The sequence below is a fragment of the Caulobacter sp. GW821-FHT09B08 genome, from assembly GCF_059418225.1.
Map to the genome: position 1 here is coordinate 220329 of NZ_JBWKPL010000007.1, position 93359 is coordinate 313687.

Genomic DNA, 93359 nt, shown 5'->3' on the forward strand with positions numbered 1-93359 from the left:
ACCAGCGCCTGACCGCCCCGCGCCGCCGGGTGCTGGAGCTGCTGCTGGAGGCCGGCCAGCCGGTCAAGGCCTACGACCTGATCGCCAACTTCGCCGTCGACGGTCCGCCCGCTAAGCCGCCCACGGTCTACCGGGCTCTGGACTTCCTGGAGAAGCAGGGCTTCGCCCACCGCATCGAGAGCCTCAACGCCTATGTCGCGTGCCGCAAGGAGGCCGACGGCCACGCCGCCGCCTTCCTGATCTGCGACTGCTGCGGCGCCACCCGCGAGATCGAGCCCAAGGCCAGCGCCGAGATCATCGCCGCCGGCGCCGCGGCCGGCTACGCCCTGACCGGCGTGACCATCGAGGCGCACGGGCTGTGCGCGGACTGCAAGGGCTGAGAACTCAGGCCGCTCCACGTTCGGCCATCGAGCGTACACGCCCTTACTCTTAATCCGTCATTCCCGCCCTTGTGGCGGGAACCCCTCTCTACGCCGCAGGTGAGGAAGGGTGGCGCGCCAGCGCGCCAAGGCAACGCACTTGCGGGCTGAACCAGGGGTTCCCGCCACAAGGGCGGGAATGACGGCGGTAAAGAGAAGGCGCCTCCGAGCCTACCGACCGCCTCCGAAATCCAGCGCCCGCAGACGGGCGATCCGCCGCTCCAGGGCGCGGATCTGGCGCGCGCGTTCGACCTCGGCGGCCACGACCGCCTGGGCGCGGTCGATGTGCGCGGTCTTGCCCAGCACATAGGGCTGGCCGACCTCGCCCATCCCGACCACGAACGGGCGGCCGAACGGCGAGACGCGCACGCGGGCCGGCGCGACGCCTTCGGTCAGGACGCGCCGCGTGATCCAGACGTCGAGGAGCTCCTCGTCCATCGCGCTTAAGCGGCCGCGAGCCAGGCCTGCAGGCTGTTCAGGGCACGGATGTCGCGTCCGTCGGACCGCGCGCCGGCTTCCAGATTGTCGATCAGGGCGCCGATCATGATCGAGGCCTCGCGGGAATCGCACGGCTGGTGATCCAGGATCACGCACTCGGCTTCCATCATCAGCGGCGCGCCGACGCCGCCGTCCCGGTCCTCCTCGGCATAGCGACGCAGATAGTCGGAGGCTTGCGAGAAGGTCATCTGGGTCAAGGTCTGCTTCGCTCCTGGCGACCCTGCCGGCCGCTCCGCATCACGCCGGACCGGCGCGCGAAACATCCCTACACTTCAACATATTATGTCGAAATGCGACTTATGATCGCTCATCGAGACACTTAAGGTCGAGTTCGACAGGCCGGCGAGCCTTAAGCCTCGTCATCCTCGGCCAGCCGGTCGAATTGCCGGCGCACCACCGTCGCGCATTCGCAGGCGGCCTTGGCCAAGCCCGCCTCGTCGAGGATTCGCACGGCGCCGCGACTGTAGTGGATCAGCCCCCGTTCCTTGAGGCCGTTGGCCAGGGCGCTGACGGTGGTGCGCTGCACGCCCGTCATGACCGCCATATACTCCTGGGTCAGCGGGAAACTGGCGCTGCCGGTGCGGTCGGACGTCATCAGCAGCCACCGGGCCAGGCGCTGCTCGGCGGTGTGCAACAGGTTGCAGGCCGTGAACTGCTGGGCCTGCAGCAGGTTGGCGTGGATGTGCTTCATCAGGTGGTGGGCCAGGGTGTGGCTGACCTCCAGTCGCCGGCGAAGCGCCGTGGCCGACAGGCGCAGCGCCGACCCGCCGATCTGGGCGAACATGCGGCTCTGCACGGGCACCTCGGCGACCGCGTTGACCAGCCCCACCCCGCTCTCGCGCCCGACCGTACAGCTCTCGACCGACCGGCCGTCGGACATCACCGTGACGACCGAGATCACCGCCGTGCTGGGGAAATAGACGCTCTGGGCCTCGTCGCCGATCTCGTACAAGACCTGGGCGGGCGCCAGGGAGACTTCGGTCAGGTCTGGCAGGATCGCGTCGCGGTCGGCGTCGTCGAGTCCCGACAACAGGAAATTTCTGAACTTCACGGCGCGCGACGTCCTGCTGAATCACACGCCTCTCATCTTGCCCGAGCCCTTTTGTTCAAAACAAGAACCTTTCTCGGAAGCTTCCGGTTTTACACGCCTGCGTTTCAATTATTGTGTTGCATATGGATATTGAATCGACGAACTCGACATATAGAGTTTCATATCGTCACAACACCTGAGGCTGAGTGTCGACATTCGAGTTGTCCCCCGAGCCGGCCCACGCCGTCGCGCCGACGATCCTGGTCGTCGAGGGCGAAGTCGTGATCGTGGGACCGGGGGCGATCGCCTATTCGATGACCCTCGCCGCGGCGGCGGAGATGGCCGAACGCCTGACCCGCGCCCTGGCCGAGGCGGACGAAGGACGATTGCCGTCGTCCCGCGAACCCCGCTAGGCTCGAACGACCGTTCCACCGCCGCCGAGACACCGCCATGACGCCTTCCGAGACCTACCCCGGCGTCGAGATCTGGCGGGGCGGCGTGAACACCTGGGACTGCGACGAGATGGGGCACATGAACGTGCGCCACTATGTCGTGCGGGCCGTCGAGGGCCTGGCGGGACTGGCGGCCGAGCTGGGCCTGCCGCACGCGTTCTCGCCCTACGCCAACGCCACCCTGGTGGTGCGCGAGCAGCACATCCGCTTCCTGCGCGAGGCCCACGCCGGGGCGGCCCTGCACATGCTGGGCGGGGTGATCGAGATCTCCGACACCGAGGCCAGGCTGCTGCAGCTCTTGGTCCACACCGCCACCGGCCAGCTGGCGGCCACCTTCCAGACCACCGTGGCCCACGTCACCCCGCGCGAGGGCGAGCCCTTCCCCTGGCCGCGCATCGTCCACGAGCGGGCGGCGGCCCTGAAGGTCGAGGTTCCCGAGCAGGCCCGGGCCCGCAGCCTGGACCTTTCGCCGTTCGAGACCACGGCTAGTCTCGCCCGCGCCGAGGAGCTCGACCTGCGCCGCATCGGCCTGGGCGCCCTGTCGCCGACCGATTGCGACGTGTTCGGACGAATGCGCGCCGAGCAGTTCATCGGCCGGGTCTCGGACGGCATCGGCGCCTTCATCGGCCCGTTCCGCGACACGGTGGTCGAGCACGCCGAGCACAAGCCGGCGCGGATCGGCGGAGCGGTGCTGGAATACCGCCTGGTCCAGCTGGCCTGGCCCCGCACGGGCGACCGGGTGGAGCTGCGCTCGGGCCTGGTCGGGACCGAGGGCCGGGCCATGAAGGTGGTCCACTGGATGCTGGACCCCACCACCGGCCAGCCCTGGGGCACCTCGGAAGCCGTGGCCATCACCTTCGACCTGGACGCGCGCAAGGTGGTGGCGATCAGCGACGCCGCGCGGACGGCGCTGGAGGAAAAGGCGGTGAAGGGGCTGGGGCTGTGACCCCGTCCGAACAGCGCCCACGCCTCCACCTCAGGCTGGCCAGCGGCTGGCAAGCCGGTCTTCTGGCCTTCCTCATCACCGTCGTGCTCCTTCTGATCGCCTTTGCGATCGTTCAGCGCTGGGGGCCGTTCACAATCCTGCTGGCCATTGCTGCCGCCATGTTTCTGCGCGGCCAACTCCTGCTGCGGCTATGGCGACGGGATTGCGATCACTCGTACTGGGCTTCAAGCGGGCGGTGGGTCTATTTCCGCTCGAACTGCCCTGATCGGCGATGCGAGACTTGCGACGGATCGCGATAGTCAGAGCCGCTCCATCAGGTCCCCGTGCCCGGCCAGCATGGCCACTTCCAGCGCGGTCTGGTCCCAGTCGTTCTTGGCGTCGAGGTCGGCGCCGAGGTCCAGCAGGGCGTCGATCACCGCCGCGTGGCCGGCCGCCGCCGCGTAGTGCAGGGCCGTGAAGCCCCGGTCGCCGGGCAGGTCCAGGGTGGCGCCCAGGCGGACGAGATCGCGGACGTCGGCCGCCTGGCCGGTGCGGGCGGCCAGGTGCAGCAGGGCGTCCTTGGCCGTGCCGAACGTATCGGGACCGTCGATGGCCACGCCCGCCATCTCCGGATGGGTGGCGTAGCGCGCCGCCAAGTCCGCGAAGGTCCGCGCCACAGGCCTAGCCCGCCGCCATTTCGAAGATCGCCTCGCGGGCCAGGTCCGGGCGCTCCATCGGCAGGAAGTGGCTGGTTCCGGGAACCGTCTCAACCCGGATCAGCCGGTTGCGGCGCATGATCCCCGCCCCGTCGCCGACATGGGCGGTCGAGCCCTTCTCGGCCTTGAGCAGGCGCGCCGGGCAGCGCAGGCGCGACATGGCCCGCCACGGGTCGTGGGCCTGGGCGCAGTAGTTGGAGGCCTCCCAGGCGGGGGCGCATGCCAGCTCGACCTGGCCGTCCTCGCGGTCGACGAAGCCGCCGCCCACATAGTCGGCCAGCATGGCCTCGGGCCAGGTCTTGAAGGCCCCGCGCCCGCGATAGGCGGCGAAGGCGGCCTCGCGGCTGTCGAACACGGCGCGGCGGCGCAGCGCCCCCTGGGCGATGGGCAGTCGCCGCCACAGGGCGCCGGAGGTCCAGGGCATGTGGGCGTAGAAGGCCATGGCGCGGGGCATGACCACCGGGTCCAGCATCACCAGGCCCCGCACCGCCTCGGGGCGGGCGGCGGCCGTCAGCAGGCTGACGGTTCCGCCCATCGAGTGGCCCGCCAGCACCACCGGACCCTGGTCCAAGGTGGTCAGCAGGGCCAGGAGGTCGTCGCGCAGGTCCAGCCAGTTCTTGCGATGGTCGGGATCGGCCGCCAGGCGGCTGGAGCCGTGGCCGCGCTGGTCGACCGCCAGGATGCGCAGCCCCGCCGACAGCGGCGCCAGGAGGGCGCGGTAGGTCTGGCCGTTGAAGCCGTTGGCGTGGACGAAGACCACATCCACCGGCCGGTCGTCCGGCCCGAACTCCAGCGCCGCCATCTCGCCGGCCCCGGCGCGGCTGGCGATGGGGATGAAGCGTCGGCGAGGGTCACGGAAGACGGCCGCGTCCATGGCGATAGGCTCCTGCTGCGGTCGCTGGAGCCTAGGTTAGGCGCGACGGAAGCCGTTGGGGAGTCCGCACTTGCCCCCACCTGACCGCTACGCGGTCTGTCCGCCCCCATAGGGGGCGGAGCCTAGGTCAGCGCCGCGCGGCTCTTCCCCCTATGGGGGAAGACGACCGCGCAGCGGTCCGTAGGGGGCAAGTGCTCGGTCGCCCCTTACGCCGGCGTCAGTTGCCACTCGCCGCGGGTGTCCTTGCAGGCGCTGTAGCGCTCGCTGGTCGGGCGGTCGCCCTTGGTGCTGATCGAGGCGTTGATGATCCGGCAGCTGGGCGCGGGGCCGTAACCGCTCTGGCGCAGCAGCGAGGCCGAGACATAGCCCGCGCCGTAGCCGCCGCGACCCACCAGCAGCCAGTTGCTGGAGGGCACGCCGCCCAGCACCTCGACCCGCTCGCCGGCCGCCAGCTTGCCGACCACCTTGCCGCTGGTCGAGGGACCCGAGCGCAGGTTGGCGGTGGAGCGGGCCGAATAGTCGCCGCCGACCGCGTCGTAGCTGCGCAGCGTCTGGACGCCGCGCTCGAAGCGCAGGGTGTCGCCGCTGATCGGCGGGCCGTAGCTGGACGAGACCACGTCGATGCGGCCCGAGGCGCCGGTGCGCGAATTGCTCCAGGTCTCGCTCGTGCCGTTGTCCAGCGCGCGCTTGGTGGCCTGCTGGGCCAGGGCCTGGTCGGTCGACTGCATGCGGCAGCCGATATAGGCCCCCGCCGCCGCGCCGGCCGCGCCGCCGATCACCGTGCCCAGGGTCTTGTTGTCCTTGCTGACCGCGCGGCCCACCAGGGCGCCGACGCCGGCGCCGATCAGGGCCCCGCCCTCCTGCTTCTTGCCCGAGCCCTCGCAGCCGAACAGGCCGCCGATGCCTTTGGACTGGGCCAGGGCCGGCGCGGGCGCGGCGGCCAGGGAGGCGAGGGCGACGCTGGCGCTGAGAACGGCGGCCAAGGAAGTAGATTGTCTGACCATGGGGAAGGTCTCCTAGGACTTGGGCCTTCGTGGGAAGGCCGGTTGGCGTCCGCCGCCCTCGTGATACAAGTGATCAACGATAAGGGAGAGACGAGCGTGTCGGACAAGCCAGACTATAGCTGCTTCGATGTCGAGATCGAGACAGGCGTGGCGCATCTTCGCCTGAAACGTCCCGAAGCGCTCAACACCATGACCCGGGCGTTCTGGAACGAGCTGCCGGCGATCGTGCGCGACATCGACGACAACGCCCTGGCGCGCTGCATCGTCATCTCCTCGACCGGCAAGCATTTCTGCGCCGGCATGGACCTGTCGGTGTTCACCGACGGCGAGGGCGTGACCGGCGGCGAGCCGGCCGACCGCTTCGTGGCCGCCGAGAGCTTCCGCCGCCACGTCCATCACCTGCAGGACACCTTCACCTGTCTCGACCAGGCGCGTATGCCGGTGATCATGGCCATCCAGGGCGGCTGCATCGGCGGGGCGGTCGACTTCGCCAGCGCCTGCGACATCCGCTACGCCAGCGCCGACGCCTTCTTCACCATCCACGAGATCAATATCGGCATGACCGCCGACGTCGGCACCTTCCCGCGCCTGTGCAAGCTGATCCCCGAGGGCTGGGTGCGCGAGCTGGCTTATACGGGTCGCCGCCTGCCGGCGGCTCGGGCCCGCGAGCTGGGCCTGGTCAACGAGGTGTTCGCCACCCACGAGGAGGTGGTCGCCCACGCCCTGGGGACCGCCCGCGAGATCGCCTCCAAGTCGCCCCTGGCCGTGGCCGGCAGCAAGGTGATGATCAACTACGCCCGCGACCACTCGATCAAGGACGGGCTGGACTACATCGCCACCTGGCAGACGGGCATGTTCTCGCCGCCCCACATGCTGGAGGCCTTCCAGGCCAAGGCCCAGGGCCGCGAGCCGGTCTATCCTGACCTCGTGCCCTTGAAGAAGCGGATGTAGGGGAACGACCGTCTTTCAAAATCCGTCATCCCGGGCCTTGTGCCCGGGACCCCTGGTTCAGCTTTCACGTGAAATGCAATGGCGCGCCAGCGCGCCACCCTACTGCACTTGCGGCGGACAGAGGGGTCCCGGGCACAAGGCCCGGGATGACGAGCGTTTGGGGGCGCTGAATGCATTGAACCGCCCCGCCCGGACCTCAGGCAGGCACGATGTTGACAATGGAGGCCTGGCCGAGGTTTCCGGTACCGACCCAGTTGTCGCCGCGGCGCTGCCAGTTCAGATACAACGGGGTTCCGACGAACCCGAGCACCGGCAGGAAGGGATCGGTCCTCCATCCCCGCGCCACCTTGTTCGGCGTCATCACGATCCGCAGCGGCATGCCCTGGGGTCCTGTTCTCACGGGACGGCCGTTGGTGACGAACATGGGCGCCCCCAGGCCTAGAATGAAGGCGTCGTTGGGGCCGCTCCTGTCAAAGGTCCAGCCTTCAAGGCCGTTCCGCACACGGTTGATGTCGCGGAACCCCATCTTGTTGTCCAGATGGGTTCTGAAGGGCGGGTTGGTGTACATGACGTGCGTGGTGTCCCACCCGCCGCGGTGCATATGCGGGCCTTGGACGAGATACTTGCGGCCGTCCACGACCTGGGCCGGCAGGGTCCGGGTCCATGACGGGATCGCCTCGTTCAGCATGGCCTTCTGCTCGGCCATGGCCTTGACGGTGGCGGCGATCTCCAGCTCCAGCATCTGGAAATCACCATTGGCGATGCGGGCGCTGGCCAGTTGGGACAGGCCCATGTACTGCACCATGAACAGCCCATGCAGCCACTCGTCCAGGCGCCGCCAATAGGTGCTCAGCGGCGTGTCGGGCTGCAGTTGCCGGTCGAGGAACACCGGCGCCCAACGCTCGCAGAACAGGCGGATCAGCGGCTCGCCGCCCTCCATGGGATTCTTGACCAGCAAGACGTCGCTGATGGTCTTCAGGCTGGCCATGGTCCCGCCGCTGACCTTCAGGATCTCGGCGCGCAGCTTGGGGGCCTCGCGGTTGCGCTCGTCCTGGTCCTCCACCTTCGACAGGCGCTCCAGCCACTCGTGGAGGAGCGAGATCTGCTGCATCGAAGGGTAGCCGCGCGTGATCAGGTGCTGGAACTTCACCTCGCTCAGCAGCACTTCCAGCTGCTTTATGATCTGCGCCTGCTGCTGGGTGATGGTCTCCAGCAGCGTCCGGATGCGTTCCAGCTCGGACGGCCTGCCGCCCAGGCCGATGGCCCGCAGGAGCTGGGCCGAGGCCCAGTTGATCGCCCTGTTGCCGCTGCGCCGGGCCAGCTCCTCCAGCCTGGCCTTCAGGAAGTCCACGATGCCGTCGGGCGACAGGATCGCCTTGGCCTCGTCGTTCGCCTGGGCCTCGAAATTGGCCTCGTCGCCGTAGAGGGTGGTCAGCACCGTCGACTGCGCGAACGCCACCATCTCCGTCCCGGCTTTCGCCCCGACCTCGGTCGTGTCGCTTGCCATGAGCCCCTCCCTGGGTGACGCGCGTCGGTTCTCGAAATACGAGCCGACTCTTGGAAAGCAACTGGGGCGAGCATGGCCGTCTATGTCGGCAAGTCAACACAGAACCCCGGCTATCGCCTACCCCGGCCGAGGCCCGGCCGCAGCCAGACGCCCAGATGGAACAGGCTCATCAGGGCGTACATCGCGGCCATGCCGGAGAGGCCGCGCCCCTCGGCCGAGCAGAGCCCGGCCAAGGGGGTCTCCGGCGCCAGGGCGGAGGCGGCCGCCATCAGCGCGAAGGTCGGGGCGGCCGCCAGGGCCAACACATGCGCCAGGAGGCGGGCCGCGCCCTCAGGCCACGTCGTATTCGTCATGGCGGCGCACCCACAGGCCCGTCTCGTTGCGGCCCTTGGGCGCGCGGTCCAGCCACGGATACATGCCCCACAGCCCGTCCAGCCCGCGCGCGTAGCTGGAATAGGTGTGATAGGCGACGCCGTCGACCAGGGCGAAGGCGCTCAGCCCCGGCCGGTCGCGGGAATAGGCCGCCGCGTCGACGCCGGACCGGGCGGCCAGCTGCGCCACCGGCTCGGGCGCCGGCTCCAGGTCCATCACCCCACCGCCGCGCCGGTAGTTGTAGTCGATCAGGCCGGCGCGCTGCTCGACCTCGGTGAAGGCGACGTTGAAGTCGAAGCTGAAGTCGCCGCCCGCCGACGAGGCCCAGGGGAAGGTCCAGCCCATGCGCCGGCGATAGGCCAGCAGCTTGTCCAGCGGCGCGCGGGAGACGGCCGTGAAGGCCACGTCGTGGTGGCGCAGGTGGGTGACGATGCCGTTGAAGCCGTCGGCCACCGACGAGCACGAGGTGCAGCCGGCCGTGAAGTCCGGCCCGAACATGAAGTGGTAGACGATCAGCTGCGAGCGGCCGTCGAAGAGCTCGGCCAGCGAGGCCTCGCCCTCTTCGGTCTGGAACCGATAGTCCTTGTCGATGCGCACCCACGGCAGGGCCTGGCGCTGGGCGGCCAGGGCGTCGCCGCGCCGGGTCAGGTCCTTTTCGGCTTCCAGGAGCGCGACCCGGGCCTTCAGCCACTGATCGCGCGAGACGACTTGATTGAGCATGACGGATCTCCTTTTCGGGGGCGTTTCAGACACACGCCGTTGTCATCCCGGAAGCCTCGCAGAGGCTGTCCGGGATGACAGCGGAGAGATGCGTGGGGCGGCTTAGACGCCCGCCAGGCGCTCGGTGTACTCGGCCTTCAGGCGGGTCCAGACGTCCCAGAAGGGCGTGGGCGGGGTCTTGCCGGCCATCCGCGCCACCAGCACGTCCAGGTGGGCGTGCCAGCCGGCGCTGACATTGAGCAGGCCGGTCTTGTCGGCGACGCGGCGGTGAGTGACGGTCAGCAGCACCTTGTCGCCGGCCGGCTCCAGCTCGAACGACACCTGCCCCTGGTTCCAGGTGAAGACCAGCTTGCGGCCCGGATCCAGTTCCAGGACCCGGCTCTCCATGCTGTGGCTTTCGCTGAAGCCCTCGGGTCGCACGCCCGGCGGGTCGGACAGGTCGTTGTTGCGCCAGGTCAGTTCGAACGGCGCCCCGACCTTCAGGTCCATGTCGCCCGAGGCCATCCACTGGCGGCGCAGGTCGCTCTCCGTCAGATAGGCCCACACCCGGTCGACCGGGCCGGGCAGCAGGCGCTGGATCTGCAGCGTCATCGGCTCGATCAGGGCGCCGTAGGGGTCCAGGGTCGCGATGTCGGTCATCGGTCGTCTCCTTCGGTCGGTTCGGATTTGGGAGGAAGGACGGCAGCGTTGCGGGCGTCGTCCTCGCGCAGCAGGCGGTCCAGAACGTCCAGACGGCTGGTCCAGAAGCGCTCGTAGAAGTTCAGCCAGTCGTGGGCGCCGGCCAGGGGGCCGGGGTCCAGGCTGCACAGGTGGGTGCGGCCCCGCACCTGCCGGCGGATCATGCCCGCCCCCTCCAGCACCTTGATGTGTTTGGAGGCGGCGGCCAGCGAGATCGCGAACGGTTCGGCCAGCTGGCCCACCGTGCGCTCGCCGTCCGCCAGCTCGCGCAGCATGCGCCGGCGGGTGGCGTCGCCCAGGGCGTGGAAGACGGTGTCCAGTTCGGGTGCGAGTAATTCAACCATGTGGTTGAACATGAAGATGCGCGCGAAAAGAGTCAACCGCTTGGTTAAATATAAAGCCCCAAGCGTCGCCTACCCGACCGAAAACCCAGCAAAACAAGGGAAATCGCCGCGAAAAACCCACCCAAAATGGTGGCGCGTCAATCTGTCCTTAGTCTCGTTGTGCAACCTTTCGTCGCAGGGGCTCCGATTTTCAGGGGCGGGGGACGACGAGTGGAACAGGCACAGGCCATCCGCGCCGAAGGGGCGCAGGGTCTCGCCGGCGCGGCGATGCGCCGGCTGCTGCACCCCGTGGCCCTGGGCCTGGTCGCCGCTCATCTGGCGCTGCTGGCCCTGGCCTGGTGGGCGCTGCACCACCTGGTGCCCGACACCCTGACCCTGGACCTCTTCGGCCATGTTCGCACGGTCAGCGAGGTGCATCGGCGGGTGATCGACCGCACCGTCGAGATCAGCCTGCTGCTGCCGGCCGTGTTCTTCATCGAATATCTCTGCACCGGCTGGGAGCAGAGCTCGGCGCGCCAGCTGCTGGCCGACCGCACCGGATCGGTGTGGACCGACATCGTCTGCTACCTGATGCAGTCGGCGCCGTTCTGGACCCTGATCACCACGGTGATGAGCCTGGGCGTGGTGGTCGCCACGGGCGAGGGGCTTAGGCGGCTGCTGGGCCTGGCGGGCCTGGCCCCCAGCATCGCCGGCGCGCCGCTGGCCCTGCAGGCGACGGCGCTGTTCGGGGTCTACACCTTCTTCGACTACTGGAGCCATCGGCTGGACCATTCGCGGCTGTTCTGGCCGCTGCACCGGTTTCACCACAGCGCCGAGTCGTTCTGCGTGGTCACCGCCGCCCGCGTACATCCGGCCGCCTTCACGGCCGTGGTCGGGGCGGTGCTGCCCGGCGTGCTGCTGGGCGCCGACCCCGCGGCCCTGGCCTATATGGGCCTGGTCATCATCGTCATCCGCCTGGTCGTCCACTCGCGCATCGAGTCCGACTTCGGCTGGGCGGGCCGCTGGCTGGTGCAGTCGCCCCTGCACCACCGCCTGCACCACAGCCTCAACCGCATGCCGATCAACCTGGCCCTGCTGCCGATCTGGGACCGCCTCTTCGGCACCTACCGCGCCCCGCCCGCCCAGGCCATGCGCATCGGCACCCCCACCGATTACCGCCACGGCGCGGGGATCCTCGCCGACGTCTGGCGCGACTATCGCGACTTCTGGACGGGGCTGAGCGCGATGGTGGGCAAGCGGCTGGGGCGGCTGAAGCCGGCCCGCCAGACCCCTCTCTCTTAGAGAGAGGGAGGGGCCCGCCGCCGCAGGCGGTGGGAGGGTGAGAGGTTTCACCCTGTCCGGAAAATCCCGAGATCCACGTTCAAGGGCGGACGATCTCTCGTCCGAGCTTCATTCGGAGAGAGTGTAACCTCTCACCCTCCCATGGCTTCGCCATGGGCCCCTCCCTCTCTCTATGAGAGAGGGGTTGTTTCCGGCAGCTCCGCGCTGGTGAAATCACACCCGTCCAACCGACACCGCGTCAGGTCGGCGTCGATCAGGCGGGCGCGGCGGGCGCTGGCGCCGGAGAGGTCGGCGCCGCGCAGGACGGCGCGGGAGAGGTCGGTGCGCAGGATGCGGCCCTGGGCGATGGTCAGGGGGCCAAGCTTGGCGCCCGACAGGTCGGCCCGCGACAGCTGGGCGCCGATCAGCCGCGCGCCGCGCAGGTCGGCCCCGCGCAGATTGACCCCGCGCAGGTCGGCGTCGGCGAGGTTCGCGCCCTGCAGCTGCACGCCCTCCAGGTCCATGCCGAAGAAGATCGCCCCCGGCGCCGAGAGACCCGCCAGGCGGCGCTTCTTCAGGCGCTTGAGCGGCCGGAAATCGACCATCGGGATCTTGGCCACCACGCCGTCGCGGCCGTCGGTGGTCACGTAGAGCTCATGCGCCTCCAGCACCTCGTGCAGGGGCTCGTCGTCGATATAGATGATCGCCGGCGGGGCGCGCAGCACCTCGGTCAGGTCGGCCCCGTCGAAGGTGGCGCCGGCCAGGTCGGCCCCGGTCAGCACCGCCTTGCGCAGGCAGGCCCCGGCGAAGTCGGCGTTGTAGAGATTGGCCTTGGAAAGGTTGGCGCCGCTCAGCTGGGCGCGGTTCAGCCGCGCGCCCTGCAGGCCCGCGCCCGTCAGGTCGGCGTCGGAAAGGTCGACCGCCCGGGTCAGGCTGCCGCCCAGCTGGGCGCCGGCCAGATTGGCCCCGCCCAGCAGGGTGTAGTCCAGCTCGCCGCGCCGGGTGCGGTGCTCCAGGATCCTGAAACCCTCGACGCTGTCCTGGGTGGCGATGATCCCCTCGCGCAGGTCGCTGCCCGACAGGTCGGCGCCGCCCAGATTGGCCCCGCGCAGGCAGGCGCCGCGCAGGTCGGTCCGCGAGAGGTCGGCCTTGCGCAGGTCGGCGTCGCGCAGGTCGGCGCCGTAGAGGGTGGCCCGGCCCAGCTTCACCCGCGACATCAGGGCGCCCGACAGCCGCGCGCCGGTGAGATCGGCCTCGGAGAGGTCGACGCCCTCCAGATCGACATTGTCGAGATCGACATAGGAGAGGTTGGCGCGGGTCCCGGCCGGCTGGCCGCGCAGATAGCGGGCGTGCCCCTCGATCGCGGCCTTCAGCGCGGCGGGCGCGAGGCTGCGGATCAGGTTCTGCTGGAGGATGGAGACGGACGGGGCGGCGGACATGTCGGACGGGCTCTTTTCACAAAACCCTGTCACGCCAGATTTAAGGAAACGTTCAGTCTAGTTTCAAAAACGCGATAAAAATCAACGTCTCGAATTTTACAGCCAGCCGCGCCGCTTGAACCACAGCAGAGGTCCGGCGGCGGCCACCACCATCAGCACGAGGGCGAACGGATAGCCGTGCAGCCAGGCGAGCTCGGGCATATGGACGAAGTTCATGCCGTAGATGCCGGCCACCAAGGTGGGCGGCAGGAACATCACCGAGAACACCGAGAAGATCTTGAAGATGGCGTTCTGCTCGATGTTGATCAGGCCCAGGGCCGCGTCGAGCAGGAAGGTGATGTTGCCCGACAGGTAGTTGGAATGGTCGGTGATCGACTGGACGTCGCGCTGCAGCGATTTGAGGTGATCGCGCAGTTCCTTGTCGCCGTCGAACTGGTCGGCCAGGGCCGCGAAGCTGAGCAGGCGGGCCAGCGACACCAGGCTGTCGCGGGCCTTGGAATTGATGATCTGGGCGCGGCCCAGGCGGTTGAGGATGGCCTCGAAGGCCGCGCCGCGCGGGCGGCTGAAGATGGTGCGCGACTGCACCTCCACCTCGGCGGCGGTGCGCTCCAGGATGTCGGCGGTGCGGTCGATCACCGCGTCCAGCAGGCCCAGGAAGGTCTGGACCCCGCCGGGGCACAGGCTGGGCTGGCGCTGGGCCTGGGCGGCGAACACCGCGAACGACTTGGGCTCGACATAGCGAATGGTGACCAGCCGCTGGCCGACCAGCACGAAGGTCACGGGGGCGGCGGTGGGCAGGTCGCTGTCGGCGTTGACCAGCACCGTGGCGGTCATGAACGTGCCGCCGTCCTCCTGGTAGAGGCGCGAGGAGGCCTCGATCTCGGCCATCTCCTCGCGGGTGGGCAGCAGCAGGCCGATCGATTTCTCGACCGCCACTTCCTCGGCGCGGGTGGGATTGACCAGTTCGACCCACACCGCGTCGCTGGGCAGCGACCAGTCGGGCGTGAGACCGCCCGGCTCGAAGCCCGGCGCGCCGTGGCGCAGCACCCTCAGCATGGGAAAGGAACTTTGTTCACGCCCCGGGCATGGCCCAAGGCGCGCACGGCGTCAACGCGTGGGTTGCGACTTGTCGTCGGACGACGGCGACGAGGACTGCGATTGCGCGATCAGGGCGGCGATGCGGTCGGTCGAGTCGGCGGCCTGGTTGATCATGTCCAGCGGCGAGCTGGCGCGGACCGAGGCGGCCACCTGGTTGGCGGCCGACTTGGCCAGCGAGACGGCGGCGTTCTGGGCCAGGGCCATCTTGCTGGTGGCGGCCGCGATCGTGACCGCCTGGTTGTTCTGGTAGATGAAGCCGTGGGTCGGATAGACGGTGGTGCCGAGATCCCGGATCGGGTCGTACCAGACCTTGACCTGGCTCCAGTCGCCGGCCGGCGAGACGTCGACCACGGTGACGTCCTTCTCGACCTGGCCGCGGCCGCCGTCGATGATCGACCAGTTGGCGTGGGTCACCTGGATCACGCGGTCGGTCAGCACCTGGCTGACGAAGGCCACGTGGCCGAGGTTCATGCGGGCGGTGGGCTTGAAGCAGAGCACGGCGCCGGCGCGGGGCACGAAGCCCGTGTCGTACTTGCCGACCGCCTGGCTCCACCAGGTGCGGGCGTCGCCGAAGATCTGGATGCCCGACATCAGACGCGCGAACGGAACGCACTGCCAGTACCCGTCGGCCACCGCGCCGGACATCGGCACAAGGCTGATCATGGCGGCAGCGGCCAGGGAACCCCAGAGGGCTCTCGTCCGTTTCGTCATGCTGTGGGTACTCCCCCGCGTCACTGGGCTAAGGGATAACCCTGCCTGGGAAAGATGAAAAGTCTGTTTATCAGGCTTCCGCCGTGGCAGGTCGACGCGCCTTCCACGCCTTCGCCCAAGCTTTCATCCCCTCCCGCGCAGGCTTCTCGACCAGATGGTACGAGAGGGCCGAAAGCGGAACCAGTGCAAAAACGATCACCGCCCAAGCATAGGCCGGCAGCTGATCGCCCTCGATCTTCAGAAGCTTGAGCGCTGCATTCACCGCCAGGATCTTCCAGGGGATGCAGATCATGTAGGTGGAGTAGCTGATCTCGCCCAAATACACGAGCGGGGCCGAAGTCGCGAAGCTGGAGCCGCTCGCGGCCAGGGCCGCTAGCATGACGATCAGCCCCCCCAGGGTCATGACAATTACATTATCCGGGGCGTCGAAGTGCACGGCCAGCAGCACGGCGGCGCCCGCCAGGCAGGCGCCCAGCCCCGAGAACCGGCCGGTCAGGGCGCCCGAGCGCCACAGGGCGTGCAGGGCGCAGCCATAGGCGAAGCAGGGCACGATTCTGAGGAAGCCCCAGCGGATCGTCGCCTCGGTCAAGGGAAAGCCCGCCAGCGCCTGGAAGATCGGATAGAGGGCCGCGATCACCGCCAGGGCCAGGCCGACGGCCAGGCGCGGACGATCGCGAAGGCGCCAGGCGGACCAGGCGAAGGCCGGGAACGACAGATAGGCGAACCACTCGGCCGAGATCGACCACGACGGATGGTTCCAGCCCGAGACCGGCGCAAAGCCCCAGGCCTGGACCAGCAGCAGATTGGCCGGCAGGGCGCTCCAGGCCAGCATGTTCTGGTCGACGGCGATCCCGGCCAGGCCGGCGGCGGCGGCCATCAGCCCCACGCCCGCCAGGGTGACCAGGTGCAGCGGATAGACCCGCGCCAGCCGGTTCCACAGGAAGTCGCCGTACTTGAACCGCCCCTCGCCGAAGCCGCTGAGATAGACGTGGCAGAGGATGAAGCCCGACAGGGTGAAGAACGCCTCGACCCCCAGATAGCCCTTGCCGATCATGGCCGGCGGAACCGCCGCCGACAGGTTGGGCCAGTAGTGGTACATCACCACCCAGAACGCGGCGAAGAACCGAAGGGCCGTCAGGGGCTTGATATTGGCGGCGTCTGGCATCATCTCGACTCTCGGTTCGGCGAAGCCTGGGGGCTTCCGTCGCGTTCCTTGCATGGACGACGCCTTCTGAGGGGGAGGCGTTTGGCGCGTTTTCCGGACCAGAATTTAGAACGGTACGATGAACGAACTCCTTCACCTCGCCGCGGACCCGGCCGTCTGGGCCGCGCTGGTCACGCTGATCGTCATGGAAGTCGTGCTCGGCATCGACAACCTGGTGTTCATCTCCATCCTCTCCAACAAGCTGCCGCCCGAACATCGACAGAGGGTGCGTCGGATCGGCATCTCGTTGGCCCTGATCATGCGACTGGTCCTGCTCTCGACCATCGCCTTCATCGTGGGCCTGACCGCCCCGGTGTTCGACCTGGGCCTGGCCGGCCCCGTCTCGCACGGCGTTCCCAGCTTCGAGACCGCCTTCTCGTGGCGCGACCTGATCCTGATCGCCGGCGGCCTGTTCCTGATCTGGAAGGCCACCAAGGAGATCCACCACAGCGTCGATCCCAACGCCGGCGAGGCCGCGCCGGACGTGAAGACGGCGGCGATCTCCAATGTCGGCGGGGCGATCTTCCAGATCATCCTGTTGGACATCGTGTTCTCTATCGACTCGATCCTGACCGCCGTGGGCATGACCGACCACCTGCCGGTGATGATCGTCGCCGTCATCGTGGCGGTGACCGTGATGCTGCTGGCCGCCGATCCCCTGGGCAACTTCATCAACGACAACCCCACCGTCGTGATGCTGGCCCTGGGCTTCCTGCTGATGATCGGCGCGGTGCTGATCGCCGAGGGCTTCGGGGTGCACGTGCCCAAGGGCTACATCTACGCGGCCATGGCCTTCTCGGCCGGCGTCGAGGGGCTGAACATGCTCTCGCGCCGCAAGGGCGGTCCGACGAAGCACTAGGACGCGACCGGGGACAGGCGCATGCGCCTGTCCCCAATTCGTGGCGCCGCGCGAATAACGCCGACGCGGGAGCGACGCGGCCGGGTCACGTGTTATGTGATCCGCCCCGCTTCCGCCGACGCAAGGTCCCATGACCACCCAGACCTTCACCGAGACCGAGCGCCGGCTGACCCTGGCGGCGCTGATGATCGTCTTCCTGCTCAGCGCCCTGGACCAGACCGTGGTCTCCACGGCCATGCCGCGCATCATCGCCGAGCTGAACGGCCTGACCCTCTATGCCTGGGTGACCACCGCCTATCTGCTGACCTCGACGGTGATGGTGCCGATCTGGGGCAAGCTGGGCGACATCTACGGCCGAAAGCCCATCCTGCTGGCCGGCATCGGCGTTTTCCTGGCCGGCTCGTGGCTGGCGGGGCTGTCGGGCGAGTTCGGCGACGTGCTGGGCATGAACGGCATGGTCCAGCTGATCGTGTTCCGCGCCCTGCAGGGCGTCGGCGGCGGGGCGCTGTTCACCACCGCCTTCGCCATCATCGCCGACCTCTATCCGCCGCGCGAGCGGGCCAAGTTCGCCGGGCTGTTCGGCTCGGTCTTCGGCCTGGCGAGCATTTTGGGTCCGCTGATCGGCGGCTATTTCACCGACCACGGCACGGTGCGGCTGGGCGACCACGTGATCGCCGGCTGGCGCTGGGTGTTCTACGTCAACCTGCCGCTTTCCCTGCTGTCACTGTTCATGGTGCTGGTGAAGATGCCGCCGCTGGAGCACCGGCGCTCGGGCGCGGTCGACTATCCGGGCGCGATCCTGCTGGTGGCCGCCTTCGTGCCGCTGCTCTTGGCGCTGAGCCTGGGCGGTCACGACTTCGCCTGGAGCTCGCCCCAGAGCATCGGCCTGTTCGCCTTCGCCGCCGTGGCCCTGGCCGCCTTCCTGTTCGTCGAGAGCCGGGTCAGCAACCCGATCCTGCCGCTGCGCCTGTTCGCCAACAAGGTGTTCGCCGGGGCCAACGGCGCGGGCTTCCTGCTGTCGATGGCGTTCCTAGGGGTAGTTACCTTCCTGCCGCTCTACATGCAGCTGGGCATCGGGGTGGACGCCACGACCAGTGGCCTCGCCATCCTGCCGATGATGGGCGGGCTGATCGTCAGCTCCACCCTGGCCGGCCGGGCCGTGACCAAGACCGGCCGCTACAAGCCCCTGCTGATCGCCGGCGCCCTGCTGCTGATGCTCGGCTTCTGGCTGCTGAGCCGGGTCAGCGCCCACACGGGCCTCGCCGACCTCTGCTGGCGCATGGCGGTCGTGGGCCTGGGCCTTGGCCCCAGCCAGAGCCTCTTCAACATCGCCATCCAGAGCGCGGTCGAGCCGCACGACATCGGCGTTGCCACCAGTTCCAACCAGTTCTTCCGCCAGATCGGCTCGACCATCGGCGTGGCCGTCTTCGGCGCCCTCCTGACCCACCGCCTGGCCCACGAGGGCCTGGGGCTCGACCTGGGCGCCCTGCAGGGCATGGCCCTGAAGGCCACCGCCCAGGGGGCCGCGCGCTCCATCGACCCGGCCTTGGCGCAAGCCCTGACCCACGCCCTGACCGGCGTGTTCCTGGGCGGGGTGCTGGTGGTGGCCCTGGGCCTGGCGGTGACCCTGTGGCTGCCGGAGATCCCCCTGCGGGGGCGGATGCCGGTGGAGCAGACGCTGGAGAAGGAGCCGGCTTAAGCCACGGCCGGGGACATGCACTTGTGCGTGTCCCCAAACACAGGCGCGGAATTGACCGGCTATCGGCGCTCGCGGTTGGGGACACGCACAAGTGCATGTCCCCGGCAGCGTCCGTCAAAGAAAGCTGTACGGGTCCACGTCGAACACCACGCGCACCGAGTTGGGGACCTTAGCCCGGGCGCGCCAAGCGGCCAGGAAGCCTTGCAGGTCCACCGAGCGCTCGGCCCGCACCAGGAACCGCTTCCGCCGCCGCCCCCGCACCAGCGCCAACGGTGCGTCGGCGGGGCCGAAGACCTCGACGCCGTCGGCGTTGGGCGTGGCGGCCGCCAGGGCGTTGCAGTAGTCCTCCAGGGCCACCGGGTCTGGCCCCGTGGCGATCACCGCGGCTAGGCGTCCGAACGGCGGCAGGCCGGCTTCCTGGCGCATGGCCATCTCGGCCTCGACGAAGGCGTCGCGGTCCTGGGCCTTCAGGGCCTGGAGCACGCCGTGCTCGGGAGAGTACGTCTGGAGCAGCGCCCGCCCCGGCTTCTCGTGACGCCCTGCCCGGCCCGCCGCCTGGGCCAGCAGCTGGAACGTCCGCTCGCCGGCCCGCAGGTCGCCGCCGCGCAGGGAAAGGTCGGCGTCGACCACGCCCACCAGGGTGAGGTTGGGGAAGTTGTGGCCCTTGGCGGCGGCCTGGGTGGCCACCAGGATGTCGATCTCGCCGGCCGCCATGGTGTCGACCAGGGCCCGGGCGGCCTCGGCGTCGAACACCGTGTCGGACGAGAACACCGCGATCCGCGCGTCGGGGAAGAGGTGGCGGGCCTCCTCCTCCACCCGCTCCACGCCCGGGCCGATCGACACCAGGCTGTCCTTGGCCCCGCAGTGCGGGCAGGCCTCGGGCTTCTTCATCGAAAAGCCGGTCAGGTGGCAGACCAGGCGCCCGGTATAGCGGTGCTCGACCAGCCAGCTGTCGGTATCGGGCGACTTCATCTTCTCGCCGCAGGCCCGGCAGAGGACGAGCGGCGCATAGCCCCGGCGATTGAGGAACAACAGGCTCTGCTCGCCGCGCGACAGGGCCACCGACACCGCCTTGACCAGCGGCGGCGACAGCCAGCGGCCGGGCTCCGGCGGGGTCTCGCGCATGTCGATCAGGCCGATGTCGGGCAGTTGCGCGGCGCCGTGGCGGGCCGAGAGCCGCAGCCAGCGATAGCGGCCCTGCTGGGCGTTCCACAGGCTCTCCAGCGACGGGGTGGCCGAAGCCAGCACCACCAGCGCCCCCTCGATCTTGGCGCGCGCCACGGCCAGGTCGCGGGCCTGGTAGATGAAGCCCTCCTCCTGCTTGAAGCTGCCGTCGTGCTCCTCGTCGACCACGATCAGCCGCAGCTTGCGGAACGGCAGGAACAGGGCCGAACGGGCGCCGACCACGATCCGCGCCGCGCCGGTGGCCACGCCCTCCCAGGCCCGCCGGCGCTTGGGCGGCGAGACGCCCGAATGCCACTCGACGGGCGCGGCGCCGAAACGCCGCTCGAAGCGGTGCATCACCGCCTGGGTCAGGGCGATCTCGGGCAGCAGGATCAGCACCTGGCTGTCGGGATCGGCGGCCAGGGCGGCGGCCACGGCCTCCAGATAGACCTCGGTCTTGCCCGAGCCGGTCACCCCGTCCAGCAGGGCCGCCTGGAAGCCGCCGGCGTCCAGCATCTCGCCCAGCACATCGGCCGAGGCCTGCTGGCTGGGATTGAGGGTCTGGGGCGGCAGGGAGAGGTCGGGCTGGGGGAAGCTGTTGTCGGGCTCGATCCAGGTGATGGCCAGAGCGCCCTCGTCCACGAGCCCCTTCACCACGCCGGCCGAGACGCCGGCCGCCGTGGCCAGGGCCCCAGACGCCATGGGACCTTGCTCGGCGGCGGCCAGCACCTTCAGACGCGCGGGGGTCATACGGGCCGGCTGGGTTCCGGTCAGGACCAGGGCCTTGTCGGGCTTGGCGGGCGGATGGCGCAGGCCGCGCAGGGCCATGGCCAGGGGCCAGCCGGGAATGTCGACCGAATAGCGCGCCGCCCACTCGATGAAGCTCAGCACGCCCGGCGGCAGGGGCGGATCGTCCACCCGCTCCAGCACGGGCTTGAGCGGCCGATTGCCGCCGGTCCCGTCGCGCAGGGCCGTGACCACCCCGCGAATCACGCGCGGCCCCAGGGGCACGGCCACATGGTCGCCGACGCTAAGGCCCATGTCCTCCGGCTCGGCGTAGTCGAACGCCTCGGGCAAGGGCATGGGCAGCAGGACGGAGGCGATGCGGGGCATGGGACCTGAAACGGGGGAGCAGTCGGTTCTGCCTGGGAATTGACGTCAGGTCGAGATGGGGTTTGGCGGGCCCAATTCCCAGCTTCCCCTTCACCCGTCATCCCGGGCCTTGTGCCCGGGACCCCTCTGTCCACCGCAGGCGCGAAGGTGTGGCGCGCCGGCGCGCCAATGCTCGTCACGTGAAAGCTGAACCAGGGGTCCCGGGCACAAGGCCCGGGATGACGGCGGTGGGAGGAAACATCCCCAGGCCAAGACCATCCGCCCTCGCCCCATCAAGCGGCTGTTAACCGACTTGGGGCTTCATCGGGGTTGTCCCCGGCTGTGACTCAATACGGGGACGAAGTGTGGATGGAGTAGTCAGACCATGACCGACGCGACCCAGGCGATGCTGCCCTATCCGGTCGACGCCGACGCCGTCCGCGACTTCCTGCGGTCCGAGCCCGACTTCCTGCACAGCGATCCCGACCTGCTCAGCGACCTGGGCCTGCGGCCGGACGCCAGCAACGTGGTCGACTTCGGCCCGGCGGCCCTGGCCCGCATCTCGGCCGCCCACGAGCGCGAGGCCCTGGTGCGCCGCCAGATCGAGGCCACCGCCCGCGCCAATTTCTCGGCCCAGGCCCAGAGCCACGCCGCCGTCATCGACCTGCTGGACGCCCGCAACCATTCCGACCTGGCCCGCCGCGTCGACGAGATGGCGTCCTTGCGCTTCGGCCTCGCCGCCGGGGTGGTGGTGCTGGAAGGCCCCGGCCGCGTGCCCGCCGGCTGGCACGCCCTGATCGCCGGCCAGATCGAGATGATCATGGGCGACCACGGCGTGGCCCGCATGGGCTTCCACGCGCCGGCGCTCGGCCTGTTCGGCGACCGCCTGGACGAGATCAAGAGCATGGCCATCGTCCGCATGAGCCTGTGGGAGCCGGCGCGCGAGGGCCTGCTGGTGTTCGGCTCGTCCGACCCGGAGGGCTTCACCGCCGACATGGGCAGCGAACTGGTCGCCTTCCTGGCCCGCGTCGTCGAACGCACGGCCGAGCGCTGGCCGGTGCTGTGAGCCATGGCTGTCATCCCGGGCGAAGCGTAGCGAAGACCCGGGACCGACGCCTGAGCGCCGCGTTCCAAATCGGTCCCGGATCTGCGGCCCTGCGGGCCTTGTCCGGGATGACAGGCTTTTGGCGAGGGTGAGGAGATGAGCACCGCCGCCCGCGCCGCCCTCTCCGCCTGGCTGGACCATCTGGCCCACGAGCGCCGGGCCTCGCCGCGCACGGTGCGGGCCTATGGCGACAACGTCCTGGCCTATCTGAACTTCCTGGAGCGCCATCGCGGCGAGGCCCTGTCGGTGGCCGACATGGGCGGCGTCTCCGCCGCCGAGCTGCGCGCCTATCTGGCCTTTCGCCGGGACGGCGATGAGGGCCTCTCCCCCCGCTCGCTGTCGCAGAGCCTGTCGTCGATCCGCGCCTTTCATCGCTTCCTCGACCATCGCCTGGACACCCCCAACGCCGCCGTCGGCCTGGTGCGCGGGCCGCGCATCAAGGTGGGGGCGCCGCGTCCGGTCTCCGAGGACCAGGCCCACGGCCTGATCGCCGAGCTGTCGCTGGACCCGGACCGCGAGGACTGGGAAGTCGCCCGCGACGAAGCGGTGCTGACCCTTTTGTGGGGCTGCGGCCTGCGGATCTCCGAGGGCCTGTCCCTGACCTTGCGCGACGCGCCGCTGGGCGAGAGCCTGCGGATCACCGGCAAGGGCGGCAAGACCCGGATCGTGCCGGTGCTGGACATCGTCCGCCAGCGGATCGACGCCTATCTGGCCGCCCTGCCTTTCGCGCTGGGGCCGGGCGAAGCGCTGTTCCGGGCCAGGCGCGGCGGGCCGCTGTCGCCGCGCCACGTCCAGGCGACGATGCAGAACCTGCGCAGCCGCCTGGGCCTGTCGGACCGCGCCACGCCCCACGCCCTGCGTCACTCCTTCGCCACCCACCTGCTGGGCGCCGGCGCCGACCTGCGCTCGATCCAGGACCTTCTGGGCCACGCCTCGCTGTCGACGACCCAGCGCTACACCCAGGTGGATGCGGCGGGCCTGCTGGCCGCCTACGGCAAGGCGCATCCGAGGGCGTGACCCGACCGGGGACATGCACTCGTGCGTGTCCCCAGCCTCAGGCGCCGGCTCTCCGACAAAGGCCCAGCCAGGTCTTGGGGACACGCACAAGTGCATGTCCCCGGCCGCTAGAGGTCCCGCGCTTCCAGCTCGGCCAGCAGTTGCGCCAGCCGATCCGCCTCTTCCTGCACCTTGGCCTTCACGAACGGCGCCGGCAGTCCTTCCCGCGCCCGCAGCGGCGAGGCCACCTCGACCAGGTTCACCGCCTCGTTGGGATCGAGCTCCAGGTCGTACATCTCCCACTCGTCGGCCACGCCGCCCGAGGGGTCGAAATAGCGGCTCAGCTTGTGGCGGCCGGTGCGCACGCAGCGCACGTGGTTGGGCTGGCGCACCGAGCCGGGCGCCAGGTTCACCTGGGGATGGTCGGCGTTCACCTGGTCGACCACGCGCCGGTAGACCTCGAACTCCCTGTCGCACTTGAGGTTGGCCGGGTCGTCGTTCGAGGCCGAGGGGGCGGTGATCTCGTCGTCGGTGATGAACAGCACGCCCTGGCGCTCGCGGCCGTCGGGCTCGACCACCGTGTTCGTCTCGCCCTTCAGCAGGCCCGACAGGTCCACGCCCGGCAGGGGCGGCACGGGGCGATGGGCGCCCAGGCTCCTGGCGATGGCCTCGCGCTGGTCCGCCGTCACCCCCGCCAGGCCCAGTATGGTGGGCAGGATGTCGATGTGGCTGGTCACGGCGTCGATCTGGCGCGGCGTGTAGCCCAGCGGCCCCTCGCCCGTGCCCGGCTCGTCTTCCACGACACCCGTCGAAGGCGGGAAGCGCACGATCACCGGCACGTGCAGGGCCTCCTGATAGGCCGTGTGCCACTTCTCGATCATCATGCCGTGAGCGGCGGCGTATTCGCCGTGGTCGGCCAGGAAGACCACGATGGTGTTGTCGGCCAGGCCCGTCTCTTCCAGCGTCGCCAGCACCCGCGCCACGTGGGTGTCGACCACCGAGTGCAGCCAGCCGTAAAGCTGCAGGAACTCCAGGGCGTAGCGCTCGGGCTCGGCGCTCAGCTGGAACGGCAGGACGCCCTTCAGGGCCTGCTGGACGGCGATCTCGATCGACCGCTCGTCCCGTTCGGCGGGTCGGGGATCGGGCAGGTGCGGGAACTTCTCCTCGACCTTGCCCTGGGCGGTGTTGACGATGTTGAAGCCGGTCTTGGCGTTCAGGGCCAGCCCCACCTTGTAGGCGTAGTCGTGCTGGCAACTGGGCTTGTCGGCCAGGGACTCGTTCTGGGTGGGCGAGGGAAAGGCGCAGTCCTGGGGGAAGCCCAGGGGGTTGAGCGCGATGTTGATCGTGCCGGGCTTGGGCGGCGGGGTCTTCTGGCCGACGGTCGGCGTGGTCAGCGGGCCGAAGATCGACTGGGCGCCCGAATTGTCCGGCGTCGGCAGGGCCTGGGCGATCACCGCCGGATAGGTGGCGATGTCGTGGGGGTTGGTGAACGAGGCCACCGCGAACCACGGCGGGATGTCGTCGACGTCCGGCCCCGAGGCGTAGGGGTCCTGGGCCTGCTCGATGGCCTGGGCGCGGTCGTAGTCCACGGCCAGGGCCTTGCGGCGCAGGAAGGTGCAGGCCTGGTCGGTGAAGCCGGCGTCGCGATAGACGCCCAGATTGTTGATCGCCGCCCCGTGCGGCTCGGGATACGACTCCTCCCAGTCGTCGAAGCCGTAGCGCTCCAGCGAATGCTCGGGCGGATTGCTGACGTGCCACTTGCCGAAATAGTGGGTGGTGTAGCCGGCCTCGCGCATCCAGGTCCCCAGGGTGGGGATCCCGTCGGCCGCCAGCCACGGGAAGTTCCAGGAATCGCCGCTCTTGAACAGGCCGTCGGTCTGGGTGACGCCGGTCCTGGTCCCGTACTGGCCCGTATAGATCACCGCCCGGCTGGGGGTGCAGGCGCTGGCGGCGATGGTGTGGTTGCGCAGCAGGGCCGCGTTCTGGCGCAGGGCCAGCAGGCCCGGGAAGTATTGGGCGTAGGGATTGCAGTCCTCGATCTCGCGCTGGAAACCCAGGATCCGCTTCAGCGGCTCATGGAAACCGGCCTCCGGTCCGTAGGAAAACCGTGGGAACCGGTACTGGTCGCAGGTGATCAGCAGGATGTTGGGCCGGCTTGGCTGGCTCATGGCGCTCTCCCCCTCGCGGACGGCCCTTCCGGCCGCTTTTCACGCATGCTGGAGACTACACCACCAGGTTGAAGAGTCGATGACGTCACCAACCCTCGATAGCGAAGCCTGTCAACGCCCCAGCGATGGGATGTGACATTCGGTCGCTCATAACGATCTAAAGCCTTGCCATTAACCGCGTTTTTACGGCGTTCGCGGCTTCTGGGTTCAAGACCGGAGCCCGATCTCATTTCTTGGGCGCGACCGGACATGGGGTTTGCGATGAAATTCGACGATCTGAAGATCTCCACCAAGGTGGCCCTCCCGGCCATCATCCTGACCGTCGTCGCCCTGGCGATCACGGGCGTCGGGGCTTGGCAGTCCCGGGTTTCGGAAGCCGCGACCAAGGTGCTCGTCGAGCAGCGCGCCCCCGCCGAACTGGAAGCCTCGCGCTTCAACCGCCGGGTCGCCTCGATCGGCTACGCGGCCTACCGCACGATCGCCAACGACTCGGCCTCGGCGGAAGCCAAGACCGCCAGCGACGAGATCGACAGCGCCTACAAGGAAGCCAAGATCGCCCTGGCCAAGGTCAAGGCCGCCGACCCCGCCGCCGCCAAGAAGGTCGCCGACTTCCAGACCCGTCTGGACCGCGTCTATTCCAGCGCCCGCCAAGGCGCCGACCTGGGCCTGCAGAACGCCAACGACGCGGCCAAGATGGTCATGGGCGTGATCGATCCGGACATCGCCGCCCTGACCAAGGACGTCTCGACCTACACCAACACCCATAGCGACGAGACCGGCGCCATGGTGCAGAAGGCCGCCAAGCAGGCCGCCACCGGCACCATGATGTCGATCGCCTTCGGCCTGATCGCCTCGGCCGCCGCCCTGGTCTTCGCCCTGTGGATCGGCCGCTCGAAGATCTCGGCCCCGCTCAACAACCTGTCCAAGACCATGGAAGTCCTGGCCCAGGGCTCGGTGGACGTCGACGTCGTCGGCGCCCAGCGCAAGGACGAGGTCGGCTTCATGGCCCGCTCGGTCCAGGTGTTCAAGGACAACGCCCTGGCCCTGCGCACCGCCGAAGCCGCCCAGCAGCGCGCCAGCGCCGAGACCGAGGCCGAGCGCCGCCGCAACCAGGAAGCCGCCGACGCGGCCGCCCGCGAGCAGGCCTTCGTCATGGAACACGTCGCCACGGGCCTGAACCGCCTGGCCGACGGCGACCTGACCTATCGCGTCGACATCCAGTTCCCCGACGCCTACGAGCGTCTGCGCAGCGACTTCAACGGCGCCATCACCCAGATGGAAGAGGCGATGCGCACCATCGTCCACGCCGCCAACAGCATCGGTTCGGGTTCGGACGAAATCGCCTCGGCCGCCGACGACCTGTCGCGCCGCAGCGAGCAGCAGGCCGCCAGCCTGGAAGAGACCGCCGCCGCCCTGGACGAGATCACCGCCACGGTGAAGCGTTCTTCGGCCGGCGCGGTGGAAGCCTCGCGCGTCGTCACCTCCACCCGCGCCGACGCCGAGCGCTCGGCCGTGGTCGTCCGCGGCGCCGTCGACGCCATGAACCAGATCGAGAAGTCGTCGCAGGAGATCAGCCAGATCATCGGCGTCATCGACGAGATCGCCTTCCAGACCAACCTCCTGGCCCTGAACGCCGGCGTCGAAGCCGCCCGTGCGGGTGACGCGGGTCGCGGCTTCGCCGTCGTCGCCCAGGAAGTCCGGGCTCTGGCCCAGCGTTCCGCCGACGCGGCCAAGGAGATCAAGACCCTGATCTCGTCCTCGACCCAACAGGTCAGCCAGGGCGTGTCGATGGTCGGCCAGACGGGCGAGGCCCTGCAGGCCATCGTCGGCAAGGTCAGCGAGATCGACGGCCTGGTCAGCGAGATCGCCGCCTCGGGCGCCGAGCAGGCTACCGGCCTCAACGAGGTCAACGCCGCCGTCAACCAGATGGACCAGACCGTCCAGCAGAACGCCGCCATGGTCGAGCAGTCGACCGCCGCCAGCCATGCCCTGAAGGGCGAGGCCAACGGCCTGATGCAGATGATCGGAAGGTTCCAGGTCTCGGGCGCCCAGGCCGCCGTCGGTGGCGGCTCCACCCGCCGCCACATCGCTCCGCCCACCCAGGTGACCCGCCCGGCCCCGCGCGCGGCCGTGGCCCCGGCCACCGCCGCCCACCGCCCCGGCGCCAATCCGGTCAAGGCCGCCCAGGCCAAGCTGGCCGCCTTCGCCGGCTCGGCCCAGCCCGCCTCGGACGACTGGGAAGAGTTCTAGGTTTAAGTAAGCGTACCGCCCTCGCTTGAGTAGGAGGGCGTTTCCTCCCCTCGTAAGCCTAGCGTAGAGCCCCGCCGGTTGCCCCCGGCGGGGCTTTTCGTTTGGGGGTTAGGTTTGCTCCTGGCGCCTCACCGCCTTTGACGAGGCCTCGGCATCGGCCCTGCAAATATGACCAAGCTACTATCCAAGGTGGCGCTGAGAGCGGGTCAGCGATGAGCCCTTGCAGGCGGTGCGGATCGGACGGGACGTCGAGCAAGCGTGACCCCAAGCGCCGCGCCAACGCCGAGACAGGCTGCAATGCAGAGCAGCGCGACGACGAAGGCCTGGGTTATGGCTGCGGGATCATGACGCGGTCCGAGCACCGTGTAGAAAACCCCGCCAATGATCGCGACGCTGAGCGCGGTGCCGACCTGCAGCGTGGAGGTGACCGTGCCGGCGATCATCCCTGAAAGCGCCGGGGTGACGCGCTCGATCACCACCCGCATTAGCGACGGCAAGCCTAGTCCCTGGCCGAACCCGACGGCGAACAGGATGAGAGCAAGCAGGACAGGCGTGGGCGGGCCGCCGATCGGCGCGGCCGCGATAAGCCAGGCCAGACCCAGAAAGCCGACCGTCTCCAGCCCCAGGCCGATCGGATTGAGATAGCCGCCGACGATGCGCCGGAGGGCAGGCGTCGTCAGCGGTCCTAGTAGGAAACCTGCCCCGAACGGCAGGAAGGTCAGGCCCGCGCTCAGCGCGGTCGCATGCAGCGCGCCCTGCAGATACACCGAGAACAGCAGGAAGAAGGTGCCGATCGCGTAGAACAGCAGCGCGATCAGTAGCGCGCGGCCCAGCCCGGGCGCCCGAAGAGCATCCGGATCGAGCAGGGGCGAGCCGCCGCCGCGGGCAAGCCGGGTTTCATGGCGCCAGAAGATCAGCGCCAGCACTGGCGATGCCGCCAACGATAGCCAGGACCACAGCGGCCAGCCAGCTTCGCGGCCTTCGACAAGCGGCAGGATCAAGGCGCCGAGCGCGGCGATAGAGAGAGCCACCCCGCCCAGGTCCAGTTTGGCCGCTTGACGCGCCCCAGTGTCCTTCAGCAAGGGAACGCCAAGAGCCACGACCAGCACTGCCGCCGGCAGGTTGACCAGGAAGATCGTCCGCCAGCCCATGTCCAGCAGATCGAGCGAGATGAGGACGCCGCCCAAGGCCTGGCCGATCACCGAGGCAAGGCCGAAGACAGCGCCGTAGACGCCGAGCGCCAGCGGCTTTTCCCGCTCGGGGAAGATCGCGTGAACAGAGGCCAGAGCCTGGGGCGCCATCACCGCCGCTGTCACGCCCTGCAGCGCGCGTCCCGCGACCAGGGTCCACGGCGAACCCGCGAACCCACAGATCACCGAGGCGACAGCAAATCCGATCAGTCCGATGAAGAACATGCGGCCGCGGCCGTATAGGTCACCCAGCCGTCCGCCCGTGGTCAGGGTCACGGCATAGAGCGCGGCATAGGCGGAAATGACGAGCTGCTCGGCCGAGGACGACGCGCCCAGGTCCCCTTGGATCGACGGCAACGCGACGTTGACGATGAAGAAGTCTAGCGGCGGCAGGAAAGCCCCCACGAGCAGGATGACGAACATCGCCCAGCGGCGGGGATCCGGGGGGACGGTGTCGTGGGACATTGCCGGGGCATGGGGGATTGGTCGGGTTCCGGTCATGCTGACGGACGCCTTTACTTTCAGGACTCAACTTCGCTGAGGTCGATGAGTCCCGATCTCGGCGATGGATGGCGGGGACGTCGCGCCTAGAGGGGCAGGGCCAGGCTGCGCTGCGGCTTGACCGCGGTGACGAGATCGACGTCGGCCATCACCTCGGCTGTGCGAGGCGAAGCCAGCGCCGCGTCCATGGCGTCCTTGTCGCGGAAGACGCAGGCCGCCACGGCGATCAGCCCCGCGCCATCATTGCCCGGGAAGAAGCCGCCGACCCGCTCGAGGCCGTAAGGACCCCAGCATTCCCGCACGAGCGGCATGTGGACATTGATCCAGTGCTCGCGATGGAAGGGGGTGTCGGCGTCGCCGGCGTAGGTGACGAACATGGTGATCATGGAGGAACCCTTCAGACCTGAGGATCGAAATCGGTGGCGATCGAGAGATCGCGCCAGGCGGCGACATCGGCGCGGAACGCCGCGAACTTGCGCTCGACGACGCCGTGTGCGGCGGGACCGATCGGGAGGTGAAGCGGCGGGTCTTCCGCATCGACCGCGCGCAACATGACGGCGACGGCCTTGGCCGGGTCGCCGGCCTGCCGCCCATCACTGGTTTCGCGGTAGCGCAGCCGCCCATGCGCCGTGGCGGCATAGGCGTCGATCCTGTGCGCGGCGGCGGCCATCGATCGGCCGAGGAACTCGGTCCGGAACGGACCCGGCTCGGCGATGATGACCCTGACGTCCAGGGGGCGCAGTTCGTCCGCGAGGGCTTCGGACAGACCCTCCACGGCGAACTTCGTGGCGTTGTAGTAGCCAAAGCCGGCGGAGCCGGAGAGGCCTGCTCCCGACGAGAGGTTGACGATGCGAGCGCCCGGGCGGCTGCGCAGTGCGGGCAGCGCCGCGCGGGTCGTTTCGATCAGGCCGAACAGGTTGGCTTCGAACAGCGGCCTGTATTCGTGAGGCTCGGCTTCCTCGATCGCGCCGATGAAGCCAAAGCCTGCGTTGTTGACCAAAACGTCCAGGCCGCCGAACGCGCTTTCGGCCAGGGCGACGGCCTGGGCGACGTCGCCCGGGCGGGTGACGTCGAGCCGGGCGCCTCGGACCGTATCGGGATACTGGTCGCAGAGCGCCTGCAGAGAGTGGGTGGACCGCGCGGTTGCAATGAGACGATCGCCTCGCCGAGCGACTGCGTTGGCGAGCTCCCTGCCCAGTCCCGCCGAACAGCCTGTGATCAGCCAGGTTTTCACCATTTGCGCCTCCTGATGCATTCGCAGATGAAATTTAGGCGATTGGAATTGTTCGGTAAGAGACAGTATTGTTCGCTCGATGTTCATTATTGTACGGCGGCGACATGGAGTGGAGCGACGTCAGGATTTTCCTCGCGGTCACCCGGGCGGGCACGCTCGGGGGCGCGGCGCGGGCGCTCGGCCTGAGCCATCCGACCGTGGGTCGCCGGCTGCGCGCGCTGGAGCAGGCCACGGGGCATACGCTGTTCCAGCGAACCGCCGACGGCCTAGTGCCGACCGAAGAGGGCCTGGCCATCACCGCGCTGGCGGAACAGATGGAAGACGGCGCCTTGGCCATGGAGCGGCGCCTGGCCGGCGGCGAGCAGAACCTTCAGGGCAGTCTGCGGATTTCTTCGGCCGACTGGTTCGGCGCCTATGTCCTGCCACCGATCATCGCTGACTTTGTTAAGGCCTACCCCCGCGTCGATGTAGAACTCCTCACGGGGACGCGGCTGTTCAGTCTCGCGCAGCGGGAGGCTGACATCGCCTTCCGGATCGTTCCTTTCGACGCGCCGGACATCGTTCAGCGGCGGTTGATCCGCCTGACCTACGGCGCCTACGTGGCTGCGGATCTGCCCGAGCCCGCCTTCGGCGACGGAACCGGCTTTCGCCTCATCACCATGGACACTTCGACCGGACAGTTTCCCGATATCGCTTGGTTGCGAGAAAGCTTTCCGAACGCTCGCCCCGTGCTGGCGTCCAACAATCGCAATGTGCAGGCATGGCTTTGCCGTCAGGGCGTCGGGATCGCGGTCCTTCCGCAGATCGTGGGTGACCAGGCCCCGGGCCTTCGGCGCCTAGGTCTGCCCTCGGAACCGCCCAGCCGCGAAATCTGGATGGGCTATCATCGAGACCTGAGGCGATTGCAGCGCCTTCGCGCCTTCATCGCAACGGTGGGGGATCACTTGGCGACCGTGTCGCCCTGATCCACGGTGCCCGCCGCGCCGAACGTCCTCTTCCTGCAGGCGAGCCAAGGTCGGCTTATGGCGCACAACGGCTTTCCGGCCAGCGGAAATAGAAGCTTGGCTCACCAGCCTTTCCGGACCTCGGATCGCCCGCTCCCCACCACACAAAGCAATGGCGGGGTTCCGTCTCCGAAACCCCGCCACCACAAACTCTATAATTCGAGCCTGCCCCTAGGCCTGCATCATCCAGCCCTCGACCGCCATCGAGGCCTGGCGGAAGGCCTCCGAGCGGGTGGGGTGCGGGTGGCAGGTGCGGGCCACGTCTTCCGACGAGCCGCCGAACTCCATGGCCACGCAGATCTCGGCGATCATGTCGCCGACATTGGGCCCCACGGCGTGGGCGCCCAGGATGCGGTCGGTCTTGGCGTCGGCCAGCACCTTCACGAAGCCGTCGGTCTCGTGGTTGATCTTGGCGCGGCTGTTGGCCAGGAACGGGAACTTGCCGACCTTGTAGGCGATGCCCGCGGCCTTCAGGTCGTCTTCCGTCTTACCCACGGTGGCGACTTCCGGCTTGGTGTAGATCACGCCCGGGATGATGTCGTAGTTCACGTGGCCGGCCTTGCCCGCGATCAGCTCGATGCAGGCCACGGCCTCGTCCTCGGCCTTGTGGGCCAGCATCGGACCCGAGGTGACGTCGCCGATCACCCAGATCCCGTCGACGCCGGTCTTGTAGTGGTCGTTGGCGATCATGCCGCGCTTGTCCGGAACGATGCCGACCGTCTCCAGGCCCAGGCCTTGGGTGTAGGGACGACGGCCGATGGCCACCAGCACGTAGTCGGCCTGCAGGGTCTCGGCGTCGCCGCCGGCCACGGGCTCGACCGTCAGCTGGGCCTGCTTGTCGGTGGCCGTGGCGCCGGTCACCTTGGAGGCCAGCTTGAACTTGAAGCCCTGCTTGGTGAGGATCTTCTGGAAGGCGGTGGCCACCTCGGTGTCGGTGCCCGGCAGGATGCGGTCCAGGAACTCGACCACGGTGACTTCCGCGCCCAGGCGCTTCCAGACCGAGCCCAGCTCCAGGCCGATGACGCCGGCGCCGACCACGATCAGGCTCTTGGGCACGTCGGGCAGGCTGAGCGCGCCCGTGGAGTCGACGATACGCTTGTTGTCGATGGTCACGCCCGGCAGCGGGGTGGGCTCGGAGCCCGTGGCGATGACGATGTTCTTGGTCTCGAGCACGGTTTCCGAACCGTCCTCGGCCTTCACGACCACCTTGCCGGGTTCGTCGATGCGGCCCCAGCCCTTGATGTAGTCGACCTTGTTCTTCTTCATCAGGAACTCGACACCCTTGGTCAGGGCTTCGACGCTCTCGGCCTTCTGGGCCATCATCTGGACCAGGTTCAGCTTGGGCTTCACCTCGATGCCCAGCTTGGCGAACTCGCCGCCCGACGCGGCCTCGTACATTTCCGAGGCGTGCAGCAGGGCCTTGGACGGCATGCAGCCGACGTTCAGGCAGGTGCCGCCCAGCTTGCCGCGCCCTTCGACGATGGCGGTCTTCAGACCCAATTGGCCAGCGCGGGTCGCCGCGTTGTAGCCGCCGGGGCCGCCCCCGATGATGACGACGTCGTATTGAGCCATGGATGCCGAGCCTTTGCTGAACAGTGCCCTGGATATAAGGGCGCGCGCCTGTTTTCGCGAGGCGGTTTAAGGCGCCGTCCCGTCAGGTCAACCTTCAACGGTTATAGTGCGCATCCGTCTCGCCCAGCTTTCGGGCTCCGCGCGGCGCGATCAGGCAGAACAGGCCCAGCAGCAGCCAGCCCTCGGCCTTGAGCATGAAGATCAGGGCGTGGGCGCCGTCGAGGTCGTGGGGACGCTTCAGGCCGACCGTGATCCACCCGATCAGGTCCAGCCCCCAGGCCAGGGCGGCGATCCAGATGGCCGGGATCGGGTCGCGCGACGCGGTCCGCAGGGCCCATAGCCGCAGCAGGAGGCCCGCCCCCGCCATCAGCGGCGACTGCCAGGCCCAGGCCTCGACCGCCCGGGCCAGGGTTCCGTTGAACGGCGCGAGGACCTCGCCCGCGCTGGCCAGGGCTAGCAGGTGATAGACCAGGGCCGCCAGGATCCCGGCGCTGGCCACGGCGGCGTGCCAGGCCGTGGGCCGTGGGCCGCCGGCGCGCTTTAGGGACGGCAGGCGCGGCAGGGCCGGCCGCTTGGGACGCGGCGACTCCGGCGGCGGGTCGGACGGCCGGACGCCGATCTCCGGGGCGCGCTCGCGCGGCCATCGGCGCGGCCGGCCGCTGGAAACGAGATCGTCAGGCTCTGGCTTGGGCATCGGCGCCTCCCAAGGCGAGACTGCCTCAAGTCGCGCGAAGTTCAAGGCCGCCACCTACGGATGCGGCGGCGAGACTCCATACCGGGCGGCGAGATAGCGGGTGATCGGACCCTCGTTGGTGGCGAACCACAGGCCGCCGGCCTGCTGGAGGTCGCCCTCGCCCAGGTCCGCGTGCTCGAACGGCGCGGCCAGGATCAGGGTCGGCAGGTTCTGGTGGGCCTCGCCCAGCAGATCGACCACCGGATGGCGCGGTCGCGCGTAGGGCAGATAGGCGATGTCGAGCTGGTCCCGGACGGCCGGATAATAGCCCAGGAACCCCTCCACCGCCGCGCAGGCCATGCAGAACCAGGACCGCTCCTGGTCGATCCAGTCGGGACGCAGCAGGAAGAGGCGGTCGCGGGCTAGGGTCATCTTGTCCAATCGACCACGCGCAAATTCTCGACGCGCGTATATTCGTGCAGGTTGGCGCTGACCATGGTCCAACCTCGGTTGAGCGCCTGGCCCGCGATCAACAGGTCATAGGCCTCGATCGAGCGTCCCTGCCTGCGCAGATCCTGGCGGATCCGTGCGGCGGCCAGCGCATCTTCGTGCGTCATCTCCACCACCTGCAGATCGGCCAGCAAGGCTTGCGCTCGCTCGAGGTGATACTGCGGTCGCTTGCTGATCAGGCATCCGAAAAGCAGCTCGTGGCTGGCCACCGGACTGGCGACAATCACACCGCCGTCGTCGACCGCCGCATCGAAACGCTCGCGCACGCCGTCGCGGCCATTGCAGATGTCGATCATGACATTGCTGTCGAGGCTCAGGATCATGAGCCGAAATCGAACTCCCGGATCACCGGCTTTTCCGGATACTCCAGCGGCTCCAGGACTTCGATGGCGTCCAGCCTGGCCCAGAGCTCGGGGCCGCCTTGACGCTTTACGGGCGCGTCGGCGTCGACCGCGTCAGCTCCTTTGAAGCCCAGCCTCTCTTCCTCGAACCCCGGCAAGATCGCCTCCATAACTCCACAAGAGACAGGATGCGCTCGCCGGGGCCTTGGTTCAATGCTTAGAGCTCCAGCAGCAGGCGCTGCGGGTCTTCCAGGGCTTCCTTGACCTTCACCAGGAAGGTCACCGCGCCCTGGCCGTCGACCACGCGGTGGTCGTAGCTGAGGGCCAGGTACATCATCGGGCGGATCTCGATCTTGCCGCCGACCACCATGGCCCGCTCCTTGATCGCGTGCATGCCCAGGATGCCCGACTGCGGCGCGTTGAGGATCGGGGTCGACATCAGCGAGCCGTAGATGCCGCCGTTGGTGATGGTGAAGGTGCCGCCCTGCATGTCCTCGATGGCCAGCTGGCCATCGCGGGCGCGCTTGCCCAGGCCGCCGATGGCCTTTTCGATCTCGGCCAGGCTGAGGGCGTCGGCGTCACGCACGACCGGAACGACCAGGCCCTTGTCGGTGCCGACGGCCACGCCGATGTCGTAGTGGTTCTTGTAGACGATGTCGGTCCCGTCGATCTCGGCGTTGACGTCCGGCACGGCCTTCAGGGCGGCCACGACCGCCTTGGTGAAGAACGACATGAAGCCCAGCTTTACGCCGTGCTTCTTCTCGAACACGTCCTTGTACGAATTGCGCAGGGCCATGACCGCCGTCATGTCGACCTCGTTGAAGGTCGTCAGCATGGCGGCGTTGTTCTGGGCTTCCTTCAGGCGGCGGGCGATGGTCTGACGCAGACGCGTCATCTTCACCCGCTCCTCGCGTTCGTGCAGGGCGCGCGGCGCGGCGGGAGCGGCGGCCGGAGCCGGAGCATTGGCGCGGGCTTCCAGGGCGGCCAGGGCGTCGCCCTTGGTCACGCGGCCGTCCTTGCCGGTGCCGGCGACCTTGGAGAGGTCCAGGCCGGTCTCGGCGGCGATGCGGGCCGGAGCCGGGCTGACCGGGGCGGCGGCGGCCGGAGCCGGAGCCGCGGCGGGAGCGGGAGCCGGAGCAGCGGCAGGAGCCGGAGCGGGCGCGGCGGCGGCCTTGGGTGCCGGAGCGGCCGGAGCGGCGGTCGCCGCGCCGCCTTCGGTCACCACGCCGAGCACGGTGCCCGGCACCACGGTCGCGCCTTCCTCGGCGCCGATCGAGGCCAGCACGCCGTCGGCGGGCGAAGCCACTTCCAGGCTGACCTTGTCGGTTTCCAGTTCGACGAGGATCTCGTCCTTCTTCACCGCCTCACCGGCCTTCTTGGTCCAGCGCGCCACCGTCGCTTCGGTGACGGATTCGCCGAGGGCGGGGGTCATGATGTCGGCCATGGGGGTTCCGATGTCTCTCGTTTGGGTCCGGGACGGGTGTTCAGTTAAGCGAACGAAGCGATCAGGCGAAGGCTTCGTTCAGGAAGGTCTCGAGTTCTTTCAGGTGGCGGCTCATCATGCCGGCGGCCGTAGAGGCCGAGGCGGGACGGCCCACATAGCGCGCGCGCTTGGCCTTGACGTCCAGCTTGGCCAGGCTCAGCTCGATCCACGGATCGACGAAGGTCCAGCCGCCCATGTTCTTGGGTTCTTCCTGACACCAGACCAGCTCGGCGTTCTTGAACCTTCCGAGCACGGAAAGCACCGACTTCAGCGGCCACGGATAGAACTGCTCCAGGCGCACGATGTAGACGTCGTCGCGGCCGGCCTTGGCCCGGGCGTCGACCAGGTCGAAATAGACCTTGCCCGAGCAGGCGATGACGCGGGTGATCTGATCGTCCGGCTTCAGGGTGACGCCGCCGACGTCGCAGCCGGCCTCGGCGCCGTCCACCATCACGCGGTGGAAGCTGGAGCCCTCGGCCAGGTCGGCCAGGTTGGACACCGCCTTCTTGTGGCGCAGCAGGCTCTTGGGCGTCATGACGATCAAGGGCTTGCGGAACTCGCGGTGCATCTGGCGACGCAGGGCGTGGAAGTAGTTGGCCGGGGTGGTGCAGTTGACCACCTGCATGTTGTCTTCCGCGCACGACTGCAGGAAGCGCTCCAGGCGCGCCGAGCTGTGCTCGGGGCCCTGGCCCTCGTAGCCGTGCGGCAGCAGCATGGTCAGGCCGCTCATCCGCAGCCACTTGCGCTCGCCCGAGCTGATGAACTGGTCGATCACCACCTGGGCGCCGTTCACGAAGTCGCCGAACTGGCCTTCCCACAGGGTCAGGGTGTTCGGGTCGGCCAGCGAGAAGCCGTATTCGAAGCCCAGCACCGCCTCTTCCGACAGGGCCGAGTCGATCACCTCGTAGTGGGCCTGGCCGGCGCGCAGGTTGTTCAGCGGGGTGTAGTGCTCTTCCGTCTTCTGGTCGATGACGTCGGAGTGGCGCTGGGTGAAGGTGCCGCGCACCGAGTCCTGACCCGACAGGCGCACCGGGAAGCCCTCGTCCAGCAGGGTGGCGAAGGCCAGGTGCTCGGCGGTGCCCCAGTCCAGGCCCTCGCCCTTCTCGATGGCGTCGCGGCGGTTCTCGATCGTGCGGCGGACGGTCTTGTGGGCGTCGATGCGGTCCGGGATCGTGGTGATCTGGCGGCCCAGCTCCAGCAGGCGGGTCTTGGCCACGCCCGTCTGGCCCTTGCGCTCTTCGTCGCCGGGCAGGGCCAGGCCCTTCCACTTGCCGTCCAGCCAGTCGGCCTTGTTGGCCTTGTAGCTCTTGCCGGCGTCGAATTCCTGATCGAGGAAGGTCTCGAACTCGCCGAGCCAGCCGTCGACCTCGGCCTGGGTGGCCACGCCCTCGGCGATCAGCCGGCGGCTGTAGATCTCGCGGGTCGAGATGTGGTCCTTGATCTTGGCGTACATCAAGGGCGAGGTCATCGTCGGGTCGTCACCTTCGTTGTGACCGAACCGGCGATAGCAGAACATGTCGACCACGACGTCCTTGCCGAACATCTGGCGATACTCGGTGGCGACCTTGGCCGCGTAGACCACGGCCTCGGGGTCGTCGCCGTTGACGTGGAAGATCGGGGCCTCGACCATCAGCGCCACATCCGACGGATAGGGCGAGCTGCGCGAATAGCGCGGGCTGGTGGTGAAGCCGATCTGGTTGTTGACGATGAAGTGGATGGTGCCGCCCGTGCGGTAGCCCTTCAGGCCCGACAGGGTGAAGCACTCGGCCACCACGCCCTGGCCGGCGAAGGCCGCGTCGCCGTGCAGCAGCAGCGGCAGCACATGGCCGCGACCGGCGTCGGGCTGTTCGCGCAGGGTGAAGGCCTGCTTGGCGCGGGCCTTGCCGATCACCACCGGATTGACGATTTCCAGGTGCGAGGGGTTGGCGGTCAGCGACAGGTGGACCTTGTTGTCGTCGAACTCGCGGTCCGACGAGGCGCCCATGTGGTACTTCACGTCGCCCGAACCCTCGACGTCCGAGGGCAGGCTCGAGCCGCCTTGGAATTCGTGGAAGATCACGTGGTAGGGCTTGCCCATCACGGCGGCCAGCACGTTCAGGCGGCCGCGGTGCGGCATGCCCAGGACGATGTCCTTCACGCCCAGCGAACCGCCGCGCTTGATGATCTGCTCCAGCGCCGGGACCATGGCCTCGCCGCCGTCGATGCCGAACCGCTTGGTGCCGGGGAAGCGCTTGTGCAGGAAGCGTTCGAAACCCTCGGTCTCGATCAGCTTCTTCAGGATGGCGACCTTGCCCTCCTTGGAGAACACGATCTCCTTGTCGCGGCCCTCGATGCGCTCCTGCAGCCAGGCCTTCTCGTTGGGATCGGAGATGTGCATGTACTGCACGCCGACGTTGTCGCAGTAGGTGCGGCGCAGGATCGACAGGATCTCGCGGATCGTCGAGGTCTCCAGGCCCAGCACGAAGTCCAGGAAGATCGGGCGGTCGTAGTCGGCCTCGGCGAAGCCGTAGGTGGCCGGGTCCAGCTCGGGGGCGGCGGGCTTGGGCTCCAGGCCCAGCGGGTCGAGGTTGGCGGCCAGGTGGCCGCGCATCCGGTAGGCCCGGATCATCATGATGGCGCGCAGGCTGTCCAGCGTGGCGGCGCGGACGGCTTCGGCGGAGGAACCGGGGGCCTTGGCCTCGATGGCCTTGCTGACCTTGGCCTCGACGGCGGGAGCCACCGACGGCCACTGGCCGTCCAGGGCCGAAAGCCAGTCGGGGCGCAGGGCCGGAGTCGGGCGCGGCGTCCACGCCGGGTCCTTGGCGGCGGCCTTGACCTGGTCGGCCTGGTCGGAAAGCGTGGCGAAGAAGGCGGCCCACGAGGGCTCGACCGAGGCGGGGTTCTCCGCCCAGCGGGCGTAGAGGTCCTCGACGAAGGCCGCATTGGCTCCGTAGAGGAACGAGGTCTCGGTCAAGACCTGATTGATGATGCCTGCGTCGTCCGCCATCGTCTTCGCCTTACGATCCTTTTACGCCACCGCTTACCGGGCCAGCGTAAATATAGTCTCTCAATCCCCGGGCGCCCGCATAACAACGGGGCCCAGGTGATTTTTTCGGATCGTCGACAGGCGGTCGGAAAAACCTGGGCCCCGCCGGGGCGGGGTTTCGGTGTCGTCTTAGCCCTTGAGCACGTCCAGCAGGGTCTCGCCCAGCTTGGCCGGCGACGGCGAGACGCGGATGCCCGCGGCTTCCATCGCCGCGATTTTGTCCTCGGCGCCGCCCTTGCCGCCCGAGATGATCGCGCCGGCGTGGCCCATGTGGCGGCCGGGAGGCGCCGTGCGGCCGGCGATGAAGCCGACCATGGGCTTCTTGCGGCCGCGCTTGGCTTCGTCGGCCAGGAACTGGGCGGCGTCCTCTTCGGCCGAGCCGCCGATCTCGCCGATCATGACGATCGACTTGGTGGCTTCGTCGGCCAGGAACAGCTCCAGGATGTCGATGAACTCGGTGCCCTTGACCGGGTCGCCGCCGATGCCGACGGCCGTGGTCTGGCCGAGACCGGCGTTGGTGGTCTGGAACACGGCTTCGTAGGTCAGGGTGCCCGAGCGCGAGACGACGCCGACCGAGCCGTTCGAGAAGATCGAACCAGGCATGATGCCGATCTTGCACTGGTTCGGGGTCAGGACGCCGGGGCAGTTCGGGCCGATCAGGCGCGACTTCGACCCTTGCAGGGCCTTCTTCACGCGCACCATGTCCAGCACCGGAATGCCTTCGGTGATGCAGATGATCAGCGGGATTTCCGCGTCGATGGCTTCCAGGATCGAGTCGGCCGCGAAGGGCGGCGGAACGTAGATCGCGGTGGCGTCGGCGCCGGTGGCTTCCTTGGCTTCGCCGACCGTGTCGAACACCGGCAGGCCGATGTGGGTCTGGCCGCCCTTGCCCGGGGTCACGCCGCCGACCAGCTTGGTGCCGTAGGCGATGGCTTGCTCGGAGTGGAACGTGCCCTGGGCGCCGGTGAAGCCCTGGGTGATGACCTTGGTTTCAGATCCGATGAGGATGGACATGAGAGTTACGCAGCCCCTTTGACAGCGGCGACGATCTTCTCGGCCCCGTCCGACAGGTCGTTGGCGGCGATGACGTTCAGGCCGCTTTCCGAAATGATTTTCTTGCCGAGCTCGACGTTGGTGCCTTCCAGGCGCACGACCAGCGGAACCTTCAGGCCCACTTCCTTCACGGCGGCGATGACGCCTTCCGCGATGATGTCGCAGCGCATGATGCCGCCGAAGATGTTGACCAGGATGCCTTTGACGGCCGGGTCGGCGGTGATGATCTTGAAGGCCGCGGTGACCTTCTCCTTCGAAGCGCCGCCGCCGACGTCCAGGAAGTTGGCCGGCTCGGCGCCGTACAGCTTGATGATGTCCATGGTGGCCATGGCCAGGCCGGCGCCGTTGACCATGCAGCCGATTTCGCCGTCCAGGGCGATGTAGGCCAGGTCGTACTTCGACGCTTCGATTTCCTTGGGGTCTTCCTCGGTCTCGTCGCGCAGTTCGCGGATGTCCGGGTGACGGAACAGCGAGTTGCCGTCGAACGACAGCTTGGCGTCCAGGACCCGCAGGTGGTCGTCGGCGGTGACGATCAGCGGGTTGATCTCCAGCATGGCCATGTCCTTGGCCAGGAACGCCGTATAGAGCTGACCGAGCAGCGTCGCGGCTTCCTTGGCGAGACCGCCGGTCAGGCCGAGAGCCTTAGCCAGGGCGCGGGTGTGGGTGGGCCACACGCCGGTCGCCGGGTCGATCGAGAAGCTATGGATCTTTTCGGGAGTGGCGTGGGCCACGTCCTCGATGTCCATGCCGCCTTCGGTCGAGGCGACCACCGAAACCATCGAGGTCTCGCGGTCGACCAGCAGCGACAGGTAGAATTCCTTGGCGATGGCCGCGCCTTCCTCGATGTAGAGGCGGTTGACCTGCTTGCCCTTGGGACCGGTCTGGTGGGTCACCAGCACGCGGCCGAGCATCTCGGCGGCGTTGGTTTTGACCTCTTCCACCGACTTGACGACGCGGACGCCGCCCTTGGCGTCGGGGCCCAGGCCCTCGAACTTGCCCTTGCCGCGCCCGCCGGCGTGGATCTGGGACTTCACGACGAACACCGGGCCGCCCAGCTTTTCAGCGGCGGCGACGGCCTCCTCGACGGTGAAGGCGGGATAGCCGCGTGGCACAGGAGCGCCGAACTCCGCGAGGACGGCTTTGGCTTGGTGTTCGTGGATGTTCATGAGGGACCGGTCTCGACGACGGCTTCTGAAATTGTGGCCGGTTTATAGGAGCGTGATTTCGCAGGCGCAACCGCGCTTGGGCCGATTCATCGGCTGGCGTGAAAAAGTGGGCCGGGTTCGCGCAAGCCCGCACCGGGTTGGACTTTTCGCATACCGGCGGCTTGCCGGAACGTAAGCCTGGCCAGGACGGCGACCGGGGTCGGTTCGTCCATTCGCCCGTCGGCGGCGCGGGGATCGCCCTCGCGATCAGAGCGCCGCCTTCGCGGGTGCGAAGGCGCGGAGGCCCTAGCCGCTGTTCTTGACCGTGGCCGTGGCCCGCCGCTCCAGCTTGCCCCAGCCCACCCGGCCGCCCCGCGCGGCGGTCAGCACCGACTTGACCACCACATAGTACATCAGCTGGCGGTAGCCGAAGCGCTGGACCGGCAGATAGGGCAGGTCGGCCCACGGCGCGCGCTTCTCCAGGGCCATGCCCAGGGCGCCGGCCGACAGGTCCACCAGGATGAACACCGCCCAGTAGAGCAGGCCCCGGATGGTGTCGTCGGGCGACCACTCCACCGGGTGGGCGATGGCGCCGTAGAGGCCCGAGACCAGGCTCCAGACCACCGCCAGGTCGACCAGGGGCGCGGCCACGGCCAGCAGGATCTGGAACAGCCAGATCTGCGGCAGGGCCACGAAGCCGAGCGCGGGCGTGCGGGCGTTGAACATCGCCTTCCGGTGCTTCCACACGCACTGCAGCGTGCCGAACGACCAGCGGAAGCGCTGCTTGAGCAGGCCGCCGACGGTGTCGGGCGCCTCGGTGAAGGCCTGGGCGGCGGGGTCGAAGGCCACCTTCCAGCCCGCCCGCTGGCAGGCGATGGTCAGGTCCTGGTCCTCGGCCAGGGTGTCGGAAGGATAGCCGCCCAGGTCGTCCAGCACGCTCTTGCGCCAGGCGCCGACGGCGCCGGGCACAACGGTCACCGCGCCGAGGGTCGCCAGGGCGCGGCGCTCCAGGTTCTGGGCGGTGACATATTCCAGCGCCTGCCAGCGGGTGACCATGTTGACCCGGTTGCCGACGATGGCGTTGCCGGCCACCGCCCCGATCTTCGGGTCCTGGAACCAGCGCACGAGGCGCCCGATGGTCTTGGGCGGAAACAGGGTGTCGGCGTCCAGCGCCACGACGTATTCGCCCTTGGCCACGGCGAGACCCCGATTGACCGCCCGCGCCTTGCCGCCGTTCTCGAAGCTCAGCAGGGTGACGCGCGGATCGTCGCCGTGGGCGTCGCGCACCGCCTGGGCCGTGCCGTCCTTGGAGCCGTCGTCCAGGACCAGCACCTCCAGGTTCTTCCACTCCGATTCCAGGATGCGGGTCACCGAGGCGGCGATCACCTTCTCCTCGTTGAAGCAGGGGATCAGCACACTGACCAAAGGGCCGGTCTCGGGATCGAGGTTCTGCGGGCTCTGGTGGGTCCAGCGGTGGACCAGGGCCAGGCCCGCCAGGAACACCAGCCGCGCCAGGCCGAGCGCGATGGCGGCGACGAACAGCCCCGTCAGCAGGGCCTTCAGCCCCCGGAAGAGGCCGAAGCCCACCCGGTCCAGCGCCAGGGCCAGGGGATCGCGGTCGCTGACCGGCATGGCCTGGGCCGGGGTCATGCCCGCCAGCTCGCCCACGGTCACCAGCCGATAGCCGCGCGCCCGGATGGCGTCGATCAGGCCCGGCAGGGCCTCGACCGTGCGCGAGCGGTCGCCGCCGGCGTCGTGCAGCAACACCACCTGGCCCGGCCGGTCGCCCGGATGGTCCAGGCGATCCAGGGTGCGGTCGATGATCGTCTGGGGCGGCGGCTTCTGCCAGTCGTCGGTGTCGATCCGCAGGCCCACGATCAGGTAGCCCAGCTCCTGGGCGATCACGAGGGGAGCGACTTCGTGCGGGGTCGAGGGCTCGGCGTCGCCGAAGAACGGCGGACGGAACAGCCGCATCGAGCGGCCGGTGATCACCTCGAACAGGCGCTGGGTGGCGTTCAGCTCGACGTCGGTCTGGGCGATGGGCGTCTCGCCGATATTGGGATGGGTCCAGGTGTGGCCGCCCACCTCGTGGCCCTCGGCGACCTCGCGCTTCACCAGGTCCGGCCGGGTCTGCATGTTCTCGCCGATCACGAAGAAGGTGGCCGGGGCGTTCTTCTTCTTGAGGATGTCGAGGATCTTGGGCGTCCAGCGCGCGTCGGGGCCGTCGTCGAAGGTCAGGGCCACCAGGCCCGGCTTCTGGCCGTAGCGCTGGATCACGTAGGAGCTGGGCAGGACATCGTAGGTCTGGTCCGAGATCAGGCCGGTGTCGGGATCGAACTCCAGCGAGCGCTTGCCGGGCGTGGGCATGTTGGTCACCCGCAGCACCTCGCCGCCGCCGTCGAAGTCGACGCTCTGGCCGGCGGGGATGCGGGTCAGGCCCGCGGCCGAGACCTGGCCGTAGGGCTTGCCCAGCACGCTCCAGACGCCCGGGTCCTCCATGCCCATCCGCCACAGGCCATAGCCGCGCGGCTTCCAGGCGTCGGTGACCTTGACCTCGTTGAACAGGGTCGTGGCGTCCAGGAACCAGACCACGTGGTCGTCGCCGTTGTCGTCCTGATAGCCGTAGGTCGGGTTCAGGGCGTCGTCGTCCATGTCGATGGTCGCCCCGGCGTCCTGGGCGTTGCGCACGGCCTCGTGGAAGGTGGCGGGCGCGCCCGACGCGGGCGCGCCGTCCTTCTTCAGCGTCCAGTCGTAGCCGTAGGCGCCCAAAGCCATGATCGTGCGGGCCGGGTCCAGCTTGGCGAACCGCTTGTCCAGCTCGGCCTCGTACCAGTCCTGGCCCGCGTTGGGCCCGGGATCGCCCCCGGCGTAGTGCTGGTCGTAGGCCATCAGCACCAGGCTGTCGGACGCGTCCTGCAGCGCCTTCAGCGGCCAACCCTGCCCGTCGAAGGGGGCGGTGACCCAGACCTCGCGCCCCTGGGGCTTCAGCGCCGCCCGGGCCTCGGTCAGGAGCTTGGGATAGTTCGCCAGCCCCTTGGGCGACAGGTTCTCCAGGTCGAACACATAGCCGCCGTAGCCGCGCCGCGAGGCCAGGTCGACCAGGCCCGCCACCAGCCTGGCGCGCGCCTTGGGATCGGCCAGCAGGGCGTCGGCCATCGGGCCGTTGAAGGCGGCGTTGGCCGAGTTGTGGACCAGGGGCAGGACGGCCGGATGGTTGGGCGCGGCGGCGATGCGCGCCACGCCCTGCGGGTCGTCGTCGACCACGATGTCGCCGCCCGGCCCCTTCAGCGCCACCCACTGCGGGGAGACCACGTCCAGCTTGTCGATGTTGCGGCGCAGGGACTCACGGGAGTCCTCATCCCAGCTGACATAGAAGCCGACGCTGATCGGCCGCGACTGGGCCGAGCCCTCGCCCGCCCCGCGCGTGGCGGTAGGCCGTGGCACCTTGCGCCAGGCGAGGTCCGGCTTCAGGCGATGGGCCGTCTCCTTGTGCAGGGACGACAGCACGTGCGGGTCCTGCAGGGTCAGGGACGGCAGGCGCGGGGCGAAGGCCAGAGTGGCCAGGAAGGCCGCGACGATGGCCGCCAGGGCCGACAGGGTGATCCCCAGGATCAGCCGCATCCTCCGGTCCCGCCGCCCGGTGGGGTCGTGGAAGACATGCCGCTCGTCGCCCATGGTCATAGTCCCGCGTAAGTCAGCGGGCTCTTGTAACCTGAACGTGTCGGAACGGTGGCGGTTTTGGCGGTGCGGTCAATCGTCCCAGGCCTACTCCACCCAGTCCTTGGCCAGGCGGCGCGAGGCCAGGAAGAACAGCAGGGCCGCGACCAGGTAGAAGCCCATGCCGGTATAGATCGACCAGCGCAGCGACTCCGCCCCGAAGGCCGGCTTCAGCAGGTCGGAGACCAGGCCGAAATAATAGGTGCCGACGGCGATCCCTAGGAGGTTGTTGATCAGCAGGAACAGGGCCGAGGCCGTGGTCCGCATCGGCGCCGGCGCCAGGTGCTGGACGGCCGCAGTGATCGGCCCCAGCCACGCCAGGTTCAGGCCCGTGGGGATCAGGAAGATGAAGAAGGCCAGGGCCAGGGCCGCACCCCCGCCGAGATTGCCGACCAGGGCCCCGCTGTTCATGGCCAGCAGGAAGCACGGCACCGAGATCAGGAAGGCCACGGCCGGGGTCAGCGGATAGCCGGCCTTGGACTTGGCGCCCAGCCGGTCGGCCACCGCCCCGCCCAGCCAGATGCCGACCAGGCCGCCGAAGAAGGCGATGCCCGAATAGTACCAGGCCGTCTGCGCCAGGGTGAGGCCCAGGCTGCGCATGAAGAACGACGGCAGCCACAGGGCCACGCCGTAGCCGCAGACCGAGGACGAGGCCGCCCCGAACGCCAGCAGCCAGAAACTGGGCTTGGCCGCCAGCACCTTGACCACTTCGCCCAGTGGCGCGGCGGGGGCCTGGACGGTGGTGACGTCGCCAGCCGCCATGTCGGCCCCGCCCCGGCGCGGGTCGCGGACGATCAGGCGGAAGATCGGGGCCAGCAGCACGCCGATCACGCCCACGGCGATGAACGCCGTGCGCCAGCCGAAGTGCACGGCCAGCAGGCCGCCCACCAGGGTGCCGGCCGCCGTGCCCAGCGGGATGCCGAAGGCGTAGGCCGCCAGGGCCCGGGCGCGCTGCGACTTGGGGAAGTAGTCGGCGATCATCGAATAGGCCGGGGCCACCCCGCCCGCCTCGCCCACGCCCACGCCCATGCGGGCCAGGAACAGGCTTCCGAACCCGCCGGCGAAGCCGCACAGGGCGGTGAAGCCGCTCCACAGGGTGAGCGCCGTGGTCATGATCCACACCCGGCTGAAGCGGTCGGCGAGCCACGCGATGGGAATAGCCAGGGTGGTGTAGAGCAGGGCGAAGGCCGCGCCGCTCATCAGGCCGAACTGGCCGTCGGTGAGCTGGAACTCCTCCTTGATGGGCTTGGCCAGGATCCCCAGGATCTGCCGGTCCAGGAAGTTGAGCGTGTAGACCAGGATCAGCATGGCCAGCACGACATAGCGATAGCGCGCGCCGGGGGCCTGGGTTTGGTCGCTCATCTGGGGTCCCGCCGTGAATCGTGAGGTGGACAAAGAAACGGCGGCGGCCCGTTTCGCAAGCCGCCGCCGATCAGTTTGAGGTGGGGGAAGTCTAGAACTTGACCTCGAGCGAGGCCGAGTAGGTGCGCGGCGGGCCGTAGAAGCCGATCACCGAGTTGTTGTAGGTGGCCACGCCGAAGTTGTAGCCGCCGGTGCGGTAGCGCTCGTCGGTCAGGTTCTTGCCGGCCACCGAGATCTTGTAGCGGCCGCTTTCCGGCGCCCAGCTGGCGGTCAGGTCCACCAGGGTGAAGGCCTTCTGGTCCAGCAGCGGCAGGGGCTGCTCGAACTGCTGGTAATCGTCGCGATAGCTGACCATCGGGGTGATCTGCAGCTCGCCGCCGGCCACGTTTCCGCGCCAGGTCAGGCTGGCGTTGCCCGTCCATTCCGGCGTGTTCTGGAAGCCGTAGAGGTCGGCCACGTTGACGATCTGGCCGCCGGCCGGGATCGTCTGGGACGGGTTGACCGGGTTGGGCGCGCCCGCCGGCACGAACCGGCTGAAGGTGTCGTACTTGGCGTGGATGTAGCCGACGGCCACCGTGCCCGAGAGGTGCTCGCTGAACCGGGCCTTGGCCTCGAACTCGGCGCCGTACAGGGTGGACGAGCCGGCGTTGTCGACCGAGCTGGCGATGCCCGAGGGCACCACCACCTGGGTGGTCACCTGCTGGTCCTTGTACTTGGACAGGAAGATGTCCGAGGCGAACGAGACGCGGCGGTCGAACAGGTTGCCCTTCAGGCCCCACTCGTAGGCGTCGACGGTCTCGGGCTGGTAGCCGTTGACGGTCTGCGGCGTCAGGAAGGCGTCGCCGCGCATGTCCCAGCCGCCGGACTTGTACCCCTTCGAATAGGAGACGTAGGTGTTCAGGTCGTCGGTCAGCTCGTACGAGGCCGACAGGCGCGGGGTGAATTCCGAGAAGGTCTTCTCGGCCTTGTAGTCGGTGCGCACCTGCAGGATCGGACGCGGCGTGCCGCCCTGGAACGGGCTGGGCGTGGCGCCGAGATAGAAGTAGCGGAAGGTGTTGCTGCGCTTGTGGTCGCGGGTGGCGCGGGCGCCGACCGAGACCTTGAAGCGGTCGGTGAAGTTGGCGCTGACGTCGAAGAAGGCCGCGAAGCTCTGGGTGCTGACCTTGCCGCCGTCGGCGATCGAGACGCCCAGGTTGCCGGCGATGGTGTCGAACTCGCCCGAGGCCTGGCTGTTCATGTAGTAGAGGCCGAACACGCCCTGGATGGTCTCGTCCGAATAGACCGCCTGCAGTTCCTGCGAGAACGAGCGGTCGTCATAGGTGGCCGGCACGTCCAGGGTGGGCAGGGGCGTGCCGTCGAAGTCGATGACGGTGTCGGTGTGGCCCTTGCGGCTGGCGGTGATCGACTTGAAGGTCAGGCTGTCGCTGGCGTGATACTCGCCGGTCAGCGACAGGCCCTCGGTCTCCACCGAGTTGTCGTCGCCCAGGCCCGCCTGGGTGTCGTAGACGCTGCCCTGCACCGGGTAGCCGCCGACCAGGGCCGGCAGTTCGCGGTGGCCGTGGCGGGCGTTGGAATCGTCCTGCACGTGGTCGTAGGCCAGGCGGAAGAAGAAGGCGTCGTTGGGCTTGTACTCGGCGCTCAGGCGATAGGCCTCGACGTCCTTGTTGTAGGTCTCCGCGCCCGTGGTCAGGTTCTTACCGTAGCCGTCGCGCTTGTAGAGGGCGTAGGCGCCGCCCACCGACAGGCCGCCGCCGACCGGGGTGTGGCCCTCGACCAGCAGGTCGGTCTGGTTGAAGCTGCCGTAGGTGCCTCGGATCTTGCCGCCGGCCTCGTCGCCCAGGCGGTTGGTCACGTACTTGATGGCGCCGCCGATGGTGTTGCGGCCGTAGAGCGTGCCCTGCGGGCCGCGCAGCACCTCGATCCGCGAGACGTCGAACACGTCCAGCACCGCGCCCTGCGGCCGGTAGATATAGACGTCGTCGACATAGAGGCCGACGCCCGGTTCGTAGCCCCACAGCGGGTCCTGCTGGCCGATGCCGCGGATGTAGGAGATCAGGGTCGAGTTCGAGCCGCGCGCGGTTTGAACGGTGATGTTCGGCGTCGTCTGCGACAGGGTGGTGATGTCGTTGGCGCCCTGGCGCTCCAGGGTCTCGGCGGTGAAGGCCGAGACGGCCACCGGCACGTCCTTGAGGGTCTCTTCGCGGCGGCGGGCCGTGACGATCACTTCCTCGACCGTCGGCTCCGCGACCGTCGACGCGGGCGCCGCGTCCTGGGCGACCACGGTGGTGGCGGCGGCGGACCAGGCCGCGCCCGCCAGCAAGGCGAGCTTGAGCATCTTGTTCATTGGGTTTCCCCTCCCCTTTCGGTTCCGTCCCTTGCCGGACGGCTCCATTGGCGGAGGCCTTACCCGGCTTTCGCGAATTCATCGGTCCGCGAATTGGCAGTCACTGTTACCCAGTCCCGGGCTTTGCGCCAGCCTTTTTTCATCACTTGATGAAATGAAGGCGGGACGTTTTGCAAGCCCTTGGTCAAGCTGGGAAAATCAGCCCTTGGAGGCGCGGGCGATGACAGCTTCGAAGCCGGCGGCGCAGTAGGCGAAGAGGCGCGCGCGCACCGCGGCCAGGTCGGACGAGTGGCACTGTCCCTCCGACAGGGAGTCGATGCGGCCGGTCTCCGACAGGGCCAGCATCATCGACCCGGTCAGGAACTGATAGCTCCAGTAGAGGTCGCGGTACTCCGCGTCCGGACGGACCACCTTCAGGGTCTCGACCAGGCGGTGGACGACGGGGTCGAAGAACCGCGCCATGGTCTCGCCGCCCCAGGCCGGGGTGTTGTTCACCTGGGCCACCAGGGCGAAATAGCTCTTCCAGCCCTGGCCGCCGTCCTGGGAGATGCGCAGCAGGGGCTCGATGAAGGCCTCGATCACCCCCTCCACCGTCATGGTCCCGGGGTGGCTCTTCTCGTAGGCGTCCATCGAGACGCCGCGCGCCTTGTTGAGGATCTCGGCCCGGCGCAGGAACACCGAGTCGAACAGCTCGCGCTTGGCGCCGAAGTAGTAGTGGATCAGGGCGGTGTCGACGCCGGCCTCGGCGGCCACCTGACGGATGGTGACGCCATGGAAGCCGTGACGGGCGAACAGGCCCTCGGCGGCGTCGAGGATCGTCTCCTTCAGGTCCCGCCCCGTGGCCTTGGAGGGCCGGCCGCGCCCCGCCGGCTTGGCCGCCTTTGGGGTGGCCGCCGCCTGGGCGCGAGGAGCTCGAACTTGCGACGTCATGGGAAGGATCCGCGCGTTTCCTGACCGTTCGTAGGCCTCCAATCGCGCCTCTGGCAAGCGCCCCGCGTCTGGCGGGATCAGCCGAAGGCGATCTGCCACATCAGCCGACCCGGCATGAAGGCGAAGACCCCGGCGATCAGCAGGCCGCCGACGAACAGGCCGGTCATGGTGCGGCTGTGCAGGCGGACATTGTGCTTGCGCGCGGCGAACACCGCCATGGGCAGCATGATGAGGGTCCAGCCGGCGAACAGGTGCAGGAAGCTGAAGCTCCCGGCGTTGGCCCGATGGATGAACAGCGACGAGATCGCCGCCGTGGCCATGGCCACGACCCAGACCCAGCCGAGCGTGCGGTGGACCGTGTTGCCCTTCAGGCCCAGCATCAGGGCGATCCCCACGGCCAGGGCGACGCTGACCGCCGCCACGTGGATCTGGATCTGGAGCGGCGCGACCGCCAGCAGGCCGAAGCGGGGGGCGTGCAGGTGGCCCTTCAGATGCAGGAACCCTTCCAGCACCTCCGTCGGCGCGCGCCCCTGGGCCGCGCCGGTCGCCAGGATCAGGCCCACGGTGACGGCCACGCCGATCGCGACCGTGCGCAGAAAGCGGGCGGGGCCGATTGACAGGCTGGTGTCGGACATCTTGTTTTCTCCCGATGCGATCGCGGCCGTGCTAGGGCGATCAAGGTCGGGTCCGGCTTAGGATCGACGGCGACAGGGGTCATCCGAAGGTGCGTGAGACAGCGGGCGGAGTTCGTGGACGGCGGCCCGGCGCCACTGGCGCTTCGCCAACGACCACCTCCGTTCCGGCCTTCCTGCGAAGCTATCTGCGGCCGCTCGTGGTCGCCGTCGTGGCCGGCGCCTTCCTGGCCCTGATCGGCGCCCTGGGCAGCGGCGACACGCCGATGGTCCCGCGCCTGGCCTACTGGATCGGCCTGTCGGCGGTAGGGGCGGTGCTGGGCACGACCGTGGCCCTGCTGGTCTCGCGCTTTCTGCCGGGCCTGGGTTCGACCTGGTGGCGGGCCCTGGTCATCGTCGCCGTGCTGACCCCGCTGATCACCGTGCTGATCTGGCTGGCGGGCGGTCGCCAGACACCGACCCTGCCGGTCATGGCCACCTATTTCGGCGTCACCCTGGTGATGACCAGCGGCATGACCGCCCTGATGACCCTGGCCACCCGCCCCACGATCCAGACCCACGCCGCCCCGCCCGAGGCCCCGCCGCCCCGCTTCCTGGAACGCCTGCCCGTCAAGCTGCGCGGAAGCGAGATCTGGGCCGTCGAGGCCGAGGACCACTATCTGCGCCTGCACACCTCCAAGGGCCAGGACCTGATCCTGCTGCGCCTGTCGGACGCGGTGGCCGAGCTGGAGGGCATCGAAGGCGCCCAGACCCACCGCTCCTGGTGGGTGGCCAAGGCCGCCGTCCAGGACGCCAAACGCGGCGACGGCCGCGCCACCCTGACCCTGAAAGGCGGCGTCGAGGCCCCGGTCAGCCGGGCGTATGCGAAGGCCCTGCGCGAGGCGGGGTGGTTCTAGTGAAGAGCGGCCGAACCTAAATCCTCCCCCTCTGGGGGAGGTGGCCCAGAGGGCCGGAGGGGGTTTCACGGCCCATGCCGCAAGACCCCCTCAGTCGCTCCGCGACAGCTCCCCCTGAGGGGGAGCATTTGTTTTTCGGATCCGGGCATCCCCGAAACGAAAAAGGCTCCCCGGGGGACAAATCCAGGGAGCCTTCCGTCATCTGATCGAAGAGGGGACGCCGATCAGAATTCTTCCCAGTCGTCGCTCTTGACGGCCAGGGCAGTGTTTCCGCGCGAAACCGGGGCCGGGGCGCGGCCGGGGCGGACGGCGGTGTTGGGACGGGCCGGGGCGCTGGCGCGGACCGGGGCCGAAGCCGTCTCGCCGCCCAGCTTGAAGCGGGCGACCAGGGTCGCCAGCTCGCTGGCCTCGCCCTTCAGCGAGTGGGTGGCGGCGGTGGCCTGCTCGACCATGGCGGCGTTCTGCTGAACGACCTGGTCCATCTGGTTCACGGCGGTGTTGACCTCGTGCAGGCCGGTCGACTGCTCGTTGGCCGAGGCCGAAATCTCGGTGACCAGGGCGTCGATGGAGGCGACCTGCTCGACGATGCGCTGCAGGGCCTGGCCGGTCTGGCCGACCAGCTCCACGCCCGCCTCGACCTGCTGGGTCGAGGTCGAGATCAGGGTCTTGATCTCCTTGGCCGCGTCGGCCGAGCGTTGGGCCAGGGCCCGGACTTCCTGGGCGACCACCGCGAAGCCGCGACCCGCGTCACCCGCACGGGCGGCTTCGACGCCGGCGTTCAGGGCCAGGAGGTTGGTCTGGAAGGCGATCTCGTCGATCACGCCGATGATCTGGCTGACCTGGTTGGACGAGGTCTCGATCTCGGTCATGGCGCTGACCGCCTGGCCGACGATGCGGCCCGACTTCTCGGCGTCGCCGCGGGCGGCGGCCACGACCGACGAGGCCTCCTTGGCGCCGGCGGCGGTCTTGCGGACCGTGGCGGTGATCTCGTCCAGGGCGGCCGCGGTCTCTTCCAGCGAGGCGGCCTGCTGCTCGGTGCGGCGCGACAGGTCGTCGGAGGCCGAGGCGATCTCGTCGCTGCCGCTGCTGACGCCGCCGGTGGCGACGGCGATGGCCTGCATCGCGGTCTGCATGCGCTCGGCGGCGGCGTTGAAGTTGCTCTTCAGGCTCTCGGCCTTGGGGGCGAAGGGCATGGTGATGCGGTGGGTCAGGTCGCCGCCCGCCAGGCGGTCCAGCGCCTCGTTCAAGGCGCCGATGGCGACCGCGTCGGTGCGCTCGACCTCGGCCTTCTCGTCGGCGACGGCGGCGCGTTCGGCCTCGGTGGCGGCGCGCTGGTCGGCGGCGGCGCCCTCCATGCGGATCTTCTCGATCGCGGCTTCCTTGAAGTGGGCCACGGCGGCGGCCATTTCGCCGATCTCGTCCTTGCGGCCGGTGGCGGGGATGGCCACGCCGTTGTCGCCCGAGGCCAGGCGGCGCATGGCCGCGGTCATGGCCGCCACGGGGCCGGCGATGCCGCCGGTCAGCAGCAGGCCGCCGCCCACGGCGATGGCGATGGTCACGCCGATGCCGATGATCAGGGCCAGGGTGGTCTCCAGCGAGGCCTTCTTCTGGGCGGCCGCCTCGATCTGCAGGGCTTCCTCGGCGTTCTTGGTGATGGCCTCGATGGCGTTCTCGACCGGCTCGACGGCCTGGTCGGCGACGCCGTCGTGCTTGACCAGCTCGACCGCCTGCGGACGGGTGGCCGGATCGCGGCCCAGGCTCTCGCCCGGCTCGATGGCCTGGGCGCGGTAGTTGGCGTAGGCGGCGTCGACGGCGGCGATGCGGGCCAGCGAGGCCTCGTCGCCCTTGGCCAGCTTGCGCAGGTCGTCCAGGGCCGCCAGGAACTTGGGCTTGTGCGCCTCTTCCAGGCGCTTGACGTAGTATTCGTCGCCCGACAGCAGGAAGCCGCGCAGCGAGTTCTCCTGACGGGTCAGGCGGAAGGCGGCGGTGTCGGCGGCGCGCAAGGATTCGTAGGCGCGCTCGGTGCGGTCGACCGATCCCTCGTAGTCCATCTGGTTGATGAACAGCGTCACGCCCATGACCGCGATCGCCGCCAGCATCACGGCGAACACCGCCATCAGCTTGTGGGGAATTTTCAGATCGCCGAATTTCATGGTCGCGCTCCAGTCAGGGACAGCGACGAAACTTCAGAAACCACGGGAATTTAGGTCGCAGCCGGAAGTCTACGTCGCGCCCCTACCTCTGGCCGCCGCACGGTTTCCACGACATTAACTGTACTGTGGCGCAACGTCGCACCCCGCCAAACTATACTTGGAAGATTTTCATCTTCCCTTGGGTAGGGGTGATCCAAGATTGTATGCGCACGGGCTTTGAGCGCTCCGTGATCGGAGCGCTCTACCTCAGGCCGCAGTGCCGCCCTCGTGCAAATTTTTTCGAAGTTTAGTGCGCCTCGTCCCAGTTGGCGGCCGCGCGAGCCTCGACCGTCAACGGCACCGAGATGGCCACGGCCGGCTCGGCGGCGCCCTCCATCACCCGGCGGGCGACGGCGATGGTGGCCTCGGCTTCGGCCTCGGGCGCTTCGAAGACCAGTTCGTCGTGCACCTGCAGCAGCATCTTGCTCGACAGCCCTTCGGCCTCCAGCGCCGCCGGCATGCGGATCATGGCCCGGCGCATGACGTCGGCGGCCGCGCCCTGGATCGGGGCGTTGATCGCCGCCCGCTCGGCGAACTGCCGGTGGGCCACCGACTTGCCGCCGATATCGGGGATGTTGATCTTTCGCCCGAAGATGGTGGTGACGTAGCCGTGCTCGCGCACGAAGGCTTTCGTCGCCTCCATATAGGCCTGGATGCCGGGGAAGCGCTCGAAATAGGTCTTGATATAGGCCCCGGCCTCGCCCTGCGGGATCGACAGCTGATTGGCCAGGCCGAACGCGCTGATGCCGTAGACGATGCCGAAGTTGATGGCTTTCGCCCGGCGGCGCACCTCGCTGGGCATACCCTCGATGGGCACGTCGAACATCTCCGAGGCCGTCATGGCGTGGATGTCCAGGCCCTCCTGGAAGGCCTTCTTCAGCTGCGGGATGTCGCCGATGTGGGCCAGCAGGCGCAGCTCGATCTGGCTGTAGTCGGCGCTGATCAGCACCTTGCCCGGCGCGGCCACAAAGGCCTTGCGGATCTTGCGGCCTTCCTCGGTGCGGATCGGGATGTTCTGCAGGTTCGGATCCGACGACGACAGGCGGCCCGTCGTGGTCGCCGCCAGGGCGTAGGAGGTGTGGATGCGGTCGCCGCCGCCCGGCGCGATGGCCGCGATCAGGTTCTCGGTATAGGTGCCCTTCAGCTTCGACAGCTGGCGCCAGTCCAAGAGGACGCGCGGCAGTTCGTGCTCACCCGCCAGGGCTTCGAGCACGTCGCTGTCGGTGGACCACTGGCCGGTGGCGGTCTTCTTGCCGCCCTTCAGGGCCATCTCGCCGAACAGCACGTCGCCGATCTGCTTGGGGCTGCCCAGGTTGAACGGACGGCCGACCAGTTCCTGGGCGCGGGCCTCGAACTCGGCCATGCGCATGGAGAAGTCGTTGGAGAGCCGGCGCAGGGTGTCCGGGTCGACCCGCACGCCCTCGTTCTCCATCGCCGCCAGCACGGCCGGCAGCGGACGCTCCAGGGTCTCGTAGACGGTCAGCAGGCCCTTCTGGGCCAGCTGGGGCTTGAGGATGTTGTAGAGCCGCAGGGTGACGTCGGCGTCCTCGGCCGCATAGGCCGTGGCCTCGGTCAGGCCCACATGCTTGAAGCTGATCTGGTTCTTGCCGGTCCCCGCCACCTGCTTGAACGGGATCGGCTTGTGGCCCAGCCACAGCTCCGACAGCTCGTCCATGCCGTGGCCGTGCAGACCCGCCTCCAGCACGTAGCTGATCAGCATGGTGTCCTCGATCGGACCCACCTTGATCCCATGCCGGGCCAGGACGGCGATGTCGTACTTGGCGTTCTGGGCCACCTTCAGCACCGCCGGATCTTCCAGCAGCGGCTTCAGGGCGGCGATGGCCTGGTCCAGCGGGACCTGGACGAGGTCGGCGGCCGCCTCCAGGGCCAGGCCGTCCTTCTCGCAGTGGCCCACCGGGATGTAGCAGGCCTCGCCGGGCGCGATGGCCAGGGAGACGCCGCACAGACCCGCCGTGGCCGAACCGAGCGCATCGGTCTCGGTGTCGAAGGCGACGATGCCCTTGGCGGCGGCCTTGGCCACCCAGGCGTTCAGGGTCTCGATGTCCTGGATGCGGACGTAGGACGTCGTGTCGATGGCCTGGGCCTCGGTCGCGGCCCGCTCGGCGGGACGGCCGTACGAGACCGACAGCACCGGGGCGGTCGGCGCGCTGACCGGGCGGTCCAGGGTGCGCGGCGCGGCGGCGGCGTTGCCGTCGCCGACCCGGCGGGCCAGGGTGCGAAACTCCATCTGGTCGAGGAACGCGGCCAGCACGGCCTTGTCGGGCTCGCGCACCACCAGGTCGTCGATGGGCTCGGGCAGGGGCGTGTCGCAGTCCAGCTTCACCAGCGATCGCGACAGGCGGATCTGGTCGGCATATTCGATCAGGGTCTCGCGGCGCTTGGGCTGCTTGATCTCGCCGGCCCGGGCCAGCAGCGTGTCGAGGTCGCCGTATTCGTTGATCAGCTGGGCGGCGGTCTTGATGCCGATGCCGGGCGCGCCCGGAACGTTGTCGACGCTGTCGCCGCACAGCGACTGCACGTCCACCACCTTCTCGGGATAGACGCCGAACTTCTCGAACACCTGCTCGCGGTCGATGCGCACGCCCTTCATCGGGTCGAACATCGACACGCCCTCGCCGACCAGCTGCATCAGGTCCTTGTCGGACGAGACGATCACCGCCTCGCCGCCCAGGTCACGGGCCTTGCAGGCATAGGCGGCGATCAGGTCGTCGGCCTCGTAGCCGGCCAGCTCGATGGCGGGCACGCCGAAGGCGCGGGTGGCCTCGCGCACCAGTGGGAACTGCGGGATCAGGTCTTCCGGCGGCGGCGGACGGTGGGCCTTGTACTGGTCGTACAGGCTGTTGCGGAACGTCTTTTCCGAGTGGTCCCAGATCACCGCCAGGTGGGTGGGGGCGTCGCCCTGCATGTCGCGCATCAGCTTCCACAGCATGTTGCAGAAGCCCTGGACGGCGCCGACGGGCAGGCCGTCGCTCTTGCGGGTCAGGGGCGGCAGGGCGTGATAGGCGCGGAACAGATAGGCCGAGCCGTCCACCAGGAACAGCCGCACGGCGGGGCCGTCCTGGGTCAGCGGACGGTCTGCTTCGGGAGCGGCGGCGGAATCGGGCGCGAGCGTGTCGGTCATGGCCGGGAAGATAGGCGGTCGAGGTCGGCCCGCCTAGCCGGGGACATGCCCTTGCGGCGTGTCCCCATGGCCAAGCGCGGCGCTTTCATGCCCCCGGCCTAGCCGAAGCGGGCATTGAGATCCGGCAGGTCCTTGGCCGCAGCCGCGTAGCCGGTGGTGTCGCCATCGGCCAGGAACGTCTTGGTCGCCGTCAGCATCGCGCCATAGGCCCCTCGGAACGGGCCGGTGGCGGCGCTGAGGCGGCGCACGCCCAACTGGCCCAGGCGCTCGGCCGAGGGCATGCCCGGCCGGCCCATGGCGTTCAGCGGCAGGGCGATCCCGGCGGCCAGGGCCGACAGCACGTCCTCCTCGATCGGCAAGGGCACGAAGATCCCGCTGGCGCCGGCCTGGGCATAGAGGGCCGCGCGGCGCAGCGTCTCGGCCAGGGCCGCCTCGCCCTCCGCCAGGCCCGCCAGATAGACGTCGGTGCGGGCGTTGATGAAGAGGTTCACCCCCGCGCCCTCGGCGGCGGCGCGGGCGGCGGCGATCTTGCGGGCGTGAAGGTCCGGATCGCGGCGACCGTCCTCCAGATTGATCCCCACGGCCCCGGCCCCGACCACCGCCCGCACGGTCTCTGCCAGTTCGGAAAGGTCGTCGGTGTAGCCGCCCTCGATGTCGGCGGTCAGGGGAACCTTGATGACCCGCGCGATCCCCGCGACCACGTCGATCAGGGCGGAGACCGGCAGGGCGTCGCCGTCGGCATAGCCGCGCGCCCAGGCCACGGCGGCGCTGGAGGTGGCCACGGCCTGGGCGCCGGCGTCCTCCATCAGGGCGGCGCTGGCCGCGTCCCAGGCGTTGGGCAGGCGCAGCACGCCGGGGCCGGCGTGCAGGGCGTGGAAAAGGTCGGCTGAGGACGAGGTCATGGAGCGGCTCCCGGACTTGGACGGGGCGGACTATGGCCAGCCTCCGAGGGCGGCGTCTCGCGGAAATCGGACTTGATCACCGCCTGCTGACAGCGTCCTGGCAGCAGGCGCCTCCGGATGCGACTTTGGGCGCGGCGTTGGCCGAAATTGGGCGCGCGCGTCGTAATGCCGCCTTGGCGAGGTCAATTGCCTGGCCTAGAGGCAGAAGGTCCAAAACGGCCGAAAAACGGGAACCTCCCCCTCTCCCGGGCTTTGGTTTGGACGCCCAGACAACAACAGGACTGCAGTTTCCCATGGTTTCATGGAAGAAGATCCGCGTCGGTACGGCGCTCGTCGCCGCCACCCTGACCACGGCCGCCGTGCTGGCGATCGCCCCCATGCACCATGTCGCGCCGAGCGCCGGCCCGACCAGCGAGCCGGTCAAGCTGACCCCGCCCCTGGCCCCCGCCGAGTCCGGCAAGCCCCTGCCCCGCACCCTGCTGACCTAGATTTCTGACGGCATTGGGCGCTATGGAGCGCCCATGCCGTTCACCGCCACCGTCCTGACCATGTTCCCCGAGGCCTTTCCGGGCCCCCTCGGCGTCTCGATGATCGGGACCGCCTGGCGCGAGGAAGACCTGTGGCGTTTGGAAACACTGGACATTCGGGGGTTTTCCAAGGATAAGCGCGGCTTCCTCGACGACACCCCCGCGGGTGGCGGCGCGGGAGCGGTACTCAAAGCGGACGTCATCGCCTCTGCGCTCGACAGCGTGGAGCTCGGTGGGCGGCCGCTTTTGTACATGAGCGCCCGGGGTCGGCCCCTGACCCAGGCGCGCGTCAAGGAATGGTCCAAGGCCCCCGGTATCGTGGTGCTGTGCGGCCGTTTCGAGGGGGTGGATCAGCGGGTGCTCGACGCCCGGGGGTTCGAGGAGGTCTCGGTCGGAGACGCGGTCCTTGCCGGTGGCGAGGCGGCGGCGATGGTCGTGATCGAGGCGTGCGTTCGATTGGCTCCAGGGGTTCTGGGCAATTTCGAGAGCACGCAGGAAGAAAGCTTCGAGGACGGCCTCCTGGAGCATCCGCAGTACACGCGACCGCGGACGTTCGAAGGACGGGACATCCCCGAGGTGCTGCTGTCGGGCGACCACAAGAAGGTGGCCCAGTGGCGGCAGTCGATGCGTGAAGAGACCACTCGCGAGCGGCGTCCAGACCTCTGGGAAGCGCATCTCGCCAATCAACAGGCAAAAGGCGGCCCGAAAACGGGTAAGCCCAAAGGAGAATGAATTATGGCTGCTAACATCATCAAGGAACTCGAGCGCGAAGAAGCCCAGCGTCTGCTGTCGGCCCGCGCCATCCCCGAGTTCGAGCCGGGCGACACCCTGCGCGTGAACGTCCGCATCAAGGAAGGCGAGCGCGAGCGCGTCCAGGCCTACGAAGGCGTCTGCATCGCCCGTCAAGGCGGCGGCGTGCACGAGAGCTTCACCGTCCGCAAGATCTCGTTCGGCGAAGGCGTGGAGCGTCTGTTCCCCCTGCTGTCGCCCAGCATCGAAAGCATCGAAGTCAAGCGTCGCGGCGTCGTCCGTCGCGCCAAGCTGTACTACCTGCGCGACCGTCGCGGTAAGTCGGCCCGCATCGCCGAGCGCACCAACGTCCGCAAGGACAAGACCGACGCCGAATAAGCGTCGCGTCCGCGCGAAAGATCAGGGCCCCGGCGGAAACGCCGGGGCCTTTTTCTTTGGCCGGTTTCCGGCTTTCGGGCCCGTCTTCGCGAACGGACGGCTGTACGTACGAAATTGCGCTGGCGTCCGGACGAGGGTTCGGTTTCGTTCGGCCGGCGATCGCGGCTTGGTGGCGACGCCGGAAGGACCAGTGTGCTGACCCGATGAAGACCACGCCGAAGAAATCCGAGACCCTGCAGGTGCGCCTGCCCCATGGCCTCAAGCGCGACTTCATGGAGCGCTGCCGCCAGGAGGGCGAAGCGGCCAGCGAGGTCCTGCGCGGCTTCATCGACAGCTACCTGGCGCGTCCGGTGGAAATCCTCACCTCGGAGAAAGCCGCCATGATCCGCAGACGTTTCGTCTATCCCACCCTGGCCCTGGCCGTCCTGGCCGGAACCGCCGTCGTCCTGGTCCCGCGCGACGGCGTGGCCGGCGACGACCTGAAGGCCGCCTTCGCCGCCCAGGACACCGACCACGACGGCTACCTGACCGCCCAGGAGCTGACCCCGCCGCCCGAAGGCTTCAGCCTGTCGCGCCCCGCGACGATCACGCCCGCCTCGGTCGCGGCCAGGCCCAGGAACGGCGTCGTCCGCATCGGCCCGCCCCGCCCCTGGGCCGTGGTCGCCCAGGAGCTGATCGACCATCGCGACCGGGACGGCGACCACCGCCTGAGCCTGGCCGAGTACCGGGCCTTCCGGATCACCTCGGCGCAGCAGACTTTCGTCACCCACGACGCCGATCACGACGGCCGGCTCACGCGCGCCGAATTCGTCTCGCCGCCCTATCGCGCCAAGATCGGTGTCGGGAACGACGCGATGCGGGCCAGGCGCGAGGCCCAGCTGTCGGCGCGCTTCGACCAGCTGGACGCCGATCACGACGGCGCCCTGACGCCCGAGGAGCATACGCCGAGCTGAACCGCGCCACGGCCAAGCTTCAGTGCAACCACACGGATATATTGACAAAACATCGTTCTTTGGTGTTTGGTAAACCTACCCCCACCGCTTATGCGACGGGCTTACAGACCGCCCCCTTGCTAGGGAGTGGCCCTCTTCAGAAACGGCGTCATGGCCACTGAAGGAAATGCGATATGAGGGCGCGCCCGAAACACAGGGCGCGCCCTCTTTGCGTTCGAGGCAGGCCCCAGCAGGGCAAGAAACTGCGTCAAATGGCCCACAGCCCAGCCTAAAGGGCAGGATCGGTCCCTCCGGCGGCCGGAGAACGTGAATTTTCGGCGCTTCATCGCTTTACGCGCCCGCCCTCAAGGCCTAGATGCCCAAGCATCATGACCTCCGCACCGAAGACCCTCTACGACAAGATCTGGGACGCCCACGTCGTCAGCGAAACCGCCGGCGAGGCGATCCTCTATATCGACCTGCACCTCATCCACGAGGTGACCACCCCGCAGGCCTTCGCCGGGCTTCGCGCGGCCGGCCGCAAGGTGCGCCGGCCCGACCGCACGCTCGCCGTGGCCGACCACAACATCCCGACCGAAGGCCAGGCCAAGGGCGTCGACGCCGTGGCCGACGACGAGGCGCGCCTGCAGCTGAAGACCCTGGCCCGCAACGTCCAGGACAACGGCATCGAATTCTTCCCGATGGGCGACATCCGCAACGGGATCGTCCACGTGGTGGGTCCCGAGCAGGGCCGCACCCAGCCGGGCATGACCATCGTCTGCGGCGACAGCCACACCTCCACCCACGGCGCCTTCGGAGCCCTGGCCCACGGCATCGGCACGTCCGAGGTCGAGCACGTTCTGGCGACGCAAACCCTGCGCCAGGAGAAGGCCAAGAACATGCTGGTCCGCGTCGACGGCCAGCTGGGCCCTGGCGTCACCGCCAAGGACGTGGCCCTGGCCGTGATCGGCGAGATCGGCACCGCCGGCGGCACCGGCTATGTCATCGAGTTCGCCGGCGAGGCCGTGCGTGGGCTTTCGATGGAAGGCCGCATGACCCTGTGCAACCTGACCATCGAGGGCGGCGCCAAGGCCGGCTTGGTGGCCCCGGACGACAAGACCTTCGAATATATTCGAGGCAAACCCTCGGCTCCCAAAGGGGCGGCCTGGGACATGGCCCTGTCGTACTGGAAGGGCTTCGTCAGCGACGAGGGCGCCCGCTTCGACCGCACGGTCGTCATCGACGGGTCCAAGCTGATCCCGATGGTCACCTGGGGCACCTCGCCCGAGGACGTGATCCCGGTGACCGGCAACGTGCCGGATCCGGAAAGCTTCGCCACGCCCGACAAGCGCGCCGCCGCTCACCGCGCGCTCGACTATATGGGCCTGACCGCCGGCCAGCCGATCTCGGAAGCCCGCATCGACCGCGTCTTCATCGGCTCTTGCACCAACAGCCGGATCGAGGACATGCGCGCCGCCGCCGCCGTGGTGCAGGAAGCCTTCCTGCACGGCCGTCTGGTGGCCGAACACGTCAAGGCCATGGTCGTGCCGGGCTCGGGCCTGGTGAAGGAACAGGCCGAGGCCGAGGGGCTGGACGCCATCTTCAAGGCCGCCGGCTTCGACTGGCGCGAGCCCGGCTGCTCGATGTGCCTGGCCATGAACCCCGACAAGCTGGCCCCGCAGGAGCGCTGCGCCTCGACCAGCAACCGCAACTTCGAAGGCCGCCAGGGCCGCGCCGGCCGCACCCACCTGGTCTCCCCGGCCATGGCGGCGGCGGCGGCCATCGCCGGCCGGCTGGTCGACGTGCGCACCTTCCTGGAGGAGACCGCCTGATGCAGGCCTTCACCCGTCTCGACGGTCGCGCGGCGCCCCTGTCGCTGGCCAATATCGACACCGACCAGATCATCCCCAAGCAGTTCCTCAAGACCGTCGAGCGCGAGGGACTGGCCAAGGGCCTGTTCTACGACTTCCGCTTCGACGGCGACGGCAACGAGATCGCCGACTTCGTGCTGAACCGGCCGGAGTACAAGGGCTCGTCCGTGCTGATCGCCGGCGACAACTTCGGCTGCGGCTCCTCGCGCGAGCACGCCCCCTGGGCGCTGATGGACTTCGGGATCCTGTGCGTGATCTCCACCAGCTTCGCCGACATCTTCAACAACAACTGCTTCAACAACGGCCTGCTGCCGGTGGTGCTGAAGCCCGAGCAGGTCGCCCAGCTGATGGACGAGGCCAAGGGCGGCAACCACATGGTCAGCGTCGACCTGGAAGCCCAGACCGTGGTCTCGCCCTCGGGCCAAAGCTTCCACTTCGACATCGACCCGGTGCGCAAGGAGAAGATGCTCAAGGGCCTGGACGCCATCGGCGAGACCCTGCAGCACGCGGGCGACATCGACCTCTTCGAAAGCAAGCGCGCCCTGGATCGGCCCTGGCTGGAAGCCTGATGCCGCACCCGGGCTCCGTCATCCTGGCCGGCACGATCCGTATCGCGTCCGAGCGCCTGGCCGACCTGCGTCCGCACATGCGGGTTCAGGTCGAGGGCAGCCGGGGCGAGCCGGGCTGCCTGGACTATGCACTGAGCGAAGATCCGTTCGACCCGGGCCTGATCCGGGTCTACGAGCACTTCGTCGACGAGGACGCCCTGGCCTTCCACCGCGCCAGCCCGCACATGGCCGCCTGGCGGCTGCGCTGCGCCGAGCTGGGCGTCTTCGACCGCGACATGGCGTCGTTCGACGTCTCCGATTACCGCAAGATCTAAGAGAGCCTTCCGATGTCCACGCTTCTGCTCCTGCCCGGCGACGGGATCGGCCCCGAGGTCTGCGGAGAGGTGCGCCGCGTGGCCGCCGCCCTCACCCCCGACCTGAACGTCGAGGAAGCGATCTACGGCGGCGCCAGCTTCGACGCCCACGGCACGCCCCTGACCGACGAGGTCCGCGACCGGGCTCTCGCCAGCGACGCGGTGCTGATGGGCGCGGTCGGCGGTCCCAAGTGGGCCAGCGCCCCGCGCCACCTGCGCCCGGAGGCGGGCCTGCTGAACCTGCGCAAGGCCATGGACGTCTACGCCAACCTGCGCCCGGCCTATTGCTTCGAGGCCCTGGCCGACGCCTCCAGCCTGAAGACCGAGCTGGTGGCGGGCCTGGACATCATGTTCGTGCGCGAGCTGGTGGGCGGCGTCTATTTCGGCCAGCCGCGCGGCGTCGAGGACCTGCCGGACGGCCAGAAGAAGGGCTTCGACACCGCCGTCTACACCACCAGCGAGATCGAGCGCGTCGGCCGCGTGGCCTTCGAACTGGCCCGGGGCCGCACCAACAAGGTCCACTCGGCCGAGAAGTCCAACGTCATGGAGTCGGGCCTGCTGTGGAAGCAGGTGATCACCGACCTGCACGCCCGTGAATATCCGGACGTCCAGCTGGAGCACATCCTGGCCGACAACTGCGCCATGCAGCTGGTGCGCGCCCCCAAGCAGTTCGACGTCATCGTCACCGACAACCTGTTCGGCGACATTCTGTCGGACGCCGCCGCCATGCTGACCGGGTCGCTGGGCATGCTGCCCTCGGCGGCCATCGGCGATCCCAACAAGCCGGGCCTCTACGAGCCCATCCACGGCTCGGCCCCCGACATCGCCGGCAAGGGCGTGGCCAACCCGCTGGCCGCCATCCTGTCGTTCGAGATGGCCCTGCGCTGGTCGCTCAAGCGCCCGGACGCGGCCGACAAGCTGCTGGCGGCGGTCAAGGCGGCCCTGGACAACGGCGCCCGCACCCGTGATCTCGGCGGCGATTTGAGTACTGTTCAGATGGGTGACGCAGTACTGTCACATCTATAGTCTTGAGATAACAACGATATTCAAAGTTTACGCAACGTAAACTTAACCCGGAGCGTCGAAAACCCTACCAACTGGAACAGTTGCGGCGGGGCGGCCATGCGCTTTCAAGACCTTAAAATCTCCACGAAGCTCGGGATCGCGTTCACGGCGCTGATCCTGGCCTTCGTCGTCTCCTCGGCCGTGGTGTTCACCAGCCTGCTGCGGATCGAGGACGCCTCGACGTCCAGCCAACGCAGCCTGACCCTGGCCCGGCAGGCCGAGGCCTTGATGACCATGGCGCTGGAGGAACAGAACGCCCTGCGCGGCTATGCGCTGAAGGGCGACAGCCAGTTCGTCGACACCTACAAGAACTCGGCCCGCGACTTCGACGAAGCCCTGGACGCCTTCGAGAAGAAGACGACCGTCGCCGCCCAGAAGGAACGCATCCAACGCCTGCGCGGGGCGATGCAGGCCTGGCGCGCGCAAGTGGCCGAGCCGACGCTGACGGCCATGGCCGACCCGGTCGCCGGCCGCGCCCAGGCCGTCGACCTGACCGGAACCCAGAGCCTGGGTCCGATCCGCGAAATCCAGGACGAACTGATGGCCGCCGCCCTGGAGCGCGTGGCCGTTCGCGCCAAGGAGCAGAAGGCCGCCATGGACTTGGCCGTCGGGTCGCTGATCGTCGGCGGCGTCGCGGCCCTGGTCATCGCCGGCCTGATGGGCTGGCTGCTGACCGCCACCATCGGCGCCTCGGTGTCGCGCATGACCGCCGTGATGCGCCGCCTGGCCTCGGGCGACAACGGCGTCGAGGTGCCGGCCATCGGCCGCAAGGACGAGGTCGGCCAGATGGCCGACGCCGTGCTGAGCTTCAAGGACGCCGCCATCGCCAAGGCACGCCTCGAGGGCGAGACCGTCGAGCAGCGCCGCCTGACCGAGGCCGAGCGCGCCCAGCGCGAAGCCGAGAAGGCCGCCGAGGCTCAGGCCGACGCCGTGGCCGTGGCGGCCCTGGGCCAGGCCCTGGACCATCTGGCGAGCGGCGACCTGACCCACCGCATCACCATCGACTTCGCCGCCAAGACCCAGCAGCTGAAGACCGACTTCAACGCCGCCGCCGACCGCCTGCAGGACGCCATGCGCGGCATCAACAACGCCACGGGCGGTATCCGCTCGGGCTCGGACGAGATCGCCTCGGCCTCCGACGACCTGTCGCGCCGCACCGAGCAGCAGGCCGCCAGCCTGGAAGAGACCGCCGCGGCCCTCGACCAGATCACCGCCACGGTCCGCAAGACCGCCGCCGGCGCCAACGAGGTCTCCGGCCTGGTGGCCAACGCCCGGACCGGCGCGGAGAAGTCGGGCCAGATCGTCGCCCAGGCCGTCAGCGCCATGACCGAGATCGAGACCTCGTCCAACCAGGTCAGCCAGATCATCGGGGTGATCGACGAGATCGCCTTCCAGACCAATCTGCTGGCCCTGAACGCCGGCGTCGAGGCGGCTCGGGCCGGTGACGCCGGTCGCGGCTTCGCGGTGGTCGCCCAGGAAGTGCGGGCCCTGGCCCAGCGCTCGGCCGACGCGGCCAAGGAGATCAAGGGCCTGATCTCGACCTCGTCCCAGCAGGTTGGGGCCGGGGTCAATCTGGTCGGCCAGACGGGCGAGGCCCTGCGCGCCATCGTCGCCCAGGTCGCCTCGATCGACGGCCTGGTCAAGGAGATCGCCGCCTCGGCCCAGGAGCAGTCCACCGGCCTGCACCAGGTCAATGTGGCCGTGAACCAGATGGACCAGGTCGTTCAGCAGAACGCCGCCATGGTCGAGCAGGCCACGGCCGCCACCCACTCGCTGAAGGGCGAGGCCGGCGAGCTGGCCACCCTGGTCAGCCGCTTCCGGGTCGGCGGCGAGGCCGCTGGCCGTCCCGCCGCGACGACGCCCGCCTCCCGCCCGGTCGCCAGCCCGGCGCGCGCCGCCCAGACCAAGGTCGCGGCCGCCTTCCAGGGCAATGCGGCGGTCGCCGTGGACAGCTGGGAAGAGTTCTAACAAGACGGCTCCCTTCTCCCCTTGATGGGGGAAGGGTCGGGGATGGGGGTGACCCGGCGGTTCAGCCGCACGGCCGCAATCACCCCCACCCCTGCCCCTCCCCCATCAAGGGGGAGGGGAAAATTGATCACTCCCAATCCATCCCGCCCGCTCTAAGCTGCTCCCAAAACGACAAGGGAGGAGCGCCGATGATCCCGGGCCTGATGCAGACCACGCCGCTGCTGATCAGCGGCATACTGCGCTACGCGGCCGGGGCCCATGGCGGGCGCGAGATCGTCTCGCGGCTGATCGACGAGCCGCTCTGGACCTACGACTATGCGGGCCTGGCCCGTCGCGCCGCCCAGACGGCGGCCGCGCTGGCGCGGCTGGGCGTGACGTCCGGCGACCGGGTCACGTCCCTGGCCTGGAACACCCACCGGCACCTGGAGCTGTTCTACGCCGTTCCCGGCCTGGGCGCGGTGCTGCACACGGCCAATCCCCGGCTGTCGGACGACCAGATCGTCTTCACCATCGAGCACGCCGGCAGCGGCGTCCTGCTGTTCGACCGAAATTTCGCCGAGCTGGTGGCCCGCATCGCCCCGCGCCTGACCACGGTGAAGACCTTCGTCATGCTGTCGGACGCCGAGCGGACCCATGACGCCGGGGTGGGCGCGATCTCCTACGAGACCCTGATCGCCGGCGAGGCCGAGGTCTTCGACTGGCCGCTGCTCGACGAGAACGGCGGGGCCTTCCTCTGCTACACCTCGGGCACCACGGGCGATCCCAAGGGCGTGCTCTATTCGCATCGCGCCGTGGTGCTGCACGCCATGGCCGGGGGCCTGAACAGCGCGTTCGGCTTCACTGCCTTCGACGTGGTGATGCCCTGCTCCAGCCTCTACCACGCCACCGCCTGGGGCCTGCCGTTCAGCGCGCCGATCTGCGGGTCCAAGCTGGTGTTGCCGGCCGACAGGATGGACGGGGCCTCGCTGCACGACCTGATCCAGGGCCAGGGCGTCACCTTCACCGGCGGGGTGCCGACGATCTGGACGATGTACCTGGCCTTCCTGGAACAGACCGGCCAGCGGCCGGACAGCCTCAAACGCGTGGTGATCGGCGGCAGCGCCGTGCCGCGCGCCATGGCCGAGGCCTTCAAGACGAAATACGGCGTCGACGTGCTGCAGATCTGGGGCATGACCGAGACCTGCCCCATCGGCGTGGTCGCCACCCCGACCCCGGCCCTGGCCGCCCTGGGCGAGGACGCCATGAACGAGGCGATCTGGACCCGCCAGGGCCGCCTGCAGTTCGGCATCGAGCTGAAGATCGAGAACGAGGACGGCAGCGAAGCCCCGCGCGATGGCGAGACCTCCGGCGCCCTGAAGGTGCGCGGCCCCTGGGTGGTGCGCCGCTATTTCCGCCAGGACGAGGACGCGGCCGACGCCGACGGCTGGTTCGACACCGGCGACATCGCCACCCTGGACGAACACGGCTTCATGCGGATCACCGACCGCCAGAAGGACGTCATCAAGTCGGGCGGCGAATGGATCAGCTCCATCGACCTGGAAAACATCGCCGCCGGCTGCCCGGGCGTGAAGATCGCCGCCGTGGTGGGCGTGCCGCATCCCAAGTGGGAAGAGCGGCCGCTGCTGGTCATCGAGGCGCACGAGGGGGCGGCGGTCGGCAAGGGCGAGGTGCTGGACTATCTGGCGCCGAGGATCGTCAAGTGGTGGACGCCGGACGACGTGGTGTTCGCGGCGGTGCCGCTGACCGCCACGGGCAAGATCGACAAGAAGGTGCTGCGGGAGGCTTGGCGGGGGCATTTGATGGGGTGAGACAAACCCCCTCCGGCCCTCTGGGCCACCTCCCCCAGAGGGGGAGGATCTGGGCTGAGCAATGCTCCCCCTCTGGGGGAGCTGTCGCGTAGCGACTGAGGGGGTTACAGCCGGAGCCGCCAGCTCTCCGACACCAGCCCCTGCCCGAACCCGTCGTAATCCCAGCTATCCTCCAGCACGAACCCATGCCGGGCATAGAGCCGCCGGGCCGGCAGGAGGTTGCTCTGGGTCCACAGGATCACCTCGGCGTAGCCCGCCAGCCGGGCGAACCCCAGGCACTCGGCCACCAGCACCTCGCCCACGCCCAGGCCCCGCGCCGAGGGCTCGACCAGCAGCAGGCGCAGGCGGCCCACCGTGTCACTCTCGCGGGCCAGCATGATCGAGCCCACCGGCTGGCCCTCGTGCTCGGCGATCCAGCAGGCCTCGCGGGCCGGGTCGAAGGTCTTGATGTAGTCGGACACCACCCCGGCCACCACGCCCTCGAAACGGGCGTCCCAGCCCTCCTCCTGGGCGTAGAGCTGGCCGTGGCGCTGGACGATCCAGCCGAAGTCGCCGGGACGCGGCGCGCGCAGGGTGATCATGCCTCGAGCAGGTCCTTCAGCTTGGCCAGGTCCTTCTCCACCATGCCCTGATCGCGCGCGAAGATCTCATCCGTCATTCCCGGCGCGCGGAACAGGGTCAGGGTCACCTCGGCCCCGTCGCCGTTGGGCACCACCCGCAGCGGCATGGACAGCTCGGTCCCGTCCGGCAGGGTCACCCAGTGGTCGAGCACGCCGTAGTCGTTCTGCGGCGAGAACCGCACGTGGACGTCGCCGTCCGGCCCGTGGGCGACCCAGCGGTCGCCGTCGCGCGTCAGGCCCGCGCCCAGGCCCGCCGCCCATTTGGGAAAGTTCAGCGGCTCGTGGGCGAAAGCGTAGACCTCGGCCGCGGAACGCTGGATCGAGACGGTGATCGGACGGGTTTCGAACAGGGTCATGTCGATGTCTCCTGCCCCCCGCGGGTTGAAGATCAGTCCTCGCCCAGCTTGGCCAGATAGGCCTGGGCCTCGTCCTTGTGGCGGGGCTTGAGGTTCTTGCCGACGATGGCGATCAGGGCCGCGATCACGGCCGCGTCGTCGGTGAAGCCGATGGCCGGCAGCACGTCGGGAATGGCGTCGGTGGGCAGGACGAAATAGGCCAGGGCCGCCAGCATCATGCCCTTGGCGGCGGTGGGCGTGGCCGGATCGCGCGCGCACCACCACAGCGACAGGGCGTCGGCCGCGAACGGAACCTTGGCGGCCACCCGGCGGATCTTGGGCCAGAAGCCCTTGGCCACCCGCTGCTCGTTGACCCGCACGGTGGCCGGAACCAGCGCCTTGGCCGGGTCCAGAACCTCGCGCGCATTGGCCTCGGGGTTGACGTCGGGGGATGGTTTGGCGTCGGCGCTCATCGGGTTAAACCGCTCCTCAAGGTTTCGATTAAACGCAAGCCACGAGGAAACGTCCATGAAACTCGACAACACCGTCGCCGCCGTCGTCACGGGCGGGGCCTCGGGCCTCGGCGAGGCCACCGCCCGCGCCCTGGCCGCCCAGGGGGTGAAGGTCGCCCTGTTCGACATGAACGAGGAGCGCGGGACCCAGGTCGCGGCCGAGATCGGCGGGGTGTTCTGCAAGGTCAACGTCACCAGCGACGCCGACGTCGACGCCGGCTTCGAGAAGGCCCGCGCCGCCCACGGCCAGGAGCGCATCCTGGTCAACTGCGCCGGCACCGGCAACGCGGCCAAGACCGCCAGCCGCGACAAGGCCACCGGCGAGACCAAGCACTTCCCGCTCGACGCCTTCGACCGCATCATCCAGATCAACCTGGTGGGCACTTTCCGCTGCATCGCCAAGTCGGCCAAGGGCATGCTGGACCTGGAGCCGGGCGTCGACGGCGAGCGCGGCGCCATCGTCAACACCGCCAGCGTCGCGGCCGAGGACGGCCAGATGGGCCAGGCGGCCTATTCGGCGTCCAAGGGCGGCGTGGTCGGCATGACCCTGCCCATCGCCCGCGACCTGATGAGCGAGGGCATCCGCGTCAACACCATCCTGCCGGGCATCTTCAACACCCCGCTGATGAACGGCGCGCCCGAAGCGGTGAAGGCCGGCCTGGCGGCCTCGGTGCCCTTCCCCAAGCGCCTGGGCAATCCCGAGGAATACGCCCAGCTGGCCCTGACGATGATCACCTGCGGCTATTTCAACGGCGAGGACGTGCGCCTGGACGGCGGGATCCGGATGGCGCCGCGGTAAAGACAGCGGCCGGGGACATGCACTTGTGCGTGTCCCCAACAGCAAGCGCCGCGCCAGGACTTGGGGACACGCACAAGTGCATGTCCCCGGCCGTGGAAGAAGAAAGGGCCGCTTCCCCGGGGAAGCGGCCCTTCTCGTTTCTTACTTCGCCACCGGCCGCTGAATGCTCGGCGACAGGTTGGCCAGGATTTCGCGGGCGTCGTAGGCGCGGGGATCGCCGGACGGCTTGGCGCCCTTGTGCATCACGATCTCGGCGCTGGCCTCGAACTTCTGGATGGTGCGGACCTCGGCCTGGCTGAAGAAGGGGTCGCCCCAGTAGGGATCCCAGGCGCGCCAGCCGCCGTAGGCCGGGCCGTAATAGCGCCACGCCGGACGCCAGTAACCGTAGCCGCCGTAACCGTAGCCATAGCCGAACGGACGGCCGAAGGGGTCGCCGTCGATCACGGTGCGGGCGTCGCGGTCGGTGCGGCGGTCGGCGGTCTCGAACCAGTCATAGCCCTGCTGGGTGGTCAGCTCGGCGGCCCGGTACAGCAGGTAGCGCTCGACGGTTTCGCGCGAGGTCAGGCTGTTGCCGGCGAAGGTGACGCGATAGCGGTCGCCTTCCAGGCGCTGATCGGAGAAACCGCCCGTGGCCTGCTGCCCGGGCACGTTGGGCTGGTAGGGGGTGGCGGTGGCGCAGGCCGTCAGCAGGGCGGCGAGCGCCACGGCGGCGACCAATCCGGCCTTGCCGGACAAGGTCTTGCGAATAGTCATGACGCATTCCTTCACTAGGAAAAGCACGTTTCGTCCCGTTCAGCGTAATGCATGGCCCAGCTTTGTGGTTTCGCCAAGGCCAATGCGTTTCACGCCTGAGATCAGCCGCGCGAGACGATCAGGACGGCGGCGGCGATCAGCAGCACCCCGACCATCACCGCGAACCCCTTGCGGAAGCCCGGTTCGTTCATCCGCGAGGCCAGGGCCGCGCCGCTGAGGCCGTAGGTGCTCATGCTGATCACGTCCATGCCGATGGTGGCGGCGGCGAACATCAGGAGCTGCGGGACCAGGGGCCGCTGGACGTCGATGAACGGCGGCAGCACCGCGCCGAAGAACAGCAGGATCTTGGGATTGGCGATCTGCACCGCGAAGCCGTCGCGGAAGGCCGAGCGGCCCATCTTGAACGTGCGGTGGGTCTCGCCGGGTTCGCCCTTGTCCTTCACGGCCGACCAGATCGACTTGAGTCCCAGCCAGACCAGATAGACCGCCCCGGCATAGGCCAGCACGTGAAAGGCCTTGGGGAAGGCGATGATCAGCGCGCCCAGGCCCAGGGCCGAGCAGGCGAACCAGACCAGGGTGGCGGTGTTCATCCCCGCCACGCCCAGCAAGGCCGCGCCCTTGCCCCGCTGCATGCCGGTGGCGATGGCGAACAGGTTGGCGGGACCCGGCGTCAGAGCCATGACGAACATGGCCGCCAGGAAGGCGCTGTAGCGGGTGGGATCGACGGGCAGGGTCATGGCCCCGCTATAGCCAAGCCCCGCCCGCCGGAACAGACAAGGCTAGGCCCCGACCGCCACCAGGATCCAGATGACCCGTCCCAAGGCGCCGAACAGCAGGACCGCCGTCGCCAGGGCCTGGATCGCGAAGCCGATCTCGCGCTTCTTCGGATCGGCCACATAGCCCAGGGCGTAGAGGATGCGGCCGAAGATCCAGACCACCCCGGCGATCGTGGCGATCAGGTCGCTCCAGTAGATGGCGAACAGCCACAACGACGGCAGGAAGATCACCAGCCATTCCAGAGTGTTGGCCTGGACGCGGATATGGCGTTCGAGGACGGGATCGCCGGTCATGGCCGGCGCCTGGATGCCCGACTTGGCGCGCGCCCCGCCGATGCGCAGCGTCATCCAGACATAGACCAGCAGGGCGACCAGCGTGACGATGGCGACCCAGGAATGCGGTTGCATATGTTCTTCCTCCCCCGGCTCCTGTGAAGCGGAGCCTTGCAGATCGGGACTACACCCCAGTTCGCGCCGGAATGCACCCTAAACAGGCGCCGGGAAAACCCTTGGGAACCTCCCTCGACGGCCATGCGCTTTTCACGGCAGACGATCCTCATGCGGAGGCTTTTTGCCATGCGTGTCGACTCCACCGCGATCCAGCAAATCGAATACGAGCCCGAACACGGCAAGCTGTTCGTGACGTTCCACGACGGCGACGAGTACGTCTATGTCGGGGTGCCGCCCCGGGTGACCGAGGCCTTCGAGCGGGCGCCGTCCAAGGGCCGGTTCTTCCAGCGGATGATCCGCGACCGATATCCCTATAACCGGGTCTGACGCCCCCTTCCCTTTAGCACCGCCACAACGCTAGATCGCAGAAGAATCTGCGGGGGAAGCGGCGTGGCGTTGCGAGGACTGGCTGTCGTTCTGAACATGGGCCTGGCCCTGATGGCCGGCGCCGCCGAGGCCGCGCCGCGCGTGAACTACGCGACGGCGGGAACCTGCGACGGCCTGCCCCGCCTGCCCATCGAGACCCAGGCGGGGATGTGCGCTGGCCTGGTGGCCGGCCCCACGCCCGGCGCCTTCTCCACCCGGCAGATGCGCCTGCCCCGCACCCTGGTCCAGCTGGACGCCCGCACCTGGCTGGTGGCTGATCTCGGCGACTGGACCCGGCCGCGCGGCACCATCTGGAAGCTGGTCCTGGCGCCCGGCCAGCCGGCCCAGCCGACGCCGCTGCTGACCGGCCTGTCCCTGCCGCACGGCCTGGCGCTTGGGCCCGACGGCCTGGTCTATGCGGGCGAGATGAGCCGGATCTTCCGCTTCGACCCGCGCGCCGCCGCCCCGGCGTCCACGGTCCAGGACGTGGTCACGGGCCTGCCCGACAACAAGCTGCACGACAACCGCCACCCGCTGTCGCAGTTCGTCTTCGCCCCCGACGGCGCCCTGCTGGTCAATGTCGGCGCGCCGTCCGACCAGTGCCTGGACGCCAAGGCGATGCGGGTCGGGACCGACCGCTGCGACCAGTCCGAAGGCCCCGAACTCACGGCCGGCATCCGCCGCTACGCCCTGGTCGCGCCAGGCCGCTGGGACACGAAGTTCACCATGCTGGCGCGCGGCCTGCGCAACTCGGTCGCCCTGGCCGTCCATCCGTCGGGCACGGTGCTGCAGGCCGAGAACAGCTACGACCTGGCCGACCGCTGGAGCCCGTTCGAGGAGGTGAACGTCATCCAGGCCGGCCACCACTACGGCTGGCCCTACTGCATGGACATGGCCACGCCCACACCGGGCGCCTGGGCCGGGGCGATGGACTGCGCCTCCAGCGCCCACACGCCGCCCACGGTCCTGCTGCCGCCCCACGTCGCTCCGCTGGCCATGACCTGGTACCAGGGCGCGATGTTCCCGGCCCTGAAGGGCAAGCTCCTGATGAGCTGGCACGGCTACCGCTCGACCGGCGGACGCTTGGTGGCCTTCGACGTCGACGCCAAGGGCGTGCCGGTGGCCAAGGCCAAGGCCGTCTACCCTACCTATCCGACCGGCTCGCGTCCGTTCGGCGCGGGCCCTGCGGCTGAGGCGCTGATCCTTACCCCAGGCTGGGGCCGGGTCGAGAGCAAGCGCCCGCAAGGGACGCCGGTGGGGATCACCGTGGCGGCCGACGGCGCCATCTGGGTGGCCGACGACAAGAACGGGGCGATCATCCGGTTCAGCGTCGATAGGCCCTAGGCTGGAAAAGACGCCGCAGACGCCCCCTCCGTCACGTCGCTGTTAGCGACGCGCCACCTCCCCCGTTTCACGGGTGAGGAGAGATGGGCCCGGCTTTTTCTCCTCACCCGCAAAGCGGGGGAGGTGGCGCGAGGCGCAGCCTCGTGACGGAGAGGGCGTCCATCACCGCGTCAGCCCGCCCGCCGCGCCTTCCATTCCTCCGCCGTCTGGCCCCACAGGTGGGCCTCGACGTCCTGATAGGGCTCGGGCAGGCGGCCCACCTCCAGGAAGCGCGAGCCGATCCGCTGGGCCACCTTGATCGAGGCCAGGTTGGCCGGGTCGATGCAGTGGACCAGGCGTGTCCAGCCCAGGTGGTCGATGGCCCAGTCCATGGTCGCGGTCGCCGCCTCGACGGCGTAGCCCTGGCCATGGGCGGCGGGGTGCAGGCTCCAGCCCACCTCCGTGCCCGGCCAACCCTCGGGCCGCCAGGGACCGACCCGGCCGACCCAGGCGCCGGTGGCCTTCTCGATCAACGAGAACATGCCGAAACCGTTGATCGCCCACGAGCCGGCCATGGTGGCCATCATCCGCCAGGCCTGGGACCGACTCATCTGGCCGCCGATGAAGCGCGCGGCCTCGGCGTCGGCCATCAGCTCCGCCCAGCCGTCCAGGTCCTGGGTGGCCGGCGGGCGCAGGATCAGGCGAGCGGTCTCCAGGGTGGGTCCGGGTGCGATCATGGGGCGTCCTCCTGCCCCACCTCTAGCTCAACCCTGGCGGTCAGGCCACGCAGGCCGCCAGGCCCTCGCGGCGCACCGCCCCCGAGGCCTTGCCGATCTTGCTGGAGCGCTTCTTCACATAGCGGCCTGGATTGACCGCCTTCCACTTCAGCGGGCTGGGCAGGATCGCCGCCAGGCGCGAGGCCTGGACCGGCGTCAGCTGGTCGGCGCCGACCTTGAAATAGGTCCGCGAGGCGGCCTCGGCGCCGTAGAGGCCCGGGCCGTATTCGATGGAGTTCAGATAGACCTCCATGATCCGCTTCTTGCCCCAGAAGGTCTCGATCAGCACCGTGAAATAGGCCTCCAGCCCCTTGCGCAGATACGAGCGGCCCGGCCACAGGAAGACGTTCTTGGCGGTCTGCTGGCTGATGGTCGAGCCGCCGCGAATTTTCCGGCCCTTCTCGTTGTTGGCATAGGCCTTCTGCAGGGCGTCGAAGTCGAAGCCGTGGTGGTCGCAGAACCGGGCGTCCTCGGCGGCGATCAGGGCGCGCGGCAGGGCGGGCGAGACGTCGTCGATGGGCCGCCACCTGTGGTTCCAGCCCTTGCCCTCGGTCAGGCGGATGACCATCAGCGGCGTCGCGGGCGGCGGCACGAAGCGGTAGATCAGCACCGTCAGCACCGGGCCGGCCACCAGCACGATGAACAGCGCCACCAGGATGTTACGCACCAGCACCTTCACGGATTCGTCCTTGCCTTGACGTTGCGGCCGGATGCTAGCCAAGCCGTCATGATCTGTCGCGGGACATAGCCGCGCATCGGTTAGGGAGCTCTTGATGACCGAGTACCGCACCGTCTCCGAAGCCATCCAGCGTCGCATGTCGGTTCGGGCCTTCAAGCCCGATCCGGTGCCCGGCGCGGTGGTGCGCGAGCTCCTGGAGACCGCCGCCCGCGCCCCGTCGGGCGGGAACCTCCAGCCGTGGGTGGTCCATGCGCTCACAGGCCAGCCACTGGCCGACTTCAAGGCCCAGGTCGCCGCCCGGCTGATGGACCGCGACGAGCCCGAATACCACGTTTATCCGCCCAACCTGTGGGAGCCCCTGCGCACCCGCCGCTTCCAGGTGGGCGAGGACCTCTACGGCGCCCTGAACATCCCCCGCGAGGACAAGCTGGGCCGCCTCACCCAGTTCGCCAAGAACGCCGAGTTCTTCGATGCGCCCGTGGCGGTGTTCTTCTCGGTGCACCGCGACTGCGGCCCGCCGCAATGGTCGGACATCGGCATGTACATGCAGAGCCTGATGCTGCTGGCCGTTGAGCGTGGGCTGGATACCTGCGCCCAGGAGTTCTGGTCGGTCTACGGCAAGCTGGTGGCCACCTTCCTGGACCTGCCGGAAGACCACATGCTGTTCTGCGGCCTGGCCCTGGGCTATCGCGACGAGACCGCGCCGATCAACAACTGGCGCTCGCGCCGCGCCCCGTTCGACGAATGGGCGGCGATGCGGGGGTTCGACTAGGCCGGCCCTCTTGCCCTCGGTGTCGCGAGCGTCCTAGCTGTGCGCTCGAACGGGGGGACAATGACGATGAAACGGAGCCTTTTGATCCTGTCGCTGGCCGTGGGCATGGCGCCGGTCGGCGCCCAGGCCCAGACCACGCCGCCGTCGGCGACCAGCACCGTCGCGCCCGAGGCCAATCCCGAGGACGTCAAGTCGGTCGACGCCATACTGGCGGCGCTGTACGGCGTGATCTCGGGCGACAAGGGCGTGGCGCGCGACTGGCCCCGCATGCGGTCGCTGTTCTATGCCGACGCCCGACTGACCCCCACCGGCCGCAATCCCGCCGGCGCGGTCGTCGCCCGCCCCCGGACCGTGGAGACCTACATCACCGGCTCCGAGCCGATCCTGGTCGGCCAGGGCTTCCACGAGGTCGAGATCCACCGCAAGGTCGAGCGCTACAGCCGCATCGTCCACGTCTGGTCCACCTACGAGGCCCGCCACAGCCTGTCGGACGCCAAGCCGCTGCTGCGCGGGATCAACAGCATCCAGCTGTTCGACGACGGCCAGCGCTTCTGGATCCTGAACATCGCCTGGTCGCAGGAAACCCCGGAAACGCCGATCCCGGCGGAGTATCTGCCGAAGTAGGGCGGGGCGTCGCAGCGGACGCCCGCCTCGTCAGAAAAAGCTCTCCCCCGCCTCCAGCCGATCCTGTCGCGCGCCGTCGCACAGGGCGTAGCTGAAGCCTTTCTGGATCGACCAGGCGCCGACCTCGCCGGTCTTGCTGAGCGCCAGGAACCCCACCTGGATGTCCTTGGCGGCCGGCTTCTTCTTGAGGATGCGGGCCACGGCCTCCTTGCAGGCCTCCTGCGGCGAGCGGCCCTGGCGCATCAGCTCCACCACCAGGAAGCTGCCGACATTGCGGATCACCTCCTCGCCCACGCCGGTGGAGGTGGCGGCGCCGACGTCGTTGTCGACATAGAGACCGGCCCCGACGATCGGCGAATCGCCGACCCGGCCGCGCAGCTTCCAGGCCATGCCGCTGGTGGTGCAGGCGCCCGAGAGGTTGCCCGCCGCGTCCAGGGCCAGCATGCCGATGGTGTCGTGATTGCCCGCCCCGCCGGGCGTGCCGAGCCGGCCGGAGGTCTTGCCGTAGTCGCCGACCTCGCTGTTGGCTTTGGGGGCGTATCTGGCGTCCTTCTTCCAGGCCTCCCAGGCCGCGCGGGATTCGGGGGTCAGCAGCTCCTCGCGCGGGAAGCCCTGCTCCTGGGCGAACTGCAGGGCCCCGGCCCCGACCAGCAGGACGTGCGGGGTCTTTTCCATCACCGCCCGGGCCACCGAGATGGGATGGGCGATATGCTCCAGGGCGGCGACCGCGCCGCAGTTGCCATGCTCGTCCATGATCGAAGCGTCCAGCGAGACGTGGCCGTCGCGGTCGGGATAGCCGGCCCGGCCGACGCTGTGGTTCTTCAGGTCCTGCTCGGGCACACGGGCCCCGGCCTCGACAGCGTCCAGCGCCCGGCCGCCCTTGCCGAGGATCGCCCAGGCCGCCTGGTTGGCCGGCACGCCGAAGTCCCAGGTGGAGATCACGCAGGGGCGGGTCAGCTGGATGCCGGTTCCGGCGGCCGAGGCGGCGCCGGCGCCCATCAGGCTCGATCCGACCAGGGAGGCGCCGATCAGGCCTCTGCGATTCAGCATTGGGTGTGCTCCCCGAAAAGTGGTTCAAGAACGCCGTTTCGAATCTCGTAGCACGGCCCTCGAGGAGACCAAGATGTCCGACCGCGTGATCCTGGAAGTCTGTGTCGACACGCCCGCCGGACTGGCGGCGGCGATCGCCGGCGGCGCCGATCGCATCGAGCTGTGCTCGGCCCTGGCCTTGCAGGGCCTGACCCCGGCCCCGTCCCTGATCGCGATCGCGGCGGAGGCGGAGATCCCGATCTATCCGATGATCCGGCCGCGCCACGGCGACTTCGTCTATGACGACCGCGACCTGGACGCGGTGATGCGCGACATCGACGCCGTGCGCGAAGCCGGCCTGGCCGGGGTGGTGATCGGCGCCAACCTGCCCTCGGGCGAGCTGGACGCCGACGCCCTGGCCACGCTGGTCGCCCACGCCGAGGGCCTGGGCGTGACCCTGCACCGCGCCTTCGACCTGACCCCCGACCCGTTCGCGGCGCTGGAAACCGCCATCGACCTGGGCTTCGAGCGCATCCTGACCTCGGGCTGCGCGCTGAACGCCATGGCCGGGCACGAGACCATCGCCGCCCTGGTCAAGCAGGCCGACGGCCGCATCGCCATCCTGGCCGGCGGCGGGGTCAATCCGACGAACGTGGCCGAGCTGGTGGCCCGTACCGGCGTGAGCGAAGTCCACGGCTCGTGCAGCGCGCCGATGGTCGAGGGCCTGGCCAAGGGCCACGAGCACCGCGCCCACGAACTGGGCTTCGTGCCCGACGGGCTGCGCGATACGGACCAGGCCGTGGTCGAGGCCGTGGTGAAGGTGCTGCGGGGGCTCTAGCGCCTAGAACCGCGTATCCAGCGCCGGCACCACGATCACGCCAGCCTCGCCGTCCTCGTCGCCCCAGGCCAGCCGCGCGCCGTCGGCCGAGACCGACAGGGCGCTGATCGCCGCCCCTTTCTCAGCCTTGAGGGTCTCGATGCGACCGGACCGCATGTGAGCGGCCCAGATCTTGCCGTTGTCCTGGCCGGCCACGGCCACCGGCAGGGCGTCGACGCCCGCCACCCGCACCACCATGGAGTCGCGCGAGAAACCGATCTCGGCGGCTTCCTTGCCCATCGGGCCGTTGGCGCCGGCGAACGGCCAGACCACCGCGCCGTTGGCGCCGGCGGTGACCATCAGGTTGCCCTTGTCGAAGAAGTCCAGGCTCTTGATCTTGGCCGGATAGCCGCCCATCCGCATGTCCTTGCCGTCCGACAGCCGCCAGCCATGCAGCTGGCTTTCCTGCATCGACGAGACCAGGAACTTTCCGTCCGGGCTGAAGATCACGGCGATGTGGCTGCCGGCCCACTTCATCACCTGCGGCTTCTGGCCCTCGATCTTGGCCCACCACAGCGACACCCCGCCGTAGCCGGCCGTGGCCAGGCGACGTCCCTTGGGGTCGAAGGCCAGACCCGAGACGGTCTTGTCGTGGGCGAAGACGCGCAGGAACTTCGGATCGGCCGCATCGCGGACGTGGGCCTCCTTGCCGGCGGTGAAGGCGATCAGCCCCGAGGCGGCGCTGGCGGCGACGTGCTCGATCCAGCGGCCCTTGACCTCGGCAATCAGGGTGGCGGCCACCTCGTCGCCCTCGATCCGGCTCCAGACCACCTTGCCGTCGTCGCCCCCGGTGACGATTCCCCGGCCCGAGGGGTGGACGGCGGCGGCCAGCACCGCGCCGTCATGGGCCTCGACCGTGACGAACCCGTCCTCGTTCTCGAATCGGACCGTGCCGTCGCCCAGGGCGAAGGCGGCGCGACCGGCGCGGTCGAACAGGGCGGCGGTGACATAGGCGTCGAAGGAATAGATCATCCGCGCGCCATACCGCGCCCGAACGCGGGCGCCTAGTACGCCGGCTTTCCCCCATAGGGCGAGCAGAGGCCCACTTGAACGACGTTCGGCCAAAAAGAGTCACAAAAGGGGTTGCCATCGCGCCGCGTCGTCGGGCTTTACTTCCGCGCCCGTCTGAGCCAGACGTGGCCCTCTAACATTTTCGGGACCGCCGAGAGGGCGGCCCTTGGGAGACAGTCAGGCTATGGCGGCTAAACTCTCTGGCGGTGGTGGCGGTCGCTACTCCCTGGGTCAGAACTCCGAAATCAACGTCACGCCCTTCGTCGACATCCTGCTGGTTCTGCTGATCATCTTCATGGTCGCCGTTCCGATGGCGACCGTGGCGATCAAGGTCGACCTGCCGCCGGCGGTGCCGACCCCGCAGCAAGAAAAGCCTAAGAAGCCGATCTTCATCTCGATCCAGAAGTCGGGCGCTCTGTACATCGCCGAGAAGCAGACCAGCCTCGACAACCTGCAATACGACCTGGAAGGCGCTTTCGTCAGCGAAGGCCAAGCCGGTCCGAAGGACGATCAGCGCGTCATGGTTCGCGCCGACGCCGACGTGACCTATGCCGACTTCATGGGCGTGCTGAACGCCCTGCAGACCGGCGGCTGGTACAAGGTCGGCCTGATCAACGAAGACATCCACTAAAGGGCGTCTTCCGCGATCGACGGAAAATCAGGGGCCGGGCGGAAACGTCCGGCCCCTTTTTCGTGCCTGGAGCACAGCACTTTACAAATGTAAAAAACGCGAGAAACTACACCTGTAACTTCAATGTCCCGGAACGGGGCCGACGGGAGGAGACAGGTCATGGCGGCGAAACTGGCGGGCGCGGGCGGCGGCGCCTATTCCATGCGGCAGAACGCGGAGATCAACGTCACGCCCTTCGTCGACATCCTGCTGGTGCTGCTGATCATCTTCATGGTCGCCGTGCCGATGGCGACCACCGCGATCAAGATCGACATGCCGCCGCCTATGCGGACCGACACCCCGCCCAAGCCGCCGGTGCTGATCAGCATCCAGAACTCCGGCGCCCTCTACCTGGCCGGCCGGCCCACCAGCCTGGACGCCCTGACCGGCGACCTGGCCGCCGAGTTCGCGAACGCCGGCCAGACGGGTCCGCGCAAGGACCAGCGGCTGATGGTCAGCGCCCAGGCCGACGTGCCGTACGAGGCCCTGATGGGCGTGATCGACCGCGCCCACGACCAGGGCTGGACCCAGATCGGGATCGTGAACGAAGACATCCACTAGCACCTTCCTTCTCCCCTTGCGGGAGAAGGTGTCAGCCGAAGGCTGACGGATGAGGGGTCGCACAGACGACAAAAGCCGCGACCGGCCTTTCGGCTTGTCGCGGCCTTTCTGTTCTTCAACCCCTCACCCGACCGCCTTCGGCGGCCACCCTCTCCCGCAAGGGGAGAGGGGTCTAGCTTCAGGCCACCGTCGCCTCGAAGCCGGCCTTCAGTTCGGCCTCGTCCAGGTCGCGGCCGATGAAGACCATGCGGCTGTAGCGCTTGTCCTTGTCGGTCCAGGCGCGCTGGAAGTCGCCTTCCAGGATCATGTGCACGGCCTGGAACACCAGGCGGCGGTCCTCGCCCTTGACGTCGATGATGCCCTTGGCGCGCAGGATGTCCGGGCCGCGACGAGCCAGGAGGTCGTTGAGCCAGGCGGTGATCTTCTGGCCGTCCACCGGCTTGTCCAGCGTCAGGGAAATGCCCTTCACGCCGTCGTCGTGGATGTCGCTCTTGTGGTCGTGGCCGTGATGATGCCCATGGTCGTGATCGTGACCGCAGTGCTCGTCGTGCACGTGGTCATGATCGTGGTGGTGGTGGCCGTGATCGTGGCCATGGCCGCAGTGCTCGTCGTGGACGTGGCCGTCCTCGCCGTGGGCCGGGTTCAGGAACTGCGGCTCCAGTTCGGTGATCCGCTCCAGGTCGAAGCTGTGCTTGCCGATGATGGTGGCCAGCGGGACGTTCGAGCGCTGGGCGCGATGGATCGGGGCCAGCGGATTGATGCGCTTGATGCGCGCCTCGACGTGGCGCAGGTCGTCTTCCGAGACGAGGTCGGTCTTGTTCAGCACGATCTGGTCGGCGAAGGCGATCTGCTCGACGGCTTCCTTGCTGTCGCCCAGGCGCAGCAGGATGTGCTTGGCGTCGACCACGGCGGTGACCGAGTCCAGATAGGTGCGGGCCTTGACGTCCTCGTCGACGAAGAAGGTCTGGGCCACCGGGCCCGGGTCGGCCAGGCCCGTGGTCTCGACCACGATGGCGTCGAGGCCGCCCTTGCGCTTCATCAGGCCCTGCAGAACCCGGATCAGGTCGCCGCGCACCGTGCAGCAGACGCAGCCGTTGTTCATCTCGAACACTTCTTCGTCGGCCCCGACCACCAGGTCGTTGTCGATGCCCACCTCGCCGAACTCGTTGACGATCACGGCGTATTTCTTGCCGTGCTCCTCGGTGAGGATGCGGTTGAGAAGCGTGGTCTTGCCGGCGCCGAGATAGCCGGTCAGCACGGTGACGGGGATCTTGCCGGGAGTGGAAGCAGCGTTGGTCATGCGCGCTATTTAGGAGCGATGGCGCTCCGGGGGAAGCGGGGGAGCCCTCAGGTCTTCAGAAACGCCACCGCCGCGCCGATCAGGATCAGGGCCGCGCCGAGGATGATCTCCTCGTATTGCTCCAGCCGGTCCAGCCCCAGGCGGTTGAAGCCGGCGAGACTCAGGCCCGTGAAGATCAGCATCCCGGCCGACGTGGCGGCCAGCAGCACGGCGCTCAAGGTCACGAAGCCGGCCACGCCGTGCTCCATCCCCGCCAGATAGTAAGGCAGGAAGGCCTCGCACGGCGACAGGGTCAGCAGCACCACCAGGGCGGTGATGGCGGCGCGGTCCGAAGCGAACTTGCGGCCGGTGTCCATCGTCGCGTGCTTGTGGCGGCCGCGCAGCAGATAGAAGACGCCGAACGCCGCCATCAGCCCGCCGACGATCCAGTGGAAGGCGCCGCCCACGTGCGGCTGGGCCACCAGGCCCGCGGCGACGACCGCCAGGCCCAGCACGATGGTCAGGCTCACATGGCCCAGCCCCGCCAGCAGGGTGACGCCCAGGGTGCGGCCCGTCGTCCATTTCTGGGCGCGGCCCACCAGCACGAACGGCAGCCAATGCGTGGGCAAGGCCGCGTGCAGAAAGGCCACGGCGAAACCGGTGGCGGCGACGGAGGCGAAGAAGGTCGAGTTCACGTCGACGGCTATAGCCTGTTATAAAGTAACACGCCAGGGCCTTGCGTCGACTTCGTGCGCGACAGGCTGTCTATCCGGGATGGGACTATATAGCCCCGTCCCCCGGTTTGGCGCGGCCGGCCCCGCGTCGCGATTTTCGTCAAGCGACAAGGCGCCGGCGCCGTTGACTCACGGACTTTCGACGGTATAAGTGCGCCCCTCTCGCCCGCAGGGTCTCCCAGCGGGCGTTCCCCATTTTGCGAACGCACGTTTCTTAAGGCGCTAACCTATGTACGCGGTGATCAAAACCGGCGGCAAGCAGTACCGGGTCCAAGCCGGCGACCTGCTGGTTGTCGAAAAGCTCGACGGTGAACCTGGCGCGGAAGTCGCTTTCGGCGAAGTCCTGATGCTTGGCGAAGGCGAGGCCGTGACGGTCGGCGCCCCTCTCGTGGAAGGCGCGGTCGTGACCGGCGCCCTGCTCGAAACCCGCAAGGGCGAGAAGGTGAAGATCTTCAAGAAGATCCGGCGCCAAGGCTATCGCCGCACCCGCGGCCACCGCCAGACCGAGTCGGTCGTGCGCGTGACCTCGGTCGCCGGCGGCGGCAAGGAAACCAAGTGGGACGGCGTCATCGACCTGACCCCCAAGGTGATCCTGAACGCCCGCGCCCGCGGCCTCGGCGACGCCGCCGTCCCGGCGACGATCCCCACCGCTCCGGTCAAGGCCGAAGCCGCCGCTGCTCCGAAGAAGAAGGCCGCGCCGAAGAAGGCCGCCGCCGACACCGCTCCGGAAGCCGAAGCCTGAGACCCTGACGGGTTTCGTTGAACGATCAACTTGATCCAGGTCTCATCTGAGAAACCGGATCTGGGAACTAGGAGGCCACTATGGCTCACAAGAAATCTGGCGGCTCGTCCAGCAACGGTCGCGACTCGGAATCGAAGCGCCTTGGCGTGAAGAAGTTCGGCGGCGAGAAGGTTCTGGCCGGCAACATCCTCGTGCGCCAACGCGGCACCAAGTTCTATCCGGGCGCCGGCGTCGGCATCGGCAAGGACCATACCCTCTTCGCGCTCGTGGAAGGCGCGGTGAAGTTCATCACCAAGCGCAACAATCGGACCTACGTGAACGTGGCTCCGGTGGCCCAGGCCGCCGAATAGCGCGAACCTCGTAGAAACCGGGTCGCGCTTTCCTCAAGAAAGACGATCCGGACAGACGAACCTAAGCGGGGAGTCCGGAACGCCGGGCTCCCCGCTTTTGTTTTGTCCACGCTCGAAATTTTCCGGCCATGAAAGGACCCCAGGCCTGAAATCCGAGCGTCACGGTCCCCACCTAGAAGGACCGAGAACGGGAGGACGCGCCATGTGCGTGATCGAGAAAACCCCCACCATCGAAACGCGGCGGCTGACGCTGCGCGCCCCGGCGTTCGAGGACGCGCCGCGCATCGGTCGCCTGGCCGGCGACTTCGCGATCGCCCGGATGACCACCCGCATGCCCTGGCCCTACGCCCAGGCCGACGCCGACGACTTCGTGGCCCGCGTCCAGGTCCAGGATCGGCGCAAGGACGCCACCTTCGTCATCGAGCTGGAGGACGAGGGCGTGGTCGGCGTGCTGGGCTTCTTCACCCCGGCCGACGGCCATCTGGAGGTCGGCTACTGGATCGGCCGTCCTTACTGGGGGCGGGGCCTGGCGACCGAAGCCGCCCAGGGCGCCCTGGCCTGGGCCAAGAACGACTGGCGCAAGAAGCTGGTCGTGGCCGGCCACTTCGCCGACAACCCCGCCTCGGGCCAGGTGCTGGTCAAGGCCGGCTTCCTCTATACGGGCGTCGTCGAGCACAAGCCGTCGATCGCCCGCGGCGAGACGGCGACCACGCGGATGATGGTGTGGCTGGCCTGAAGCGTTTTCGAGCGAAGTGGACGCCGGTTCGCGTGAAGAAAACGCGTAAGAACAAAGGAATCTAGAGCGCGTTTGATCCCTCAGGAGCAAATGCGCTCTAGGAGCGTTAAGCGGCGCGGTGGGTCGCGATGACCTTCTGCGGGCCTTCGCGGAAGCGCTTCTCGGCCACCACGATCCGCTCGCACAGGGCGTCCAGGTCGCTGAGCAGCGAATAGGTGGCGTAGATGGGAATCTCCATCATGGCCACCTGGGCGCGGGGCATGAACTCGCAGTACTTCTTCCACGAGACGTGGCCGTCGCGCGCGTTCATGGCCCGCTGGCCCAGGGGGTTCCACAGGTTCAGGCCCATCAGCTCGTCCCGGCACTCCTTCATCACCGGCAAGGCGATGTAGAGGAACAAGAACGTCGGCGTGGCGGCGCGGCCGAACTGCGGCTGCACCTGCATGTGCCAGATGCGGAAGGCCTCGAAGAAGTTGGCCTTGCGAGCCGGATCCGGCGGCAGCCACTGCAGGTCGGGATTGATCAGGTCGGCGGCGGCGCCCGAACGCTTGACCAGCTCGTCGGCGCTGCGGCCGTCGGCCATGGTCTTGTTCAGGGCGTTGATCGGGATGGCCAGGCGCTTGGCGACGTCCGTATAGGCCACCTGGCGGCCGCCCATCGGCGTCCACTGGCCGAAGTTGGCGGCGTTCGGCGCGCTGGCCCGCTTCATGGCCGCGGCCTGGTGCAGAAGCTGGTTGGCCTCGCGGTTCTTGGCCGCCTGCTGGCGATCGAATTCCTCTTCGTGGGCGGCCTGCTCGTCGGCCGTCATCCACCGCGCCCGGCCGGGGCCGTAGGTGCGCTCGTTGCGATTGATCAGCACCAGGCCGTGGTCGCTGGACGGACGCGGCCCGATGTCGGTCAGGAAGCAGCGGAAATCACGCCAAGTGCCGGTCACGCCGGTGCCGCGGCTCATCAGGATATTGCGATGGACCGAAGCCTCGTGGGCGTACTTGCGGCAGAGAGTCGGCAGCGTCAGCTCGACGAGGTCCTGCTTGAACTCCGCACTGACGTCCTGATTATTCGCCAACGCCAGCCTCCCTGCGCGACACGTTCCGAAAATAGCGGTCGCCCGCTTGGGACCGTTTGTCGCATTGTCTCTTTTAACATTTCGTCACGATGGCGAACGCGGTTCAGTGCGTCATAGCGACGCTTGAGCCCCGAAAATCGGGCTTTCCAGCCCCTGTAACGCTTGCCCGGCAACCGTTTCGGCTCGACGCGAAAGCCGCCTTGCGACAAAAGACGCTCATGAAATTCTTGGACCAGTGCAAAATCTTTGTCCGCTCCGGCAACGGCGGCGGCGGCGCGGTCTCGTTCCGACGCGAGAAGTACATCGAGTACGGCGGCCCCGACGGCGGCGACGGCGGACGAGGCGGCGACATTTGGATCGAGGCCGTCGAGGGCCTCAACACCCTGATCGACTATCGCTACCAGCAGCACTTCAAGGCCGGGACGGGCGTCCACGGCATGGGCCGCCAGCGCCACGGCGCGGCGGGCGAGGACGTGATCCTGAAGGTCCCCGTCGGCACCCAGGTGCTGGAGGAGGACAAGGAGACCCTGATCGCCGACCTGGACCAGCCGGGCATGACCCTGCGCCTGGCCAAGGGCGGCAACGGCGGCTGGGGCAATCTGCACTTCAAGGGCCCGGTCAACCAGGCTCCCAAGTTCGCCAATCCCGGCCAGGAGGGCGAGGAGCTGTGGGTGTGGCTGCGCCTGAAGCTGATCGCCGACGTCGGCCTGGTGGGCCTGCCCAACGCGGGCAAGTCGACCTTCCTGGCCGCCGCCACCGCCGCGCGGCCCAAGATCGCCGACTATCCGTTCACCACCCTGACCCCGAACCTGGGCGTGGTCGACCTGTCGACCAGCGAGCGCTTCGTGCTGGCCGACATCCCCGGCCTGATCGAGGGCGCCAGCGAGGGCGCGGGGCTCGGCACCCGCTTCCTGGGCCACGTCGAGCGCTCGGCGGTGCTGATCCACCTGGTGGACGCCACGCAGGAAGACATCGCCGGCGCCTGGACCACGATCCGGGGCGAGCTGGAAGCTTATGGCGACGAGTTGGCCGACAAGTCCGAGATCCTGGCCCTGAACAAGGTCGACGCCCTGGACGATGAGACCCGGGCGGCCAAGATCGCCGAGCTCCAGGCCGTGGCGGGGATCAAGCCGCTGCTGGTGTCCGGCGTCTCGGGCGAGGGCGTCACCGCCCTGCTGCGCAAGGCCTATACCCAGGTGCGCATCCGCCGGGGCGACGCGATCGAAGAGATCGAGGACGACGAGGATCACGTCGAGGAGACCCCCGGGGGCTGGAAGCCGTAATGAGCGTTTCGGGGGGAGCGCTCGCCAAGGCTCGGCGCATCGTGTTCAAGGTCGGCTCGGCCCTGCTGGTCGACGCCGCCGGCGGCGCGCCCGACCGCGCCTGGCTCGACGCCTTCTGCGCCGACGTCGCTCGCCTTCGGGCCAGGGGCCAGCAGGTGGTGGTGGTCTCGTCGGGCGCGGTGGCCCTGGGCCGTCGCCGCCTGGGCCTGACGGGCCGCAAGTCCCTGACCCTGCCCGAGAAGCAGGCCGCCGCCGCCGCCGGCCAGTCGGTGCTGATGCGGGCCTGGGAAGAGGCGCTGGAGCCGCACGGCGTGGTGGCCGCCCAGATCCTGCTGACCCGCGACGATACCGAAACCCGCCGCCGCTGGCTGAACGCCCGCGCCACGGCCGAGACCCTGATCGCCCTCAATGTCGTGCCCGTGGTCAACGAGAACGATACGGTGGTGACCGAGGAGATCCGCTACGGCGACAACGATCGCCTGGCCGCCCGGGTGGCCCAGATGGTCGGGGCCGACCTCTTGGTGCTGCTGTCCGACATCGACGGCCTCTACACCGCCGACCCGCGCCGCGATCCCAGCGCGACCCATATCGAGCGCGTCTCCGAGATCACGCCCGAGATCGCCGGCATGGCCGAGGGGGCCAACGCCTCGGCGGGCGTGGGCACCGGCGGCATGGCCACCAAGATCGCCGCCGCCCGCATCGCCCGGGCCGCCGGCTGCGCCACCCTGATCACCCTGGGCTCGCGCCCCGCCCCGCTGCAGGCCATCGAGGACGGCGCCAAGGCCACGGTGATCGAGGCCGGGGCCAGCCCCGCCGCCGCCTACAAGGCCTGGATCGCCGGCTCGCTGGCCCCCCAGGGCTGGCTGACCGTCGACGCCGGCGCCGCCGCCGCGCTGCTGAACGGCAAGAGCCTGCTGTCGGCCGGGGTCCGCGCCGTGGAGGGGCCGTTCGACAAGGGCGACGCCGTGCGCGTTCGGGACGAGACCGGCCGCGAGGTGGCCCGGGGCCTGGTCCGCTACGACAGCGCCGACGCCCACAAGATCGCCGGCCTGCGCAGCGACGCCATCGAGGCCGAGCTGGGCTTCACCGAAGGCCCGATGATCCACGCCGACGACCTGGCGGTAGGAAGCTAGATGCGGGCCGCCGCGCCGCTGCTGCTGGCTTGCGCGGCGTTGCTTTCCGGTTGTTCGACCTTTTCGCCCGCCGCATCGTGTCCGGCGGGCCAGAGCCCCGGCCGGACCGTGCAGCTGTTCTTCGGCCGCAATATCGGCGACCGGTTGGGCGTCTCCGAGACCGACTTCGCCCGCTTCGTCGACGAGGAATTGACTCCGCGCTTTCCGGGCGGCTTGACCGTGCTGGACGCGACCGGCCAGTGGCGCTCGAACGCCGGCGTGATCGGACGCGAACCGTCCAAGATGGTGATCCTGGCCCTTCCTGGCCTCAGGGGCGAGGACGCCAAGCTCGACGCCGTCCGCACCGCCTATCGGGACCGCTTCGACCAGGAAGCCGTGCTGATCGTCACCCAGAAAGCTTGCCTCGGCTTCTAGCCCAAGATTGCACCATGTGAGCATTCGTCTCATTTTCTGAAATCGATCGCGCCGCGCGACGGTTGGGAGGAGACGGACTTGCTGGCATCGACCGCCCGGATCGCGACCCTTCTCGTCGCGCTGCTGTGGACCTCCGCCGCCCTCGCCGCCCCGACCTGGATTCTCGACCGTCCGGCGCCCGGCGCCTTCGCCCTGGCCGGCGCCGACGGCCCGGCAGAGTTGGTCCTGGCGCCGGACGACGCTCCCGTGGTCGGTCTGGCCGCGCGGGGTCTGGCCGACGATCTGGCCGCGGTCACAGGCCACGCGCCCGCTGTCCGCACATGGGGAGAGGCCGCGCCGGGGCGCCCCCAGGTCTGGATCGGGACCCTGGGCCGTCACCCCGCCATCGACCGCCTGGTCGCCGCCCGGCGCCTGGACGTCTCGAAGCTGAAGGGCGCCTGGGAGAGCTTCGCCGTCGTCGTGGTCGACAGGCCCGCGCCCGGCGTGCCCCGCGCCCTGGTGATCGTCGGCAGCGATCGGCGCGGGACCGCCTATGGCGTCTACGAGCTGTCGCGGGCCGTCGGCGTCTCGCCCTGGCGCTGGTGGGCCGACGTGCCGCCGCCGCGCCGCGAGCGGCTGTATGTCGCCGCCGGAACCCGGCGCTTCGGCCCGCCGTCGGTGAAGTATCGCGGCATCTTCCTCAATGACGAGGACTGGGGCCTGCAGCCCTGGGCGGCCCATACGTTCGAGCCGGAGACCGGCAATATCGGACCCAAGACCTACGCCAGGGTCTTCGACCTGCTGCTGCGGCTGAAGGCCAACACCCTGTGGCCGGCCATGCACCCGACCACGGCCCCGTTCAACGGCGACCCGGCCAACGCCGCCCTTACCAACGCAGCCTTGGCCGACCGCTACGCCATCGTCATGGGCTCGTCCCATGCCGAACCGATGTTGCGCAACAATGTCGGCGAGTGGACGGCGCCGGCCGAGGCCTACAATTACGCGACCCATCCCGACGGCGTGCTGGCCTACTGGCGCGAGCGGGTGGCGTCCAACGGCGGGTACGAGAGCCTCTGGACCCTGGGCATGCGCGGCATCCATGACAGCGGCATGGTCGGGGCCAGCGACCTGGAGGGCCGCAGGGCGCTGCTGGAGAAGATCTTCGCCGACCAGCGCCGGCTGCTGGCCGACAAGGGCGTCGCCAACGCTCCCCAGGTGTTCACGCCGTACAAGGAGGTGCTGGACGTCTATCGCGGCGGACTGAAGGTCCCCGAGGACGTCACCATCGTCTGGCCCGACGACAATTTCGGCTATATCCGCCAGTTCCCGGACGCGGCCGAACGTCGGCGGCCCGGCGGATCGGGGGTCTATTATCACCTGTCCTATCTGGGCGCGCCGCTGTCCTACATCTGGCTGTCGACCACCCCGCCGGCCCTGATCCAGCAACAGATGGGCCAGGCCTTCGACCTGGGCGCGCGGCGACTGTGGGTGGCCAATGTCGGCGACCTCAAGCCGGCCGAGATCGACACCGAGCTGTTCCTGGCCATGGCCTGGGACATCGACGGCTTCCGCGCGGCCGGCTGGCGGGGCTTCCTGGCCGACTGGGCGGCGCGCGAGTTCGGACCCGAGGCCGCGCCGGAGGTCGCCGACCTCATGGCCCGCTGGTACGGCCTCAACTTCGAGCGCAAGCCCGAGCACCTGCAATGGTGGCTGCCCGGCCAGAAGCCGCGCATGAGCGACCTGTCTCTGGACGCCGCCGCCACGCGCCTGGCCGCCTTCGACGCCCTGGTCGCCCGGGTCGACGCCGTCGCGGCCCGGCTGGGACCCGACCGGCTGGACGCCTTCTTCGAACTGGTCGCCTATCCCGTGAAGGCCGCGGCGGCGGCCAATCACCGGTTCTTCGACGCCGAGGCCCATGACCGCCTGGCCGACGCCGACCCGGGGCAGGCCCGGCGGCGCGGGGCCCTGGCCCGCCAGGCGGACGCCGAGCTGTCGGCCCTGACCGCCCGCTATAACGGCCAGGTCGCCGGCGGGAAGTGGCGCGGCCTGATGGCGGTCGAGCCGGCCGACGGCCAGTGGAAGTCGTTCCGTCTGACGCCCCCGGTGCTGCCCGCCGCCGCTCTGGTCGAGCCCGCCCCGGCCCCGCCTCCCGCTCCGGCCGCGCCCGATCCGAAGGCGCCGATCCTGGTCCCGGCCGAGTCGGTTTCGGGCGCCGGCTGGACGCTGGTCGAGGGCCTGGGGCGCGGCGAGGGCGCGATGCGGTCCGGCCCGGCCGGGACCGTCCTGGTCTACGCGCCGACCCTGCCCGAGGGACGACGGGTCCTGTCGATCGACCTGATCCCGACCTTCCCGTTGACCGCCGGCGGAGCCCTGGAACTGGCCGTGTCGGTCGACGGCGCCGCCCCGGTCGAGATCGCCGTCAAGCGCGAGCCGGGCGACGCGGCCTGGGTCCACGGAGTGCTGGACGGCCGGCTGATCGTGGCCACGGGCCTGACGCTGGACGGCGGCCCGCACCGGATCGTGGTGACCTCGCGCGGCCCGGGCGTGCTGGTGGACGGGTTGAGGTTCAGCCCCTGAGCCCCCTTACTTTCCGTACCCCGTCATCGACATCGGCCGATCCTTCGCCCCGCTGGCCCAGGTCTTGTTCGGCTTGGCGCTCATCGTGAAGACCAGCTCGCCGCCCGCCCGGATCTCGGCGTCCCGCACGAAGCTGCGCGTCAGCGGCTTGCCGTTCAGCGTCACCGAGCCGACGTAGGGCGCGGCGTCCGACAGCCCCACGGCCTTCACCGTGAAGCGCTTGCCGCCCTCCAGGTTCAGGGTCGCGCTCTCCACGAACGGCCGGCCGATCACATACTCGTTCGAGCCCGGCGCGACGGGATAGAAGCCCAGGGCCGTGAACACCAGCCAGGCCGACATCTGGCCCAGGTCGTCGTTGCCCGACAGGCCATCGGGCGTGGGCTTGTACTGGCTCTTCACGATCTGGGTCAGCCGCTCCTGGGTCCGCCAGGGGGCGCCGGCGTAGTCGTACATGTAGGCCACGTGGTGGCTGGGCTCGTTGCCGTGGATGTACTGGCCGATCAGGCCGGCGATGTCCTCGGCGTGGGAGTAGTCGATCTTGGAATTGTCGAAGTCGAACATGGCGTCCAGCTTCTTCACCGTCGCCGCGTCGCCGCCCAGCAGGCGGACGATCCCGCCCAGGTCCTGGGGCGCGAACCAGGAATATTGCCAGGCGTTGCCCTCGGTGTAGTCGCTGCCATAGTTGATCGCCGTCGGGTCGAAGGGCTCGCGGAACGTCCCGTCGCTCTTCCTGGCCCGCAGGAAGCCGGTCTTGGCGTCGAAGCTGTTCCTCCAATAGCCCGCCCGCTTCTCGAAGGTCGCGGCCACGTCGTTCCGGCCCATGGCCTTGGCCATGCGGGCGATGGTCCAGTCGTCATAGGCGTATTCGACGGTCTTGGAGGCGGCCTCCGGCTCCTTGTCGATGGGCGCATAGCCCAGCGTCATGTAGTCGCCCAGACCGCCGTAGGGCGCGTAGGTCGCGCTCTTGACCATGGCGTCCAGGGCCGCCTTCTCGTCGAAGCCCCGCAGGCCCTTCATGTAGGCGTCGGCGATCACCGGCACGGCGTGATAGCCGATCATCGTCCAGGTCTCCTGGCCGTGGAACTGCCAGACCGGCAGGATGCCGTAGGGGCTGGCCTGCTGGGACGCGATCAACGAATTGACGATGTCGGCGGTCTTCTTCTCCGGCTGCACCAGGGTCAGCAGCGGGTGCTCGGCGCGGAAGGTGTCCCACAGCGAAAACGTGGAGTGGAAGGTGAAGCCGTCCGCCTGGTGCACCGCGTTGTCCGGTCCACGGTAGCGGCCGTCGGCGTCGCCGAACACGCTGGGCGCCAGGAGGGTGTGGTAGAGGGCGGTGTAGACATTGGTCCGCATCGGGGCCGGGGCGGCGATCTCGACCGCGCCCAGGGCCTTTTCCCACTCGGCCTTGGTGCGGGCCCGAAGGCCGTCGAAATCGAAGCCCTTCTCGTCGCTGTCGAGATTGGCGACAGCCCCGGCCTCGCTGACCGAGGAGAGGGCCACCTTCACCGTCAGCGGACCGTCGATCGCGCCGAAGTCGAAGACCCCGACCAAGGCCCGCCCCTCCAGCTGGGCGCGGTCGAAGGCGGTGCGGCCCGGCTGGGCGAAGCCGCGATAGGGCACGGCCTCTTCCTTGTTGTAGAGCGCCTTGCCGGCGAGGGGCTTGTCGAAGCGGATGGCGAAATAGAGCTGGCGGCCGGGCGCCCAGCCCCGGGTCTCGCGCATGCCGGTCACCGTGCCGTCCGGCGCCACGCGGATCCGCGACCAGCTGACCTTGCCCGGATAGTTGTAGATCGAAGACCGCAGATCGAGCAGCACCTGGGCCCGCGCGCCCTTGTCGAAGGTGTAGCGGTGCAGGCCCGTGCGCAGGCCGGCCGTCAGCTCGGCCCGCACGTGGCTGTCGGTCAGGGTGACGGCGTAGTAGCCGGGCTGGGCGATCTCGCCGTCGTGGGTGAAGCGCGAGCGGTAGCCGGAGCCGGGCTTGTCGGCCTCGCCGGGCTCCAGTTTCGCCTCGCCGCTGACGGGGGCCAGCAGCACGTCGCCGAGGTCGGAGTGGCCGGCGCCGGAGAAGTGGGTGTGCGAGAAGCCCAGGATCGTCGGGTCGCCGTGGCGATAGCCGGCGGCGCGGGCGTAGCTCTGCTTGAACGGCAGGATATCTGTGTCGGGGCTGAGCTGGACCATGCCGAACGGGGCGACGGCGCCGGGGAAGGTGTGGCCGTCGCCGCCCGTGCCGATGAAGGGATCGACGGCGTCGTAGGGGCTCTTGGCCGCCTGGGCGAAGGCCGAGCCCGCCGACAGCGCCGCGACCGCGGCCAGCACCAGTCCAAGACGCATGGGATTCTCCTGACGTATCGCGGGACCCTAGCGGGGGTTTGGGTGGGGCGTCCACTTGCCCCCTTCGCGCCTTCGGCGCTCCTTCCCCCATAGGGGAAGAGGATGCGGTTGTGGCGGCGGCGCGGCGTCCTCCGCCCCCTACGGGGGCGGACAGACCGCGAAGCGGTCAGGTGGGGGCAAGTGGGTGTGATCCCACGC

The 93359-nt window shown here is 68.9% G+C and carries 88 protein-coding genes (1 of these 88 only partly in view); 37 read left to right on the top strand and 51 right to left on the bottom strand.

The genetic code is table 11. The features are described from left to right. Positions 1 to 380, top strand: the 3' portion of a protein-coding gene (locus AC07OA_RS19775; protein ID WP_494665526.1) for a transcriptional repressor. 103 nt of this gene lie to the left of the window's left edge; 380 of the gene's 483 nt are visible here — the last part of the coding sequence; its start codon lies beyond the left edge, outside the window; the stop codon is at positions 378 to 380. Positions 381 to 590: 210 nt separating this feature from the next. Here the strand turns inward: AC07OA_RS19775 and AC07OA_RS19780 are convergent, their stop codons facing one another. The 3 genes from AC07OA_RS19780 to AC07OA_RS19790 form a co-directional block, all read right to left on the bottom strand. Next, positions 591 to 857, bottom strand: coding sequence for a hypothetical protein (locus AC07OA_RS19780; RefSeq protein WP_494665527.1), 267 nt, complete (start codon positions 855 to 857; stop codon positions 591 to 593). A gap of 5 nt (positions 858 to 862) precedes the next feature. After that, positions 863 to 1114 carry a hypothetical protein gene (locus AC07OA_RS19785; RefSeq protein WP_494665528.1) on the bottom strand — a complete coding sequence of 84 codons (252 nt, stop codon included), beginning with the start codon at positions 1112 to 1114 and terminating at the stop codon, positions 863 to 865. Positions 1115 to 1266: 152 nt separating this feature from the next. Further along, positions 1267 to 1947, bottom strand: coding sequence for a Crp/Fnr family transcriptional regulator (locus tag AC07OA_RS19790; RefSeq protein WP_494665529.1), 681 nt, complete (start codon positions 1945 to 1947; stop codon positions 1267 to 1269). A 221-nt stretch (positions 1948 to 2168) separates the two neighbouring features. On the opposite strand from AC07OA_RS19790, the gene AC07OA_RS19795 reads away from it, so the two are divergent. Together AC07OA_RS19795 and AC07OA_RS19800 are read left to right on the top strand one after the other, a co-directional pair. Further along, complete coding sequence (locus AC07OA_RS19795; protein ID WP_494665530.1) at positions 2169 to 2360, top strand: hypothetical protein; 192 nt, start codon at positions 2169 to 2171, stop codon at positions 2358 to 2360. A 37-nt stretch (positions 2361 to 2397) separates the two neighbouring features. Then, entirely contained in the window at positions 2398 to 3345 is a 948-nt protein-coding gene (locus tag AC07OA_RS19800) for a thioesterase family protein (protein ID WP_494665531.1), read from the top strand. A 299-nt stretch (positions 3346 to 3644) separates the two neighbouring features. Here the strand turns inward: AC07OA_RS19800 and AC07OA_RS19805 are convergent, their stop codons facing one another. The 3 genes from AC07OA_RS19805 to AC07OA_RS19815 form a co-directional block, all read right to left on the bottom strand. Continuing rightward, positions 3645 to 4001: an ankyrin repeat domain-containing protein gene (locus AC07OA_RS19805; protein ID WP_494665532.1), complete on the bottom strand. Its 357-nt coding sequence runs from the start codon at positions 3999 to 4001 to the stop codon at positions 3645 to 3647. Between the two features lie 4 nt (positions 4002 to 4005). Further along, positions 4006 to 4914, bottom strand: coding sequence for an alpha/beta fold hydrolase (locus tag AC07OA_RS19810; protein ID WP_494665533.1), 909 nt, complete (start codon positions 4912 to 4914; stop codon positions 4006 to 4008). 206 nt (positions 4915 to 5120) lie between these two features. Next, the gene (locus AC07OA_RS19815; RefSeq protein ID WP_494665534.1) at positions 5121 to 5918 is read right to left on the bottom strand and encodes an SH3 domain-containing protein; all 798 of its coding nucleotides are present in this window, start codon (positions 5916 to 5918) and stop codon (positions 5121 to 5123) included. Positions 5919 to 6014: 96 nt separating this feature from the next. Between AC07OA_RS19815 and AC07OA_RS19820 the strand changes: the two genes are divergently transcribed. Continuing rightward, entirely contained in the window at positions 6015 to 6869 is an 855-nt protein-coding gene (locus tag AC07OA_RS19820) for a crotonase/enoyl-CoA hydratase family protein (RefSeq protein ID WP_494665535.1), read from the top strand. Between the two features lie 196 nt (positions 6870 to 7065). Here the strand turns inward: AC07OA_RS19820 and AC07OA_RS19825 are convergent, their stop codons facing one another. The 5 genes from AC07OA_RS19825 to AC07OA_RS19845 all read right to left on the bottom strand — a co-directional run bounded on the left by AC07OA_RS19825 (position 7066) and on the right by AC07OA_RS19845 (position 10490). Further along, positions 7066 to 8376 carry a hypothetical protein gene (locus AC07OA_RS19825; RefSeq protein WP_494665536.1) on the bottom strand — a complete coding sequence of 437 codons (1311 nt, stop codon included), beginning with the start codon at positions 8374 to 8376 and terminating at the stop codon, positions 7066 to 7068. 110 nt (positions 8377 to 8486) lie between these two features. Then, positions 8487 to 8729 (bottom strand): hypothetical protein, encoded by a 243-nt coding sequence (locus AC07OA_RS19830; RefSeq protein ID WP_494665537.1) that lies wholly within the window; start codon positions 8727 to 8729, stop codon positions 8487 to 8489. Further along, the gene (locus AC07OA_RS19835) at positions 8707 to 9468 is read right to left on the bottom strand and encodes a DUF899 domain-containing protein (RefSeq protein WP_494665538.1); all 762 of its coding nucleotides are present in this window, start codon (positions 9466 to 9468) and stop codon (positions 8707 to 8709) included. The genes AC07OA_RS19830 and AC07OA_RS19835 overlap by 23 nt, the downstream gene beginning before the upstream one ends. Positions 9469 to 9570: 102 nt before the next feature. Continuing rightward, complete coding sequence (locus AC07OA_RS19840) at positions 9571 to 10107, bottom strand: SRPBCC family protein (protein WP_494665539.1); 537 nt, start codon at positions 10105 to 10107, stop codon at positions 9571 to 9573. Then, the gene (locus AC07OA_RS19845) at positions 10104 to 10490 is read right to left on the bottom strand and encodes an ArsR/SmtB family transcription factor (RefSeq protein WP_494665540.1); all 387 of its coding nucleotides are present in this window, start codon (positions 10488 to 10490) and stop codon (positions 10104 to 10106) included. The genes AC07OA_RS19840 and AC07OA_RS19845 overlap by 4 nt, the downstream gene beginning before the upstream one ends. A gap of 210 nt (positions 10491 to 10700) precedes the next feature. Here AC07OA_RS19845 and AC07OA_RS19850 point away from each other — a divergent pair, with 210 nt between their 5' ends. Beyond that, a complete protein-coding gene (locus tag AC07OA_RS19850; protein WP_494665541.1) occupies positions 10701 to 11771 on the top strand; it encodes a sterol desaturase family protein in 1071 nt (356 codons plus the stop codon). 170 nt (positions 11772 to 11941) lie between these two features. On the opposite strand, the gene AC07OA_RS19855 is transcribed toward AC07OA_RS19850, so the two are convergent. The 4 genes from AC07OA_RS19855 to AC07OA_RS19870 form a co-directional block, all read right to left on the bottom strand. Continuing rightward, complete coding sequence (locus AC07OA_RS19855; RefSeq protein WP_494665542.1) at positions 11942 to 13189, bottom strand: pentapeptide repeat-containing protein; 1248 nt, start codon at positions 13187 to 13189, stop codon at positions 11942 to 11944. Positions 13190 to 13285: 96 nt separating this feature from the next. Continuing rightward, positions 13286 to 14245, bottom strand: coding sequence for a magnesium transporter CorA family protein (locus AC07OA_RS19860; protein WP_494665543.1), 960 nt, complete (start codon positions 14243 to 14245; stop codon positions 13286 to 13288). A gap of 51 nt (positions 14246 to 14296) precedes the next feature. Continuing rightward, a complete protein-coding gene (locus AC07OA_RS19865) occupies positions 14297 to 14998 on the bottom strand; it encodes a CHAP domain-containing protein (protein ID WP_494665544.1) in 702 nt (233 codons plus the stop codon). A 70-nt stretch (positions 14999 to 15068) separates the two neighbouring features. Further along, the gene (locus AC07OA_RS19870; protein ID WP_494665619.1) at positions 15069 to 16163 is read right to left on the bottom strand and encodes an acyltransferase family protein; all 1095 of its coding nucleotides are present in this window, start codon (positions 16161 to 16163) and stop codon (positions 15069 to 15071) included. A gap of 118 nt (positions 16164 to 16281) precedes the next feature. Here AC07OA_RS19870 and AC07OA_RS19875 point away from each other — a divergent pair, with 118 nt between their 5' ends. Together AC07OA_RS19875 and AC07OA_RS19880 are read left to right on the top strand one after the other, a co-directional pair. Continuing rightward, positions 16282 to 17061: a TerC family protein gene (locus tag AC07OA_RS19875; protein ID WP_494665545.1), complete on the top strand. Its 780-nt coding sequence runs from the start codon at positions 16282 to 16284 to the stop codon at positions 17059 to 17061. Positions 17062 to 17191: 130 nt separating this feature from the next. Then, positions 17192 to 18760 carry an MDR family MFS transporter gene (locus AC07OA_RS19880; RefSeq protein ID WP_494665546.1) on the top strand — a complete coding sequence of 523 codons (1569 nt, stop codon included), beginning with the start codon at positions 17192 to 17194 and terminating at the stop codon, positions 18758 to 18760. A gap of 114 nt (positions 18761 to 18874) precedes the next feature. Here the strand turns inward: AC07OA_RS19880 and AC07OA_RS19885 are convergent, their stop codons facing one another. Then, a complete protein-coding gene (locus tag AC07OA_RS19885; protein ID WP_494665547.1) occupies positions 18875 to 21037 on the bottom strand; it encodes a primosomal protein N' in 2163 nt (720 codons plus the stop codon). A gap of 364 nt (positions 21038 to 21401) precedes the next feature. Between AC07OA_RS19885 and AC07OA_RS19890 the strand changes: the two genes are divergently transcribed. Together AC07OA_RS19890 and AC07OA_RS19895 are read left to right on the top strand one after the other, a co-directional pair. Next, positions 21402 to 22082, top strand: a complete 681-nt coding sequence (locus AC07OA_RS19890) for a DUF484 family protein (protein WP_494665548.1) — start codon at positions 21402 to 21404, stop codon at positions 22080 to 22082. 135 nt (positions 22083 to 22217) lie between these two features. After that, positions 22218 to 23138: a tyrosine recombinase XerC gene (locus tag AC07OA_RS19895; protein WP_494665549.1), complete on the top strand. Its 921-nt coding sequence runs from the start codon at positions 22218 to 22220 to the stop codon at positions 23136 to 23138. Positions 23139 to 23245: 107 nt separating this feature from the next. Here AC07OA_RS19895 and AC07OA_RS19900 read toward each other — a convergent pair whose 3' ends face one another. After that, entirely contained in the window at positions 23246 to 25285 is a 2040-nt protein-coding gene (locus tag AC07OA_RS19900) for a sulfatase-like hydrolase/transferase (RefSeq protein WP_494665550.1), read from the bottom strand. Positions 25286 to 25546: 261 nt separating this feature from the next. Here AC07OA_RS19900 and AC07OA_RS19905 point away from each other — a divergent pair, with 261 nt between their 5' ends. Then, on the top strand, positions 25547 to 27535 hold the full coding sequence (locus tag AC07OA_RS19905) for a methyl-accepting chemotaxis protein (protein ID WP_494665551.1): 1989 nt from the start codon (positions 25547 to 25549) through the stop codon (positions 27533 to 27535). A gap of 206 nt (positions 27536 to 27741) precedes the next feature. On the opposite strand, the gene AC07OA_RS19910 is transcribed toward AC07OA_RS19905, so the two are convergent. The 3 genes from AC07OA_RS19910 to AC07OA_RS19920 all read right to left on the bottom strand — a co-directional run bounded on the left by AC07OA_RS19910 (position 27742) and on the right by AC07OA_RS19920 (position 30463). After that, a complete protein-coding gene (locus AC07OA_RS19910; protein WP_494665552.1) occupies positions 27742 to 29148 on the bottom strand; it encodes an MFS transporter in 1407 nt (468 codons plus the stop codon). Positions 29149 to 29312: 164 nt separating this feature from the next. Further along, entirely contained in the window at positions 29313 to 29612 is a 300-nt protein-coding gene (locus tag AC07OA_RS19915) for an EthD family reductase (protein ID WP_494665553.1), read from the bottom strand. Positions 29613 to 29623: 11 nt separating this feature from the next. Then, positions 29624 to 30463 carry an oxidoreductase gene (locus tag AC07OA_RS19920; protein ID WP_494665554.1) on the bottom strand — a complete coding sequence of 280 codons (840 nt, stop codon included), beginning with the start codon at positions 30461 to 30463 and terminating at the stop codon, positions 29624 to 29626. A gap of 101 nt (positions 30464 to 30564) precedes the next feature. Here AC07OA_RS19920 and AC07OA_RS19925 point away from each other — a divergent pair, with 101 nt between their 5' ends. Next, positions 30565 to 31425 (top strand): LysR family transcriptional regulator, encoded by an 861-nt coding sequence (locus tag AC07OA_RS19925; protein ID WP_494665555.1) that lies wholly within the window; start codon positions 30565 to 30567, stop codon positions 31423 to 31425. Between the two features lie 210 nt (positions 31426 to 31635). Here AC07OA_RS19925 and lpdA read toward each other — a convergent pair whose 3' ends face one another. The 14 genes from lpdA to AC07OA_RS19995 all read right to left on the bottom strand — a co-directional run bounded on the left by lpdA (position 31636) and on the right by AC07OA_RS19995 (position 50254). After that, a complete protein-coding gene (gene lpdA / locus AC07OA_RS19930; RefSeq protein WP_494665556.1) occupies positions 31636 to 33036 on the bottom strand; it encodes a dihydrolipoyl dehydrogenase in 1401 nt (466 codons plus the stop codon). 94 nt (positions 33037 to 33130) lie between these two features. Next, positions 33131 to 33730 (bottom strand): hypothetical protein, encoded by a 600-nt coding sequence (locus AC07OA_RS19935; RefSeq protein WP_494665557.1) that lies wholly within the window; start codon positions 33728 to 33730, stop codon positions 33131 to 33133. Between the two features lie 54 nt (positions 33731 to 33784). Beyond that, positions 33785 to 34141: a DUF3088 family protein gene (locus tag AC07OA_RS19940; RefSeq protein WP_494665558.1), complete on the bottom strand. Its 357-nt coding sequence runs from the start codon at positions 34139 to 34141 to the stop codon at positions 33785 to 33787. Next, positions 34138 to 34542, bottom strand: a complete 405-nt coding sequence (locus AC07OA_RS19945; protein ID WP_494665559.1) for a PIN domain-containing protein — start codon at positions 34540 to 34542, stop codon at positions 34138 to 34140. Before AC07OA_RS19945 ends, AC07OA_RS19940 begins: the two co-directional genes overlap by 4 nt. Beyond that, on the bottom strand, positions 34539 to 34718 hold the full coding sequence (locus tag AC07OA_RS19950) for a hypothetical protein (protein WP_494665560.1): 180 nt from the start codon (positions 34716 to 34718) through the stop codon (positions 34539 to 34541). Before AC07OA_RS19950 ends, AC07OA_RS19945 begins: the two co-directional genes overlap by 4 nt. 59 nt (positions 34719 to 34777) lie before the next feature. Next, complete coding sequence (odhB, locus tag AC07OA_RS19955) at positions 34778 to 36004, bottom strand: 2-oxoglutarate dehydrogenase complex dihydrolipoyllysine-residue succinyltransferase (RefSeq protein ID WP_494665561.1); 1227 nt, start codon at positions 36002 to 36004, stop codon at positions 34778 to 34780. A 61-nt stretch (positions 36005 to 36065) separates the two neighbouring features. After that, positions 36066 to 39029 carry a 2-oxoglutarate dehydrogenase E1 component gene (locus tag AC07OA_RS19960; RefSeq protein WP_494665562.1) on the bottom strand — a complete coding sequence of 988 codons (2964 nt, stop codon included), beginning with the start codon at positions 39027 to 39029 and terminating at the stop codon, positions 36066 to 36068. Between the two features lie 168 nt (positions 39030 to 39197). Next, positions 39198 to 40082: a succinate--CoA ligase subunit alpha gene (gene sucD, locus AC07OA_RS19965; RefSeq protein WP_494665563.1), complete on the bottom strand. Its 885-nt coding sequence runs from the start codon at positions 40080 to 40082 to the stop codon at positions 39198 to 39200. A gap of 5 nt (positions 40083 to 40087) precedes the next feature. After that, entirely contained in the window at positions 40088 to 41287 is a 1200-nt protein-coding gene (gene sucC, locus AC07OA_RS19970) for an ADP-forming succinate--CoA ligase subunit beta (RefSeq protein ID WP_494665564.1), read from the bottom strand. 285 nt (positions 41288 to 41572) lie between these two features. Then, complete coding sequence (locus tag AC07OA_RS19975) at positions 41573 to 44887, bottom strand: glycosyltransferase (protein ID WP_494665565.1); 3315 nt, start codon at positions 44885 to 44887, stop codon at positions 41573 to 41575. Between the two features lie 144 nt (positions 44888 to 45031). After that, complete coding sequence (locus AC07OA_RS19980; RefSeq protein WP_494665566.1) at positions 45032 to 46345, bottom strand: spinster family MFS transporter; 1314 nt, start codon at positions 46343 to 46345, stop codon at positions 45032 to 45034. 91 nt (positions 46346 to 46436) lie between these two features. Continuing rightward, positions 46437 to 48689: a TonB-dependent receptor gene (locus AC07OA_RS19985; protein WP_494665567.1), complete on the bottom strand. Its 2253-nt coding sequence runs from the start codon at positions 48687 to 48689 to the stop codon at positions 46437 to 46439. A gap of 198 nt (positions 48690 to 48887) precedes the next feature. Then, complete coding sequence (locus tag AC07OA_RS19990; protein ID WP_494665568.1) at positions 48888 to 49619, bottom strand: TetR family transcriptional regulator; 732 nt, start codon at positions 49617 to 49619, stop codon at positions 48888 to 48890. A gap of 77 nt (positions 49620 to 49696) precedes the next feature. After that, entirely contained in the window at positions 49697 to 50254 is a 558-nt protein-coding gene (locus tag AC07OA_RS19995; protein ID WP_494665569.1) for a DUF2306 domain-containing protein, read from the bottom strand. Positions 50255 to 50451: 197 nt separating this feature from the next. Between AC07OA_RS19995 and AC07OA_RS20000 the strand changes: the two genes are divergently transcribed. Next, positions 50452 to 51147, top strand: a complete 696-nt coding sequence (locus tag AC07OA_RS20000) for a LytTR family DNA-binding domain-containing protein (RefSeq protein WP_494665570.1) — start codon at positions 50452 to 50454, stop codon at positions 51145 to 51147. 224 nt (positions 51148 to 51371) lie between these two features. On the opposite strand, the gene AC07OA_RS20005 is transcribed toward AC07OA_RS20000, so the two are convergent. From AC07OA_RS20005 to AC07OA_RS20015, 3 genes are all read right to left on the bottom strand, one after another. After that, complete coding sequence (locus AC07OA_RS20005) at positions 51372 to 53300, bottom strand: HAMP domain-containing methyl-accepting chemotaxis protein (protein WP_494665571.1); 1929 nt, start codon at positions 53298 to 53300, stop codon at positions 51372 to 51374. A 286-nt stretch (positions 53301 to 53586) separates the two neighbouring features. Then, entirely contained in the window at positions 53587 to 56481 is a 2895-nt protein-coding gene (gene polA, locus AC07OA_RS20010; RefSeq protein ID WP_494665572.1) for a DNA polymerase I, read from the bottom strand. A gap of 98 nt (positions 56482 to 56579) precedes the next feature. Further along, the gene (locus tag AC07OA_RS20015) at positions 56580 to 57383 is read right to left on the bottom strand and encodes an isocitrate lyase/PEP mutase family protein (RefSeq protein WP_494665573.1); all 804 of its coding nucleotides are present in this window, start codon (positions 57381 to 57383) and stop codon (positions 56580 to 56582) included. A 293-nt stretch (positions 57384 to 57676) separates the two neighbouring features. Here AC07OA_RS20015 and AC07OA_RS20020 point away from each other — a divergent pair, with 293 nt between their 5' ends. The 10 genes from AC07OA_RS20020 (at position 57677) to AC07OA_RS20065 (ending at position 67604) form a co-directional block, all read left to right on the top strand. Then, on the top strand, positions 57677 to 57871 hold the full coding sequence (locus tag AC07OA_RS20020) for a hypothetical protein (protein ID WP_494665574.1): 195 nt from the start codon (positions 57677 to 57679) through the stop codon (positions 57869 to 57871). A 33-nt stretch (positions 57872 to 57904) separates the two neighbouring features. Next, a complete protein-coding gene (trmD, locus tag AC07OA_RS20025) occupies positions 57905 to 58642 on the top strand; it encodes a tRNA (guanosine(37)-N1)-methyltransferase TrmD (protein ID WP_494665575.1) in 738 nt (245 codons plus the stop codon). A 3-nt stretch (positions 58643 to 58645) separates the two neighbouring features. Then, entirely contained in the window at positions 58646 to 59038 is a 393-nt protein-coding gene (gene rplS / locus AC07OA_RS20030; protein WP_494665576.1) for a 50S ribosomal protein L19, read from the top strand. A 203-nt stretch (positions 59039 to 59241) separates the two neighbouring features. Further along, complete coding sequence (locus AC07OA_RS20035) at positions 59242 to 59991, top strand: EF-hand domain-containing protein (RefSeq protein ID WP_494665577.1); 750 nt, start codon at positions 59242 to 59244, stop codon at positions 59989 to 59991. A 368-nt stretch (positions 59992 to 60359) separates the two neighbouring features. Next, the gene (gene leuC / locus AC07OA_RS20040) at positions 60360 to 61802 is read left to right on the top strand and encodes a 3-isopropylmalate dehydratase large subunit (RefSeq protein WP_494665578.1); all 1443 of its coding nucleotides are present in this window, start codon (positions 60360 to 60362) and stop codon (positions 61800 to 61802) included. Next, the gene (leuD, locus tag AC07OA_RS20045; protein ID WP_494665579.1) at positions 61802 to 62410 is read left to right on the top strand and encodes a 3-isopropylmalate dehydratase small subunit; all 609 of its coding nucleotides are present in this window, start codon (positions 61802 to 61804) and stop codon (positions 62408 to 62410) included. Before leuC ends, leuD begins: the two co-directional genes overlap by 1 nt. Beyond that, positions 62410 to 62724, top strand: a complete 315-nt coding sequence (locus AC07OA_RS20050; RefSeq protein WP_494665580.1) for a putative quinol monooxygenase — start codon at positions 62410 to 62412, stop codon at positions 62722 to 62724. Before leuD ends, AC07OA_RS20050 begins: the two co-directional genes overlap by 1 nt. 12 nt (positions 62725 to 62736) lie before the next feature. Next, entirely contained in the window at positions 62737 to 63789 is a 1053-nt protein-coding gene (leuB, locus tag AC07OA_RS20055) for a 3-isopropylmalate dehydrogenase (RefSeq protein WP_494665581.1), read from the top strand. Positions 63790 to 63885: 96 nt separating this feature from the next. Continuing rightward, complete coding sequence (locus AC07OA_RS20060) at positions 63886 to 65796, top strand: methyl-accepting chemotaxis protein (RefSeq protein ID WP_494665582.1); 1911 nt, start codon at positions 63886 to 63888, stop codon at positions 65794 to 65796. Between the two features lie 188 nt (positions 65797 to 65984). Further along, positions 65985 to 67604: a long-chain fatty acid--CoA ligase gene (locus tag AC07OA_RS20065; protein WP_494665583.1), complete on the top strand. Its 1620-nt coding sequence runs from the start codon at positions 65985 to 65987 to the stop codon at positions 67602 to 67604. Between the two features lie 104 nt (positions 67605 to 67708). Here the strand turns inward: AC07OA_RS20065 and AC07OA_RS20070 are convergent, their stop codons facing one another. Genes AC07OA_RS20070 through AC07OA_RS20080 form a run of 3 tightly spaced genes read right to left on the bottom strand, consistent with a single transcriptional unit; the run spans position 67709 to position 69032 of the window. Next, a complete protein-coding gene (locus AC07OA_RS20070) occupies positions 67709 to 68185 on the bottom strand; it encodes a GNAT family N-acetyltransferase (protein WP_494665584.1) in 477 nt (158 codons plus the stop codon). Then, positions 68182 to 68580, bottom strand: a complete 399-nt coding sequence (locus AC07OA_RS20075; RefSeq protein ID WP_494665585.1) for an SRPBCC family protein — start codon at positions 68578 to 68580, stop codon at positions 68182 to 68184. Before AC07OA_RS20075 ends, AC07OA_RS20070 begins: the two co-directional genes overlap by 4 nt. Positions 68581 to 68612: 32 nt before the next feature. Further along, entirely contained in the window at positions 68613 to 69032 is a 420-nt protein-coding gene (locus tag AC07OA_RS20080; protein WP_494665586.1) for a YkvA family protein, read from the bottom strand. Between the two features lie 55 nt (positions 69033 to 69087). Between AC07OA_RS20080 and AC07OA_RS20085 the strand changes: the two genes are divergently transcribed. Further along, positions 69088 to 69870 (top strand): SDR family NAD(P)-dependent oxidoreductase, encoded by a 783-nt coding sequence (locus AC07OA_RS20085; protein ID WP_494665587.1) that lies wholly within the window; start codon positions 69088 to 69090, stop codon positions 69868 to 69870. A gap of 141 nt (positions 69871 to 70011) precedes the next feature. On the opposite strand, the gene AC07OA_RS20090 is transcribed toward AC07OA_RS20085, so the two are convergent. The 3 genes from AC07OA_RS20090 to AC07OA_RS20100 all read right to left on the bottom strand — a co-directional run bounded on the left by AC07OA_RS20090 (position 70012) and on the right by AC07OA_RS20100 (position 71807). Further along, complete coding sequence (locus tag AC07OA_RS20090; RefSeq protein WP_494665588.1) at positions 70012 to 70623, bottom strand: CC0125/CC1285 family lipoprotein; 612 nt, start codon at positions 70621 to 70623, stop codon at positions 70012 to 70014. Positions 70624 to 70724: 101 nt separating this feature from the next. Continuing rightward, positions 70725 to 71360, bottom strand: coding sequence for a LysE family translocator (locus AC07OA_RS20095; RefSeq protein WP_494665589.1), 636 nt, complete (start codon positions 71358 to 71360; stop codon positions 70725 to 70727). A 42-nt stretch (positions 71361 to 71402) separates the two neighbouring features. Beyond that, positions 71403 to 71807: an MAPEG family protein gene (locus AC07OA_RS20100; protein ID WP_494665590.1), complete on the bottom strand. Its 405-nt coding sequence runs from the start codon at positions 71805 to 71807 to the stop codon at positions 71403 to 71405. Positions 71808 to 71975: 168 nt separating this feature from the next. Between AC07OA_RS20100 and AC07OA_RS20105 the strand changes: the two genes are divergently transcribed. Together AC07OA_RS20105 and AC07OA_RS20110 are read left to right on the top strand one after the other, a co-directional pair. Further along, positions 71976 to 72176 (top strand): KTSC domain-containing protein, encoded by a 201-nt coding sequence (locus AC07OA_RS20105; RefSeq protein ID WP_494665591.1) that lies wholly within the window; start codon positions 71976 to 71978, stop codon positions 72174 to 72176. 63 nt (positions 72177 to 72239) lie between these two features. Next, on the top strand, positions 72240 to 73559 hold the full coding sequence (locus AC07OA_RS20110) for a PQQ-dependent sugar dehydrogenase (RefSeq protein WP_494665592.1): 1320 nt from the start codon (positions 72240 to 72242) through the stop codon (positions 73557 to 73559). Positions 73560 to 73729: 170 nt separating this feature from the next. Here AC07OA_RS20110 and AC07OA_RS20115 read toward each other — a convergent pair whose 3' ends face one another. Next, complete coding sequence (locus AC07OA_RS20115) at positions 73730 to 74275, bottom strand: GNAT family N-acetyltransferase (RefSeq protein ID WP_494665593.1); 546 nt, start codon at positions 74273 to 74275, stop codon at positions 73730 to 73732. 40 nt (positions 74276 to 74315) lie between these two features. Beyond that, positions 74316 to 74993 carry a monofunctional biosynthetic peptidoglycan transglycosylase gene (mtgA, locus tag AC07OA_RS20120; protein WP_494665594.1) on the bottom strand — a complete coding sequence of 226 codons (678 nt, stop codon included), beginning with the start codon at positions 74991 to 74993 and terminating at the stop codon, positions 74316 to 74318. A 94-nt stretch (positions 74994 to 75087) separates the two neighbouring features. On the opposite strand from mtgA, the gene AC07OA_RS20125 reads away from it, so the two are divergent. Both AC07OA_RS20125 and AC07OA_RS20130 read left to right on the top strand, forming a co-directional pair. Beyond that, complete coding sequence (locus AC07OA_RS20125; protein ID WP_494665595.1) at positions 75088 to 75765, top strand: nitroreductase; 678 nt, start codon at positions 75088 to 75090, stop codon at positions 75763 to 75765. Between the two features lie 66 nt (positions 75766 to 75831). Continuing rightward, positions 75832 to 76389, top strand: a complete 558-nt coding sequence (locus AC07OA_RS20130; RefSeq protein ID WP_494665596.1) for a hypothetical protein — start codon at positions 75832 to 75834, stop codon at positions 76387 to 76389. A gap of 30 nt (positions 76390 to 76419) precedes the next feature. On the opposite strand, the gene AC07OA_RS20135 is transcribed toward AC07OA_RS20130, so the two are convergent. After that, positions 76420 to 77439 (bottom strand): glycosylasparaginase, encoded by a 1020-nt coding sequence (locus tag AC07OA_RS20135; RefSeq protein WP_494665597.1) that lies wholly within the window; start codon positions 77437 to 77439, stop codon positions 76420 to 76422. Positions 77440 to 77512: 73 nt separating this feature from the next. Here AC07OA_RS20135 and AC07OA_RS20140 point away from each other — a divergent pair, with 73 nt between their 5' ends. Then, positions 77513 to 78256, top strand: a complete 744-nt coding sequence (locus AC07OA_RS20140) for a copper homeostasis protein CutC (protein WP_494665598.1) — start codon at positions 77513 to 77515, stop codon at positions 78254 to 78256. A 3-nt stretch (positions 78257 to 78259) separates the two neighbouring features. On the opposite strand, the gene AC07OA_RS20145 is transcribed toward AC07OA_RS20140, so the two are convergent. Further along, positions 78260 to 79267, bottom strand: a complete 1008-nt coding sequence (locus tag AC07OA_RS20145) for a WD40 repeat domain-containing protein (RefSeq protein ID WP_494665599.1) — start codon at positions 79265 to 79267, stop codon at positions 78260 to 78262. Positions 79268 to 79490: 223 nt separating this feature from the next. Here AC07OA_RS20145 and AC07OA_RS20150 point away from each other — a divergent pair, with 223 nt between their 5' ends. Next, positions 79491 to 79937, top strand: coding sequence for an ExbD/TolR family protein (locus tag AC07OA_RS20150; protein WP_494665600.1), 447 nt, complete (start codon positions 79491 to 79493; stop codon positions 79935 to 79937). 159 nt (positions 79938 to 80096) lie between these two features. After that, a complete protein-coding gene (locus tag AC07OA_RS20155; RefSeq protein WP_494665601.1) occupies positions 80097 to 80537 on the top strand; it encodes an ExbD/TolR family protein in 441 nt (146 codons plus the stop codon). Between the two features lie 178 nt (positions 80538 to 80715). Here the strand turns inward: AC07OA_RS20155 and AC07OA_RS20160 are convergent, their stop codons facing one another. Both AC07OA_RS20160 and AC07OA_RS20165 read right to left on the bottom strand, forming a co-directional pair. Continuing rightward, entirely contained in the window at positions 80716 to 81837 is a 1122-nt protein-coding gene (locus AC07OA_RS20160; protein WP_494665602.1) for a CobW family GTP-binding protein, read from the bottom strand. Between the two features lie 47 nt (positions 81838 to 81884). Further along, the gene (locus AC07OA_RS20165; protein WP_494665603.1) at positions 81885 to 82511 is read right to left on the bottom strand and encodes a hypothetical protein; all 627 of its coding nucleotides are present in this window, start codon (positions 82509 to 82511) and stop codon (positions 81885 to 81887) included. A gap of 268 nt (positions 82512 to 82779) precedes the next feature. Here AC07OA_RS20165 and rplU point away from each other — a divergent pair, with 268 nt between their 5' ends. The 3 genes from rplU to AC07OA_RS20180 all read left to right on the top strand — a co-directional run bounded on the left by rplU (position 82780) and on the right by AC07OA_RS20180 (position 84378). Then, positions 82780 to 83292, top strand: coding sequence for a 50S ribosomal protein L21 (gene rplU, locus AC07OA_RS20170; protein WP_494665604.1), 513 nt, complete (start codon positions 82780 to 82782; stop codon positions 83290 to 83292). 80 nt (positions 83293 to 83372) lie between these two features. Beyond that, positions 83373 to 83642, top strand: a complete 270-nt coding sequence (gene rpmA / locus AC07OA_RS20175; RefSeq protein ID WP_494665605.1) for a 50S ribosomal protein L27 — start codon at positions 83373 to 83375, stop codon at positions 83640 to 83642. A gap of 202 nt (positions 83643 to 83844) precedes the next feature. After that, the gene (locus AC07OA_RS20180; protein ID WP_494665606.1) at positions 83845 to 84378 is read left to right on the top strand and encodes a GNAT family N-acetyltransferase; all 534 of its coding nucleotides are present in this window, start codon (positions 83845 to 83847) and stop codon (positions 84376 to 84378) included. A gap of 106 nt (positions 84379 to 84484) precedes the next feature. Here AC07OA_RS20180 and AC07OA_RS20185 read toward each other — a convergent pair whose 3' ends face one another. Beyond that, positions 84485 to 85393: a hypothetical protein gene (locus AC07OA_RS20185; RefSeq protein ID WP_494665620.1), complete on the bottom strand. Its 909-nt coding sequence runs from the start codon at positions 85391 to 85393 to the stop codon at positions 84485 to 84487. 269 nt (positions 85394 to 85662) lie between these two features. Here AC07OA_RS20185 and obgE point away from each other — a divergent pair, with 269 nt between their 5' ends. The 4 genes from obgE to AC07OA_RS20205 all read left to right on the top strand — a co-directional run bounded on the left by obgE (position 85663) and on the right by AC07OA_RS20205 (position 90830). Beyond that, positions 85663 to 86727: a GTPase ObgE gene (gene obgE, locus AC07OA_RS20190; protein ID WP_494665607.1), complete on the top strand. Its 1065-nt coding sequence runs from the start codon at positions 85663 to 85665 to the stop codon at positions 86725 to 86727. Then, positions 86727 to 87860, top strand: coding sequence for a glutamate 5-kinase (proB, locus tag AC07OA_RS20195; protein ID WP_494665608.1), 1134 nt, complete (start codon positions 86727 to 86729; stop codon positions 87858 to 87860). The genes obgE and proB overlap by 1 nt, the downstream gene beginning before the upstream one ends. Further along, a complete protein-coding gene (locus tag AC07OA_RS20200; protein WP_494665609.1) occupies positions 87861 to 88274 on the top strand; it encodes a DUF3574 domain-containing protein in 414 nt (137 codons plus the stop codon). Between the two features lie 78 nt (positions 88275 to 88352). Continuing rightward, the gene (locus AC07OA_RS20205; RefSeq protein ID WP_494665610.1) at positions 88353 to 90830 is read left to right on the top strand and encodes a glycosyl hydrolase 115 family protein; all 2478 of its coding nucleotides are present in this window, start codon (positions 88353 to 88355) and stop codon (positions 90828 to 90830) included. 6 nt (positions 90831 to 90836) lie between these two features. Here AC07OA_RS20205 and AC07OA_RS20210 read toward each other — a convergent pair whose 3' ends face one another. After that, positions 90837 to 93161, bottom strand: a complete 2325-nt coding sequence (locus AC07OA_RS20210) for a GH92 family glycosyl hydrolase (protein WP_494665611.1) — start codon at positions 93159 to 93161, stop codon at positions 90837 to 90839. Positions 93162 to 93359 lie beyond the last annotated feature (198 nt).

Bases quoted from the DNA above. Each gene is read 5' to 3' on its own strand.
- AC07OA_RS19940 (WP_494665558.1), bottom strand. From the start codon at position 34,141: ATGACCCTAGCCCGCGACCGCCTCTTCCTGCTGCGTCCCGACTGGATC.
- AC07OA_RS19860 (WP_494665543.1), bottom strand. From the start codon at position 14,245: ATGCTGAGGGTGCTGCGCCACGGCGCGCCGGGCTTCGAGCCGGGCGGT.
- AC07OA_RS19980 (WP_494665566.1), bottom strand. From the start codon at position 46,345: ATGAGCGACCAAACCCAGGCCCCCGGCGCGCGCTATCGCTATGTCGTG.
- AC07OA_RS19945 (WP_494665559.1), bottom strand. From the start codon at position 34,542: ATGATCCTGAGCCTCGACAGCAATGTCATGATCGACATCTGCAATGGC.
- AC07OA_RS20060 (WP_494665582.1), top strand. From the start codon at position 63,886: ATGCGCTTTCAAGACCTTAAAATCTCCACGAAGCTCGGGATCGCGTTC.
- AC07OA_RS20210 (WP_494665611.1), bottom strand. From the start codon at position 93,161: ATGCGTCTTGGACTGGTGCTGGCCGCGGTCGCGGCGCTGTCGGCGGGC.
- AC07OA_RS19870 (WP_494665619.1), bottom strand. From the start codon at position 16,163: ATGCCAGACGCCGCCAATATCAAGCCCCTGACGGCCCTTCGGTTCTTC.
- proB (WP_494665608.1), top strand. From the start codon at position 86,727: ATGAGCGTTTCGGGGGGAGCGCTCGCCAAGGCTCGGCGCATCGTGTTC.
- AC07OA_RS19935 (WP_494665557.1), bottom strand. From the start codon at position 33,730: ATGCCCAAGCCAGAGCCTGACGATCTCGTTTCCAGCGGCCGGCCGCGC.
- sucD (WP_494665563.1), bottom strand. From the start codon at position 40,082: ATGTCCATCCTCATCGGATCTGAAACCAAGGTCATCACCCAGGGCTTC.
- AC07OA_RS20105 (WP_494665591.1), top strand. From the start codon at position 71,976: ATGCGTGTCGACTCCACCGCGATCCAGCAAATCGAATACGAGCCCGAA.
- rplS (WP_494665576.1), top strand. From the start codon at position 58,646: ATGGCTGCTAACATCATCAAGGAACTCGAGCGCGAAGAAGCCCAGCGT.
- AC07OA_RS20125 (WP_494665595.1), top strand. From the start codon at position 75,088: ATGACCGAGTACCGCACCGTCTCCGAAGCCATCCAGCGTCGCATGTCG.
- AC07OA_RS20180 (WP_494665606.1), top strand. From the start codon at position 83,845: ATGTGCGTGATCGAGAAAACCCCCACCATCGAAACGCGGCGGCTGACG.
- AC07OA_RS20005 (WP_494665571.1), bottom strand. From the start codon at position 53,300: ATGAAATTCGGCGATCTGAAAATTCCCCACAAGCTGATGGCGGTGTTC.
- rpmA (WP_494665605.1), top strand. From the start codon at position 83,373: ATGGCTCACAAGAAATCTGGCGGCTCGTCCAGCAACGGTCGCGACTCG.
- AC07OA_RS19905 (WP_494665551.1), top strand. From the start codon at position 25,547: ATGAAATTCGACGATCTGAAGATCTCCACCAAGGTGGCCCTCCCGGCC.
- rplU (WP_494665604.1), top strand. From the start codon at position 82,780: ATGTACGCGGTGATCAAAACCGGCGGCAAGCAGTACCGGGTCCAAGCC.
- leuB (WP_494665581.1), top strand. From the start codon at position 62,737: ATGTCCACGCTTCTGCTCCTGCCCGGCGACGGGATCGGCCCCGAGGTC.
- AC07OA_RS19855 (WP_494665542.1), bottom strand. From the start codon at position 13,189: ATGTCCGCCGCCCCGTCCGTCTCCATCCTCCAGCAGAACCTGATCCGC.
- AC07OA_RS20115 (WP_494665593.1), bottom strand. From the start codon at position 74,275: ATGATCGCACCCGGACCCACCCTGGAGACCGCTCGCCTGATCCTGCGC.
- AC07OA_RS19895 (WP_494665549.1), top strand. From the start codon at position 22,218: ATGAGCACCGCCGCCCGCGCCGCCCTCTCCGCCTGGCTGGACCATCTG.
- AC07OA_RS20075 (WP_494665585.1), bottom strand. From the start codon at position 68,580: ATGACCCTGTTCGAAACCCGTCCGATCACCGTCTCGATCCAGCGTTCC.
- AC07OA_RS19810 (WP_494665533.1), bottom strand. From the start codon at position 4,914: ATGGACGCGGCCGTCTTCCGTGACCCTCGCCGACGCTTCATCCCCATC.
- AC07OA_RS19975 (WP_494665565.1), bottom strand. From the start codon at position 44,887: ATGCGGCTGATCCTGGGGATCACCCTGTCGGCCCTGGCGGCCATCGTC.
- AC07OA_RS20050 (WP_494665580.1), top strand. From the start codon at position 62,410: ATGCCGCACCCGGGCTCCGTCATCCTGGCCGGCACGATCCGTATCGCG.
- AC07OA_RS19780 (WP_494665527.1), bottom strand. From the start codon at position 857: ATGGACGAGGAGCTCCTCGACGTCTGGATCACGCGGCGCGTCCTGACC.
- AC07OA_RS19995 (WP_494665569.1), bottom strand. From the start codon at position 50,254: ATGTCCGACACCAGCCTGTCAATCGGCCCCGCCCGCTTTCTGCGCACG.
- sucC (WP_494665564.1), bottom strand. From the start codon at position 41,287: ATGAACATCCACGAACACCAAGCCAAAGCCGTCCTCGCGGAGTTCGGC.
- AC07OA_RS19830 (WP_494665537.1), bottom strand. From the start codon at position 8,729: ATGACGAATACGACGTGGCCTGAGGGCGCGGCCCGCCTCCTGGCGCAT.
- AC07OA_RS19910 (WP_494665552.1), bottom strand. From the start codon at position 29,148: ATGTTCGTCATCCTGCTCGTGGGGGCTTTCCTGCCGCCGCTAGACTTC.
- AC07OA_RS19885 (WP_494665547.1), bottom strand. From the start codon at position 21,037: ATGCCCCGCATCGCCTCCGTCCTGCTGCCCATGCCCTTGCCCGAGGCG.
- lpdA (WP_494665556.1), bottom strand. From the start codon at position 33,036: ATGGCTCAATACGACGTCGTCATCATCGGGGGCGGCCCCGGCGGCTAC.
- AC07OA_RS20020 (WP_494665574.1), top strand. From the start codon at position 57,677: ATGGTTTCATGGAAGAAGATCCGCGTCGGTACGGCGCTCGTCGCCGCC.
- leuD (WP_494665579.1), top strand. From the start codon at position 61,802: ATGCAGGCCTTCACCCGTCTCGACGGTCGCGCGGCGCCCCTGTCGCTG.
- odhB (WP_494665561.1), bottom strand. From the start codon at position 36,004: ATGGCCGACATCATGACCCCCGCCCTCGGCGAATCCGTCACCGAAGCG.
- AC07OA_RS19990 (WP_494665568.1), bottom strand. From the start codon at position 49,619: ATGACGTCGCAAGTTCGAGCTCCTCGCGCCCAGGCGGCGGCCACCCCA.
- AC07OA_RS19875 (WP_494665545.1), top strand. From the start codon at position 16,282: ATGAACGAACTCCTTCACCTCGCCGCGGACCCGGCCGTCTGGGCCGCG.
- AC07OA_RS20080 (WP_494665586.1), bottom strand. From the start codon at position 69,032: ATGAGCGCCGACGCCAAACCATCCCCCGACGTCAACCCCGAGGCCAAT.
- obgE (WP_494665607.1), top strand. From the start codon at position 85,663: ATGAAATTCTTGGACCAGTGCAAAATCTTTGTCCGCTCCGGCAACGGC.
- AC07OA_RS20095 (WP_494665589.1), bottom strand. From the start codon at position 71,360: ATGACCCTGCCCGTCGATCCCACCCGCTACAGCGCCTTCCTGGCGGCC.
- AC07OA_RS20160 (WP_494665602.1), bottom strand. From the start codon at position 81,837: ATGACCAACGCTGCTTCCACTCCCGGCAAGATCCCCGTCACCGTGCTG.
- AC07OA_RS20070 (WP_494665584.1), bottom strand. From the start codon at position 68,185: ATGATCACCCTGCGCGCGCCGCGTCCCGGCGACTTCGGCTGGATCGTC.
- AC07OA_RS19825 (WP_494665536.1), bottom strand. From the start codon at position 8,376: ATGGCAAGCGACACGACCGAGGTCGGGGCGAAAGCCGGGACGGAGATG.
- AC07OA_RS20145 (WP_494665599.1), bottom strand. From the start codon at position 79,267: ATGATCTATTCCTTCGACGCCTATGTCACCGCCGCCCTGTTCGACCGC.
- AC07OA_RS19835 (WP_494665538.1), bottom strand. From the start codon at position 9,468: ATGCTCAATCAAGTCGTCTCGCGCGATCAGTGGCTGAAGGCCCGGGTC.
- AC07OA_RS20035 (WP_494665577.1), top strand. From the start codon at position 59,242: ATGAAGACCACGCCGAAGAAATCCGAGACCCTGCAGGTGCGCCTGCCC.
- trmD (WP_494665575.1), top strand. From the start codon at position 57,905: ATGCCGTTCACCGCCACCGTCCTGACCATGTTCCCCGAGGCCTTTCCG.
- AC07OA_RS19840 (WP_494665539.1), bottom strand. From the start codon at position 10,107: ATGACCGACATCGCGACCCTGGACCCCTACGGCGCCCTGATCGAGCCG.
- AC07OA_RS20155 (WP_494665601.1), top strand. From the start codon at position 80,097: ATGGCGGCGAAACTGGCGGGCGCGGGCGGCGGCGCCTATTCCATGCGG.
- AC07OA_RS19865 (WP_494665544.1), bottom strand. From the start codon at position 14,998: ATGACGAAACGGACGAGAGCCCTCTGGGGTTCCCTGGCCGCTGCCGCC.
- leuC (WP_494665578.1), top strand. From the start codon at position 60,360: ATGACCTCCGCACCGAAGACCCTCTACGACAAGATCTGGGACGCCCAC.
- AC07OA_RS19915 (WP_494665553.1), bottom strand. From the start codon at position 29,612: ATGATCACCATGTTCGTCACCTACGCCGGCGACGCCGACACCCCCTTC.
- AC07OA_RS20090 (WP_494665588.1), bottom strand. From the start codon at position 70,623: ATGACTATTCGCAAGACCTTGTCCGGCAAGGCCGGATTGGTCGCCGCC.
- AC07OA_RS19880 (WP_494665546.1), top strand. From the start codon at position 17,192: ATGACCACCCAGACCTTCACCGAGACCGAGCGCCGGCTGACCCTGGCG.
- AC07OA_RS20085 (WP_494665587.1), top strand. From the start codon at position 69,088: ATGAAACTCGACAACACCGTCGCCGCCGTCGTCACGGGCGGGGCCTCG.
- AC07OA_RS20200 (WP_494665609.1), top strand. From the start codon at position 87,861: ATGCGGGCCGCCGCGCCGCTGCTGCTGGCTTGCGCGGCGTTGCTTTCC.
- AC07OA_RS19960 (WP_494665562.1), bottom strand. From the start codon at position 39,029: ATGGCGGACGACGCAGGCATCATCAATCAGGTCTTGACCGAGACCTCG.
- AC07OA_RS20135 (WP_494665597.1), bottom strand. From the start codon at position 77,439: ATGCTGAATCGCAGAGGCCTGATCGGCGCCTCCCTGGTCGGATCGAGC.
- AC07OA_RS20140 (WP_494665598.1), top strand. From the start codon at position 77,513: ATGTCCGACCGCGTGATCCTGGAAGTCTGTGTCGACACGCCCGCCGGA.
- AC07OA_RS20015 (WP_494665573.1), bottom strand. From the start codon at position 57,383: ATGACCTCGTCCTCAGCCGACCTTTTCCACGCCCTGCACGCCGGCCCC.
- AC07OA_RS20100 (WP_494665590.1), bottom strand. From the start codon at position 71,807: ATGCAACCGCATTCCTGGGTCGCCATCGTCACGCTGGTCGCCCTGCTG.
- AC07OA_RS19985 (WP_494665567.1), bottom strand. From the start codon at position 48,689: ATGAACAAGATGCTCAAGCTCGCCTTGCTGGCGGGCGCGGCCTGGTCC.
- AC07OA_RS19800 (WP_494665531.1), top strand. From the start codon at position 2,398: ATGACGCCTTCCGAGACCTACCCCGGCGTCGAGATCTGGCGGGGCGGC.
- AC07OA_RS19900 (WP_494665550.1), bottom strand. From the start codon at position 25,285: ATGAGCCAGCCAAGCCGGCCCAACATCCTGCTGATCACCTGCGACCAG.
- AC07OA_RS19845 (WP_494665540.1), bottom strand. From the start codon at position 10,490: ATGGTTGAATTACTCGCACCCGAACTGGACACCGTCTTCCACGCCCTG.
- AC07OA_RS20150 (WP_494665600.1), top strand. From the start codon at position 79,491: ATGGCGGCTAAACTCTCTGGCGGTGGTGGCGGTCGCTACTCCCTGGGT.
- AC07OA_RS19815 (WP_494665534.1), bottom strand. From the start codon at position 5,918: ATGGTCAGACAATCTACTTCCTTGGCCGCCGTTCTCAGCGCCAGCGTC.
- AC07OA_RS20130 (WP_494665596.1), top strand. From the start codon at position 75,832: ATGAAACGGAGCCTTTTGATCCTGTCGCTGGCCGTGGGCATGGCGCCG.
- AC07OA_RS19920 (WP_494665554.1), bottom strand. From the start codon at position 30,463: ATGGTGAAAACCTGGCTGATCACAGGCTGTTCGGCGGGACTGGGCAGG.
- polA (WP_494665572.1), bottom strand. From the start codon at position 56,481: ATGACCGACACGCTCGCGCCCGATTCCGCCGCCGCTCCCGAAGCAGAC.
- AC07OA_RS20065 (WP_494665583.1), top strand. From the start codon at position 65,985: ATGATCCCGGGCCTGATGCAGACCACGCCGCTGCTGATCAGCGGCATA.
- AC07OA_RS19925 (WP_494665555.1), top strand. From the start codon at position 30,565: ATGGAGTGGAGCGACGTCAGGATTTTCCTCGCGGTCACCCGGGCGGGC.
- AC07OA_RS19890 (WP_494665548.1), top strand. From the start codon at position 21,402: ATGACCGACGCGACCCAGGCGATGCTGCCCTATCCGGTCGACGCCGAC.